Origin of the sequence: Cobetia sp. LC6 (assembly GCF_030264805.1) — a bacterium.
Classification (GTDB): domain Bacteria; phylum Pseudomonadota; class Gammaproteobacteria; order Pseudomonadales; family Halomonadaceae; genus Cobetia.
This window is the reverse complement of record NZ_JASSPL010000004.1, coordinates 115,343-230,685: the sequence shown is the minus strand read 5'-3', so window position 1 is coordinate 230,685 and position 115,343 is coordinate 115,343. Positions and strand designations below refer to the sequence as shown.

Genomic DNA, 115,343 nt, shown 5'->3' with positions numbered 1-115,343 from the left:
GCAGCGGGCGCGTTGCCCAGGCGGACCTCAAGGGTGGTACCTTGTCGATCTCCAATATCGGTGCATTGGGCGGCACCTATGCCGCGCCGATCATCAACCAGCCGGAGGTCGCCATCGTCGCGCTGGGTCGCACTCAGCGTCTGCCGCGCTTCGATGGCGAGGGCAATGTCTGTGCGCGTGAAATCATGACCATCACCTGGGCGGGAGATCATCGCATCATCGATGGCGGAACCATCGCGCGCTTCAGCAATCTGTGGAAACACTATCTGGAGCACCCTGACGAAATGCTGCTGTCGCTGTCATGAGGCGGCGGCCAGAGAGCTTATTGCATGAGTGATGCGCGCGCCCACGAGCGCCTGCAACAGTTCTATATCCCGGAAGAGCAGTCGATCTATCTGCTCTCGCATCATGATGCCAAGAAGCTCAAGGATTGGGTGGCGCTGTGCATCTCCCAGCTCCAGGGGCTTGGCTACCGGGATATCCATCTGGTCGGCAAGGGTGCCTACGGGTTCGTGTTCGCGGGCTGGCGCCTGGGCGAAGACCGGCGCACGCGTGAAGAGCACGTCTTCAAGTTCACGCGGGTGACTCTGCCCCAGGCACTGCAGGACCGTCTGGAGGAAGAGGCCTACATGCTCGACCAGGTCGCCCATCCGCTGATTCCGCGTCTGATCAGCTATCAGCGGGTACGGCGGCAGTCGATTCTGGTCATGCAGCGTGCACCGGGCATCAATCTCGAGGAATATTCGCTGCGTCATGGGCGCATGTCGCCGCGTCTGGTGGTCAAGATCGCCAGTCAGCTGGCCGATATTCTCAAGTCGTTGCGCGGATCAACGACGGGAGCGAATACACCACCTATCGTGCATGGCGACATCAAACCGTCGAATCTGGTCTTCGATGTCGAGCGGGAGCAGGTGGCATTGATCGACTGGGGCAGTTCGGTGTTCGCTCAGCTCGATGAGCATCAGCAGTTCATTACCACCAACGTGATGCAGCTGATGTCGGATAACCTGCAACAGACCAATGCGCGTCTGGGCGATGTCTATTTCATCGGTGAGGAGCAGCTCAATGGTGCGCTGTCCTCGCCGCGCTTCGATGAGCAGGGTGTGGCCGCCACTCTTTACGCCTTGGCTTCTGGGCAATCGTGTCGCTTCGGCGTGCGCGCCATCCCGGCGGTGTCGCTGGGGTTGCCGCGGGAATTCGCGCGTCTGCTTGACGGCATGCTGGCGGATGACCCGCAGCTGCGTATGCAGGCCGGCGACTACTTCCTGCGCGAGATGGGCAGGATCGCACGGCTGGTGATGCCGGAATTGCCTCTCGAGCCGCCACAGTCTCTGCTGCCGGTCTGGGTGAGGCCGGCAACGCGAGAGATCGACACGGTTGTCTATACCTCGCGCAAATCCTTCCTGCGTGAGGCCTTCGAGACTGACGAGTCCGGTGAACATGCTGGCAATGCGCTGGACGCCGTCAATGATGTCCAGCTGGATCGTTACTACAAGAACTTCATGCAAGGCATGGGCGGCACCGAAAAAGCCTTCCTGGCCGCTGTCAGTCGTCTGGGCAAATACCCGATCGTCGGCGGTCTGGCGATTCGCTGGGAGCCACAAGGCATCTTCGTGGATACCGCGCTGCACCTGCATGACCCTGCCTTGAAGGCCGCCTTTGTCGTCGCGATCAACAACATGGTCGCTCTGGCGCGTGCCATCTATCGCCGGGGCGTGTTCAAGGCGTGTCTGTTCAATGCCCGCGATACCCTGCATCTGGAGCGGGAAGACCCGGAGGCCGCCTTCGTCTTCGCGCCGACGGCAGACGGGGAGGCCAGACCTCGCTTGAGCTATGAGGTCAGCGCGGTGCCGGAGCTTGAGGATGACTCGCGTGTGCACTCCTACTTCGAGGACGGACCGGACCCTGAGGAACTGCTGGTGCTGCCCGAGGAGATATTGAAGGCATTGGAGTCACTCAATGCCATCCATCACACCGGCATGCTGATCTTCGAAGCCCTGCCACACCACCTCAAGATTCACAGTTATTACCGACTGCTGGATCCCTCGCGCGAGCAGGAATTCGCGCGTTTGCTGGCGGAGATTCTCGATGCGGTGCCGCTGATCTCCGGGTTGGGAATTTCCGGCTTCATGAAGATGCCTTACAAGAACACCAAGCATTTCGATCATATCGAGGCACAACCCGAACGCTTCTATCCAAGGGACCCGCGGGATCCGCGCGCGACGTGAAAAGGAGTTTGCCTTGGATGGCAGTCGCATGGTGATGCCGATTTATATGACCGTGATTATCGTGATTCGTGTTAGTGTCACATCATGTGATCATTGCTGATCTTGCTGAACTCAATAATCAGATCGATTAAAATCGATAACCTACAGGGAACGTACTCATGTCTCGACCTCTCGCCCGGAAATTGCGTCAAGCCTCAGGTAGTCTGGCTATTCTGGCGCTGCTGGCAGGATGTAGCGCGCATACGACGATCAGCAGCCCGTCAGAGACGGCGCGAATCAACTTGAAAGATGTCTCCAGAGATCAGTCTACCGTTCAAGAAACGCTACCCACTACCAGCTTCGGAAATTACGAGTTTGAAGTAGTGGATGACAACAAGATGCCCATGTATGGCATTCTGCCGCTGAAGTTCAATGGCGGTTATCTGGCGCTAGATATCCTGTTCTTTGCCCCCGCCGCATTCTTCAATCTGCGTGAAGTCCACCCTTACTATGAAATCGACCATGACGAGGGAGTCGTGCGTTATCGTGATGAGAAGGGCGGAGAATGGACGACCTATACACCCACCGTGGAAGAAGCTGAGCGTGCACGCAAATACTTTGCCGCGCATCGTGATGATGTAATCTCACAGTCCAGCGCACAGCAGTAAGCGTGATGCCCTAAGTCAGTAAAGTCGTCTGACTCATGACCTTGATACGACAGCGCCGCACCAGAGGCTTTCTGGTGCGGCGCTGTCGCATGTGACAAAAGGTTGATGCGGCAAGCGAGCAGACTCTCGCTGAAGGGTCAGTCCTTCATCTGGCGCGGGCGCGTCATGGCCTGCGGGGACAGCAGTGCCTCCAGGCGTGCTTCATCCAGCAGGCCTTCCTCACGTACCAGTTCCAGCACGCTGCGCCCGCTGGCCAGGGCTTCCTTGGCGATGCGGGTGGCATTGTCGTAGCCGATATACGGGTTGAGCGCGGTGATCAGGCCGATGGAGTTGTTGACCAGCTCGGCGCAGCGATCACGATTGGCGGTGATGCCGATCACGCAGCGATTCCTGAGCATGGTCATGGCGCGGCTCAGCTGGCGGATGGAGTCGAGCAGCTTGTAGGCGATCAGGGGCTCCATCACGTTGAGCTGCAGCTGGCCGGCTTCCGCCGCCATGGTCAGCGCGGTGTCGTTGCCGATGACATCGAAGGCGACCTGATTGACGGCTTCCGGAATCACCGGGTTGACCTTGCCCGGCATGATCGAGCTGCCCGGTTGCTGAGGCGGCAGGTTGATCTCGTTGAAGCCGGTGCGCGGGCCTGAGGACAGCAGGCGCAGGTCGTTGCAGATCTTGGACAGCTTGACCGCCAGGCGCTTGAGCATGCCGTGGAAGAGCACGAAGGCACCCATGTCGCTGGTGGCCTCGACCAGGTCCGACGCCGGACGGAAGTCGATGCCGGAACGACGCGCCAGAGCCTCGATCGCCAGTGCGCTGTAGCGCGGGTCGGCATTGATGCCGGTACCGATCGCGGTCCCGCCCAGATTGACCTCCTTGAGCAACTCATTGAGGTTGGCGATGCGATCGACGTCTTCACGCAGGGTGTTGGCGAAGGCGCGGAATTCCTGGCCCAGCGTCATCGGCACCGCATCCTGCAGCTGGGTGCGACCCATCTTGACCACGTCATCGAATTCCAGCGCCTTGCTGGCGAAGGCATTGGCCAGTTCGCTCAGCGCGTCCACCAGTACCGAATGGCTGCGCAGCAGGCCGACACGGATGGCGGTCGGGTAGGCGTCGTTGGTGGATTGCGCCATGTTGACGTGATTGTTGGGGTGCAGCTGCTGGTAATCACCTTTCTCGTAGCCCAGGAATTCCAGGCCCAGATTGGCGATCACTTCGTTGGCATTCATGTTGGTCGAGGTGCCGGCGCCACCCTGGATCATGTCGACCACGAACTGATCATGGTGATCGCCATTCATCAGACGCGCACAGGCGTGCTGGATGGCATCGTGCTCGCGTGTCTCGAGATAGCCCAGCGCATGGTTGGCCTCGGCGGCGGCGGCCTTGACCAGCGCGAGCCCTTCGACGAGACGCGGGAAGTGCGACAGCGGCACCCCGGAGAGGTGGAAGTTGTTCAGCGCGCGCTGGGTCTGCACACCGTAGTAGGCATCAGCCGGCACCGGCTCGCGCCCGAGGAGATCCTTTTCAAGTCGGAAGCCGTTGGCCAGTGCCTCACGCTCGGCATGGCTCAAGTCGGCCGGTGTGGAAGCTGCCGGGGTGGCATTGGCGGCGATGGGGGTTTCCGAGAGATGGTTCACTTGGGCGGAACTCCTGGCTGAAGTACACTGTGGCGCTTGAATGGCGGCTAGGTGGACAAGGGTAACCAGCGCAGCCCCTCGGCGGCCAATGCCATTCAACGCTGCCGTATACGTCAAACGCATAAGACGAAGGTGGTGGTGCGCCGCGACGCACCATTCTCCATGACAAGACCCTGCATGACCGGCCAGGCAAGCCTCGCTTGGGCATGTTCGACATTTTTGGGAGTTCGGGTGAACCTGGAAACTAAGTGGTTGGAAGATTTCGTTGCGCTGTCCAATACCCGCAGCTTCTCCACCTCGGCTCGCCTGCGACACGTTACCCAGCCTGCGTTCAGCCGCCGCATCCGTGCGCTTGAACAGGCCGTGGGCACTACGCTGGTCGACCGCTCAACGACCCCGGTCAGTCTGACGCCGGAGGGCCAGTTGTTCCTGGTCACCGCGCGCAACCTGACAGAGCAGCTGTCAGAGTGTCTCGCCCACCTGCGCGGGCTGGGCATGGCCAACGAGACCCTGGATATCGCGGCCGCGCATTCGCTGGCGCTGGCCTTCTTCCCCAAGTGGATCTCGCGTCTCCAGCAGGGGCTGGGGGAGTTGCCGACACGCCTGTCCGCGATGAATGTCGGCGACGCCATTCACTCGCTGCGCGAAGGCAACTGCGACTTGATGCTCGCCTATTACGACCCTTACGCCAGCATGCAGCTGGACGCCGAGGCCTTCCCGTCCTTCTCGGTCGCCAAGGTCAATATGCTGCCGGTGTGCGTGCCACTGGAGAATGGCGAGCCCCGCTTCCCGCTGACCGGACAGAGCGAGACCAGCCAGGATGCGATTCCCTTGCTGTCCTATACCCAGGGGGCATTTCTGGGCCGCAGCGTGAAGATGCTTTTGAAGAATGATCCGCTGCGCCTGCGCCTGCGCACCGTCTATGAGATGGCGATGGCCGAGGGCCTCAAGGGCATGGCCTTGCAGGGCGTCGGCATGGCGTGGATTCCGGATTTCTGCATTCGCGATGAGCTGGAAAGCGGCAAGTTGGTGCGTGCGGGCAACGAGGCATGGGATATCCCGCTGGAGATTCGTCTCTATCGTTGCTCACTGGTCCACAAGCCCGGCATCGACAAGCTGTGGAAGCAGCTGATGAATCTGCCGCGAGATTTCCTCGAAGCCTGAGCCTTGCCGGTGTATTACCGGTGTAGAAGACCTGCGTGTCTCTTGATCGAAAACGGCAGCCCATTGGGCTGCCGTTTTCGTGTGTGGACCACATCCCAGCCGTCAGAAACCGGTCTGTCCGGCATGCAGACCGAGGAAATTCTGAATGATGAAGAAGTGGTCCTCGAAGAGGGTGTCGGGCTCCAGATCCGCCAGCGCGACCCAGCGTGCCTGCTCCTCGTTCTCGCCGCTGCTTCTGAGCTTGGGAAGCTGCTGCTCCGGTCGCAGGGCGAAGTAGAAGGCCTCTGCCAGGGTGCGTCCGCGCCAGCTGCGATGGGGCGCATCAAACAGACGCTGACCGCGCAGAGAGCCACGCAGGACTGGTTCCGGCACCTTGAGGCGCACACGCTCCCTGAGCTCACGCAGACAGGCATCCAGCAGGCGCTCCTGGGGTTGCACGAAGCCGCCAGGCAGGGCGTAAAGCCCCTTGCCGGGTGCCGCGCGACGTGTGGTGAGCAGCACATGACCCGACTGCACCACCACGGCGTTGACCGTGATGAACAGTGGCGGGTAGGGCGCATCGCTCCAGGCGGCGCGATATTGCTCCAGCAGGCGACGTTCCTCGACCAGCCCTTGCCACGCGGTCTCCTCCAGGAAGCCATGCAGATGCTGAGCCACCGGCGGTGGCAGCAGCTCCAGCCCCTCGTTGTCCAGCCAATCCTCCGCGCGGGCGCGCTCGGTGAAGATGACCTCACGAATACGGCTGGCCTCCATCCCCTCGCGCAGCGGCACCGCTACCGACTCCCACTGCGGGAAGAGGCTCAGGTAGTAGCTTGACTGGCTGTTGCTGTCACGACGATTGGCACCGATCAGCGCGATTCTCGGCATTCGATTGGCCTGCGGACGCGCGATATCGCGTACCTTGCGCTGCACATCACGTACCCAGACATCGTCGTTGTAGAGGGCATCCAACAACGGCACGATTTCCAGGCGCGCATTGTCGGCATCGTCAAAGCAGCTGCGGATCATGCGCGTACGTTCAGAGAAGGTGAACGGGTTGCGCAGTGAACGTGCCTGCCAGGCAGAACCGACCAGCACGATGACCTGCCGCGCGAGGCGCAGGGCTTCTTCCATCACGGCAACATGGCCATGGTGCATGGGCTGGAAGCGACCGATGAAGACCAGGCAGTCGTACTGGGTGTCGGCGATCGCGGGAGAATCCTGAGTGCGAAGCGTTGCAGCGGGCAACGTTGTCGTCGAAGGCATGATGAGCTCCGTGGCAGGCAGGATGGGGCGGCGTATGAGGCGCTTGCCCAGTGAGATTCCGCTAGCGTATCAGATTATGTGCATGCGCCGAACGGTTCGCCATTCACTCTCGTCTGGTAAAGGTTATTCAAAAATTTATCCCGTTATCTCGTTGAAAAAGTCTCCATGACTCAGCAACTTCTCGGTGTTCGGGGTGTGGGAAGGCAGTTGCGGTAAAAAGAGAGACGCCAAAGAGGAGAAGAGGGAAGGAAAGGAAAGGAAAGGAAAGGAAAGGAAAGGGGAACAAGCGCGAATGCACAAACCGAGCCAACGCCCGCCAGCGACATTGCTGGCGGGCGTTGGCTCGATTTGTTGGCAAGCCCGATGGCAGACCCAGGCGAGCCTGCCGGGCGCCGGATCAGGACGCCTTGGCGGTCAGCACGTCGGTGATCCACTCGACTACCTTGTCGCCCTGGGCATTGACGCAGACGTCGACCAGCGGCGTCTGGGACCACTGGTTGCCGAGGAATTCGCGACCCTCAGGGGCGAACAGTGTCTGACCTTCGGCCAGGCCTTCGACTTCGACATTCAGGTGGCCGCGCTCGGTAGTGAACAGCTCCGGCTTCATCAGCCAGGCGAGGGCGCAGCTGTCGTGCGGGCAGCAACCATCGATGCCACGCGCTTCCTGATAGAAGGCCTTGTAGAACTGATAGCTGCCGGACAGCACTTCGCCGAGTGCGCCTTGCGCCACGCGGATGCGCTCGACATGGGCCGGAGACAGCACGCAGCGGTGCGTCGCATCGAGACCGACCATGGTCAGCGGCCAGCCGGCGGTCAGCACCTTGGCGGCGGCATGCGGGTCATTGAAGATATTGGCTTCGGCGACCGGTGAGACGTTGCCGCCTTCACGGATGGAGCCGCCCATGATGACGACCTGCTTGACCTTGCTGATGAGGCTCGGGTCCAGCTGCAGTGCGGTGGCCAGATTACCCAGCGGGCCGACGGCGACGAGGGTGATCTCGCCCGGACGCGCATTGACCTGCTCGACGATGAACTGCGGTGCGCTGATGGACAGCGCCTTGCCCTTGGGCTCCGGGATCTCCATGTTGCCCAGGCCATTGGCGCCGTGGATGTGCGCCGGCGCCGGGAACTTGTCCTTGACCAGCGGCTGGGCAGCGCCCTGGGCGACCGGAATCTCCTGGCCCGCCAGTTCGCCCAGCAGCAGGGCGTTGGAGGTGGCCGTCTCGATGGTAACGTTGCCGAAGGTGGTGGTCATGCCGAGGAATTCGATGTCCGGATGCGCCAGACAGATGGCAATCGCCTGGGCATCATCCACGCCCGGATCGGTATCAAAGATAATCGGTGTTTTCATGCTGACCTCGTGAAAGAAGTGACCTGAAATAGAGGGCGTTACGCCAACAGGGCGCCCATGAGGTGACATGGGCACGGCACGGGCCACGTGGTAGTGCCCCGTGCAGGTAGTTCAGTCGTTCAGAGACTTGTTGCTCGAAGACTCAGTTGCTCAGGACGTCGAGTGTCGGCCATTCGGCCAGGGCAGCGGCGACATCACTGGCCAGCGGAATGCTCGGCGCTGCGCCTTCGCGGCTCACGCACAAGGCAGAGGCGGTGCTGGCACGACGCAGGCTTTCTTCGATGCTCTGGCCTTCGATCTGGCTTGCCAGGTAATAGCCGATGAAGGTGTCGCCTGCCGCGGTGGTGTCCACGGCATTGACGCGGTGCGCCGGCAGCTGGATGCGCTGTTCCCCCAACTGGTAGCAGACGCCTTCACTGCCCAGAGTCATGACCACTTCGGTATCAGGCAGACGAGTGTGCAGCGCGGCGAGCAGGGTGGCGACAGGCGCGCTCTCTTCCAGCTCGACCAGCTGTGCCGCTTCGCCACGATTGAGGAACAGCACCTGGCAGTGTTCCAGCGGCAGGCGCAGGACATCAGCCCCCATCGGGGCCGGATTGAAGGCGATCTTCATGTCCTTGGCATGTGCAAGCTCAATGACCTTGCCCAGTGCGTTGCACTCATTCTGCAGCAGGAGCCAATCTCCCTGTGTCACGCCGGAGAACAGCGTCGCGAGATGCTCATCGGTGAAACCGTGATTGGCACCCGGATGCAGAATGATGCTGTTCTCGGCGTGGTCGTCCACCTGGATGATGGCGTGGCCACTGGCGCTGGCGCTCAGCTCGACCTGCGAGGTGATGACACCGGCGCTTTCCAGCGGCTCAAGTGCCCAGCGATCACTGTTGCCAAGGCGGCCCCAGTGCGTGACGTCGCCTCCGGCGCGCGCAAGCGCGAGCGACTGGTTGGCACCCTTGCCACCCAGTACCTGACGGTAGGAGAGACTCGCCAGGGTTTCACCCGGTCGTACCAGGTGAGGTACCCGATAGACGTGATCGATATTGATAGAACCGTAGTTGTAAAGCATGCAGCCTCCTTGGGGGCGAGCATCCTAGCAAAGCCTTGGCCGCCTGTCCCCAGTCGTATCACCAAGGTCTGACCTTTAGGTCATGTTTAAGCGTTGAAGCTATTAGCCTCTTGGAACGCAAGAGAAAGTGCATACTTCCTGTCATCTCGCTGGATTCAGGATAGTCGCCCATGTCGGAGTCGAAGCAACCCGCCGTCACGATCAAGAAGTGGGTCTGGCGAGCACTCTTCACCAGTACCATGATTCCGTTGCTGTTGGTCGAGACCGCCCTGGTGGCGGTGTATTTCGTGTCCAATGACGAGATTCGTGATGCCAACCTCAATTACCTGCAATCCCAGTCGAGCAGTGAGCTCAATCTGGCGATGCTACGGGAGGCCAAGTCACTCAGCCAGCAACTGGAACATGTCCAGAACCTGTCACGCGGGCTCGGTGCCCAGGCAGGCGAACTGGCCATGGGCGACGCCAGCACTGGGGTGGCGGCTCGCGAGATTGCCCGTCACACAAGCTTGCCAAGCGGTGTCTGGGCCAGTCAGCAGACGGCGGACAATCAGGGCAGCGGCTTCTATCCCGCCTTGCCAGGCCTCGAGCAGGACATTCCCCTGGCACTGCGCATGACAGCGGTCGACCCGATCATGCGCAGTGTCGTATCTTCGCACTCGGCCGTGGTGCAGTCCTTCGTCACGATGGCCGACTGCTATGTCCGCCTTTTCCCCTATGTCGATCTGGCCTCGCTGGTGCCAGCCGACCACGATTGTCGGGATTTCTCCTTCTTCTATCTGGCCGCGCCAGAGGCAAATCCCACGCGAAACACCATCTGGACCGATATCTACGAAGATCCAGCCGGCAATGGCTGGATGGCGTCGGCCGTCAGTCCCTTCTATTCCGAGCAGGGCGAATTTCTCGGCGTCGCCGGCGTCGACATGACCCTGGACGTGATCGTCAATCAGGTGCTGGCGATGGAGCTGCCCTGGCAGGGCTTCGCGATGCTGTTCGATGCCGAGGGACGCTCACTCGCCGTCCCGCGGGCCGGTGAGCAGTTGTTGTCGCTGCTGCCGCTGGAAATTCCCGATGCCAATGACCTCCAGGAAGAGGATGTCATTCGGCCCGCTCAGCTGGAGCTGAAAGGTCATGATGTCTTCAAGAGACTCGCGCCCCGTATTCTGGAGCAGCGGCGTGGCCTGGAGAGCGTCAACGTGGCGGGCGCGCCCTACAAGGTGGCGTGGGAGCGCTTGCCGGGCAATGGCTGGATCATGTTGAGCATGGTCGAGGAGAGTGCCGTCTTCTTTCGTACCGCCGAGATCGGGCGCAACTTCCAGCTGGTCGGCATGGCGCTGGTCGGTGGCCTGATCCTGTTCTATTTCACCTTCTTCATTCTCATGAGCTGGCGCACGCACCACATCAGCCGTCGCCTTTCGGTGCCGCTGGCCGAGCTGCGTGAACGACTGCATCGCATCGGCATGGGTGCGGAGGTCGAATCCGCGGGCGGCAGTGGCATCGTCGAGCTGGATGACGCCAACGCCACCGCCGAAGAGATGTATCAGCGGCTGCGCCAGACGCAGAAGGAATTGCAGTCCAGCGAACGTCGCTTGCTGGATTCCCTCGAAGCCAGTGGCGATAGCCTGTGGGAAATGGACATTCCTGAGCGCATCGTTCATATCCACCCCAATCTCTGGAAGATGCTCGGCGCTTCGGGCCACGAACCATTGGCGATGCGTGAAATGGACTTCGATCGCTTGATCCACCCGGATGATCTCGAGCAGGTACATGTGCTCAGGCATCAGGTCATCAATACTTACGGCGAAAGCTATGAGTGCCAATATCGCATGCGTGCGCCGCAGGAAGAGGACCTTCAGCAGATCGAGGCGATGGGAGTGAACGAAGCTGGTATGGACGCCGAAACAGGCAATGCCGGCGACAAGCCCCTGCAACAGCGGAGCCTGGCCGCTGACGATGGTGGTGTACGGGAGGGAGGCGCGCAAGAGGGTGACGAGAGAGAGAGGGGCGAGAGAGGGGAGAGAGAAAGCGGCGACAGGGCGAGCGGTACCCAGTGGGTATTGTTGAGCTCACGTGGCCGTGTGGTGTCGTGGGATGCTGAAGGCAACGCCCTCAAGGCGGCGGGCATGCATATCCGCATCCGCTGATACTGGTCATTGACGAAAAAGCCCTCGACTCGGCGCATATGCCGGTTCGGGGGCTTTTTCGTAACGTGCCGATCACACCTGCCACTCGGCGTCGATGCCTGGCGCAGCGAGGCTGTGGCCGTGTCAGGCGTGTTCGCTCAGGAATGTCTCGATATTGGCCAGACTGAGATCGAGCATGTTCTGGCGCGCCTCCTGGCTGATCCAGGCATTGTGCGGCGTGACGATCAGATTCAAGGGAGCATTCGCCGAATGGTGCTGGCTTTCCAGGGCCGAGAGTAGCGAATGGCCTTCACGCGGCGGCTCCTCCGGCAGACTATCCACCGCCAGGCCGCCGAGTTGTCCGGTGGCCAGTGCCTCCAGCGCTGCGTCCTCGTCGATGATACCCCCGCGGGCGCAATTTACCAGTAGTGCACCGGGCTTCATGGCGGCGAGCGCCTGCTCATCGATCAGATGCTGCGTCTCTGGGGTCAGCGGGCAGTGCAGGCTGATGGCGTCAGCCTGGGGCAGCAGGCTTTCCAGCGCGGGGCGCTCGGCAGAGGGGGCGGTGCCTGGTCGGGCGGCAAAGGTCACGCGCATGCCGAATGCCTCGGCCAGCCTGCCCACCGCGGTGCCAAGCTCCCCCTTGCCGATGATGACCAGGTGCTTGCCGGACAGCTGCACCACGGGGCGGCCCATCAGACAGAAGGTCGGACTGCGTTGCCACTCGCCCGCGGCGATGTCGATCTGGTATTCCGGCAGGCGGCCTGCCAGTGCCAGCAGCAGCATCCAGGTGTGCTGCGCCACCGAATGAGTGCCGTAGGCATTGACGTTCATGACCCGAATGCCGCGTGCTTCGGCGCCCGCCATGTCGATATTGTTGGTGCCGGTCGCCATCACCGCGATCAGCTTGAGGGACGGCAGCTCATCCATGTGGTGCGCCTCGATGCGTACCTTGTTGACCAGCACGATGGAGGCGCCTCTGAGTCGTGGCACCACTTCCTCTGGCGCGGTGGCGTCATGACAGACCAATCCTTCCAGACGGGCCTCGAGGCGCGAGAAGTCCAGCCCGTCACCGACGGAGCCGGCATCGAGCATGACGGCCTGCGGGGCGCCAGTGGACGAGGCGGGCTCGCAGTGAGAGGAAGCGGGCGTGGAAGAATGCGAGGGAGACTGCGCAGTACGATCGTGATCGGACATAGGTGCCTCATGATGGCGTAGGAAGATAGATAGGAAGTCAGAAAGGCTGGCCTGCAAGGTCGAGTACCTGGTGTCTGGGCCGGTTTGTGCTTGGGTGTTGCCCCGCACGGGGCCGAGCACGCTATAATGTGCCCCTTTCGCTTTGACTTGAAAGCCGCTCAACTGGCCTTATTGTAGGCGTCTCTTGCTGGTGCTTGCGAAAGCTCTCATGTTGGGGCCGCAGGTGCGCTGAACGCAAGACGCGCCGCAAGGCATAACATTGTCATGGTTCACGGTGCTCAGACAGCCCCGTGACCAGTTTCGTCAGGAAAGAAAACCATGCCGATCTATGAATACCACTGCAAGGCCTGTGGCCATCGGATGGACAAGTTGCAGAAGATCAGCGCTGCGCCGCTGACGGAGTGCCCGGAATGCAAGACGGACCAGCTCGAGAAGCTGGTCTCCGCCGCCGGGTTCCGTCTGGCAGGCAGTGGCTGGTACGAGACGGATTTCAAGTCCGGCAGCAAGAAGAATCTGGCCGGTGGTAGCGACAGCACCGCCTGATATAGCTGGGATAGTGCGTCAGGCATCAGCGTGATGAGGGTCAGGGGCGCCCGGCGGGTACCCTTGACCCTCATCGCCAACGGCAGGCCCTCTGAGACAGATGCGCATCAGCGCGTCGATCATGAATTTGAGCAACAAGGAATCAACATGCGCAGCCACTATTGCGGCAAACTGAACGAGACCCTGATCGATCAGGATGTCACTCTGTGCGGGTGGGTGCACCGCCGTCGCGACCACGGTGGCGTCATCTTCCTCGACATGCGCGACCGTGATGGCATCGCCCAGATCGTCGTCGATCCGGACACTGTCGATGCCTTCGCCACTGCCGACAAGGCGCGCAGCGAGTTCGTGCTGCGTATCAAGGGCCGTATCCGTCTGCGCCCGGAAGGCACCCAGAACCCGAACATGCCGACAGGCATGATCGAAGTGCTGGCCAAGGACGTCGAAGTGCTCAACACTGCACAGACGCCGCCGTTCCAGCTCGACGACCACAACAAGGTCGGTGAGGAAGTTCGCCTCAAGTATCGTTATGTCGACCTGCGTCGTCCCGACATGATCGAGAAGCTGCGTCTGCGCTCGCGCATCACTCACAGCGTGCGCGCCCAGCTTGAAGCCCTGGGCTTCCTCGACATCGAAACCCCGATCCTGACACGTGCCACGCCGGAAGGCGCACGTGATTATCTGGTGCCGAGCCGCACCTACGCCGGCAGCTTCTTCGCACTGCCGCAGTCTCCGCAGCTGTTCAAGCAGCTGCTGATGGTCGCCGGTGTCGATCGTTACTACCAGATCGCCAAATGCTTCCGTGATGAAGACCTGCGCGCTGACCGTCAGCCGGAGTTCACCCAGATCGACCTCGAAGCCAGCTTCGTCGACGAGCAGGACATCATGGGCATGACCGAGACCATGATCCGTGGTCTCTACAAGGAAGTGCTCGATGTCGAGCTGGGCGACTTCCCGACCATGCCGTATTCCGAGGCCATCAGCCGCTTCGGTTCCGACAAGCCGGACCTGCGCATTCCGCTGGAACTGGTCGATGTCGATGACCTGATGAGCGGCGTGGACTTCAAGGTCTTCTCCGGCCCGGCCAAGGACGACAAGGGCCGCGTCGCCGCGCTGCGTGTGCCGGGCGGTGCCAGCCTGTCACGCAAGGAAATCGACGCTTACACCAAGTTCGTCGGCATCTACGGTGCCAAGGGCCTGGCGTGGATCAAGGTCAACGAACGTGCCAAGGGCATCGAGGGTCTGCAGTCGCCGATCGTCAAGTTCATGGAAGACGTCGTGGATGAAGTGCTGGACCGCTGTGGCGCCGTCGATGGCGACATCGTGTTCTTCGGTGCTGACAAGGCCAGCATCGTGGCCGAGGCCATCGGTGCGCTGCGCGTCAAGCTGGGTGAAGACCTCAACCTCTACACCCGCGAGTGGGCACCGCTGTGGGTCGTCGACTTCCCGATGTTCGAAGCCGATGCCAACGGCCGCCTGAGCGCGCTGCACCACCCGTTCACCGCGCCGTCCTGCACGCCGGAAGAGCTCAAGGCCAACCCGGAAGCGGCACTGTCTCGCGCCTACGACATGGTCATCAACGGCACCGAGCTGGGTGGCGGCTCCATCCGTATCCACGATCAGGCCATGCAGCGTACTGTGTTCGAAGTGCTGGGCATCGGTGAAGAAGAAGCGGAAGAGAAGTTCGGCTTCCTGCTCGACGCCCTGAAGTTCGGCGCGCCGCCCCATGGTGGTCTGGCCTTCGGTCTCGACCGTCTGGTGATGCTGATGACCGGTGCCAAGACCATTCGTGAAGTGATTGCCTTCCCGAAAACCCAGAGCGCCGGCTGCATGATGACCGACGCCCCGGGCGTGGTCAGCGGTGAGCAGCTAAAGGAGCTGAACATCCGTCTGCGTCAGAAGGTCAAGCTCGAAGACGAAAGCGGCCAGGCCTGATTCAGCGGCGCATGACCGAGAGAGTGACTGGTGGGGCCGTCTGGACTGATTCGATCAGGCCCGGGCGGTCCCGCGGTGGCAGGTTTGCCCCTGTGGCCTGATAGACTAGGGGGCGAGCAAGCCCGACAAGGCGGTGCGAGACTGTTTGCTGGCGTTCACGTCAGGCAATGACAGTGTCGCACCGCCTTTTTTGTGGCATGGTGGCTGGTTATATACACAGTAAGAGCGATGGCGTGATGACGACAGCGAAGACGCAAGGTGTGAGAGACGAGGCAGCGGCATGATCATTCTTGGCATCGACCCGGGCTCACGTCTGACCGGGTATGGAGTATTGGATGTCTCTGCGGCTCAGCCTCGCTATGTGGACAGTGGCTGCATCCGCATGTCACAGGTCAGCCTGGATCAGCGCCTGGCGCAGATCTATGCCGGTATCAGCGAGGTGATCGCCCTGCATCGCCCCGCGGAATTCGCCATCGAGCAGGTCTTCATGTCCAAGAACGCCGATTCGGCGCTCAAGTTGGGACAGGCGCGCGGAGCTGCCATCGTGTGTGCAGCCAACCACGGCTTGCCGGTATTCGAGTACGGGCCGCGGCAGATCAAGCAGGCCGTGACCGGTACCGGTGCCGCGGAGAAGTCTCAGGTGCAGCATATGGTCACGCATACGCTCAAGCTTTCCGCCACGCCACAGGCCGATGCCGCCGATGCGCTGGCCATCGCCTTGACGCATTGTTTCGCGCGTCGACGACTGACGCCCGGCAATGACCAGCTGGAAGCCTTGGGGCTGGGGAATACCAGTCGACGCAAGGGAACCCGCGTGCGACGTAGCAGCAGCTGGCGAGACTTCGAGCCTGACGCCTGACATGCCGCTGAGCGACAAATGCGGTATTGTGCTCAATTAATAGCGATTTTTCAGTCACTTGTAGAGCGTCTGCCGAGCCTGGCAGCAGCCGATTGCGTGATGCGCCAAGCCGCGCGGCATCAGGCTTCGGGTCCTCACCCAAGGTATGACTGTCAGAAAGATGCGACAAATTCGTCGTGACACTGGGACATGCCGCCTGCGCTTCATCTTTGGTAGGCTTGCCCGCATTGTAACAATCCGTGCAGAGAATCGGGCCTGTCAGCAGCAGGATCCTGACGAACACGTTCTCTGCCGAGCAAGGACAGCCGCAACATGATTGGACGCCTGACCGGGACATTGCTGGAAAAACAACCGCCGCAGCTGGTGCTTGACGTACAGGGTGTCGGTTATGAACTGGAAGCTTCGATGAACACCCTGTTGGGCTTGCCGGCCGTGGGCGAACATTGCCAGCTTTACACCCACCTGGTGGTGCGCGAAGACGCGCAGTTGCTGTATGGCTTCGGCAAGGAGCCCGAGCGTCGTCTGTTCCGTGAATTGATCAAGATCTCTGGTGTCGGCCCACGACTGGCGCTGGCGATTCTGTCGGGAATGGAGCAGTCCGATTTCATCCGCTGTGTTCATGACGAAGATAGCCGAGCGCTGACACGCCTGCCGGGCGTCGGCAAGAAGACGGCGGATCGCTTGATCATCGAGATGCGCGATCGCCTCAAGCATTGGACGCTGCCGGCGGATGATGGTCTGGATGAAATGGCGCGTGCCTCCCAGCCACAACCGCCGGTCACGCATCCTCTGGCGGACGCCGAAGCCGCGCTGGTATCACTGGGCTACAAGCCTGTCGAGGCGGCCAAGATGCTCTCCGGACTCGAGACCGGCGCCTCTACGGAAGCGCTCATCAAGGCGGCGTTGGCGCGCAAGATGGCCAGCTGAGCCCCTGCCAGAGCAGCAAACATGCGCCCTATAGTTTCCGTGAAGGAAATGGCGCATCGTGATTGGATTTATTGACTAGGGGTTGGCAGGTTACTGGGGTAGAAAGTGCGCGCTTGAACGCAGATGCGCTAGATCGTTGCATAGCCTTGGCAAACCTTGTCACCTGCCACTGACGCACGTTTATGGCCATGACCCGCGTCATGTGCGTGACCTGCGTCATCAGGAGTTGAGCAAGCATCATGATGGAGTCGGACCGACTGATCTCCGCGGCGACGCATGATCCGGAAGAGCGGATCGATCGCGCCAACCGGCCGCGCACGCTGAGTGACTACATCGGACAGCCCATCGTCCGCGAGCAGATGGAAATCTTCATCAGTGCCGCGCGAGGGCGAGGCGATAGTCTGGATCACACTCTGGTCTTCGGCCCGCCCGGCCTCGGCAAGACGACACTGGCACATATCATCGCCAGCGAGATGAGTGTCGATATCAAGTCGACCTCGGGGCCGGTGCTGGAGCGGGCAGGGGACCTGGCAGCGATGCTGACCAACCTGCAGGAAGGCGATGTCCTGTTCATCGACGAGATTCACCGCCTGTCACCGGCCGTCGAGGAAGTGCTCTACCCGGCGATGGAAGATTACCAGCTCGATATCATGATCGGTGAAGGCCCTGCAGCCCGCTCGATCAAGCTTGAGCTGCCACGGTTCACCCTGGTGGGCGCGACGACGCGGGCGGGGCTGCTGACGGCGCCGCTGCGCGATCGCTTCGGTATCGTCCAGCGCCTCGAGTTCTACGATATCGAGTCACTCACCGACATCGTGGCCCGCAGCGCCAGGCTTTCCGGCATGGAAGTCGAGATGGACGGGGCGCTGGAGATTGCACGACGTTCCCGCGGCACGCCGCGTATCGCCAATCGCCTGCTGCGCCGGGTGCGTGACTTCGCCGAAGTGCGCTCGGATGGTCGCTTGACGCTGGAAGTGGCTGACAAGGCGCTCAACATGCTCAATGTCGATAGCCACGGTCTGGATCACATGGACCGTCGACTGCTGTTGGCGATGATCGAGAAGTTCGATGGCGGGCCGGTCGGAGTCGACTCACTGGCGGCGGCCATCGGGGAAGAGCGCGATACCATCGAGGATGTTCTGGAGCCCTACCTGATTCAGCAGGGCTTCATGATGCGCACGGCGCGTGGGCGTCTGGTCACACGCTCGGCCTATCTGCACTTCGGGATTACCCCACGTGAAGAACAGGCGCGCCTGGGACAGGAAGGAAATGACGCGTCATGACATCTGAAGACGCAGGAAATACGTTGAAGGGTGAAGCTGCATGTTTTCACCACACTGTGCGTGTCTACATCGAGGATACTGATGCCGGCGGCATCGTCTACTACGTGAATTATCTGCGCTTCATGGAGCGCGCGCGCAGTGAATGGTTGCGAGCGAAGGGCTTCACGCAGCAAGCCTTGCTTGAAAAGGGCATTCAGTTGGTAGTACACAGTGTAACAAATCGTTATCTTCGTCCTGCGCATCTGGATGACCTGCTGACCGTGACGGCAACGGCAGGCGCCTTGCGCGGTGCACGCCTGACGTTCACCCAGAAGGCACTGCGCGGTGAGCAGATATTGAGCGAAGCGGAAGTCGTGATCGCTTGCGTCGATGCCACGACCTTGCGCCCCAGACGCTGGCCCGGGGAATTGCTTGCGGCTCTTGAGGTCTGAGACCACAAGGCGCGATGAGGCCGCTGCCAGCCGGGTGCCGAGATACCAGGCTGATGAACAGATTATTTATCGTGTCACTGAATGACGGTGGCACAGACTGAACCAAGTAAAGAGGGATTTCCGTGGAAGATTCGATGTCGATCATTTCGCTGTTCGTGAACGCCAGTCTGGTCGTTCAGGCAGTCATGTTGCTGTTGCTGGCAGCTTCCATTGCATCCTGGGTGGTGATCTTTCAGCGCGGGATGGCATTGTCCCGTGCCAAGCAGGCTTACGCGGCTTTTGAAAAGCGCTTCTGGTCCGGGGTCGACCTCAATCACCTCTATCGCGAGTTGCCTGCGGATGAAGAGTCCACCCCGGGTGCCTCCGGCGTCTTCCGTGCCGGCTTCCGCGAGTACAGCCGACTCAAGCCCAAGTCCAGCAATGCCGATGCGGTGATGGATGGCGTGCAACGCAGCATGCGCGTCACGCTGTCACGTGAGGAAGAGCGCTTGAATATTCACCTGCCGTTTCTGGCCACGGTCAGCTCCGTCAGCCCCTATGTCGGCCTGTTCGGCACCGTGTGGGGCATCATGGGCTCCTTCCAGGCGCTGGGTACGGCTCAGCAGGCGACCCTGACCACCGTCGCCCCCTGGATTGCCGAAGCACTGGTCGCGACTGCCATGGGCCTGTTCGCGGCCATCCCGGCCGTCATCTTCTACAACCGTCTGGCCAGCCGTGCTGATCAGTTATTGGGTCGCTATGAAGACTTCGCCGAAGAACTTCACTCCATTCTGCATCGTAATCTGCACGGTCGTGGCAGCAACGACGCTTGAAGGGGAGCGAGTCAATGAAAGGACCGTATAGCAGAGGCCACAAGCGCAAGCTGTCCTCCGAGATCAATGTGGTGCCCTTCATCGACGTCATGTTGGTGTTGCTGGTCATCTTCATGATCACCGCGCCGATGATGACGCAGGGGGTTCAGGTCGAATTGCCCAAGGTCACCTCCAAGCCGATCGACAACCCCGATGATGTGACACCATTGATCGTCTCGCTGGACGACAGCGGCAATTACTACATCGACCTGGGGTCGGATGAAGACAAGCGCACGCCGGTGGCGCTGAACGAACTGGGCAGCAAGGTCGCGTCCATCGTGGCCGAGAAGCCCAAGACGCCCGTGCTGGTCAAGGGCGCCAGGACAGCGCCCTACGGCGATGTCATGGGGCTGATGAGCACGCTGCAGGGCGCCGGTGTCCCCAATGTCGGGCTGATTTCAGAACCACCGACCGAGGGCTGATGGATGAGTCAGCCAGAGATAGAACAGCGGGTCGGGTTGGGATTGCCTGTGGTGCTGGCCGTTGGCCTGCACCTGGGCATCCTGATTCTGACTCTGGTGAGCTGGCCGGAATCCGAACCGGAGAAGACCAACACCACCATCGTCAACGCGACACTGGTCAGTACCGAGACCACGACCAATCAGGCCCAGCAGGCGAAGTCCAGCAAGGCGCGTGATGCTGCCGAAGAGTCCGATCAGCGCCAGAGCGCCAAGGAAGAGGCGGCCAGAGAGGCAGAGCTTGCAGCGGAGCAGCAACGCAGTGCCGCCGAGGAAAAGGCGGCTGCCCAGAAGGCGCAACAGCAAAAGGCGGCTGAACAGGCCAAGGCAGCAAAGCAGTTGAAGGCTGAGCAGGCGGCGGCCGCCAAGGCCAAGGCAGAAGCGACCAGACGTGCAGAGGAAGCCAAGGCGATTGCCCTCGATCGCAAGAAAGCCGAAGCGGAAAAGCAGGCCAAGGCCGAGGCCTTGAAGAAGGCGGAAGCCGAGAAGGCTGCCAAGGCCAAGGCGGAAGCCGAAAAGGCCGCCAAGGAAAAAGCCGCAGAAGAAGCGCGCAAGAAAGCCGAAGCGGAGAAGGCCGCCAAGGCCAAGGCAGACGCTGAAGCCAAGAAGGCGGAAGCTGAAAAGGCCGCCAAGGCCAAGGAAGCAGCGGAAAAGGCCGAGAAGGAAAAGGCAGCCAAGGCAGCAGCGGACAAGGCCGCCAGGGAGAAAGCAGCCAAGGCCAAGGCGGCGGAAGAAGCGCGCAAGAAGGCGGCCGCTGAGGCCGAACGCCAGAAGGCACTTGCCGAGAAAGCGGCGCAGGCCTCTGCCGGCTCGCTGGATAGCCTGATAGACAGTGAAAGTGACGCCATCAGTGGTGCCAAACAGGCCGCTCAGGCAGCCAATGGCTTCGAGAACCTGCTCAAGAAGTATGTCGGACAGAATTGGAATCGGCCCTCGGGCTCCGTTCCCGGTATGACGGTTACGCTGAGAGTGTCATTGTTGCCGACAGGCGAATTGGTATCGGCTGCGGTCAGCAAGAGCAGTGGTAACGCCGCCTTCGATCGCTCCGCAGTTCAGGCGATCCAGAAAGCAGCGCCGTTTACCGAGATGCAGGACCTGCCGGCTGGTGCCAAGAGCCAGTTCCGAAACTTCAACCTGTACTTCAATCCAGAGGACCTGGGCCGATGAGACGATTGACCGCATGGATGATGGCAGCCGCCTTGCTGGCAGTGACCAGCCTGGCAAGAGCTGACCTGACCATCGAGATCACCAAGGGCAATGACAGCGCCACACCTATCGCTGTCGTGCCGTTCGAGAATCTGACCGGGGGAAGTCTGCCGCAGGACCTCGCACGCATCATCTCCGATGACCTGGCGCGCAGTGGCCAGTTCGACCCGATCAAGCGCGACAATCTGATCGCATTGCCTGGCACGACGCAGGACGTCTTCGTCAATGACTGGAAGCGCCTGGGGGCCAGTTACCTCGTAGTGGGGCAGGTAAAGACGGCCAGCAATGGCGGTTATAGCATCCAGTATGAGCTGATGGACGTGCTGGGCAACAAGCGCATGCTTGGCGAAGTCATCACCGGAAGCAATGGTGAGCTGCGCGCGCGTGGCCATTATATGAGCGATGAAATATTTGAGGAAATTACTGGAATTCGCGGTGCTTTCTCGACAAAAATCGCATACATTACCGCCAAAGGTGTTGGCGACAATATTCGCTTTGCCCTGTACGTGGCGGACTCAGATGGCCACAATAGTCAGGAGGTTCTGGCGTCCGATGAACCGATCATGTCACCGGCATGGTCGCCGGATGGCAAGAAGCTGGCCTATGTCAGTTTTGAAGCCGAACGTCCCGCTATCTATGTGCAGGAATTGGGTAGTGGTCGTCGTGCAAAACTGACAGGTTTCCGAGGCATCAATGGTGCCCCAGCCTGGTCGCCGGATGGTCGTAAACTGGCAATGGCATTGTCAAAGGACGGACAGCCGGAAATCTATGTGATGGATATTGCCAGTCGACAGTTTCAGCGTCTGACCAACAATCCTGCGATCGATACCGAGCCGGATTGGTTGCCGGATGGCAGCGGTATGGTGTTCACCTCTGATCGTGCAGGCTCCCCTCAGATCTATCGTCTTGATCTGTCCGGCGGCACGGAACGTGTGACATATACCGGCAATTACAACTCCCGCGGGCGCATCTCACCCGATGGCGAGAACCTGTTCATGATCAACCGCGCAGGCAACGGTTATCAGGTTGCCAAGCAAGATCTGAAGAGCGGTCGGGTTACCTCCCTGACCGATACTCAGTGGGATGAATCACCAAGTGTTGCGCCGAATGGCACTATGGTGATATATGCCACTCAGCAAGGAACCCGCGGGGTCCTGGGCCAGGTGTCGGCAGACGGAAGGGCACAATTCTCCCTGCCGTCAGCACAAGGCGACGTGCGTGAACCTGCGTGGTCGCCGTTCCTGAACTAAACCACTAGAATGCAACTGAGTCACCAAGAAAGGCTTGGCATTCGTACCCATTAGAGCAAGGAGTTTCACAATGCAGTTCACCCCGTATGCAAAAGGTCTGTTGGTTGCCCTGTCCCTGAGCGTCATGGCAGGTTGTTCCAGCAGCGGCGGCGCTCAGGACGGCGACATGGATTCAGCCAACAGCGGTGCGAACACTGCCGGCATGAACACTGGTGCCAACAGCAACGCCAGCCAGATGAGCAACGCCACCATGCCTGACGTGCGTACCATCTACTTCGCCTTCAACAAGGACACCATCCGTCCTGAGTTCGAAAGCGTCCTTATGGGTCACGCTCAGTACCTGAAAGCCAACACCAGCGCCAATGTCGTTCTGGAAGGCCACGCTGATGAGCGCGGTACTCGTGAATACAACCTGGGTCTGGGCGAGCGTCGTGCCAAGTCTGTCGCACGCTTCCTGACTGTCCAGGGCGTGTCTCCGTCACAGATCGAGATCGTCTCCTACGGTGAAGAGCGTCCGGCAGTCCAGGGCCACGGCGAGTCTTCCTACGCCAAGAACCGTCGTGTGGTCTTCGACTACTAAGCACGGTTCACCTCCGCTCCTCCCCAAGTAGGCGCGGAGACGATAGAAACTCGTGTTGAGCTGGCCCGGGCTAGAGGCATGTCCTTGAACCCCGGGCTTGCTTGCGCGATACCATGATGATTCGGCGGAGCCGACAGCATGAAACACAGCCTGAAAGGGTTGTTCGGTGCGGGAGCCTTGTTGCTCCCGTTGTCCGTTTTGGCCGCACCGACGGTCGAGGACCTCACTGGGCAATCAAACTCGCTCTATCAGCAGGCCAATACTCGTTTGAGTGGCGGCGGCACCCTGACCCTTCTCAACCAACTCGACGAACAGGCACAGGAAATTGCCCGGCTTCGCGGCCGGATCGATGAGCTGGAATATCAGTTCAAGCGCCTGACCGAGATGTCGCAGCAACGCTACCTGGATCTGGAACAGCGGGTTTCTGGCGGCGCTTCCGCCGGGGAGAACGGTCAGGTTGTCGATTCACAGGCAGCAACGGCAGTCACTGGCGGCGCAAGTGCCGGCGGTGCAGCCAGCACCAATGGCGCCAGCAATGCCGACAGCGGTGCAGCGGCCCAGAAGGATTACGAGAATGCCTTCGCCAAGGTTCAGTCTCGCGACTTCGATGGTGCCATTGTCGCCTTTGAAGCCTTCGTGGTGGACCACGGGGATTCCAATCTCGCAGCCAATGCCCATTACTGGCTGGGCGAGCTGTATTCGGCCAAGAATCAGCTGGATGCTTCCGCCCAGGCCTTCGAGACCGTGATCAGCGAATTCTCGCAATCCAGCAAGGTGCCGGATGCGATGTACAAGCTGGGGCTGGTCAAGGCGCGTCAAGGCAAGGCGCAGGAAAGTCGCTCCTTGCTCCAGAAGCTGGTCCAGCAGTATCCGGACAGCAAGGCTGGCACCATGGCCAAGGACTTCCTGTCCTCCGGCACCTGAGTGCCCGTGGCCATTGGCCACCTGTATTCCCCAAAGCCCGCGCTTGGTATTCTACCAGGTGCGGGCTTTGCGTTATGTGGCGCTCGGCAGATCATGCCATCGGCAGGCGACCCGAGCGCGACCCATGTGGCCAAGCAAGTATTGCCGGTGAAGAGGTAGTGACTCTTATCGGCCGTTGACGACAGATCTCAGACAGGGATATCACCATGGCAGAGTGCAAGATCGACTATCAGGCCCCGGACGACATGCTGAAAGGGCGAATCATTCTGGTGACCGGGGCGGGGTCCGGCATTGGGCGTGAAGCGGCAGTCGAATATGCGCGACATGGGGCGACGGTGATATTGCTGGGCAGAACCATTGCCAAGCTGGAAGAAGTCTATGACGAGATCGAGGCCTTGGGAGCACCACAGCCGGCCATCTATCCGCTCAACTTTGAAGGGGCTTCGCTCAAGGATTATCAGCAGATGGCTGATACCCTGCACAGCGAGTTCGGTCGTCTGGATGGTCTGCTGCACAACGCCAGCCTGCTGGGCAAGATCACTCCGTTCGAGCAGTATGATCCGGCGCTGTGGGAGCAGGTCATGCAGGTCAATATCAATGGGCCCATCTGGATGGTCCAGGCGTTGCTGCCATTGCTCAAGGCCTCGAAGGATGCCTCCGTCGTGCTGACAAGCTCCAGTGTCGGGCGCAAGGGGCGTGCCTTCTGGGGCGCCTACAGTGTCTCCAAGTTCGCCACGGAAGGCTTCTCACAGATGCTGGCTCAGGAACTGGAGAATACCAGTCAGGTGCGGGTCAATACGCTCAATCCCGGTGGCACGCGGACTCCGATGCGCAAGTCGGCGTTTCCGGCCGAAGATCCCGATACCCTGCGCACGCCCGCCGACATCATGCCGACCTATCTGTGGTTGATGGGGCCGGACAGTCGTGGTCGTACCGGCGAGATGTTCGACGCCCAACCGCCTAAAACCTGAGCCCCGCTCGATTATCAACGCCTCATCGGGTGAAGAGTGACGCCGCCAGGCGTGTCATTCGACGTACCCTACAACAAGAACGCCGACGGCATTGGCCGTCGGCGTTCTTGTGTCTGGCTGCTTGTGTCTATCTCTGGGCCATCCTCTTGCAAGAAATGGGCCGTGCGAGCTGTATCCGTGTCGCTCGGTCAGCGCAGACCTGCTGCCCGAAGCGCGGCATTGATGACTTCTTCCGAGGTGTCAAACCACACATCGGCAGGCCAGGCGTCCACATCGTCACCCTCACGGACATACCCGTAGCGCACCGCGACCGCCAGCATGCCCGCCGCGCGAGCCGCCTGCATGTCACGGTCATGATCCCCCAGGTACCAGCATTCGCAAGCATCGACGCCGAGGCAGCGCGCCGCCTCCCACAGAGGCTCTGGATGCGGCTTCTTGACCGGCAGGTCATCGGCACACAGCAGGCAGCCGGGCGCAAGCTCGAGCGCGGCGATCAGCGGCTCGGCGAACTGACGGGGCTTGTTGGTCACGATGCCCCACGGCAGGCCTGCGCGCTGACAGATCTCGATCAGGGCGTCATAGCCCGGGAACAGCACACTGTGCGCCGCGACATCGCGAGCATAGAACTCCAGCAGGCGAGTGCGCTCGCTGGCATGCTCGGGGTGATCGAGCTCATGGCCCAGGGCCAAGGTCACCAGAGCGCTGCCACCATGCGAGACTTCGGCGCGAATCACATCATAGTCCAGCGCCGGCAGGGTGTGATGCTGACGCAGCTCATTGGTGGCGCGCGCCAGGTCTGGCGCGGTGTCCACCAGGGTGCCATCGAGATCGAAGATCAAGGCGGCGGGGCGAGGAAGCGCGGCCGGCAGGCTCACGCAAGCTCTCCCTCGGTCGGACGACGCGTGTGCATCAGGTAGTTGACGGAGAGGTCGGAGGAATTCAGACGATATTTGCGCGTCAGCGGGTTGTAGGTCATGCCGGTGGAGCCTTCCATCTTGAGGCCCGCATCACGTGTCCAGCGACCCAGCTCGGCCGGACGGATGAACTTGCGATACTCGTGAGTGCCACGTGGCAGCATCTGCAGCACATATTCCGCGCCGAGGATCGCGAAGGCATACGCCTTGGGATTGCGGTTGATAGTCGAGAAGAACACCATGCCGCCGGGCTTGACCAACCGTGCGCAGGCCGCGATCACCGAGGATGGGTCCGGCACGTGCTCGAGCATTTCCAGACAGGTGACGACGTCGAACTGGCCGGTCATCTCTTCTGCAGCGGCTTCGGCGGTGGTCTGGCGATAGTCCACCTCAACACCGGACTCCAGCTGGTGCAGGCGGGCAACGGAAAGTGGCGCCTCACCCATGTCGATACCCGTCACCTGGGCACCACGATGTGCCATGGCTTCGGAGAGAATGCCGCCGCCGCAGCCGACGTCGATCACGCGCTTGCCTGCCAGGCCAGCGTGGGTGTCGATATAGTCGACCCGCAACGGATTGATGTCATGCAGCGGCTTGAATTCACTGTCACGGTCCCACCAGCGACTGGCCAATGCCGAGAACTTGGCGATCTCGCTGGCATCGACATTGCCCAGATGGTCCTGGGGCTGGGCATCTTGCTGGGTGTCGTTATCGCTCATCTTTGCATCCTTACCGTTACGGAAGTGCTGTTCGGGAGGTGGCAGGCCTGTACAGGCACCTTACCCTCGGGCACGATTCCACCATTCTAATCCGACTGCCGTCGCGGGTCAGCGTCCAGCGCAAAAAACTCATCATGACGGGCACTTGCGTTACGATGGGGCAGGACGTCGCGCCACGCGCGATGGCCAGTCGTCATTATTGTCATGTAGCAACGGGGAGTGGTCATGAGCCTGGTTCCGATTCGCTGGGTAAGCCAGCAAGAGTGTGCGTCGCGGGAAGAAGACACGGCAGTAGCCCAGCCCGATGCCCGCGCTGGCGTCACTCATGATGTCACTTCTGATGCCACTCAGCCGGCGGCGAAGCTTGCGCTGCTCGACCAGCGCCTGCTGCCGGGTGAAACTCGCGAGGTGCTGCTTGAGGATGCACGCGGGGTCGCGACTGCCATTACCGACATGGTGGTTCGCGGTGCACCGGCCATCGGGATCGCCGCCGCCTATGGCGTGGCGCTGGAGGCTTTCGTCATCAACCGCGAGGGCGGCGACTGGCAGTCACGCCTGGCCAGCGCCTGTGATGTGCTGGCTGCCTCGCGTCCGACAGCAGTCAACCTGTTCTGGGCGCTGGATCGCATGCGCAAGGTGATTGCCGCACACGCCACCCAGTCGCAGGCCCCGTATGAGGCGTTGCTGAAGGAGGCCGTGCGCATTCATGAGCAGGATCTGGACGACAATCTGCGCATGGCCGAGTTTGGTGCCCAGGTGATTGCGGCCTCCCTTGCACAAGGCGAGACGCGGTGTGAGGTCATGACCCACTGCAATACCGGCGCGCTGGCCACCGGTGGCCACGGCACGGCGTTGGGCGTGATCCGTACCGCCTACGCCCAGGGCATTCTCGGCCGTGTGCATGTCAACGAGACGCGCCCCTGGTGGCAAGGCTCTCGCCTGACGGCGTGGGAGCTGGTGCAGGAGCAGATCCCCGCGCGGCTGGCCGTGGAAGGCGCAGCCTCGTTGATCATGCAGCAGGGGGCGCGGACGCCGGAAGGGGTGCGCTGGTTGATCGTCGGCGCGGACCGCATTGCCGCCAACGGCGACACGGCCAACAAGATCGGCACCTTCTCGTTGGCCGTTCAGGCGCGCGCCCACGGCATCAAGGTCATGGTCGTAGCCCCGCTGGCCACGTTCGATGGCACCCTGGTCAGTGGCGCGGACATCCCCATCGAAACGCGTGACGCCTCCGAACTGCGTGAGGCGGGTGGTCGCCAGATCGCGCCGCAGGACATCGATGTCTTCAACCCGGTCTTTGATGTCACACCGCATGAGTATATTGATGCCATCGTCACGGAACATGGCGTGGTAGAGTCGCCCGATAGTGACAGTGTTGGTGCGCTGCTCGGCCGCGCCATGCGCCGTTGATGGCGATTCAGCAAGCGGTAGCGCTTGGCAAGCCTCGGATAGTGCAGGAATTTCGCACTCCTTGATCAAACTGGCATAATCCCTGCCTATGATGAAGGATGGTCGTTGATTGGCTTCGACGGCAGTAACCCGGTGGAGGCCCTTCGACGGACTTCACCACGACATAGACACAAGGAAGACGCTACATGATACGCAAGGCTGTTCTGCCTGTTGCCGGTCTCGGCACACGTTGCCTCCCGGCCTCCAAGGCCATCCCCAAGGAAATGATCACCATCGTCGACAAGCCGGTGATCCAATATGTGGTGGAAGAAGCGGTCGCAGCCGGTATCAAGGAAATCGTGCTGGTTACCCATTCCAGCAAGAATGCCATCGAGAACCACTTCGACAAGCACTTCGAGCTGGAAACCACCCTGGAAGCCAAGGGCAAGCTCGAGCTGCTCGAACAGCTGCGTAACATCATCCCGGATGACGTCAAGATCATCAGCGTGCGCCAGCCGGAGCCGCTGGGTCTGGGTCACGCCGTGTTGTGCGCCAAGCCGATCGTCGGTGATGAGCCGTTCATCGTCATGCTGCCGGATGTGCTGGTTGATGGCGAAGGGCTCGAGAAGAATGACCTGGCGCGCATGATGGAGGCCTATGAAGCCACCAACGCCGCCCAGATCATGGTCGAGAATGTTCCGCAGGACATGGCCTACAAGTACGGTATCGTCGCGCTCGACGGTGACACGCCGGAAGCCGGCAAGTCCGCCCTGATCAACGGCATGGTCGAAAAACCGGCCCCGGGCACCGAGCCGTCGACCCTGGCGGTCATCGGCCGTTATCTGCTGCCGGGCCGTATCTTCGAGCTTCTGGAGAACACTCCGCCGGGCGCTGGTGGTGAGATCCAGCTGACCGATGCCATCGACACCCTGCGTGACGACAAGGCCGTCGCGGCCTACCGCATGGCCGGTGATACCTACGATTGCGGCCACCAGCTGGGCTATCTTGAAGCGACTCTTTCCTTCGCCAAGCGTCACCCGACCTTCGGTGAAGGCTTCCGCGAGCTGCTGACTCGCTACCAGGAGAAATAAGCCATGCAGGTGCTGGTGCACGGAAGCGAACTGGCGGCGGCAACGGCCAGCGCCGCTCTGGCGAGCGTGGGTCACCGTGTCTGGTGGTGGCCGCATGAGGATATGGACTGGGCTGCCCTGGAACACGTCGACTGGTTGAACAGTGAGCCAGGCCTGCGCGAACGTCTTGATCGCCATCGGGAGCGCGGCGATCTCACCCTCATCGACGGCCTCGAGTCACTGCGGCGCATCGATATCCACTGGATTGCCGTCTCGCCGGACCAGCGGGAAAGCGCGCTGAGCCGTGTCGAGCAGCTGGTGGCGACCCTGGATGAGCCGCTGGTGCTGATCAACAACTCGACCTTCCCGGTGGGCACGACCGAGCGTTTCGAGGCGTTGCTGCCGCGTGACGACCAGTACGCCGTCGCCTTGCCGGACATGCTGGAAGAGGGCCGTTCATTGGCCACCTTCGAGCGTCCGGCCCGCTGGTTGCTGGGCAGCGAAGCGGAACCTGCCACCCTGCGGGTGCAGGAGTTGCTGCGTGCCTTCAACCGACGCGAAGATGTCTTCCAGATCATGCCACGCCGCGCCGCCGAACTGACCAAGCTGGCCATCAACGGCATGCTCGCGACGCGTATCAGCTACATGAACGAAGTGGCGGGTCTCTCCGATTCCCTCGGCGTTGATGTGGAATATGTGCGTCAGGGCATGGGCGCCGACCCGCGTATCGGCTTCGGCTACCTCTATCCGGGCTGTGGATTCGGTGGCCCGAACTTCTCGCGTGACCTGATGCGTCTGGCCGATGTCCAGCACCAGACAGGGCGTGAATCAATGCTGCTCGAGCATGTGCTCGACATCAACGAGGCCAAGAAGGAGACGCTGTTCCGCAAGCTGTGGCAGCACTTCGATGGTGAATTGCGCGGCCGCACCGTGGCGATCTGGGGCGCGGCCTTCAAGCCGGGTACCGCACGTATCGACCATGCGCCGGTCTTGACCTTGCTGGAAGCGCTGTGGGCCCAGGGCGTGCGCGTTCGCGTACATGATCCCGCGGCCTTGTCAGCGCTGGGTGAGGCCTGTGGCGCGCATCCGTTGCTGGAGCTGGTCGATGGCAACATGTATGACGCCCTGGAGGGGGCTGATGCCTTGATGCTGGTCACCGAGTGGAAGTGTTACTGGAACCCGGACTGGCAGCGCCTGAAGCGTGAGCTGGGTGCGGGCCTGGTGCTCGATGGCCGAAACATCTTCGACCCGCGTTACGTGGCAAGCCAGGGGTTGGTCTATCGCGGCATCGGCCGCCGCGCCAGTCCCTGACAGGCCTCTCCAAGGGTCAGGCTGACGCGTTATGAAGCTGATGGTCTCTCGGACTGATGCTCTCACAGGCTGACTCTATCGTGCTCGACACGCAAAAGCCCTCATCCGGGACCGGATGAGGGCTTTTTGTCGTGGGCATCAGGCTTTCTATCTTGAGGCCTAGGCTGTTCATGCAGACCGCCAGGCTGACTTCAGGCCCAGGGCTCGAGCACGAATTTGCCCACGTGGCCCTTGCTGAGAAACTGCTGTTGCGCACTGACGATCTCGGTCAACGGGAAGCTGGCCGCGATCAGCGGGCGAATCTCGCCTTGCTCTACATAGCGAATCAGATTGGGGAAGGTGGCTTCACACCAGGCAGTGGTGCCTAGCAGTCGCAGATTCTTTAAGTACAGGTCGCGCAGGTCCAGCGTCACCATCGGGCCGGCGATGGCGCCGGTGGTCACCAGGCGGCCTCCACGCGCGAGCAGCTTCATCATGATCGGGAAGTTGTCGCCAGCGACATTGTCGACCACCAGGTCGACGCTTTCGTGGCCCAGCAGTTCGAGCAGGTCGGCCTTGCGATCCAGAAGTCTGTCGGCGCCTAGTTCGGCAAGGGCCTCATGCTTGGCGGCGCCCGCTACGGCATATACCGTTGCGCCGCGGCGCTTGGCCAGCTGCAACGCGGCGGAACCGACTCCGCCCGAGGCGCCCAGAATCAGCACACGCTCGCCCGCCTTGAGCTCTGCCTGTTCGAGCATGTTTTCCGCCGTGCCATAGGCGCAGGGTAGGGAGCCAAGTTCGACATCACTCCAGTCACAGTCCACCGCGAACACTTCACTGGCGCGCACGCTGACGAATTGCGCGAAGGCGCCGTCGAAGTCCGAGCCCATCCATTCATTTTCCAGTGAGTCCCAGCCCTCGCTGCGCATGCAGGAGCGTACCAACACGCGCTTGCCCAGCAGGCTGGCATCCGCATTCGGGCCCAATGCCACCACCTCGCCACAGCAATCCGTGCCCTGTATCAGGGGGAAGGGCGTCTCTCCTTTCCAGCCACCTTCCGGCGGCGCCGGCTTGTCAGTCGTCGCCTCTGCATCCGCGTTGTCATGCACGCTGCTGGCCTGTTGGGTCGCGGTGGTGATCGAGGAGGAATACCAGCCCAGACGCGTATTGATCTCGGTGTTGTTCATGCCAGCCGCCAGCACCTTGATCAGCACCTCGCCTTCACCGGGCGTCGGCACCGGGCGCTGCTGAGTCTCGAGGCATTCATAACCCCCATGGCCGGTGGTCACGATCGCCAGCATGGAGTCGGGCAGTGAGGAGGTCGAGGTATCAGTGGGCATCGGTATTCCCTTTTTTCAAAGTATGTATTTCGTGCAGCCAAAGAAGGCATTTCAAGCAGTGTGTGCCAACAATGTCGTCGAGTCTCTTGTCGTTGAGTCCCTGTGAACGATCACGGTCACGCAATGAGGTAGAGCATACGTTCTACTTCTGCATCATTAGATAGGGGTAACGCCGTGGTTTGCAAGTTGACAGACGAGATTCTTCTTCTGGTGGCGTATCCCTTAGCGTAGCCAAGCCTTGCGTGTAGCAGGATCGCGGCGGGGTGACGTTGTCTTGAACGAAAAAACCCCGCCAGGTGGCGGGGTTTTCAGAGCAGGGCGCCCAAGCGTCATATCAGGGTGACGTCGGATGCCCTGGCTCAGCTGGAGTCTCGAGCGGTAAACGACTCGGCCTCCTGAAGCTAGCCAGGCTCGGTATAGCCAACCCAATCTAGCCAACTCAATCTGGAAAAGCTCAGGCTGCGAAGTTCTGTGCAGCGAAATCCCAGTTGATGATGTTCCAGATGCTTTCCAGGTACTTCGGACGCGCATTGCGGTAGTCGACGTAGTAGGCGTGCTCCCAGACGTCGACGGTCAGCAGCGGAGTCTGACCAGACTTGGCGATCGGGGTGTCAGCGTCGTCAGTGTTGACGATTTCCAGCTCGCCCTGGGCGTTCTTGACCAGCCAGGTCCAACCGGAACCGAAGTTGCCAGCGGCGGAAGTGTTGAAGGCTTCCTTGAAGTCAGCAACGGAGCCCCACTTGGCCACGATGGCGTCTGCCAGCGGGCCGGACGGCTCGCCACCACCATTCGGGGACAGGCAGTGCCAGTAGAAGGTGTGGTTCCATACCTGAGCTGCCTGGTTGAACAGACCACCCTGGGCGCTCTGGATGATCTCTTCGAGAGATTTTTCTGCGTCAGCAGTGCCTTCGACCATGCTGTTCAGCTTGGTGACGTAGGCTTGGTGATGCTTGCCGTAATGGTACTCGAGGGTCTCGGCAGAGATGGTCGGCTCGAGTGCGTTCTTTTCGTACGGCAGTGCTGGAAGTTCAAATGCCATGGGGATCAGCTCCTTTTCCTCACCAATTGGGTCGTACTCTGCCTTCGTGGGGCTTGGGGCTGAGTATTTCAATGCCTGACCTGCCATCGCGTGATGGAGTAGGGCCAGACAAGCACAGTCTCAAGCTCCGCGACCAGCATCACTCCCGGCCCTGAAACTGGCCGCCCGCTCAGGCAGCGGGCAAGGGCGAAAGTGCATGACTCGCCGTGCATCCTTCATGCCGTGGCTACGCGCATGAAATGTGCAATCAGCGTGAAAAACCTTGTGAATCCAGATAGCTACGAAGACAGAGGCTGCGCGTATCGCAGTGTCTGGCACTATAGCACCCAGACACCGACAGGCCAACGCCGGTGGGCATTGGCCGCGGTATCCTCTCAAGCGTCTTGCAAGGCTCGTGTTCATTGCCAGGCTCTTGTCCCATTCCTGCCACTCTGCCCTCGATGGCGGGCCGTGGCGGGAACCTGATGAGATGACCGAGGTCAGCTGTTAGACTCGATTTCCTGTACATGAACCGTGACTTATCTTTTGCAGAACCTGCATGACTGTATCTTTATACAGCAAGGCGAAAAAGCGCACTTCCCCTCGCCTTGAACCTGGTGCGATGGGGGCAGCGAGCTCATGTCATGCCCTGAAGATGCTGCGCTGAACCTTTCGCTGCTGATCGTTTGCCGGACCTGGAGCCAGAATGCGGCCGCACAACGCTGAACCGTCTCTCAATGACTCACCGGACGATGCGCTGGTCGCGCGTCCCGACGATGCGCTTGGCATGCATCACACCCGCCCCCCCGCGCCCAAGCGCTGGCCGACGTGGCTTTGCCTCCTCGCCCTGGGGGGCGTGGTGGGCTGGCAACAGTGGCAGCTGCATGACCTGCAGACCCTCGGGGGCGATCAACGCGATCAGCTCGGCGCCCGTGTCAGTCAGCTCGAACGTTCCATGGCCCAGCTTGAGCAGCAAGGTGATGAACGCCTGAGCGAATTGCGTGATGCATTGGGTGAGCAACTCGGCGCCCTGGACAGCCAGTTGAAAGACACTGTCCTGCCGGCGCTGACCACCCTGGAGGAGGACAAGGCGTCCCTGTCCAGTGAGGCCGTCGCGCGCCTCGAGACGCTGGAAGACAAGGTGGCAAAGGACGCGGATGGCGCTCAAGAACGTCTGACCGCCATGGACGAGGCACTTGATCGCCTGAAGGGTCGCGTCACGACGCTTGCCCAGACAGCTGACAACCACGCGACCCTGGTCACGGCACTGCAAGGCTCGATGGCGGCACTGGAATCTCTCAGTCGTGATGGCCGCGCAGCGCTGGGCGCGCGCCTGGACGCCCAATCGGCCACGCTTGAGCACCTCGAGCCGCTGGTGGACAAGACCTCCAGCACCCTGGACACGCTGGCTTCCCGCGTCGAGACATTGCAGAGCGATATTGAGAGCGATGTTGAGAACGATATTGAAAGGGTTAGCGCCGAGCAGTTGGCCTCGCTCGAGACTCGCCTGACAGCACTCAAGACGGACCTGGCCACGCAACAGACTCAGACGCACGCCCTGCAGCAATCTCAGCAGCAACTGAGCGAGACGTTGAAAGCACTGCCGGAGCCAGCGGCCGCCGCTGATGGCGATGAACTGGCCAGCAAGCTCAAGGGCCGTTTCGCACCGATTGACGAGCTGGCAGCGCTTGAGAGCGCGCAACGCTCACTGGCCTCCCAACTGGGTGAGCTGCGTCGTCAGCAGACAGCGCTCAGTGCCGGTCTGGAAGCCAGCTCACAGGGGGCGTCAGAGGACACGCGAGAGCAGTTGCGCTCGCTGGATGCCAGCCGCCGTCAGCTGAGTGGCCGTGTCGCGTCGCTGCTGGGTCAGGTGTCTGAACTGGAACAGCGCGTCAGTCGACTGGAACGCCGCTGAGCCGGCGTAGCAGAGACATGGGTGGCGTTACCTGAGTATCCGCGACACAAGACCCGACGATATGGCGTGGCCCGCCATCCAGGTAGGCCATGTGACACGCCCCGTGATGACCGAGCGCCGCACGACATGATGAATGGGAACGATGGACAGTGCTTTCCACCAGCACTCAACAAAGGACAAATCATGAGTGGCGACAACAATGATCCTGCTCGTATGAACTGGCCACGCAGGTTGCCGCGAGAGTACCTGACACCGCTGATCGTGTGCGGTGGCCTGTGCTTTGCTCCCCAGGCACTGGCGATCGATGCCTCGGTCAAGGGGATCAAGGGGGCGGCAGCCACCAATGTGGTCAACTTCCTGACCGGACTGACGCTGGAAGACGATGCACCGGCCGAGCGCTATGAGGATGAAATCATCCGGCGTACCCAGGAGGCCCTGCAGGCGTTCGGCTATTACGATGCCCAGGTCACGCTCAGCTATCCCGAGAAGGGCCTGTTGGGCGGCGATGATGTGGTCGTGACGGTGGATGCCGGTGAGCCGGTCACCATCGAGACACTGGAGCTGAGACTCGAAGGCGACGCCGCGCGTGACAAGGTCATGAAGCAGGCGCTTGCCGAGGCCAATCTCGAAGAGGGAGATGTCCTGCGTCACTCGCGCTACGACAGCCTCAAGTCGACTCTGACGTCGCTCAGCCTCGAACGCGGCTATTTCGACACCTCCTTCTCCCAGCAACGCATCGAGATACGCCCCTGGTTGCACTCTGCACGCATCTATCTGGTCATGCAGAGCGGTCAGCGCTACCGCTTCGGCGATATCACCTACCGCAACAGTCAGATAGAGCTGGATCGCGTCAAGGCCATGCAGCCGTTCGAGACGGGTGATTATTACGAAGCCGGCAAGTTGACCCAGTTCAACCAGCGGCTGAGTGAGGCTGGCTGGTTCCGCTCGGCCGCGATCAAGCCGCAGCTGAGTTCCGATGCCAACCTGGCGACCACCAGCCCCGACAGCGAGATCGAGACGGGCGAAGGCCATACCTCCTATGCCGAGGCCAAGGGCTATGAGGGCTCCTGGCTTGCCGATGTCCAGGGAGTTAATACAGGGGGAGCTGACGCCAGCTCGGACTTGACGGCCTCGTCCGCAAAGGCCGCAGGCAAGTCGTCTGCCGGGCAGGCGTCTTCGGTGGCGGACTCTCAAGTAACGGGCACTCAGCTAGCAGATGACGCCACACCGATGTTGACTGCCGATGCCCTGGAGGCTGCGGTCAAGACGGCCAACGGCCCCGTCATTCCGGTGGACATCAGCCTGATTCCCGCCGATCGCCACAAGTTCGAGACCGGTATCGGCTACGCGACGGATGTCGGGCCACGCCTGCAGTTCAGCTGGGAGATGCCGTGGGTCAATCGCTATGGCCATAGCCTGACCAACAGCCTGTTCCTGTCCTCGCCGGAACAGACCTTCGAGGGCGAATACCGCATGCCGCTCGAAGACCCGCTCAAGGATAGCTATGTCCTCGAGTACGGGATGTCGAACACCGATGATGAAGATACCGAGAGTCTCGAGACCACCGCGCGCTTCACCCGCGAGTGGAAGTTCGACAATGGCTGGACCCAGCGCGTGTTCTTCGGTTCCACCTATGAGGACTACACCCAGGCGGACGAATCCGGGGCCGTGCTGCTGCTGTATCCCGGCGTGAGCTGGAACCGCACCCGCACCCGTCCCAAGACCTTCCCGATGTGGGGCGACCGCCAACAGCTGACCTTTGAGTACGGCGATCAGATGTGGGGCTCGGACGTGACCTTCCTGCGCTCCCAGTTCAACACCAACTGGATACGCTCCATCGGCGACAACCATCGTTTCGTGGCGCGCATGGGCGTCGGGCACGTCGATACCGATAACTTTGATGACATGCCACCTTCGATGCGCTTCTTCACCGGGGGTGACAACAGTGTGCGTGGCTATTCCTACGAGACACTCGCGCCGGAAGATGATGACGGCGATCTGGAAGGCGGTAGCTCATTGCTCACCAGCAGCCTGGAATACGATTACCGCCTGACCGGCGACTGGTGGGGCGCGACCTTCTACGACGCCGGTAACGCCTTCAATGGCTGGGACGCACTCGAGCTCAAGACGGCGGCCGGCATGGGGATTCGCTGGATCTCGCCGGTGGGGCCGATTCGTCTCGATATCGCCCATCCCTTCGATGACGATGACAACGATTACCGTATTCACTTCTCGATCGGGCCGGAATTCTGAGCGGCTCGCGTCTCTTGAGCGAGTGTCGTGCGGATCAAGCGCCAGCAAAGGACCATCAGCTGAGCGGGTGAGCTGATAAAAAAGATATGGAGATGTTGGAATTGTCTAATCCCTATGTACGTCGGGGCGGCCTGGTCATCCGGTTGCTGATATGGCTGCTCGTGTTCCTGATCGGGCTGACGATGCTGCTGGTCGGGGGCGTGCTGTCTCCGTGGGGCACCGGGCTGGTGCTCGATCAGGCGCGCTCACGTGGCTTCATCGATTACTCCCAGGCCTCCGGCTCACCGCTGGAAGCGCTGTCACTCAAGGACGTCTCGCTGGACCTGCCGGGGCTGACCGTCAATGCCGACTCTCTGTCGTTGGCCTGGGGCGAGGACTGCCTGCTCAAGGGCAAGCTGTGTCTCGAGTCGCTGGAGTCCAGTGGTCTCGCGATCACCCTGAGCGATAATGGAGCCAGCACTGAACCGGAAGCGGAGAGCGGTGAGAGTCTCAACGTGCCCATCGTGGTGCCGATTCCCATCGAGGTGCACAAGGTCGCCATTGATGACTTCGCCCTGGCGCTGGCGGATGGCAGTCGCGTCACCTTCGATCATTTCCATACCTCGGCCACGCTGTCAGTGAGTACGCTGACGCTGGGCGAGACACGCCTGATCACCAGTCGTTTCATTCCGGCCGATGCCGCCGCGGCTCAAACGGCGTCAGATTCCGTCAGTCTCGAGGGTATGAGCATTACGCCTGAGGCTCAGCAAGCGGCGAGTGCAGTGATCAACGCTCAGGACGTGACGTCTCAAGCCGAGAGCGCCGCCAAGGCCATCACGGATGAGGCTGCAGAAGTGTCTGGCAAGACTGCAGCTGAAACCACGGATCAGACAACACAGGCCGGGCGCATCGCCTTGCCGGAAGTCTATATTCCGCTGACCATCGAGGTTCCCGATCTTGCCATTGAAGACTTTGCGCTCGAGGGGCCAAGCCCGTATGAGGTCAGCCGCCTGGCGCTGGCGCTCAAGGCGGAAGGGCATGACATCACGCTCTCACGTCTCGAGGTCGACTCGCGTGATGTGAATGCCGATCTCGTTGCGCAAGTCACCTTGAAGGACGAGTATCCCCTGAGCGCCACGCTCAATGCCGAGACCCTGATCGACCCCGTGCGTAATGAAAAGCTGCGCCTGTCTCTGGAAGGCTCGCTGGCGGATCTTGAGGCTTCCCTCAAGGCCGACGGTCCGCTGGCCGCTGAGCTTGTGGCCAGCGCGGATGTACTGGACAGTGATCTGCCCTTCGAGGCACGCTTGAGCTCCGAGCGGATCACCTGGCCCTTTGCTGCTGTCTCTGATGACACCTCCGCGGATGCGCAGAAAGGCGCTCAGACAGCGACGCAAGCCAACGCTGGAAAGAACAAGACTGCCTCCGCTGGCGCTGCCTCCTTCACGCCTGACTATAGCGTCGAGAATCTGGCGCTGGTCGCCAAGGGCTCATTGTCGGGGTATACGACCACACTAGACGCCATTATCGAGGGGCGTGACATTCCGCGGGCCACCTTGTCATTGGCTGGCGACGGCGATCTCGAGCATTACCGCTGGCAGCCGCTCAAGATCGCGCTCAAGCGTGGCACCGCGACCACCCGTGGCGAGATTCATTGGCAGGAAGGGATCGAGGTCGCCGCCGAGCTGGCTCTCGACAAGCTGCATCCCGAAGACTTGCTGCCAGCCCCGACCGGGGGCGGACAGAAAGCCGTGCGTGGTGAGCTTAGCGGCAATCTCGTGGCCAGCTTCAATCAGCCTCAGCAAGGCCCGTGGGCCATCGATGTCAGCAAGCTGGATATCCATGGCACCTTGCTCGAGCGTCCGCTCACGCTGACCGGCAAGCTTGCAGGCAATGCCGACATGCAGTGGAACGTCGACGCGCTTGAGCTGCGCCAGGGGCAGAACCGGCTGAGCGCCAATGGCAAGATTGCCAAGACCATCACCCTGGCGGCCAACATCGATTTCCCGGCGCTCTCGACCCTGATGCCGGATATCGCGGGCGAGCTCAAGGGCAAGATCGATGCCTCGGGCACTCTCGAGAAGCCTCAGCTGGCCAGCAACTTCACCGCACGACGCCTGCAGATCGGGGAGAACCGTATCTCCGACATGGCGCTGTCGGCCGAGGTCGATGCTCGCAAGCGAGGAATCGATGACCCGGCACTGGATATCGCCCTGAATGCCGATGATGTCAGAGCTGGCGGACAGCAGATCGCGACCGTCGCGCTGACGCTGGGAGGCTTCCTGAGCGATCACACCCTGCAGTTCGATACCGAGATGGCCGGTGAGATGCCGCTTTCTCGTCTGGGGCTGACCCTCAAGGGTGGGCTCGACAAGGCGCGTGAGCATTACCGCGGTGGGCTGTCTCCGCTGACGGCGAATACCGATTTCGGGGACTTCAACTTCGACACGCCGGCGAGCTTCGATGCCAATCTCGCCAAGGGCAGCGTGCTGGTGCAGCCGTTCTGCCTGAGTCGTGAACAGGGCGGCCAGATCTGTGTCGCCGAGCCATTGAGCGCGGGCAATGACGGTCAGGCCGTGGTGACTCTCGAGGGGATTCCCCTGGACATGGCCCAGAGCGCCACGCCGGAGAGCTGGTCCATCGGCGGTGCCACGGGCGGCAAGATCACGGCAAGCTGGAAGCAGGGTGGCCAACGCTGGAATGCTGATGCCGAGCTGGCGGGCAAATTGACGCTGGCCGGCGAAGACGCCGACGGCAATGCCTGGTCATTGCCCGAGACCACCCTGCAACTGGCGCTTGAGGCCACGCCCGACAAGGCCGATCTCGATACCCAGATTCGCCTCGACAGCGCCGGCGGCATCGGTCTCACCGTGTCGGTCCTCGACCCGGCAGGCGCAGGTCAGCTGGATGGCTCGTTGGCCATCCGCGACATCGACCTCTCGCCTTATCGTCCGCTGGTGGCAGGCATGACTCAGCTGGAAGGCAAGCTGGCGGGTGACGTCGAGGTCGGCGGCAACCTGAACCTGCCGTCGTTGACCGGGCCAATTGCGCTTACCGGCGTCAAGGTGCAGGGCGACGGGCTGCCGGTGTCGCTGTCGGATGCCCAGTTCACCGTCGACTTCGATGGCAACAGTGCCGATATCGATGGCTATCTGGTGGGCAATAATGCGCGCTGGGGCATCGATGGCGAGGCGGCGTGGCCGACGCTTGAGGACTGGACGGCGTCATTGAACCTTGACGGCGCGAAGAATCCGCTCGAACTGCATATCGCCGGAATCGGGCGTATGCGCGTCGCGCCGGACCTTGCGATCAATGCCAGCCCCACGCTGCTCAAGCTGCGGGGTGACGTCAATGTGCCGTGGACACGCATCGAAGTGGACCAGGTGCCGCCATCTGCCGTGTCACCTTCCAGTGACACCATCATCATCGAGCGTTCCAGTGATCAGGACACCTCCAACCCAGCCGAACTGGCCGATGGCAGCGATACCGCCAAGGCGCTCAATGAGGCCGGCATGGCGCTGGACGTGCGCATCGGCATCCATATTGGGCCGGATGCGCGTCTGGAGGCGATGGGGCTCAAGACCAAGCTCAGAGGTGATCTTGATGTGCGCCAGTCCAAGGGTGGCGTGCAGGTCTTCGGTGAGGTCAATCTGGTCGACGGAACCTACAAGAGCTTCGGGCAGGACCTGCAAATCAGCAAGGGACAGGTCTTGCTGGCCGGGCCGCCCTCGAGCCCGCGTCTGAATATCGAGGCGATCCGTGATCCTGACAACACGGAGGACGACGTGACCGCAGGGGTGCGTGTGACCGGGCTTGCCTCGTCGCCCAGCGTCGAGATCTTCTCGGACCCGTCGATGGATGAATCCTCGGCACTGAGTTATCTGCTGCGCGGTGAAGGTCTGGACAGCGACACCAGCAGTGATAGTGCGGTCACGTCCGCCTTGATCGGCATGTCACTGGCGCAAAGCGGCCAGGTGGTCGGGCAGATCGGAGAAACCTTCGGCGTGCGTGATCTGAGTCTGGACAGCTCCGGCAGCGGGGATGACAGCCAGGTGGTGGTCAGCGGCTATATCGCTCCGGACCTGAAGCTCAGTTACGGCGTCGGGCTGTTCTCGCCGATCGCGGAGCTGACACTGCGCTACAAGCTGTTCCGCAATCTGTATGCCGAAGCGGTGTCCGGCACGGCGCAGGCCGTGGATCTGCTCTATAGCTTCTCGCTGGGTCGCAGCGAGCTGGCGCCCAGAGTCGGCAAGGACAGATGACACATCAGGCCAATTGATTGCCGCAGATTCAGCCCCCATCGACAGGTTCGGTGGGGGCTGTCTCGTTATGGTGAGGGCGGAGAACTTGTTGCAGAAGGTGCTCGAGAGATCGTGACCGGCAGTGCCCGACGCTGACGGTCACGCAGTACAGCAACGCTTGATCTTCTTGCCGCTGCCACAGGGACACAGGCTGTTGCGCCCTGGCGTCAGTGTCTGCCACTCGGCATCACCGTCGACATAACGCCAGTGATGGCCATCGTGATGAAAGCGGCTAAGTTCCTGCAATTGTTGAAACTTTCCCTGCTCGAAGAAGGTGGCATGAAAGCGTACCATGCCGGTATCGGCGTCTTGTCCGCTGTCCAGAATCTCCAATGCCAGCCACTGCGGGCCAGCACCTTCGAGATCGGCGCGTGCCGGGCAATGGGCCGGGTCCCAGCTGTCGATCAGGAAATCGCTGAGCGACAGGCAGAAGGCACTGTAGCGGGCACGCATCAATTGCTCGGGGCGTTCGGCGAGGGTGATGTCAGCATGAATCGGCTGACAGCAATCGACGTAGCGTCGCGCCTCAGTACTATTGGGCTGGCAGGGGCAGATCTTGGGGGGCAGAGATGACATCATTGAACCTATACACGATTGCACGACGCGACACAGGAGAGAGTCCGCCATGTGGATAACGGAAGATAAGCAGACCATTCCTTCAGCGCAGGACAGCTTGCCAGGGCGCAGTGAAGCGGTACGCATCAGCGGCGTTCATCACGTCAATGGCCGCTCGATTGTACCGCCCTTCGACAGTGAGTGTGAGGAGATCGTGCTGGGACTGGGCTGCTTCTGGGGAGCCGAGCGCCTCTTCTGGCAGCTGCCGGGCGTCAAGGTGACGGCGGTCGGTTATGCCGGTGGCCATACACCGAATCCAACCTATGAAGAGACCTGCACCGGCAAGACAGGCCACACCGAGGTCGTGCGTGTGATCTTTGATCCGACGGTGATCGGGCTGCCGGAGATCCTGCGGGCCAGCTTCGAGGCCCATGATCCGACACAGGGCATGCGTCAGGGCAATGACATCGGCAATCAGTACCGCAGCGCGATCTATTACACCCGCGAAGACCAGCGCGCCATCGTCGAGAAGAGCATGGCCGACTACCAGCAGGCGTTGGATCAGTCCGGTCTCGGCCGCATCACCACAGAGGTCGCACCGTTGCGCGAGTTCTACTACGCCGAGGAATATCACCAGCAGTATCTGGCCAAGAATCCGGGCGGCTACTGCGGCCTGAAAGGCACGGGAATCAGCTGTCCCATCGGCTGACAGGCAGGGCATGCTGTCATGAGACTGTTGGTGACAGATTGCCGCTGAGAGACACGAAAGCCTCATGGTCGCCATGAGGCTTTTTTCTGTCTGGAGCAGCTTTCGGTCAGAAACGGTTTTTGTCAGGAAATGCTGTCGGTCATGAGCAGCGAGGCACAGTGTCAGCGGTAACGCTGTCGGTCCTGCTCGGCTTCCGCAAAGCGATCGATCCACTGCACCAGGGCGCCATCGCCGGTGACATTGCACGCCGTACCGAAGCTGTCCTGCGCCAGATACAGCGCCATCATCAAGCCGACGGCGGCGGCGTCGAAGCCCAGCAGGCTCTGCAATACGCCCACCGAGGTCATCGCGGCCCCACCGGGCGAGCCGGGCGCGGCAATGATGGTCACCCCCAGTGCGGCGATGAAAGGCAGCAGGGTGGTGAGCTCGGGCGTTGCCAGGGAGGGAGTGACCAGCATCACGCCAATGGCGCATACGGTCAGCGTGATGGCACTGCCGCACATGTGGATGGTGGCCAGCAACGGCACCGCAAAGCTCGCCACGGAAGGGGAGATGTGATTGAGGTGCATCTGGCGCACGGTAACCGGAATCGTGGCCGCGGAAGACATGGTACCGGCGGCGGTGAAGTAGGCGGGCAGCATGTGGGCCAGCGCCTTCATGGGCGAGCGACCGGTGCTGGTGCCACTAGTGACGTAGAGCAAGCTCAGCCACAGCCAATGCAAGGTCAGCGCCAGCAGCAGGATCATGCCGAAGCTCTTGAGGGTATTGGCGACCGTGCCCGCGATCGTCATTTCGCAGAACAGGCCGGCGATATAGAACGGCAGGGCAGGAATCAACGCCTTGGCGATGAAGCGCTCGACGATGTCACGTCCACCGTCGGCCAGCTGACGCATGCCGTCATGCTCGGTGGCGGAAATGCCGATACCGAACAGGAAGGCCGTCACCAGCGCGGTGCTGATATCGGTCAGTGGTGGAATATCCAGCGTGAAGTAGGGGCTCAAGTGCTTGACGGCATGACTGACCGGCAGCTGGTCCTGTTGCACGATATGCGGCACGACCTCCAGCCCGACGATACCTGCCAACAGCCCTGCCAGCGTCGTCGAGGCATAGGACAACACGATGGTCATGGTCAGCAGACGGCCCGAGGAGCGCTCGAGGCGTGCGATCCCGCTCATGATGAAGAACAGGATGATCAGCGGAATGGCATATTCCAGCAATTCACCAAACAGCACCTTGAAGGTCAGCAAGGCGCGAACCAGGGATTCGGGAGCCCATTGTCCCAGCAGTATGCCAGCCACGATGCCGAGCACCAGGCGAAAAATCAGGTTCATTATCAGGCCAGTAGAGTCTTGAACATAGGATGGGCGCGCAGTCTACCATTCTCACTGAATCGTGACAGTGATCCGTGTCACCCTTCACACCATACATTATGTATACCGTTATCATTTTCAATACTCTAAATTAATTCATCCCAACAACGCATACGGTGGTAACCAGGGCTCAGACTCAGGACTTCCCACCGGATTTGAGGGTGGGAAGGCGAGCAAGGGTGGAAGAAGCCAAAAGAGGCAAGAAATGTCCCAAGGACAAGACAACCAGGGAGGGGAATGCGTATTGGTGCCTGAGTAGCGGTCAACCCCACCAGTTCAATGCAGATAGCTCAGTACAGATAGCTCAGTACAGATAGCTCAGTGCGCTTCGCTCTGCACCTCGGCCTGTGCTTGCGGCTTGGGTAGCCCGCTCCAGGCCTCCAGCTGCTGACTGACACGGCGAGCAAGCCAGGAGCTCAGTCGACCACGACGCCACTCGACAAAGCCCACATGCCCACCGCGCTCACTGAGCTCGATGCGCACGGCCTCGGAGGGTTGGTGGAAGCGTGCGAACAGATCGCGTGGCATGAAGGGGTCATCCAGCGATTGCAGTATCAGCGTCGGCAGTTCTATCTCGCTCAGCAGACGGCCCGCCGAGGAGCGCGTGTAGTAATCACTCGCCGAGGTGAAGCCATGCAGAGGGGCGGTGACTTCGTTGTCATAGGCCCAGAAACTGTTGAGCTGGGTCAGCTGATGCGCTCCGATCGAGATGGGTAGCGGGCCATTGGCAAGCTTCGCTGCCACCTTGGCCTTCAAACCCTTGAGCAGATGGCGCTGGTAAAGGCGCGAGAAGCCCTGATTGAGCACATCCGCGCTGGCCGCCAGGTCCAGTGGGGCGCTGATGGCGATCGCGCCAGCCAGGTCCAGACCATCACCGCCTTGCTCAGCCACCAGCTTGAGCAGCATGTTGGCGCCCAGCGATACGCCACAGGCGACCTTGATGGCGTGCGGATAGCGTCGCCCGAGCTCGCCGAGCACCCAATAGGCGTCAGCGGTATCCCCGCTGTGATAGGCGCGCGGCAGGCGGTTGGGGGATTGCCCACAGCCACGGAAATGCATCATCACCGGTCGCCAGCCCATTCGAGCGGCTGCATTGAGCAGCTCACGGGCGTAGGGCGAGCTCAAGTCACCCTCAAGGCCATGAAACAGCACGAACAGGGGCGCATCGTCACTCAGGGCCGTCGTACGCTCACGCTTTTCATGACCGTCACTGATGACCCAGGCGAGCTCGACGAAGTCACCATCGGGAAGATTGAGAATCTCGGTGCGACGACTCAGGGGCGCGCGGGGCAGAAGGCGGGGCAACAAGGTCTGGACATGGCGATTGCGCAGGCCAAGGGCAGGGCGAAACTCTGACGTGAAGATGGAGTGCGGCATGTGAGGTAGCTCCAGTGGCAGGCCAGGGCGATGACGTTGGTGATCGGATGATGGGCATGCCCTTGATGGCGATGGCCTGCAGCAAGATCTGACAGGAATTTCTACACGGGTGTCGTTGGCATCATTTCACTTGGCGACGCCAATCGCTAGTCGCAGTGCAGCATACGCATCGACGCCAAGGGCGCTAACTCGCCCTGGCGCTCGAATACGCTGCACCGGGATACGCGACAAAAAAGCCGCCATCGGCACAGGGCCTATGGCGGCGTGAGGCAGACGCGTGACCACAAGTCACAGCGAGGGGGCCGACGGCGTCGTGACAGGCCTGATTACAGACCTGTCGCCGGGCTGCGTGTCAGATTGAGGGCACCGTCTGCGGTGATGACCAGATTGTCCTCGATACGCACACCACCATGCGGTGCCAAAGCCTCGACCAGCTTCCAGTCGATATGCTCACCGCGTGCATCGTGGCGCAGCGGCTCCAGCAACATGGGGATGATGTAGCAACCCGGTTCAATGGTGATGGCCATGCCGGCCTCCAGCACACGCGTCAGGCGCAGCATCGGGTGACCTTGCGGGGGATGACGGATGTCGCCGGTGGTGTGATCAGGAATGCGACCTGCCACATCATGGACCTGCAGCCCCAGGAGGTGCCCGAGACCATGCGGACAGAAGGCTGCCGTGATCCCTTGTGCAACCTGATCTTCGGCGGGCAGGGACACCACGCCCAGCTCCCGCAGCAGCTCACCCAGCTCGCGATGCATCTCGAGGTGCAGATCGACGTAGTCCACACCGGGTGCGAGCCTTGCGATCAGACGCTTCTGCAGCGCCTCCACACCCTCGATCAGGGCGCGATAGAGCGGCAAGGCATCGTCGCCCGCCCAGCTGCGCGTGATGTCAGAGGCATAGCCGTGCACGCTGGCGCCGGCATCCACCAGCAGGCTGTGACGGGCGGCGGGAGCCTGCAAACCATAATGCTGGTAATGCAGAACCGCGGCATGCGCATTGAGACCCACGATATTGCCGTAGGGCACATCCGATTCCCGTTGGCGAGACGCGCCAAGATAGGCCAACTGGATATCGAGCTCCGCACCGCCTTCCATGAAGGTACGTCGGGCAGCCAGATGGCCACGCGCGGCGCGCAGGCTGGCTTCTTTAAGACAGGCGATCTCGAATTCGCTCTTGCAGACGCGCCCCTCGTCGAGCTGGCGCACCAGGCCGACCGGGTTGGGCAGTGCCTCAAGTTCGCTGACCACCAGCGGGTTAAGCTCGGCGATCTCGCCCAGCAGCGCCACGCGGCCCTCGGGACGCTGTGGCAGTGTCGGCTTGCGCAGATGGACGATCTCGAACTGCTCGGCCCAGGGCGCAGTGTCTGACGTCGGCAGGCTGGGTGACAGATGCCAGAAGTCATCGGGGGCATAGAGGTAAAGCGTCGGACGCTCGCCCGGACGAATCACCAGCCAGCTATCGCTGAGACCCGCCATCGGCACCCAATGCAGAAAATGAGCATGTGACTTGAAGCTGGCATCCTGATCATCGGCGAAATGCCGCTTCGGCTTGCCACTGTGCAGCACGATGGCGTCCAGATCGTGCTGCTGCATGGCGACTTCGTAGCCTGTTTGCAGCGCCGCCAGATGGGCGCGGTGTGCCGCGGCGTGGGTGATGGTCGGGTCGTTGAGCTGGCTGTCGGACATCATGTTTCCTTGCAAACGGTCGTCACGCCTGACATGGAGAAGTGAGCGTCAATGGCGTGGTGTGGTGGAGAATGAGGGGATGAAGGAGAGAGAAGAGTGCCGCTGAGCCGTCGCCGTCGACCCTCCTGCCCGGATGACTCACGAGAAATGGGCTTCCAGCTGGTGCCAGAGTTCACTGACACTGTCGTGGCGCGGCACGCGCGGGCGATACAGGCGGATATGCAGGCCAAGATCCCAGCGCGGGTCACCGGCACGCACCAGCTTGCCGCTGGCGATTTCCTCTGCGGCCAGCCGCTGCGGCAACCACCCGATGCCATAGCCCTGCAACACCAACGCCTTGATGTTGGCCGCCTGGATATTCTCGTTCATGGTGACCAGATGTGCCTGAATCGGGACCTGAGCGAGATGCGCCATCAGCGAGGTGGCGACGACGGCACGCGGGTGCGGGCTGATGAACGGCAGCGGATTGCGCCGCGTGCCCGGCAACTGATGACGCGGATTGCCATCCGCGCCGGGCGCGCACAGCGGGATGAAGGTTTCCTCGCCGACCACCAGGTATTGGTAACTGTCCAGCTCAAAACCCAGGTCTACCCGAGCCTGGGGCCAATAGCACAGCGCCAGGTCACATTCGCCGCGATCCAGCCCGTGGAAATAGTCGGCCGCCAGCCAGCCGGTGGCACGCAGATAGGGCAGCACCTGTTCACGCAGCTGAAGCTGATCGAGCCAATCAGGCAGGAAGTGTGACACCAGAGACTGCGGCGCCCCCAGCGATATCTTGCTGGCTTGCTGCTGGGCCATGTCCTGCAGGCGTTCGCGTGTGATGCGAACGCGCTCGGTGATCTGCTCGCATAGCTGGAGAAATTCGTCTCCGGCGGGAGTGAGCGACAGCGGCAGGGTCTGACGATTGATCAAGGTGGTGCCCATCTCCTCTTCCAGCAACTTGATGCGGCGGGAAAAGGTGGGCTGAGAGACATTCTGTGCATCGGCTGCCCGCGAGAAATGTCGGGTCTGAGCCAGAACGATGAAATCTTCGAGCCAGCGAATTTCCATGTAATCGGAGTGCCTCGTCGGCCTGGGAACAGGCCATGTCAGGAGGTCGGGTGCACATCTCTTCGGATGTGTCACACCAGAGTATCTTGGGGATGCGTCATCGGGGCCCGGTGCCACGCTGAATCTTCTTCTATCATCGTGGGCAATGGCGCCAATTGACCTGTTGGTCAGTAGCGGATGTGCGAAATCTTGCCCACACAAAACGCGAGATGCAATCGTCAATGAGGGCAAGACGCAAGGTTGCCGATGACAATGGCAACCTTGCGCGGTCTTTCCTTGCTTGGGGCCGGAAACGCAATGATCGATGGCGCCCATCACATCGCCGTCATCACTTTCGTCACTGCCATCACATCAATCGATGCGGCCTTCTTCCACGGCGTGGCAGGCGACCTGACCAGTGTCCGTGGCGATCAGACGCGGAATCTCGGTGCGGCAGCGCTGATTGGCATGCGGACAACGGCCATGGAAGACGCAGCCCGAAGGCAGATTGACCGGCGTCGGCACCTCACCCTCGAGGCGAATGTGATTGGGCTTGTCATCGTGTAGCCGCGGAATCGCCGACATCAATGCCTGGGTGTAGGGGTGACGCGGTCGGGCGAACAGTGAACGGGTGTCCGCCAGCTCGCACAGCGTGCCCAGATACATCACCGCGACGCGGGTGCCGAAGTGCTCGACCACGGCCAGGTCGTGGGTGATGAACAGATACGTCAGGTTGCGTTGCTCCTGCGCCTCCATCATCAGGTTGAGCACCTGGGCCTGGATCGACACGTCCAGCGCCGAGATCGGCTCATCGGCGACGATGAATTCCGGGTCCACCGCCAGCGCGCGGGCAATGGAGATACGTTGACGCTGGCCACCGGAGAATTCGTGGGCGAAGCGCTTGCCCCAGTCCGGGTCGATGCCCACCGAGCGCATCACCTCCTCGATCTTGTCGCGCACCTCGCCATCCTTGAGCGTCGGCTGATGGAAGCGCAGCGGCTCCTCCAGGGTCTGCTGAATGGTCATACGCGGATTCAGCGACGCATAGGGATTCTGGAAGATCATCTGCATACGACGACGGTAGGGCAGCAGGTCCCGCGGGGCCATGTCATCGATGCGGGTACCGTCAAAACGTATCTCTCCACCGCTGGGCTTGAGAAGCCCCATCACGGTACGTGCGACCGTCGACTTGCCACAGCCGGATTCCCCGACCACGCACAGTGCCTCACCACGCTTGACATCCAGCGTGACGCCATTGATGGCGTGCACATATTCCTGCTTGCGACGCAGGCGTCCCTTCTCGAAGGTCAGCTGCTCGAGAAAGTCACCGGACAACGAGAAGCGCTTCTCGAGATCACGGATTTCCACCAGGGTTTCGCCAAGCTCGGCGCTATCCACACGGGTGGTGGAAGCCTGGGAGGAGGACTGAGCGTCCTTCAGAATTGCCGCGCTCATGCGTTCACCTCCGTGCGGTGGCTGTCAGTGGGTGTGGTGCCATTGCCGTTGGCATCTGAGATTATCGGGGTCCAGCGCTCGCCGGCCACCATGGCATCGACCATATGGCAGGCCACCTTGCAGTTGCCGGAGTTGGCAAAGGCCGGCACCTTCTCGAGGCAGATATTCGCCGCAAAGTCACAGCGCGGATTGAAGGCGCAGCCGGCCGGAATCTTGGTCAGGGTCGGCATCGAGCCACGAATCTGGTTCAGACGGCTGCCCGGAGTGGCCATCTGGGGCAGGGCGTTGATCAGCCCCTGGGTGTAGGGATGCTGAGCATCATTGATGATCTCGCGGGTCGGCCCCTGTTCGATGACGCGCCCGGCATACATCACCAGGGTGCGCTGGGTGACCTGGCTGACCACGCCCAGATCGTGGGTGATCAGGATCAGCCCGACGTTGTGCTTCTCGCACAGCAGCAGCAACAGCTCCATGATCTCGGCCTGGATGGTCACATCCAGTGCGGTGGTCGGTTCATCGGCGACGATGATGTCCGGGTCCAGCAGCAGCGCGATGGCGATTATGATGCGCTGTCGCATGCCGCCGGACAGCTCATGGGGATACTGATCCAGGCGCTTCTCCGGTGAGGGAATGAAGACCTGATTGAGCTTGTGCAGGGCGATGGCGCGCGCATCCTTGCGGGAGATGCGACGGTGCGCCTTCAGACACTCGATCATCTGCTCGCCGATGGTCAACACCGGGTTGAGCGTCATCATCGGGTCCTGGAAGATCATCGAGATGCGGTTGCCGCGAATCGACTGCATCGCCTTGGGCTTGAGGGTGTTGAGCACTTCACCATCGAACTTGATTTCGCCGCCGGCGATGTAGCCGGGCTTGGCGATCAGATTCAGGATGGTGAAGGCCGCGACCGACTTGCCGGCCCCCGACTCACCGACGATCCCCAGCCGCTCACCGCGTTCCAGGGTGAAACTGACGTCGCGCAGGGCGCGCACCTCACCGCCTCGCATGGCGAAGCGGACGTCGAGGTTGTTGACTTCAAGTAGTGCCATTGTCTTGACTCCTCTCGGCTTCAGCCCTTGTAGAGACGCGGGTTCATGACATCACGCAGCCAGTCGCCCAGCAGGTTGATGACCAGGACCAGCACGATCAGCACGCCACCGGGGATCAGCGTGATCCACCAGCTGCCTGACTGCAGGTAGTCGAAGCCGGATTTGATCAGTGACCCCAGCGACGGCTGGGTCTCCGGCATGCCGAGACCGAGGAAGGACAGCGCCGCCTCCGAGATGATCGCGTTGGCGATCTGCACGGTGGAGATGACGAAGATGGGCGACAGGGTGTTGGGCAGGATGTGACGGAACATGATGCGACGAGAGCGGAAACCCATCACCCGCGCGGCATCGACGTATTCCTTGTTTTTCTCCGCCAGCACCGAGGCACGGACGGTACGCGCATACTGCGGCCATTCCGCCAGCCCGATGATCAGGATCAACAGGATCAGCGCGTAGTTCGAGAAGGCAGCGCCACCGAAGGTCGCCTTGATGATGGCGCCCACCACGATGGCCACCATCAGGGTCGAGAACGATAGCTGGATATCGGCCATGCGCATCAGGAAGGCATCGATACGCCCGCCCAGATAGCCCGCCAGCAGCCCGAAGGTCACGCCGAGCAGCGCCTGCAGGATGACCGCGCCGAAGCCGATCAACAGCGACACGCGCGTGCCGTAGAGAATGGTGGAGAGCAGATCTCGTCCCTGGGCATCGGTACCCAGCAGGAAGGCCGGATCACCGCCCGCCATCCACGCCGGCGGCAGCTCCGAGTTCATGATGTCGATACTGGCCAGGTCATAGGGATCAGCCGGAGCGATCCACGGCGCGAGGAAGGCCCCGATCACCATGGCGATGAACACCAGCAGACAGGCCTGGGCCATCCAGTCACGCTTGAAGCTGTATACCAGATAGGACTCGCGGAAACGCTGCCAACGGCCGGGGACCACGATGGAACTGGTCTTCGGGGTGACGGGCGCGTTGCTCGATTGGGTATTGAATTGGCTCATGCCGGTTTCCCCGCAAGCTTGACGGTGGGGTTGACCAGTCCGTAGATCAGATCGACGAGGGTGTTGGTGATAACGAAGATCACGCCGACCATCATCAGATAGGCCACGATCAGCGGGATGTCGGAGCGGGTGATGGCCTCGAGGAACATCAGGCCCATCCCCGGCCACTGGAAGACGGTCTCGGTCAGGATGGTGTAGGCCACCATGGTGCCGATCTGCACGCCGCCGACGGTGATCACCGGCAACATGGTGTTCTTCAGTGCGTGCAAGAAGTAGATACGCTTGAGACCGATGCCCTTGGCGCGCGCGAACTTGATGTAGTCCGACTGCAGCACTTCCATCATCTCGGCACGAATCAGGCGGATGAACAGCGGCAGCATGATCGAGGCCAGCGAGATGGCCGGCAGCACCAGGTGCCAGAGGCCATCGGCGGTGAAGAAGCCGCTCGACCAGGTGCCCGCGACGTGTACCAGCTCACCACGTCCGTAGGAGGGCATGCCGCCATCGGTGGACAGCATGCCGTTCAGGACACTGCCCCAGGTGGTGTCGCTGGGGAACCAGTCCACCGTCACGCCGATCGCGAACAGCTGGATCAACACGATGGCGGTCAGGAAGACCGGCACCGAGATACCGATGATCGAGGTGCCCATGAACAGGCGGGACAGCCAGTTTCGTGGACGGATCGCTGCGAACACCCCGATGGGGGCAGACAGCAGGATGATGATCAGGCTCGAGGCCATCACCAGTTCCAGCGTGGCGGGCAGGTGCTTGAGAATCACCTCGGTCGCCGGCTGCTTGTAGAAATACGAGGTGCCGAGGTCCCCTTGCAGGGCATTGCCGGCAAAACGCAGATATTGGGTGATGAAGGGGTCGTTGAGGCCCATTTCATCGCGCATGACTTCACGCTGGGCTTCCGACACGGCCTGGCCGGTCATCTCGCGCAGCGGATCACCCAGGTTGTCCTGGATGGCGAAGCTGATGATGCTGATCACGAACATGACCAGTACGGCGTGCATCAGGCGTTTGATCAGAAAGGCAATCATGGATCGCCACCTTCCTCGTGAACATCACGGTCTCGCGCGTGTCGGCCCTGGCCATGCTGACCGATCACGCTGGGTGTCAGGTATCCCGCCCGTCGCTGGCCTGTCATCGGGCACAGGCTCCCCAACCCATCACCGATAGGCGATAGTGAGGAAAACAACAGGCGGGGGGAAGTCGTCGCGTTCAGGCCTGAAGGGCAACCAGAGAACTCGATACCAGTGTTTCACTGGTTGACTGTCTCTGGCTGCCTGCCTTGCCTGACGCGAGGGGTGAGTGAGGAATCGATGGGGAGTGGATGAGCTGAGAGCACGGAATCAGTCCTTCATAGCCGCCTTCCACATCCCATCCATCTTGCCTGTCCCTCACTCACGCGGCGGGATCACTCCTGGTCGATGACCAGATCCCCCAGATACGGGAAGTTCATCACGTTGAGGACCGGCTCGATGTTGACGCCATCACGCGCGCCCCAGGCCAGGTTCTGCCAGTGCAGCGGCACGAAACCAGCATCGTCGTAGACGGCTTTCTCGGCGGCCTGCAGCATCTTGGCGCGCTTCTCGGTGTCGGTCTCCAGGTTGGCCTCGGTGACCATCTTGTCGACGTCCGGGTTGCAGTAGTTGCCGGAGTTGTACTGACCGACACCGCTGTCGGCATCCGGGCAGAAGGTCAGGAATTCGAAGAAGTTGGCACTGTCTTCGGTGTCCGAGTGCCAACCGATCATCATCATGTCGGCGGCACGCGCATCATATTCCGGCCAATACTGGGCCTTGGGCAGGGTCTTCAGGTCCACCGTGATGTTGATCTTGGCCAGCATCGAGGCGACGGCCTGGGCGATCTTGGCATCGTTCACATAGCGGTTGTTGGGCGCCATCATGCTGATCTCGAAGCCATCCTCGTAGCCGGCTTCCTTCATCAACTCCTTGGCCTTGGCCACGTCATAGCGCGGCGTCAGCTCGGGGTTGTGGCCCTGATAGCCATCCGGTGACATCTGGGCGGCGGGGGTCGCGAAGCCTTTCATCAGCTTCTGGGCGATGCCTTCCTGATTGATGGCGTAGTTGACGGCCTGACGGACGCGCTTGTCCTTGAAGGCTTCGACACGATCCTGGTTCATCTGGAAGGTGATGATGCGGGTGCCGCCCATCTCGACCAGGTGCACGCCGTCCTGCTTGCGAATGCGTTCCAGGTCGGTCGGCGGTACCGGCGCGATGAAGTCCATGTCGCCGGAGAGCAGCGCCGCGACACGCGTGGCGTTTTCCTTGATCGGCGTCAGCACGATGTCATCGACATTACCCGGGGATTCGGTATCCCAGTAATCCTCGAAGCGCTCGAAACTGATCTTCACGCCCTGCTGACGGTCCGCGACCTTGTAGGGGCCAGTGCCGGACTCGTTGCGTGAGGCGAAAGTGTTGGCCGCCTTGGCGATCTCATCCTTGGCCTTGCCGTCTTCGGTCTCACCGGAATAGAACTCACTGTCCATCGGGAAGATGTAGGTGGCGGCATTCAGCACCAGCGGGAACGGCTTGTCGGTCACCAGATCCACGGTGTAGTCATCAACTGCCTTGACGTCGGTGAACGGCGCGAAGATGGCCTTGAAGTCGGCACTCTTCTTGAGGCGCTCGATGGTCCAGACCACATCCTTGGCGGAGAAGTCATTGCCGGAGTGGAACTTGACGCCTTCGCGCAGGTGGAAGCGCATGGTGTTGTCATCGACACGCTCCCAGCTCTTGGCCAGGCGGCCATCGAAGCCGAGATCCTTGTTCCAGCGAATCAGCGGGTCGTAGACCATGTGCGACAGCTGCAGGGTGCCGCCGGAGAGCTGTTCGTGGATATCGAGGGTCACGGGGTCAGCGTCGTAGGCCATGCGCAGGGTGACGTCTTCGGCCATTGCCGGAGCCGCCATGGCCAATGTCGCGCTGCCGATCAGCGCACACAGGGTCTTCTTGGGCAAGAAAGACTGGAGGGCATTCTGACGGGTCATGAGCATCCCTTTGCTTGTGTAGTTTGTTTGTTGTTGTGGCGATCCTGCGCGGCTGTTGAAGCAGACACGAAGGATGCGTTCTAACAGTAGGGAGTCATTTGGTCGCGGGACAATCGAAATGTTGAGTAGCCGGATGCAGGTGGTGAATAGCCTTTTCCTGACCACGCAACGTCATCCAGGCTGGTGCAGGGTGCGCGATTGACGAAGCGACACCCCGGATGTCACACGGCGTTGCCATTTTTCACCTCGATAACGCCGTGAGCTGCGCGCGCTGTCTGCTAGGGCTATACGGAGCGATGCAGTACTGCCACGTGCAAGGAAAGCCACCGTGACACTGGCCTGCCTCGTTCATTCTGCAAGACCTCAAGACAATTAAATCACAATAGAATCAGTCACTTGATCCGGGTGCGATAACCAAGGGCTGAAAAGTCTTTCGAAGATGGTGTGGCCGTGATGTGTGTCAGTTCCGTCAGCCTACAGCGCCTGGTTGAGAGACATTGCGTACGCTGAATACCGCCAACCAGGCTTCACGCCACCTGGCGATACACAACCACCATCAACGGCAGAAAAGCCGCCAGGGTACGCAGTGATTTCTCAATGAGTGCAGCTTCTGCACTTGATTGGTGCGCATGTCGTTCTGCGACCAAAGTTGCGCCTCTGAGGCCCTCCACGAAGGCCTGCGAGGTCGATACTGCGCTGTAAAATTCACAAACGGTGCGCTGAAAGTACGTGAAAGACTTCCCAGCGCAGATGATCGCGAGCCCTGACCCCAATCAATAGACGCCAAGTCATAGGGTGATCAGAACATTGCAAGTCAGCACATTGGAGGTCAGGTGGATAGGCGCCAGGGCAGTCGCTGCTGACGAGCACTCGCGACCAAGCACTGGCAAGGGGAGGAGCATTTGAGGTAAGGCGGCTGAGGGCCCCTCCTGACAAGAGGGAGGCCTGAAACGCGACGCGCCTCCCGGATGGGAGGCGCGTTGGAGGCACTGATGACGATGCTACCGGCACCTTGCGGCATCGGCAGCTGGATCAGGTCAGGTTGGCCTGCTCAGTCCTGCTGGGGCAAAGGTTCGATGCGGTCCACGCGATACAGCTGCGGCACCTGTGACAGATTGCTGATGGTGCAATCGAGGTTGTTCACTCGACCATCGGAAAGGCCGTAGACCCAGCCGTGCACTTCCAGCTTCTGACCGCGCTCCCAGGCACGCTGCAGGATCTTGGTTCTGGCCAGGTTCTGCACCTGAGAACGGACATTGAGTTCGCACATGCGGTCGACCTGCTCATCCAGCGGCAAGTCCTTGAGCTCGTCATAGTGCAGGTTGTAGAGCTCACGCAGGGTGTGAAGCCAGTAGTCGACCATGCCATTGTCACCGCCGGTGATCGAGGCACGCACGCCACCACAACCGTAATGGCCGACGATCATGATGTGCTCGACCTTCAGGACATCGACGGCGTACTGGATCACCGACAACGCGTTCATGTCGTTGTAGTGGATCAGGTTGGCGACATTGCGATGAACGAAGACTTCGCCGGGCGGCAGGTCGATGATCTGGTTGGCCGGTACGCGGGAATCCGAGCAGCCGATCCACAGAAAGTCAGGATTCTGCTGGTCCGAGAGGCGCTTGAAGAACTCAGGGTCGCGCTCGGTCATGGATTCAGCCCAGACCTTGTTTTGCTCAAGCAGCTTTTCGATATTGCTCATGGCAGGGAGACCACTTTTTCAAATGACGGGGGCAGGGGATAGTTCTCACACAGAGGCGTTGGTCGTGATGCCTCTCGGGCACAGACATTCTGGGCTCAGGCCCTCGAGACAGCTAGTCGCGGCAGCGTCAGGCCAGGCGTCAGAGCGCTGATGTCACGAGCGACAATGTTACGCGCCCGCGAAGCGCTTCGCCAATGACGGTGCTAGCCCCTGTGCCAGCACGTTGTAACTTTTGTCTAACATGCTTGTGGGACATATTTACCGTGTCAGAGGCCACAGGGTCAACCTGAAGACCGATACGCAGGTAACCGCGCCCAGCGACTCGGGACTCCCGAGGCCGCGCGAGTCCTGATACCATGTGGCCAATTCATCAAGGAGATTCCCGTGACCGATCAGACCCATCAGCCTGCGACAGGCCAGTTTGACTTCGACCTGTTCGTCATTGGTGCCGGCTCCGGCGGCGTTCGCGCTGCCCGGACCGCCGCCGCGACCGGCGCCCGCGTTGCCGTGGCAGAAGACCGCTACCTCGGCGGTACCTGTGTCAATGTCGGTTGCGTGCCCAAGAAGCTCTACTCCTACGCTGCCCACTACCATGATTCCTTCAAGGACAGCGCCGGCTTCGGTTGGGATCTGGGCGACGCCCCGCGCTTTGACTGGGCGACCCTGCGCGATCGCAAGACCGCCGAGATCTCTCGTCTGAACGGCATCTATCGCAATCTGCTCAACAATTCCGGCGCCACGCTGATCGAAGGCCGTGCCACCATCGCCGATGCCAACACCGTCGTCGTCAATGGCGAGCGCCACACCGCGGCCAAGATTCTGGTCGCCACCGGTGGCTGGCCGTTCCTGCCGGACTTCCCGGGTCGTGAACATGCGCTGGATTCCAACCGCATCTTCGATCTGGAAAGCTTCCCCAAGCGCTTCTTCGTCATCGGTGGTGGCTATATCGCCGTCGAGTTCGCCAGCATCTTCAATGGCCTGGGTGCCGAGACGCACCTGAGCTATCGCGGCGACCTGTTCCTGCGCGGCTTTGACAACGAAGTACGCGAGTTCACGCGTGACGAGATGGCCAAGAAGGGCGTCAATCTGCACTTCAACACCACGGTCGAGTCCATCGACAAGCAGGGCGACGTCTACAGCGTGCGTCTCAGCGATGGCCAGGTGCTGGAAGTGGATTGCATCCTCGCCGCCACCGGGCGCAAGCCGAACATCGAAGGCCTGGGGCTCGAGAATGTCGATGTGGCGCTGAATGTCGATGGCACCGTGCGCGTCAACGAACGCTTCGAGACCACCACCCCGTCCATCCTCGCGCTGGGTGACATCATCGGTGGCCCGGAACTGACGCCGGTGGCGCTTGAGGAAGCCATGCACCTGGTGCGTGCGCACTTCGGCGACGGCGTCGTGGGTGGCCTGGACTATGACAGCATCGCGACAGCGGTATTCTGTCATCCGAACATCGGTACCGTCGGCCTCAGCGAGGAAGCCGCGCGTGAGAAGTTCGACAGCATTCGCGTCTACACCGCCGATTTCCGTCCGCTCAAGCACACTCTGTCCGGCAGCGATGAGCGCAGCCTGATGAAGCTGATCGTCGATGATGCCAGCGACAAGGTCGTCGGCGTACACATGGTCGGTGATGAAGCCGGTGAGATCATGCAGGGCATCGGCATCGCCGTGCGTGCCGGCCTGACCAAGGCCGACTTCGACCTGACCGTGGGCATTCACCCGACGGCAGCGGAAGAGTTCGTCACCATGCGCAGTGTCACGCGCACCTGACAAGCCAGTCGCCAAGACAGCTCGTCGAAAAGACTGAGCCTTGAAAAGACTGAACGTCGTAAAAACAGAACGCCTCACGGCCTTGCCGTGGGGCGTTCTTGTATGCGTCTTCTGCCTGATCTCTGACGCAAATTCACGGCGAGAGGGGAGACATGGTTACTGAGTAACGGTGCAGGTTACACAGTCGGCAACAGCCACCACCTGAAGTCGCGCGGAAAGTTGCACGCAATGAAGAAGCGGCAACCCTCGTGTGGCGAGAGACAAGTCGATGCCTGCGCAGTTCACTGCAAACACCTACATCTTTCGTAGCATAAAGCATGACAAGCTGGTACTCGCGCACTTCAGCTATGCTAGTCTCAGTGCAGCGTTATGCACCTCAAATTACTGAAATATCAGCCATGTGGCAGTGGATAAGCCTGAAAATCGGCTTGTTTCACTCGCGATAAAAGCAAGGGGCTGGCCGGGATCGAGGTGCACGACGGCAAGACCAATAACAAGCCAGCAAAGGGAGTTTCAACATGACCATGATCAAGAAGTCGCTGACAGCGGCGGTCGCGACCGCAGGTCTTGGCCTGATGGGGATCTCCGGAGGCGCCAGCGCCGCCGAGCAGACCTTCGTAACCATCGGCACCGGCGGTGTAACAGGCGTTTACTATCCGGCTGGTGGTGCAATCTGCCGCTTGGTCAACCGTGGCAAGGCCGAACACGGCATTCGTTGCAGCGTCGAGTCCACGGGCGGTTCCGGCTACAACCTGAACAGCATCCGTACCGGCGAGTTGGACATGGGCGTTGCCCAGTCTGACGCGCATTACAATGCCTATGAAGGCAAGGGCGACTTCGAAGACTTCGGCCCTAACAAGGACCTGCGTTCATTGTTCTCCCTGCACCCGGAACCGTTCACTGTCGTTGCTCGCAAGGACAGCGGCGTGACCGAGTTCGACCAGCTGGAAGGCAAGCGCATGAACATCGGCAACCCGGGTTCCGGTCAGCGCTCGACCATCGACACTCTGCTGTCCTCGCAGGGCAAGGACACCAGCGTGTATTCCGTGGCCTCCGAGCTCAAGGCCTCCGAGATGTCTTCCGCACTGTGTGACAACAAGATCGACGGTTACGTCTACGTCGTGGGTCACCCGTCCGGTTCCATCAAGGAAGCGACCACTACCTGTGATGCGAACATCGTCAATGTCACCGGCGACGCCGTCACCAAGCTGGTCGAAGAGAAGCCTTACTTCTCCGTCGCGACCATCCCGGGTGGCATGTACCGCGGCAACGATGACGACGTGACCACCTTCGGTGTCCGCGCCACCATCGTCTCCAGTACCGAAGTCGAAGACCGCGTCGCCTACGAAGTGGTCAAGGCCGTGTTCGACAACTTCGATCAGTTCCAGCGCCTGCACCCGGCGTTCCAGGTCCTGAAGAAGGAAGAGATGGTCAATGCTTCCCTGACGGCGCCGCTGCATGATGGCGCCAAGCAGTACTACAAGGAAGCTGGCCTGCTGAGCGAGTGATATGCCCTGCGCGCCTCGCCTGCGAGGCGCCGTGCATCAACGCTCACCCTGCGCTCAAGGACCCGAGCACAGGGAATTCCCGGAGACCGCACTCGTTGCGGTCTCCGCGCTTGTGGAAAGTCTGCATTCCCGGCCGGCCACTTAGGCCGAGCAGGAAAGGGCCAAGCAGGAAAAGGCTGGGCAGGGATAGCGCAGCAGAGACACCCGCCGTCAGCGCGCCGCCAGGACTTGCCTGCGAGTGGCAAGTGGCGTGACGGCAGCCGCAGCATGGACAAGCGTGACCAGGCAAGGTCTCACGCTCGTCACGAGCCTAGCTCGCTGCCCGTTCAGGAAATCGTTCAGATAATTTGCGCCCTGATCGGGTGAATCAATGGAAACATCTGTCAGGCCGGACATACTGAAGACGTAACCAGCTTGATAAGCATGTGGTTGAGCAGGGCCTTCTGGTCGAGAAGGAAGGTGACCTGTCAGCCATCGCCTGACTCGCGTACCGGATCACAAAAATGACCAAAACCCAAACTGCAGCAACGTCTCAGGCGCCAGACGCCGAGACGCATCATGATGCTGAAGTCCTCGAGATGCTGGAGTCGGAAACCGGCGGCCGTCATCCCGTAGGCTTCGTGGGCCGCCACTTCATGTGGCTGATTCCACTGGCATGGTCGTTGTTTCAGCTTTACCACGCCTCGCCGCTGTCACTGCTCAATTCCGACACCGCGCGCGCCGTGCATCTCTGCTTTGCCATCTCGCTGGCCTTCGTGGCGTATCCGGCCTACAAGGGTGCACCGGCCAATCGTATTCCTCTCTATGACTGGGCCCTGGCGATCTTCGCCGTGGCGGGTGTCGCCTATGTGCTGATCTTCAGTGATGAACTGGCACGTCGCGCTGGCGCCTATACCACCGTGGACCTGGTGTTCTCGGGGATCGGCCTGGTCCTGCTGTTGGAAGCCACGCGGCGCGCACTCGGGCCGCCACTGGCGGTCGTCGCCAGCGTCTTTCTGCTCTACAGCCTGTTCGGCGCCTACATGCCCGACGTCATCGCGCATGCCGGGGCCAGCCTCAACAAGCTGCTCGGCCACCAGTGGCTGACCACGGAAGGGGTATTCGGGGTCGCGCTCGGCGTTTCCACCGACTTCGTATTCCTGTTCGTGCTGTTCGGTGCCTTGCTTGAGCGCGCAGGCGCCGGCAACTATTTCATCCGCATGGCCTTCTCCATGCTCGGCCACATGCGTGGCGGGCCGGCCAAGGCCGCCGTCGTCGCCTCTGGCTTGTCCGGCATCATCTCCGGCTCCTCCATCGCCAACGTCGTCACCACCGGCACCTTCACCATCCCGCTGATGAAGAAGGTCGGCTTCCCGGCCACCAAGGCGGGCGCCGTGGAAGTGGCCGCGTCCACCAATGGCCAGCTGACGCCGCCGATCATGGGCGCCGCGGCCTTCCTGATGGTCGAATACGTCGGCATTCCTTACCTTGACGTCATCAAGCATGCCTTGCTGCCGGCATTGATCTCCTACATCGCCCTGATCTACATCGTGCACCTGGAAGCGTGCAAGGCCGGCATGGAAGGCCTCAAGCGCACCCAGAAGACCAGCATGATCGCGACCTTGCTGACCTTCCTGACCGTTTTCATCGGCATGGGGATACTCACGCTGGTCGTCTACTACGGCATCGGCTGGATCAAGACCCTGGCGGGTGATGGCGCGGTCTGGATCGTGCTGCCGCTGCTGCTGGCCTCCTATGTGGCACTGATCGCCTATTCGGCACGCTTCCCGGAACTTGGGGAAGGCGATATCGATGTACTGCCGCCGGTCGGCCCGACCGTCAAGGTCGGTCTCTACTTCCTGCTGCCGGTCGTGGTACTGGTGTGGTGCCTGACCGTTGAACGCATGTCACCGGGGCTGTCGGCCTTCTGGGCCGTGTTGTTCATGATCTTCATCACCGTGACCCAGCGTCCGCTGGTGGCCATCTTCCGCAAGGAAGGCAATGTCGGTGGCGCCGCGCAACGCGGTGGCGAAGACCTCTTCCATGGCCTGGTGATCGGCGCCAAGAACATGATCGGTATCGGCGTGGCCACCGCGGCGGCAGGTATCGTCGTGGGCACCGTGACCCTGACCGGTCTGGGCCTCAAGATGACCGCCTTCGTCGAGTTCATCTCGGCCGGCAATCTGATGCTGATCCTGCTCTTCACCGCCGTGATCAGCCTGATCCTGGGCATGGGCCTGCCGACGACAGCCAACTACATCGTCGTCTCGACGCTGATGGCGCCGGTCATCGTCAATCTGGGCGCCGAAAACGGCCTGATCGTGCCACTGATCGCCGTGCACCTGTTCGTGTTCTACTTCGGGATATTGGCCGATGACACGCCACCGGTGGGGCTAGCCGCCTTCGCGGCGGCCGCGATCGCCAAGGCAGACCCGATCAAGACCGGTATCCAGGGTTTCACCTACGATATCCGCACCGCGATCCTGCCGTTCATGTTCATCTTCAATACCAACCTGTTGCTGATGAACATCGACAGCTACTGGCACCTGGCGATCACGGTGGCCTCGGCCGTCGCGGCGATGCTGGTCTTCGCGGCGGCGACGCAAGGCTACTGGCTGACGCGTACGCGCTGGTACGAGACCATCGGTCTGCTGCTGATCACCTTCACGCTGTTCCGTCCGGGTTACTGGTGGGACATGATCTATCCGCCGACCACCATGGCCGCGCCCCAGCAGATCGAGACGCTGATCGCCGAAGCGCCGGTGGACAGCAAGCTGCCGATTCACGTCTCGGGCATCAACCTGGATGGCGACGAGGTCTCCAAGACCGTGTTGCTGCCGGTTTCTGACGCCGAGAGTGGCGAAGCCCGCCTGACCGATGTCGGCCTGACGCTGGATATCAGCGACGAGCAGGTGCTGGTCAGCATGATCGAGTACGGCAGCGTGGCACAGCAGGCCGGCATCGATTTCGACTTCACCATCGATGGCATCCAGCAGAAAGCTGAGCGTCCGCCGAAGGAAATCGCCATGCTGCCGGCACTGGCATTGCTGTGGCTTATCGGCTTCCTGCAGGTACGTCGACGTCGCCAGCAACCCGCCGCTGCCTGACGACGAAGGGCTATCCGAGCGACAAGATAGCGCTTGAGAGAATCACCCCTCACGACGGATGCCGTGAGGGGATAAACAAAAGCCGCCCCCGAGATTCTCGGTGGGCGGCTTTTTCATGCCTGCGGCGCGGCTGGCTCTCTCTGCTACAGGTTGGCGCTGCTCAGCATGCTGCTGTCAGGCACCAGGCAAGAGGGCATTTCATGAGGGAGCCACAGTATGCGCCTGCCTTGCGTGACCTGTCTGCAAGGCTAGCGTGAAATCTGAACGCGTTTTTGCAACACGATCGACATATTCATCATGCTAGCTTCAAGGGGCACACTCCAACGGAAGGCATGTCGCCAATGGTAAGAGTCGAGAAGCAGTCCCGTCGTCTGTACGTCCTCGATACCAACGTGCTGATCCACGACCCCTCAGCCCTGTTCCAGTTTGACGAGCATGATGTCGTCATTCCGATGACAGTGCTGGAGGAGCTGGACAAGCACAAGAATGGCAACAAGGAGATTGCCCATACCGCCCGCCAGATCAGCCGTACGCTGTCCGATCTCACCGCGGATGTCACACCTCAGGAAATCCTGCGTGGAATTCCGCTCCCGCCTTCCATGAATGGCGCGGGCAACCTTCACTTCCTCTCCGGCCATGTCGATCAGAGCGACGCCTGTGCCGACAATCGCATACTCGCCGAGACTCGCAGCCTGTCCGCACGCTGTCAGGACGCCTCGGTCATCCTGGTGACCAAGGACATCAACCTGCGCATCAAGGCCGCCGCCCTGGGCATGGCGGTGGAAGACTATCTGACGGATCGCGCCTTCACCGACAGCGACGCCATGATCGAGGGCGTCAAGCTCTTCCATGAGGCCGGCCACGACGGCCAGGGCGTCTGGGATGACATGCAGGTCGATGTCACCGTCACGCGCGAGCATCATCGCACCTTCTATGAGCTGTCAGGTCAGATGCCCAAGGACTGGTACCCGGGCATGCTGATCGCGGATTGCGATGGGGATGATGGCGCCAGCTTCGAGGCCATCGTGCGCGAGCTGGAGCACGACTATGCACGCCTGGAAGTACTGCAGAACTATCGCAACGAGCGCAGCGCCTGGGGGGTGAATGCCCATGACAGTCGCCAGAACTTCGCCCTCAATCTGCTGATGGACGACAGCGTCGACATGGTGTCGATCGCGGGCAGTGCAGGCACCGGCAAGACCTACATGACGCTGGCTGCCGCATTCGAGCAGACGCTGGAGAAGAAGCGTTTCGAGCGCATCATCTTCACCCGCGCACCGATCGCGATGGGCGAAGAGATCGGCTTTCTGCCTGGTACCGAAGAAGAGAAGATGTCACCGTGGATGGGGGCCTTCCACGACAATATGGACAACCTGCTGCGCAAGGAGGGTGAAGGCACCAGCGCCTGGAACGAGGAGGCCACGCGCGCCTGGATCGGCAATCGTGTCCAGATTCGCTCACCGTCCTTCATGCGTGGCCGCACGCTTAGCGACACCTTCCTGATCATCGATGAAGCCCAGAACCTGACACCCAAGCAGCTCAAGGGCCTGCTGACACGGGCGGGCGCCAACACCAAGGTGGTACTGTTGGGCAACGTGGGCCAGATAGACACACCTTATCTGACCGCCAACACCTGTGGCCTTGCGGTGGCAGTGCAGCGCTTCAGCTCATGGCCGCATGCCAGTCACGTGACACTCAAGTGCGTCGAGCGCTCACGTCTGGCGCTGGTCGCGGAAGAGCTGTTGTGAGTGGTTCGTCACACTTTCGACAACCTGTTAGCCACACGATGGTGTCGTCATCACGACACTGACGACTCTGACATTACAGGCTCGGCATCAAGAAGTGTTATCACGAGAATGAGACCACGACAGCACTGACAGAAAACGCCGCCCATCTGGGCGGCGTTTTCGTGTGCATTGCGTCAAGTCAGCCACGGTAATCACGCCACAAGTGCGTGGCAATCACTCGACAAGGCTTTCAGCATACGAAGGGCGGCAAGGGCGCAAAGGCCAGGCGTTCCTTGAGCAGCTTGTTCTCATGTGTCAGCTGCCCGAGCTGGGCCTCCAGGCGTGAGTATTCAGCAGAGGAGTGCTCCAGCTGCGCACGCATGTCCTTGAGCTCCGTCTCGCGCTGCTGGCGAGCCGATGTCTCTTCAAAGCGGCGACGCTCTTCTTCCTGCAGCTGCTTGCGTTGCTCGGCCGCCTGGGCATCGAGACGCTCGACGCGCTTCTCGAGCTGCTCCTGGCGGCGTCGATGCTGCTTGTCGAGCTCGCTCTTCTCAAGGCGCGCATCATCCAGCATCTTCATCAGGCGCGTTTCACTGGCCTCATGACGCGCCTCTTCCTGCGCAAGGCGTTCCTTCCACTCGCTTTCCTGCGCCTGAATCGCCTGTTGATGGCGCCCATGGTCCACTTCGCGCGTGCGTTCCATGGCCGCGATGTCTTCCTGGGCCAGGGCCAGACGCTTTTCGAGCTTGTCCTGCAGCTGCTGCCAATGTTCCTGCTCATTGGTCAATGTCGCCAGGGCCTGCACGCGCTCTTCAAGTCGCGCCTGCACCTGGGCCAATTGCTCGGACAGGGCGCTGAGTCGCTGTTCGGCATCTTCCGCGCGGCGCTGTGCCTGCGCTTCGGCTTCACGCGCCTCGACGGTCTGCTTGTCCGCTTCCTGGCGATAGTGCACCAGACTTTCATTGGCCAGTGACTGCGCCTCCTTCCAGACCGTGGCCAGAGTCTCGGTGAGACTGTCGGGCATCGCCTGGCTCAGCGGCTCATCACGCTTCTCGGCGCGCCGCTGTCGCCAGTCACGCAGATGATCGCTGATGGTGGTGAAGCTGCCGGTCCCCAGCACTTCACGAATCTTCTGCACGCTCGGGGCTTCGCCCCGCGCCATCAGTGACTCGATGGCTCGTTGTACATCCTCGTACTGGACGCCAGTGCGCGCCATGGGAATCTCCGTCCGTAGTCTGTCATTGATACGTCGTCAGTCGTTGCTGCTTGACCGCCATTACGCCACGAAGCGCGGCCAACTACCACTCTCCAGCAAGCACTCTCATAACGTAAAGGCAGCGGATGAGCCGCGTAATCTGAAAGAGCGTCACCATAGATGACGCTCGCCTTCTTCTGTCGTCAGCCTGGCGCCCATCTTAACGATATTTTCTGACAAGATAAAGATAATTACATATTGCGTAATACGTAATTTACGATACGAGCAGATTTATAAATTCATGATTACGCGCCTTATCTTGAATTATGATGACCATAACGTCACAATCAGCCCCGAGGACAGGGCAAGCTTGGTCAGAACAGGGAAGTACAGAGCAGGAAGGGGCAGACAAGAGAAGGGCAGGGGCGCCACAGGGGCGCCACAGGAGCGGCGCACGCCTGACATGACGCGCCAGACGGGCAATATACAGCCAAGATGCTGCAAGGGGAGTTGATCGGTGGAAAAAAGCATGCATGACGGCATCACGGCGCTGGTCGGGCATCTCGAGGGCGAGCTATCCAGAGTGCAGCGGCATGCCCAGCTGACGACCACTGATGATCGCTCACTGATTCGCGCCCGCACCGATGTCGAGGCTGTGGCCGCTTGGCTCAACGAGTATCGTCACAGCGCTCAGACGCTGCGTGCCTATCGCAAGGAGGCGGAGCGCCTGCTGCTATGGCTCAAGGCTGAGGGAGAGCAGGGCAGAGAAGCCACCCTGGCCAGTCTGGATCGCGAACGACTCGAGCACTTCGAGGCGTTTCTGGCTGATCCTCAACCAGCAGAGGTCTGGATCGGCAGCGTACGTGCCCGCAGGCACCCGCAGTGGCGTCCCTTTCGTGGCCCGCTGGCCCCCGCCAGCCGCCGTCAGAGCTTGGTGATCCTGCAGGGCATGTATGCCTGGCTGATCGAGGCCGGCTACCTGTCACGCAATCCCTTTCGTCTGATGCGCGACAAGCGTCGCATGGACAACCGCACGCTGCGCATCGAACGCTATCTCGAGCGCCCGCTATGGGACTGGTTGTGGGGGCGTATCGAAGCGCATTGCGATGAGCTCACACCGACCGGCGCTTCACCTGAGGACGAGGTGTCCCGCGAGCGCTTCATGGCCGAGCGCCAGCGCTTTCTGTTCGCATTCGCGTATTTAATGGCGCCACGCATCGCGGAAATGGCCGCCGCAAGGATGGGCGATATCGTCAAGCGAGAAGGCCAGTGGTGGTGGCGGGTGATCGGCAAGGGCGCCAAGCTGGCCGAGATCCCGCTGCCGCCGCCGATGCTCGAAGCGCTGGTTCGCTGGCGACGCCTGCGCGGGCTCAGTGATCTGCCGCAGGCACTGCCCGCCGATGAGTTGCTGCCGCTGCTGGTACGCCTGGATGGCACGACGCCGCTCGGCGACAATCAGCTCTACCGCTTGATCAAGCAGACTTTTACCCAGGCTGCGCATGACATGCGCCAGCGAATCCAGAGCCCCGGCGATGCCAGTGAGCTGATGGCGCGCACCCTCGACCAGGCAAGCCCTCACTGGCTACGCCACACCGCGATCACCCATCAGGCCCAGGCCGGGGTGGAACTGCGCTTTCTGTCGCGCTCCGCCAGACACTCGCGACTGGATACGACATCACGCTATCTGCACGCCGAGGACAGCGAGTGGCAGCAACAGATGGCCAGACATTCGCTGGCGAGGCCAGGCCATCCGCCTGAGGCACCAGAATACGACCCATGAGCGCTGTCACACACGCTCAGGCCCGAGGCGTCGTGCGTCCGGCGAGGTCAGGCGTTATCATGGCGACAGCGTATCTTCAGACACTTTGCAGTGACATCATCGGGAGTCAGCATGAGCGACGCGCAACAAGCGCAGGCGGAACTGGTCGAGGAATTCAGCTTCTTCGACAACTGGATGGACCGCTATCAGTACATCATCGACATGGGCAAGGCGCTGCCGGAGTATCCGGAGGCATTGAAAGGCCCTGAGACCAAGATCGACGGCTGCCAGTCCAACGTCTGGATTCACCCCGAAGTGCGTGGCGAAGGCAGCGAGCAGCGCCTGCATTTCCAGGCGACTTCGGACGCCGCCATCGTGGCAGGCCTGATCGCCGTGGTGTTGCGCATCTACAACGACCGGACTCCGCAGGAAATCGTCGCCACCCAGCCGACCTTCCTCAATGAGCTCGGCCTCGACAAGCACCTGTCGCCGACGCGCTCCAACGGCCTGCATGCGATGCTCAAGCGCATCTACGGTGTGGCCGAGCTTCACGCCAACGCCTGAGGCCTGAGGCCTGATGCCCAGGCCCGATACTTCAGGACCAGGCCGACACGAGTAACGCAAGACGCCCGCCATTCCAGCCTCGAGATTTCGAGCGGAATGGCGGGCGTCTTTTTTGGGTTCTTTCTCAAGAACTTCTCAGGGTATTGTCAGGCGGTTCAGCAGGGCGTCTTCGTGCTCTCAGCGATGCTCGCGCACCTCCAGTACATGCGTCATGGCCTGATGCTGACCATCCCAGACGTAGCGCAGGTGCGGCCCCTGAATGGGGATGCTGACCGCCGGCGGGCGCAGGATGGCAGCGCACTCGGCACTTGCATCCACCTGAGCGTGGCGCACGCTGGGGTAGAGCAGACCAAAGCTGCCAGCTTCTCTCAACCTGGCGGCAAAGGCCTGGCCAGCGGGGTAGCTGGCCATATCTGGCTGACAGAGAGCGTCATGGCCCTCGCGAATGTCATGCAGTGGCTGTGTCACGCGATTGACGTAACTGCGCATGGTCATTTCCTGACTGGGCTGCGCGGTATCTGCCAGAAAGCGCGCCATGTGGAAGCGGGTCTCACTGATCGCGGTATCCAGCGTACTGGCGCAATAATAGACCCCGAAACTGCCATCAGTGAAGCGCGAGGCACGCCCGATGTGCGTGAAGGCCGCCATCACCGGCGTGGAACCCGGCCCGCTGATGCGGTCTTGCGGCGCGACGCGACTCAGCTCGCCGGCTTCTTCGCGCAGACGATCATTGGTCAGCGCCTCGATGGCAAACGCCATCTCCAGCTCATCAGGCTCGAGAATGTCCTCGAATACCGAAATGGGCGGGAAGGCGCTGGAGATCACGCGCCAGGCGTTCTGCCAGTCCGGCAGCGTCAAGGCGGGCAGAGCAGAGTCATCGGCATGCTTGCCTTCGATCGTCCATTCGCTCATCCACGCACTCCGTCGAGATAACGACGAGTGTCGGCCAGCGAGACCACTTGCCCGGCCAGCATGTAGTCCAGCGCACTCTGGCCATTGAAGGGCGCCGCACGATTGGGGCGCCGCACCCATTCATGGGCCATCTCGGGCGTATTGCTGAACAGGATGCGCAGAGCCTTGTGGATCCCCATCACGTAGGAGATACGCTCCAAGGTGTCGTTGGGCAGGCGCACTTCCGGCAGCTTGCGGTACTTGTGGTAGGTGGTGGTGCCGATGCCCCCCAGCAGCACGCGCTGATCCGCCGCGCTGCACTGCCACTTCTCCATGATGTTGAAGAAGGACTTGAGGGCAACGCGGCCCGCACCGGGGCTGGTAGGAGACACACGATCGAGGGCGGCTGCGGTGGACATGACATTCTCCTGCTGACTGACGATGACGTCACAGCTGACGCCATACATATGTGAATAATAACATAAAAACACTTCACATGCGCACAGGTATCCGCAAGTCTCACCCGCCCGCAGAATACGCGGCCCAGTCACTCACCCCGGTCACTCACAAGGTATACACCCTCAGGGCCTGGGCGCGTCGTCCTGATCATGCTTGTCACAGCAGCTGGCAGATGACGGGCGATCCTTGCGCGGTGGTACGGGGTCCACGCCACCCGGCCCGCCCAGTGGGTGGCAGCGTGACAGACGCCTGGCCGTGAGCCAGCACCCCTTGAGGGGGCCGTGCACCTTGATGGCCTCCAGCCCATAACTGGAGCAGGAGGGATAGAAGCGACAGCGCGGCCCCAGCAGTGGGCTGAGCACCAGCTGATAGCCGCGCAGCAAGCCGGTCAGCAGGCGCGTCATGACCGACGTCATGCCGCGCCTGAGGAAATGGCGACGTTCAGGCGTTGCCATACAGGGTGTTCGGATCAATGATCGGTGCATCGGTAATCTCGGCACCTTCCGCATCCAGGCGCCAGTAGAAACAGCTCTTGCGACCGGTATGGCAGGCAGGGCCTGTCTGATCGACCTTGACCAGCAGGGTGTCGCCATCACAGTCCAGATGTGTACTGACAAGCTTCTGCTGTTGGCCCGAGCTCTCGCCCTTGCGCCACAGCTTGCTGCGCGAGCGAGAGAAGTAGCACACGCGACCGGTGGAGAGCGTTTCGCGCAGGGCTTCGGCGTTCATCCACGCCATCATCAGTATCTCGCCGCTGTCGTGCTGTTGCGCGATGGCGGGAATCAGACCGTCGCCATTCCAGGGCAATGCGGCGATCAGCATCTCCAGCGCGACCTTCTCGCCGACGTCGGCATTCTCCAGCGACTTGAGCAGTCCATCCTGAGCCATTGAGGGTGTTTCCTTGCAGAGTCCATATCGAAGCCCCGGCAGTGTCATGTCACGCTGGCCGGGACTCACGCAGTATCAGTGTCACAAGCCGCGAATCAGCGACGAAGCCCGCCACGGGCGCTACGCCAGATGAGCGACAGCAGGTAGGCGACACCGGCCACCAGCACGATGGTCGCGCCGGCGGGCAGGTCGAACTGCCAGGAGAGCGCCAGCCCGCCGGTGGTGAAGGCCATGGCCGCCAGGCTCGCGATCACGATCATCATGCCCAGTGAGCGCGCATGATGGCCGGCAAGCGCGGCAGGCAAGGACAGCAAGGCCAGCACCATGATCAACCCTACCGCCTGCAGCAGCAGCACGACGGTGATCGCCACCATTACCAGCAGCAACAGGTAGAGCGTCTTGACCGGGACGCCCCGCAGACGCGCGAACTCTTCATCGAAGATCACCGCTGTCAGCGGGCGATGCACCAGCAACAGCACCAGCGCTAGACCTCCCACCATCCAGGCGAGGGTGCCGATGGCATCCGCGGGCACCAGCAGCAGATTGCCGAACAGGTAGCTCATCAGGTCGACCTTGTATCCCGGAGTCTGGCTGATGAACAGGATACCGGTGGCCATGCCGATGGCCCACAGCGCGCCGATGACGGTGTCTTCCTGGTCAAAGCCCTTGAGGCTGATGTAACCGATCAGCAAGGCGGCGAGAATGGCGCTGATGAAGGCGCCGACCAGCGGGCTTGCGCCAATGAAGTAAGCGATCCCCATGCCGGCAAGCACGGTATGGGCGATACCCCCGGCCAGATAGCCGATGCGGCGCACCACGACATAGGGGCCGACCAGACCGGCCGCAAGACTGGCCAGCAGGCCGGCGAAGAGGGCGTTCTGGAGAAAATCCTGGCTGCCCAGGGCGGTGATGAAATTCATGTAATGTAAGCCTAGAGCGCAGAGCGGGCGACGTGAAGGAAGTGAAACAGGCCAGACGGACAGTCACCGGCCGCGACATCAGTGATGGTGATGGATCATCTGGACGTTTTCACCATAGAGCCGCTCGATCGATTCAGCGGTGAGCGTCTCGGTGTCATGGACGATCATCTTGCGGTTGAGGCAAGCCACTCGATCGACGTAGTCGCTGATGAAGCCGAGATCGTGACTGATCACCACCACGCTCATGCGGTTGGCCAGGCGATTGAACAGCTCGAACAGAGAGCGCTCGCCGTCGCTGTCGACACTCGCGGTGGGCTCATCAAGCAGCAGCAACTGAGGCTCGGCCGCCAGGGCGCGGGCGATCAGTACACGCTGCAGCTGGCCGCCGGAGAGGGCATCGATATGCCGACGGCGCAGATGACTGATTCCGACTTCTTCAAGCACTGCACCGATCGCCTCACGGTCCGCTCGTGGCCAGGGGCCCCACTGACGACGACGCCCCTGACGCCCCATCAGCACGACATCCTCTACACGGATGGGAAAGCGCTTCACGAAGTTGGCAAACTGCGGCACATAGCCGATATGGCGCGCGGCGGCATGGGGCGTGCGCCCCAGCACGCGGACGCAGCCAGCCGCCGGTTTGTGAAGACCGAGTATCAGCTTGAGCAGCGTACTCTTGCCACCACCGTTGGGCCCGATCAGTCCCACTATCTCGCGTGCGCCGACCTGAAAGTCGACATCGTCGAGAATAAGCTGCTCGCCATACCGGAAGGTCACGCCGCGAATATCAATGGCATCCGGTGCATCTGCCGGCACCGGGCGAAAGACCGGTCCGACACTGCGCCCGGTGGCTGACGCCTCCGGATGGCTGTCCGTGCGCGGGGGCGCGACGGAGATGGGGCTGACCATGACGTAAGGTACCTCGTTGCAACGCAGACGGGCGCATGAGCGCCCGTCTGACTTTTCGATGGGGCAGGGCATTGTGCAAGATCAGACGCCATGCGCAATACCCGATCGGCAATTACTGGCTGTCAGTCAACTCGAACCCCGCCTTCAAGGCTTCGGTGGCGTGCTTCAAGTTGTCGAGATAGTCCTCTGCCAGCGGGTCCAGCACGGCCACTTCGGCCTCCAGGGAGCTGGCGATCCGCTTGGCCGCCGTCTGGGAGAACTGCCCCGAGACGAAGATGGTGCCAATGTTCTCATCCTTGGCACGCGTGATCAGCGTGGCCATCTCGCGCGGCGTGGGCTCACGGCCACTGACCTCAATGGCATGCTGCTCGAGCGAGTAGCGGTCCGCGAAGTAGCCAAAGCTGGGATGGAAGATCAGGAAGTTGCGGCCCTTGTAGGGCGCCAGCGTCTGAGCGATCTGCGCATCCAGCTCGCTCAGGGTCTTGAGCAGACGCTGCTCATTGGCATCGATCTCGCTGGCATGCTGTGGCAGGCGTGCCTCGAGCACCTCGGCGGCACGCTCGACCACGGTCTGCATGCGCTGCGGGTCCAGCCAGAGGTGGGGGTCGGCTTCGCCGAGGTCCTCATCCTCGTCATGCTGGGCACCATGCTCCTGGTAATCAGCGTGCTCATCGTGGTGCTCGTCATGATGTTCTTCGTGACCTTCGTGCTCGCCGTGGGCCTCATGATCCGCATGCTCGTCGTGATGCTCATCGTGCCCATCATGGTCGGCATGGTCGTCGGTGTGATCATCATCGTGATGCGCGTCGTGATGCTCATCATGCTCTTGCTCATGAGCTTCATCATGACCGTGGTCATGCGCCTCACCACTGCCGAAGTGGCGTGTATTGAGACCCTCTTCCAGGTGCACGACCTGCATCTCGGCGTTGTTCTTCACCAGGCGCGGCAACCACACCTGCTCGAAGGGCACACCGATGGCGAGATAGAGCGGAACCGTCGACAGCTCGGCCACCTGGCGCGGGGTCGGGTCGTAGGCGTGCGGGCTGTCGCCCGGCTTGACCAGCGTGATGACCTCGACATGCTCACCGGCCAGCTGATCGACCATCCACGCGATGGGCGGCACGCTGACGGCCACATGCAGAGAGGCGCTGTCCTGGGCGTGGGCGGCAGGCGTCGCGAAGGCGGCAAGCGCGCCCAGCACACTCAGCGGCAGGGCACGCGCAGCCCGCGGACCCAGCGTGCGCTGGACCCGGGACAGCAGCTTTTCACACAACACTTGGCGAGACGCCAGGGGAGAGCCCGCATGCATACTCATGACACCACTTCCTTTGCTAGTGATCACGGCATGATGCGGGCAGGGCGTGCCGAGAACCGGCACGCCAGGACCGCCATCAGCCGCGGTTGAACGAGAGTCGCTGGCCGTTGGCCACCGGATTGACGGTCTTGCCGTCATAGGCTTTCACGCCGTTGACGAAGGTCGCATCGATACGCGCCTTGAAGGTCACGCCATCGAAGGGGCTCCAGCCACACTTGTAGAGCACGTTGTCACGCGTGACGCTGGTCTCGCCATTGAGGTCGACCAGCACGAGGTCAGCGAAGGCCCCTTCACGGATATAGCCGCGATCGACGATGGAGAAGCGATCCGCCACGTTGTGGCTGGTCTTCTGCACCAGGGTCGCCAGGTCATAGATGCCGTCCTGTACCTGATCGAGCAGTGACAGCAGGGCATGCTGCACCAGCGGCAGGCCGGAAGGCGCCTTGAAGTACGGGTTCTGCTTCTCTTCCCAGGTATGCGGTGCGTGATCGGTGGCGATGATATCGATACGGCCATCCATCACGGCAGCGCGCAGGGCGGCGCGGTCTTCAGCGGTCTTCACTGCCGGATTGCACTTGATCAGGCTGCCACGGGTGTCGTAATCGGCGTCGCTGAACCACAGGTGGTGCGCGCAGACTTCGGCGGTGATCTGCTTGCCCTTCATCGGGCCGGCCTTGAACAGCGCCATTTCCTCGGCGGTGGTCAGGTGCAGGACATGCAGCTGGGTACCGTTGCGGGTCGCCAGGTCGATCGCCAGACGCGAGCTCTTGATACAGGCTTCGCGCGAGCGGATCAGGCCGTGTTCGGAGAAGGGCACGTCTTCCCCGAAACGCTCACGCCAGCGCGCCTCGTTCTCGAGAATCATCGGCGTGTCTTCGCAATGCGTGACGATGGGCGTCGGGGCATGCTTGAAGATGCCTTCGAGAATCTCCGGATCATCGACCAGCATGTTGCCGGTAGAGGCGCCCATGAAGATCTTGATGCCGCAGGTCTGGTTCGGATCCAGCGTCTTGATCGCTTCCAGGTTGTCGTTGCTGGCACCCAGATAGAAGGCGTGGTTGGCATGGGCACGACCGGCCGCCACGGCAAACTTGGCTTCCAGTGCATCGCTGTCCAGGGTCGCCGGCTTGACGTTGGGCATGTCGAAGAAGGTGGTGATCCCTCCGGCCACGGCAGCAGCAGACTCGGTGGCGATGTTGCCCTTGGCGGTCAGGCCCGGCTCACGGAAGTGCACTTGATCATCGATCATGCCCGGCAGCAGATGGCGGCCGGCGGCATCAATCACTTCACGTGCATCGAGGTGAGACAGGTCGCTGCCGATGGCGTGTATACGCCCGTCCTTGATGCCCACATCCTGAGTGGAAATGGTGCCTTCATTGACGACTTGCGCCTGTGAGATGCGGATGTCCAGCATGTGACGTCCTCCGTGGGAAGCAAATGTTATATCGTATCAAAAGCGCTCGCAAGCGCCGTTCACTGAGCGTTTTCTGCCATGGCAGCTGCTTGAGAGGTGCAATCCTGGCAACGCCCCTCGAGTTCGATGGTCTGGCGTTCGATCGAGAAACCATGGCGATCGGCGCTGGCGACAAGCCGGGTGCCGAGATCGTCATCATGCATTTCCTCGACACGACCGCAGCCGCGGCAGATCAACAGCTGAAAGCCGTGCTGATGTTCCGGGCAGTGGCAGGCAAGGTAGGCATTGAGTGATTCGATGCGATGGACGAGGCCCTGTTCGAGCAGGAAGTCCAGTGCACGATAGATCGTGGGAGGGCGGGCAGCGCCATGTTCCTTGGCGAGCTGATCCAGCAGGTCATACGCCTTGAGTGCGCCATGACTGGTCGCGATCATTTCCAGTACACGTCGCCGAATCGGCGTAAATCGCACACCGCGCGCCAGACATTGACGTTCGGCCTGGTCGATCAGCGAAAGTGGCTCTGGCATGAAGAATCCTGAGTGTCGTGAATCCCGGATGTCAAAAGGCGTCAAGCGCGATGAGGGCAAGTGCGTCAGCGCGCAGCCTGAATGACCAGATGCTTATTCTAGGGCAAATGGGCCATGACGGGCCACCGGCAAAGGCTTCGGGGCTGCTTGAGTCACACAAAGGCAACGCACGGCGCGGAGCCGACATGAAAGCGTGGACAAGCGATCATTATGATATAACATAACAATTATCGCTTTCTGGTCGCGGTGATAGACCCACGACCATCCCTGACAGGAGGAATTCATGGCCCAGTTCGAGGCGCTGCACCCACCCCTTCACACACGGCCCGAGCCACGCCTGACAGCCAGTTCGTCACCTTCGACCCTCGCGTCGGCGCCAAGGCCTGTGGCTCATTGGCATATCGGGCACGAGGCACGTGACCTGGGGGCGATCTTCGAACCCCATATCAGTCTGGCCGTGATGCAGCGCCGCATCGATGCGGCATTGAAAATGGCGGTGAAGGCCCAGTCCTCGGGTGCCTACCCGCTGCGCATGCGCTGGCGCGGCCCTATCAGTGACCTGCGTGAGGCGCTGGAGCGCTACCTTCCCGCACCGGATGCCGGGGCTACACTGATAGAGGATATCCGTGTGCTGGGTGAGGCCATGGGCGAGCTCTTCCAGGTCAAGGATATCGGCATGCGACTGGAGATGACCCAGAGCGCCATGTGCCCGCGCTTTCATGTCGACCGCATCCCCGTTAGATTGGTGACTACCTACGATGGCCCGGGCACCCAGTGGCTGCCGGAACATGCCGCCGACAGAATGGCACTGGGCCATGGCCAACCAGGACATCAGGACATCTGCCTGGCCCCCGGCGAGATACATGAGCTGCGCCCGGGCAGCCTGGCGTTGCTCAAGGGAGAGTGCTGGCCGGGCAACGAAGGGCGAGGGCTGATCCATCGCTCGCCTGTGGTGCCCAATGGTAGCCGCCTGATGTTAAGCATGGACCCCGGCTAAGCTGAGGCTCGGTGAGACAGCAAACAGAAACACCCCGCCTTGGCGGGGTGTTTCTGTCTTTCCAGACGCTGGAACGCTCGATCAATCAAACCATCGGCCAGCAGGCGAGTCGATCGGCAACCTGGTGGAACCGGGATCAATCGGCGATGGGCGCCATGCCGACATTGGCGACGTCTTCCTTGCTTCGCGAGAAATGCTTGCGCGCAAAGGCGACACGCTCGGCGACCGGCACACCGTCGGGCTGACGCTCGATCAGCTCGAGCCGCTTGCGCAGGCCCTCGCCATTGGCCATCTGGATGGCCAGCCCCGGACGGGCGTTGAGCTCCAGAAGCATCGGGCCATGGCGACGATCCAGCACCATGTCGGTGCCCAGATACCCAAGCCCCGTCATCTCGTAACAGCCGGCAGCCAGCTCGAGCAGGGTGTCCCACTGCGGTACCTTAAGCGAGAAGATATCGTGCCCGGTATCGGGGTGCGCGAACTGCGGGCGATCGTACTGCACACCGCGTACCGCCCAGCCACTGCCGATATCCAGCCCGACACCGACCGCGCCTTGGTGAAGATTGGCCTTGCCATCCGAGGCCGCCGTCGACAGGCGCATCATCGCCATCACAGGATAGCCCTTGAAGACGATGACACGAATGTCCGGCACACCCTCATAGGTGAACTCGGCGAAGGCCTGATCAAAGGAAATCAAGCCTTCGACCAGTGCCACATCCGGTGAGCCACCCAGCGAATAGAGCCCTGACAGGATATTGGAGACGTGGCGCTCCATGTCGGCACGCGTGATGCGCGCGCCGCTGGGCTTCACATACTCTTCGCCATCATGGTGCTCGATGACGAGGATCCCCTTGCCGCCTGAGCCCTTGGCCGGCTTGATCACGAAACCTGCGTGATCGCGCACCATGTCGACGACGCGCTCGACCTCGAACTGGCTGGCGACCTTGCCGATCATCTCCGGCGAGGCCAGGCCATACTTCTGACACAGCAACTTGGTCTGCAGCTTGTCATCGACCAGCGGATAGAGGCGGCGGTCGTTGTATTTCGAGATATACCCGATGTTGCGGCGATTCATGCCGACAACCCCCCGGGCGCGCAAGGCGCCCGGCGTGGTCCAGTTGCGCGACCAGCGATTCAGCCATGACGAGAGCATCTCAATCCTCCGTCAGCGGCTTGAAACGGCGCAATTCCAGCAGGCGATAGCCGGTGTAGTTGCCGAGCAGCAGGATGAAGGCCATCAGCACCAGTTGCAGACCGAGGAAGTTGAAGGTCAGGTGACGCACCCACGGATTGTTCATCGCCAGATAGGCCAGTACGGCGGTCAGAAGGCTGCCACCACCTTGCTTGAGCACTTCCTTGGGGCCTTCCTCTTCCCACAGGATCGACATGCGCTCGACGGTCCACGACAGGATGATCATCGGGAAGAAGGTGATGGTCAGGCCGGCGTTCAGGCCGAAGCGATAGGCGAGCACCGAGAAGATGGAGATGATCGCGATTACCGTGATGATCACCACCGAGACCCTCGCCACCAGCAGCAGATTGAGCCGCGACAGGTAGCTGCGGATCACCAGGCCCGTCGCGACGATCAGCAGGAAACCGATCAAGCCGGTCACCAGGCTTGTCTGGATGAAGGCGAGGGCGATCAATACCGGCATGAAGGTACCGGAGGTCTTGAGGCCGACCAGCACACGCAGCAGCACCACGACCAGCGCGCCGATCGGGATCAGCAGGATGGTCTTGAACAGCGCCTGTTCTTCCAGTGGCAAGGAGTGGATCGAGAAGTTGAGCAGCTCGTCATTGGCCAGCTTATTGCGCACCGCGACGGCCGCCGGCTCGTTGTGACGGATCATCGAGAAGCTGACACGGGAATTCACGCCACCTTCGACTTCCAGCATCGGCGCGCCACGACCTTCCCACAGCAGCAGATTGTCCGGCTCACCTTGCTTTCCGGTTTCCGGGTTGATCAGCACCCAGTCGGTGTTGATGTCTTCAGCAGCGGCGGCATCGACCTCCATCGCCTCGTTGCCTTGCGGCGTTTCGGCGAAGACCTGCAGCCAGGACGAGACCGTCTGGCGACGACGACCGTCTTCCAGGCTCAGGCCGCTGACCAGACGCGCACTGACACCGGCCTCATTGAGCAGGCGCAGCATGAGCTCGGGACGCTCGAACTGGGTCAGCAGCAGGCGCGCATTCTCGCCCTGACGCTGATTGTCGAACTGCTTGATCAACTCGCGGGCGAAGGTGAAGGAATCGGCACTGCGCTCACGGGCCTGATCGATGACCTGGGCTGCGGCGGTATCATAGGGACGCTCCCAGGAGACTTCCTGAGGGGCCGGCAGACGCTTGATGGCCGCAGGCGTCGCATTGTCGGACTCCAGCATGGTCACGGTGTAATACAGCAGCTGCGAGCCTGCCGCTTCACGGATCGACCATTCGGCACGACGGCCCGGCAGGTCATCCAGATAGGATAGCCCGAAGCCCGAGGACGCCGTGTTCTCGGTCAGAACGCTGTAGCCTTTCTGGTTTTCCGGCAGCGCCAGCGACGCCTTGACCGGGCCGCCAGTGGCCGTGAAGGCCACCTGGGCTTCGATATCCCACACTTTCTGCTGTGCACCGGGCACCCAGGGCACATCGAACGAAATATGGCGATAGGCGGTCAGGCCTACACCGATCAGCATCAACAGGCCGACCAGAAGATAGAAAGCAAAACGCGACATGGGAGTCCTTGAAATGTCTTGAGCAGTCATGATGGCTCGGTGGCGCACCGAGCCATGTCAGGCAGCGAAGCCGGGCAGAGGAGACAGGAGGGCGCTTGCCACTCAGTCGCGATTGCCTTCGTTCGGGTCCTCGTCCTTGGCCGCTTCGTTACTGGGTGCACTGCCCGGGTATTCCGGGCGTGCATTGATGAAGGTACGGCTGACGTCCACCGCAGCGATGTCCATCATGAAGCGACGGCCCAGCAATACCGGATAGGTGAGATCACGACGATCATTGAGGGTGAACTCGACCTTCTGCTTGATGTCACCCAGTGTCATCAGCAGGCTGACGACAGGACGCTCTTCGCGACCGGAGGCCTGGATGATGGTCACCGTGCGGCTGACCTGGGCCTCGACCCACTTGTCCCGATCACCTGACACGAAATACTTGCCGTCATCCCGCAGTGCGAGCTTGAACTTGACCCATTTGGCGCCGTCGCGCTCGAATTCGGTGATATCACGTGCCGACAGCGACGAGGTGTTGGCCCCGGTGTCGATACGTGCCTTGAAATAGCTATTGATGGTGGGGAAGCCGACCCACTCGACACGCCCAAGCAAGGTCTTGTCGAGGATGGGGTTGTCGGTCACGGCCTTGCAGGCTTCCACGGCCTGCGGCTGTGGGGGCTGTTCCATCTCGGCATGGATCTGACGCAGCTGACTGCCGACCTCTCGCACGTCACGACGCAGAGAGCGGCTCAGTGCCTGCTGGTCGGCAAGTTGCTGCTGTTGGACATTGCATTGTCCTGCCAGCTGTTCCTGCAGGGCATCGATGCGCTGTGAAAAGGCATCTGGCGTCAATACCGGTTTCTGCGGTTGCGGTTGTGCCGGGACGCAGCCGGCCATGACGACGACACTGGTCAAGGTAACAGGCAATAGCAGCTTGCGGATCAGCATAGGGGAGAAGGTTCCTGTTCAGCCTTGCTGCCGCTCTACAACCTGTGTGAACGGCAGACATAATTCTTGTCCATCGTCAGTCAGTTAGCACACTGACTCGACGATGCCTGGGTATTCCCTTGTATAGCTTGGGCGTTCTAGCACCGAAGCGTTACTGGGGGCGATCATACGTAGCCCGAATGGTGACTGTCCATGTTTCAGCACCTGACGCCGAGCCATTTCCTGCGATTCACCAACGTAGCGATCACTTTCTGTCGCCAGTCGAGGACAGACCACACAAGGTCCCACCAGTCGTGGGTCAGAGCCGCTGTCAGCCGGCAGGAGATATAACGCCAGCTTGGCTTGCGTCGCCTTCAGGTGACGAAAACCTTGATGGAATCCACCCTCCAGACAGGAGCAGCCTTCGCGGCAAGTTGCACAGCCAGACCTCACTGTTTGCGCATTGTTCAGGGTGTCACCGTAGCGTCAGCACGGAATCACCGCATTGCAACGACACGCTCTGGGATGAGAACACGCCGACATAGCGAGCCAGACTGTCGCCAAACTGATCTAATGGAAGCCACTCAGCAAAAGATAGGCGAAAAGATAGGCGGGAACGTCGACTGACTCCATCGACTGACTTTAATCGCAAGCAGAACCTGAGATTCACAAGCAGCTATGCAGAAACTGTCATGCACGCGGAAGAGGTCAGGTGCCTGAAGATCGACGCTCAAGCATTGACTTACACAGCCCGGATGAACAAGGCACCGACGTACACAGCTTGAGCACGCTCACGAAACATCGCATTTAACATAATATATATTATACGAACTACAAGATGTGCGGATTCATGAGTAATCCTGGGCGCCCGTATGGTCAGTTGCTTTGGTCCATCAGGTCAGGTCTATCAGGTCGAGTCGTCGGGCCAAGTCCAGCGAGTTGAACCTATCGCTTGCATCAGCGACGGCAAGGATCACGATCCACTTGAGCTCGCACCAGGCACTCCGAGCCATTTTGACAGAGTCCGTGTGTAAACAGCCCGATAGCCCAAGAGCGCGAAAAAACTTATCCTTGATAGAATTAACGCACAAGTGTTGTAGAATAATCCGGGTCACATGTGACCCACACCGCTCATCTAGTCACTCAACCTTGCCGCGCGCCGTGATGACTCACGCGTCGGCGCGAATCGGAGTCAGCGATGCCCTCCTTCCCGTCCTGTCTGTCAGCTAGCGCTGGATTCATGCACAACGGCATTCGACACCTTCGGCGCATCAGCGGCCGCGCAGCAGTGTTGATCATGGCAGCGGGATTGTCAGCCTGTAGCGGGCCTCAGATAGAGGATTACGCGGGCAGCAGCCCTGAACTTCGCATCGATGACTACTTCCTAGGCCACACGCGTGGCTGGGGCATGGTACAGGATTACCGTGGTGAGGTAACGCGGCGGTTCGTGGTCGATGTCATCGGCAGCATGCAAGGCAACCAGCTGATTCTTGAGGAAGACTTCGTCTATGCCGATGGCGAGTCACAACACCGCCGCTGGACCTTTACCCCTGCGGGTGATCGCCAATGGATCGGTCGAGCGGCGGATGTTACGGGCGAAGCGACAGCGACGACCCGCGGTAATGCCTTGCGCATGAACTACGTGCTTCAAGTACCGATCGACGACAGTACTTGGGAGTTCAGCATGGATGACTGGATGTATCTGCAACCGGACGGCCGCATCCTGAACCGGACTTCGATGCGCAAACTGGGTCTCGAAGCCGCTAATATCACCCTGGCATTTCAGCGTTGTCCCTGTGACTCACCAGCATCTGAGCCGAAATGACAGCTCTTGCGCGGCAATAACTGGAGCCCTTAATGGCTCCAGTCCTTGATAAGCGCCAGCATCTGAAAGCCTAGCCATCATGTGTCGGAGGATTTGTCAGCTTGCGGCTCAAGAGAGCTTTCCACCCTAGCCTTCCATTTACCGTAATCTTCATCTGGCGCCATCGGCTCTCCGAAAGCGTATCCCTGCAATTGATCAAAGCCCAGATCAACCATTGCCTGGCGCTGGCGTGAGTGTTCGATGCCAACTGCGATCGCGGATATATCCAGGGCATGCAATGCCGCCGTCCAGGCTTTCAATAGACGCCCCTGACGCGTATCGGTCTGCAACAGACTGATCCAGCGAGGATGCAGTTTCACGCTAGCAATGGGCAGCATGCTTAACAGACGCAGGCTGTCATGCTCAGGGCCGAAACGATCGACACAGAAGCTGATGCCGTCATTGGCCAGGGATTTCATCGCCGAGACCAAAGGCTCAGGCGTCGCGACAAAACTCTCGACACCGCTGATATCAAGGCGAAGGCAATCTCCCTTGAGTCTGTAGAGGCGAAGAACGCGCCGCAGAACATCCATATACTCGGCTTCAACGAGACGCGACGCCGTTACGTTCAACGACAGCGGCAACACGGTAGCACCCTCCTCCCTAGTCGAAACCCAATGGCTCAGCAAAGCGCAACTTCTGCGCAAGACCCAGATATCAAGCTCCTCATCTAGCCCCGCGTGTTTGGCGATGCGCAGCATCTGATGGGGTGTGATCCAGCGATCCTTGTCCTGCCAGCGCAGTAGCACTTCCTGACCACTGAGGCTTTGACGGCCAGCAGTAACGATGGGCTGCAGGTGGATGCAAAGCTCATTGTCGCGCAGCGCCTGGGCAAAGCGGTTGTTCATCTCCAAGCGCAGATTGAGATTGTCAGTAAGATCTGCGAACTGAACGCTCTTATCTTTCGGCGCCCACTCACTAGCACAATCAAGCTCCTCTTCCACCACGTCGACCAGTTCCGCCCCTGACATATCATCGCTGATGAAGGTGCCTGCTCCGATCAGTAAATCAGGTCGGGTGTTGGCGGAGAGATGCAATAGCCAAGGTTGTTCCACGAAACGATGCCAGCGCATGCCATGTAAGGCCTGGTCACGAGGTAACAAAATCATCAGGGTATCTTCGCTGATGCGCCCCTTGAGTAGGCTCTCATCATCGAAGTTTTCATTGAGCTGGTGGGGCAATGATTGCAATACGCCTTCGTAAAAATCGACACCCTGCTGCCTGCGCAGTCTTTCAGCATTTTGCAACTTAATCAGAATGACTTGTATCGGCCCTTGGCTTGCATATTCTTCTAGCCAAGCAGCCATTTTGTGAAGAAAGCGCCTACGCAGGCTGTAGCCGGTAATGGGATCGATATTGGCTTGCAGGGTGGCGCGTGCGCGTTCTGCCAGCAGCGCATCACGCTGGATTAGCTCATTCTCGACCAACAGTGCACAACGCTCCAGCCGCTTCAGCTGGGCCGTATCCAGTTCACGGGGCTCATGATCGATCAGACACAGTGTCCCCAGCGGCAGGCCGCTGCTATCACGCAGCACGGCACCCGCATAGAAGCAGACATGCGGTGGCCCTGTCACCAGGGCGTTATCAAAGAAGCGCTCATCCTGACGCGCATCATTGACGATCAGAAAGTGCTCTTCATGCAGCGCGTGGGCACAGAAAGCGAGATCCCTGTCCGTCTGCCGTGCATCCAGCCCACAATGGGCCTTGAACCACTGGCGGTCTTCGTCCACCAATGACACAAGGCAGATGGGCACATCAAAGATATCGGCGACCAGTCGCGTCAGATCGTCATAGCGTTTTTCATGGTCACTATCCAATACATGCAGCGAATGCAGGCTATTGAGGCGCTCTTCTTCACGCGGATGAGGTGCCGCCGGCCTGAAGCCGGGCCGGCCACCCGGCGCGAGGGTCGTCTTTGCAGCGGAATCTGCCATGGCATACTGCCTCGTTGGTGCTTCTATGAGATATAACCGCATGTTCGTACTTGAGCATACCCGCCTCCACTGTTGACTGGCAGAATCGGCAACTGGCGACTCACAAACGATAATTGAGCGTGTAAATCACTGAATGCATTGCTGTGTGGCAATATCGCAGCGATTTCTCGCCATCACGACACAGAAAGCCCCGTAGCAAGGCTACGGGGCTTTCTGGATGACGCTTGTCCTTTTGAGCTCAGACACTTCGCGCCTCACTCACGACGAGACAGGGTCTCAGGCTTCGGCAGGTGCATAGGAGCCATCTTCACGATGGACTTCCTTGCCGGTCAGGCCCGGGGTGAACACACAGGCCAGGTGCATGGTCTTGGTGGCACGCAGCAGGTGATCGTCATGCTCGTTGAGGATATAGATGTCGCCCGGCTTGATCGGCCAGATCTTGCCATCGGCCAGGGTTTCGACCTCACCCTCACCTTCCATGCAATACACCACTTCATAGTGATGCTTGTAATGGATGTGGGTCTCGGTGCCTTCAAAGATGCGAGTGATGTGGAACGAACACTTGCCACCATCTTCATCGAGCAGCAGGCGCGTGCTATCCCAGTTACCATTCTCGGCCTTGACCAGACGATCGGTGCCACGGGCTTCTTCAAGATTACGAACGATCATGTGTTTTCCTCACTAGGCTGCCTGATATCGACAGCTGACAGATGGCGATTACCGTAACGAAGGGGTGACCTGAATGGGCAATCGGTGGGGATGGCAAGCCGAGGCTCGCCAACGACCCGCGGGCCGCCGATGACCGGGCGTCCGCGGGGAAGACAGTGTTACTTGGTCAGCACTGCGGCAGCGCTTTCCTCGATGATATCGAGGGCTTCCAGCAGGTCTTCGTCACGGATGGTGAGCGGGCACAGGCACTTGACGACCTGACCGGAGTGACCACTGGTCTCGATGATCAAGCCCTGCTCGAAGCAGCGTGAGGTGATGGCATCGGCCAGTTCACCGTCACGGACATCGATACCACGCATCAGGCCACGGCCCTTCTCGTGGGCTTCAAAGCCGTTCTCGCGGGCCTTGGCGGCAATCTTCTGGAAGCGGTCTTCGACGATACGGCCCTTGCGCTGGATATCGCGCTCGAACTTGTCATCACTCCAGAAGTGACGCAGCGCGGCGGCGCCGGTCACGAAGGCCAGTGCGTGGCCACGGAAGGTGCCGTTGTACTGGCTCGGCTTCCACTGGTCCAACTCGGGACGCATCATCACCATCGCGAACGGCACACCTGAGGCAGACAGCGATTTCGAGTTGCAGACGATGTCCGGCACGATGTTGGCGTGCTCGAAGCTGAAGAACTTGCCGGTACGACCACAACCCGCCTGGATATCATCGACGATCAGCAGGATCTTGTGCTCCTTGCACAATGCATCCAGACGCTGGAGCCATTCGATGGAAGCCGGGTTGATACCCCCCTCACCCTGCACGGTCTCGACCAGTACTGCTGCCGGGCGATCCAGGCCGCTGGAGGAATCCTTGAGCAGCTTGTCGAGATAGGCAACGGTATCGATGCCCTCACCCATGTAGCCATCGTAGGGCACGAATTGCGCACCCTGTGCCGGCAGACCGGCCGCATCACGGAACTTGGCGTTACCGGTGGTAGCCAGCGCCCCCATGGTCACACCATGGAAGCCGTTGGTGAACGACACGATGTTGTGGCGGCCGGAGACCTTGCGTGCCAGACGAATGGCAGCTTCGACCGCGTTGGTGCCGGTCGGCCCCGGGAAGTGGACCTTGTAGTCCAGGCCACGCGGCTTGAGGATCACTTCCTCCAGCGCTTCGAGGAAATCGCGCTTGGCGGAAGTCCACATGTCCAGGCCATGGATGATGCCATCATTGCTGATGTGATCGACCAGCGCCTTCTTGAGTACCGGATGGTTATGCCCGTAGTTGAGCACACCGGCACCGGCGAGGAAATCGATGTAGCGCTTGCCGTCCTCGGTGAACAGGTGGGCATTCTGCGCCTTGGTGAAAACGGTCGGGAAAGAACGCGAATAAGTGCGTACCTCGGATTCCATCTGTTCGAGAATCTGCGTATTCATGCTGTCACCTCCCTGGTGATGGATGGCCGCGTACTGAAATGGCCATACCAGAATGTAAAGACGATCCAACGAATGACACTGACCCCGACTCACTCACACATGGGGTCAGCAGGAGATGCCACAACCTTCCTGTCGTGAACATCTGCCGGACGGGACGTGATTCTTCTCAACGACCGACACAAGAATCATGACGGCATCCCGTCCGGAACTTCTGGCGACTTGCTATTCGCCCGTGCTGCACATGGGCTCTGGCTGCACAAAACCCTTGAGCGCGTCGAGCACTCAGATGTCGCTCGGCAGGAACGGGCCGATGCGCACCAGGTTTTCGGCAAGGTGCTCGCCACCCAGCTGGTCTGAAGAGAAGTATTCACGCGAGTGCAGCGGCACCTGCCAGCGTTCGGCAAGGCGAGTGAACAGTGCCCAGGACGCCTCGTTGTCCGGCGTGATGGTGGTCTCGAGATGACGCACGTGCGCCATTTCGGGACGCTTCATCACGGCTTCGATCAAGCGACGTGCCAGGCCAGTCCCTCGCGCCTTCTCTCCGACGGCGATCTGCCACAGAAAGAAGGTCTGCGGGGCGTCGTTGCGGGTGTAACCGGAAACGAAGCCGACGACCTCACCTTCCTCATCTGTCGCGATGGCGCAGCTGTCACGGAACTGAGTGGCCAGCAAGACGTACGAATACCCTGAATTGAGATCCAGAGGCGGGCAGGCCTTGACCAGCTCGTAGATGCCCCAACCGTCATCGGTAGTCGGCTGACGAATGAACAACGGCGCGCTGGCACGGTTGATCACGGCATCGTGGGTGTGGTGGGCCAAGCCCTGAATCGTGGAATTCATTGTCATGGTTTTCATAAAATATTTCGCAGTTGGCGAATTCGCTATAAACCATAACAAACCGTTATGGGTTGCGCAAACCATAAATTATTCTCGCGAAGCGTATGGATAACGCATGGTTATTCCACCCCTCATGTCGATGAACCTGCATATCGGGGCCAGTACCGGGCCTTGCTCCCGCTGAAGGTTTGTCCCCTCATGACGCAAGATGGCGCCCCGAGGGGCGCCATCTTGTTGACTGGGATGTAGCATCCGGCCGTGATGTTGTGTGGCAGAAGCTTTTCTCTCAATGCCTAGGTCATCGCTGCTTCTGCCCCTCCCGCTTCTTGCTTGCGATGGCGACAATCTGGCCAAGTTCATCATGTCGGCTGAACTGCACCGCGCAATTGCGCCCCTCGTTCTTGGCGGCATACAGTGCCATGTCTGCATTGTGCGATAGCTGCTCACGATCACTACCATGCTGTGGGGCGATGGCAATCCCGATGCTGCAGCCCACTTCCAGCTTGTGCTCTTCATACAGGAAGGGCTTGCCCAGACTGTCGATGATGCGCTGGGCCAGCTGGGCCAGCTCCCCATGGCGTCCCAGATTCGCCTGTATGTCGGCGTTATGGACCAGCACCACGAACTCATCGCCTCCCAGACGCGCGACGAAATCGCCCTTGCGCACCACCTGATTGAGCCGCTCAGCGATCACCTTGAGGGCCACGTCCCCGGCGGCGTGTCCATGGGTGTCGTTGATGGGCTTGAACTTGTCGATATCCAGCATCAGACAAGCCAGCTGCCCGCCTTCCTCATTGACGCTTTCCAGCCAATGCTCGATCCGCTCATAGAAATGCTGTCGGTTGGGCAGCCCCGTCAAAGAATCATGCAGCGCCAGCTGCGTAATGCGCTTCTTGTAGTTGTTGCTCTCGATGATGTTGTACTTGAACTTCTGCAGCGCCCGCGCCATCTGACCCACTTCATTGGTGTGCTGGGTACTGTCGATCACCACGCTGACATCGTCATTGGCCAAGGTATTCATGGTCTGGGTCAGTCGACGTATCGGCACCAGCACGTAACGCCCGAACAGCCACATCGAGATACCGATCAGCACCACGATCATCGCCAACGCCAGGCCATTGACCACCGGGGCTACCGTGGCCAGCAGCTTGAGCGTCTTGCCGACCGCAGAAGAGGTGGCCGCGATCCGCATGCGGCTTTCGTGATCCAGCACCGCCAGTGCATCAAGCGCTGGTGCATCATTGACCTTGACCTGTTGATCGATCTCACGCGGTGAAAGGCCTGCCTGCTCGTCATGTAGCTGGTTGACCTTGTTCAAGCGGTCACTGTAGGACTGGATGACATCGGCAATATTGCGGATGGCACGTTGCTCGGCGGTATTCATGCCCAGCGCACGATACGCCGCCAGGGTCGCGCGCAGCGATTCGATATCCTGCGCCGCCTGCTGACCATAGATGGCGTCACTGCGCAGCACATAATTCTTGAAGTGATGGATCATCTCGCCATAGCCGAGGTCACGGCGCAGATTGGCCACCAGGCGAGCCTTGCCCTTGCCGTTCTCGAGCGGATTGTCGTTATTACGCAGCTCCGCGATGGAGATACGACGCAGGGTATCCAGCCCCGAGACGGCCTGGAAATCGTCGATCTGTACCACCTTGTCGATATCGGCACTTGAACGCCCCTGCTCGATCATCACGCGTATCCTGGGAACCATCATCTCATAGCGACTGATGGTGGCGCGCAGGCCTGCCACCGCCTGTTCTTCCTGCTGGGACAACCCGAGATTCTGATAACGGTTCAAGGCACTGCGAGCGGCACCGATCTCGTTCTGCACCTCGCCGATCAAATCAAGATCCTGACGCAGCACGAGATTCTTGAAATCATGCACCATGCCGCCATAACCCAGAGCCTTGGTCAGCTGGCCCTCCAGGCGCGACTTGTCAGAACGCGCCTGCTGATATTCCTGCCAGTCACGCTGCAGGTCGGACACATTACGGGTAATGAATGCCAACACGATCAGCAACACCAGACCCGCCAAGGCAGAAAGCACACAGATGATGATGTTGATGGTGCGAAAACGCAGGTTGGCCAGACTCATGAAGGCTATCTCTTGACGATGGAAGGAAAGGTTGGACGAACACACGTCACGCCGGACGGCCGTGGGCTGATGCCAGCATGAAAAAGATACTGCCACGATACCAGATAACTCTAATACTTCACTCAGCAACTTCACTGAGCCTCCCTTCATACGCCGCGCGCCCTGGCCTAGATGTCCCAGGCTCGCACCAGATCACCTCAGACCCTGAGAGGCGATGTCGCACGCATAAAAAAATCTCCCACCGAAATTCGATGGGAGATTGCGTTTCTGGCCTGTGCCTGGATCGACCCTGGCATTGGCCTGGTCACATGCCTGAAGCCAGATCCGGCCTCAGCTGTAGTAGGCGTTGGTCGTGTCGGTATGATCGGTGACGTCACGGACACCGGTCAATTCCGGGATACGCTCCATCAGCGTCTTCTCGACACCATCCTTCAGGGTCAGATCGACGGCGGAGCAGCCTTGGCAACCGCCGCCGAACTGCAGTACGGCGACCTGCTCTTCGGTCAGCTGCACCAGCTTGATCTCGCCACCATGAGCCGCAAGCCCCGGATTGATCTCGCTGTAGAGGATATAGTTGATGCGATCTTCCAGCGGGCTATCCGCGTTGACCTTGGGCATCTTGGCGTTCGGTGCCTTGATGGTCAGCTGGCCGCCCATGCGATCGGCATTGAAGTCGACGGTCGCTTCTTCCAGGAAAGGCACGCTGTGCGTGTCGAGATAGACCTTCAGCTTCGGCAGATCCAGGATCTCATCCGTCGGCTCTTCCTCGCCCGGACGGCAATAGGCGAGACAGGTCTCGGCGTATGGAGTGCCCGGCTGGGTGATGAAGATGCGCACGCCGATACCTTCGACGTTCTGCTTCTCGAGCAGCTCGGCAAGATACTCCTGGGCGCTATCGGTAATCTGGATGCTCTCACTCATGGCGCAGAGACTCTCTTGATGTCAGGTGACTAATGGCTCCATGTTAAGGAAAACCTGCTGCACTCGCAATCCTGAGCAAATCACTCGGGTTTGGTGCCCTGCGCGCGACCACTCCCTTTTGGGCTCTCCTGACTGACTCATGTTGCGCATGAATCATGCTCATCGTGACGCTTCTGTAGTCTGATACGATAGCTCCAACTGGCCAAGACGGGGGGTTCTGAGCGAATCCCTCGCCGGCGCCTCTCAATAGCAATGAGTTCGCGCCTGTGGCGCGTGACTTTCTCGGCAAGATGCTGGCTTGGCAAAGCACTGGCTTGGCAAGTTACTGGCCTGGTAGAGAAAGTTGCCCGCCCGGGAAACAACGCGACAGGTCACGTACGCTGGAGTCCGTCATGGCGCAAGCCCAATCCCCTGTTCCTTATTCTCTGTCCTTGCCCGACGCGCTGAGCCAGGCGCTGCAGGAACGCATCCTGATCCTCGATGGCGGCATGGGCACCATGTTGCAGAGCTACGGGCTGGAGGAGGAAGACTTCCGAGGTGAGCGCTTCGCAGACTGGCCCAGCGACATCAAGGGCAACAACGACCTGCTGGCGCTGACCCGACCGGACATCGTCGAGGCGATCCACCGCGCCTACTTCGAGGCCGGCGCCGATATCGTCGAGACCAACACCTTTAATGCCACTCAGCTGTCGCAGTCCGATTACGGCATGCAGGCGCTGGTTCACGAGATCAATCTTGAATCGGCACGCCTGGCGCGCAAGACGGCGGACGCCGTGGCCGCCGAGACCGGGATCCCGCGTTTCGTCGCCGGGGTGCTCGGCCCGACCAGCCGCACCTGCTCCATTTCGCCGGACGTGAATGACCCCGCCAAGCGCAACGTCACCTTCGATATCCTGCGTGACAACTACCGCGAAGCCGCATTGGCGCTCTTCGAGGGCGGCGCGGACCTGATCCTGATCGAGACCATCTTCGACACCTTGAATGCCAAGGCGGCGATCTACGCCCTCGAGGAGCTGTTCGACGAAGGTCATCCGCGCCTGCCGGTGATGATCTCCGGCACCATCACCGATGCCTCGGGGCGTACGCTGTCCGGCCAGACCACCGAAGCCTTCTGGAACTCTGTGCGTCACGCGCGCCCGCTGAGTATCGGCCTCAACTGCGCGTTGGGCGCCGAGGAGCTACGCCCCTATCTGCGTGAGCTGTCCGAGAAGGCCGATACGTTCGTCTCCGCGCACCCCAACGCCGGCCTGCCCAACGAATTCGGTGAGTATGATCAGACACCGGACGAAATGGCCGAGATCATCGGCACCTTCGCCGCTGATGGTCTGCTCAACATCATCGGTGGTTGCTGTGGCTCCACCCCGCAGCACATCCAGGCGGTCAAGCGCGTGGTGGACCAGCACCCGCCGCGCAAGGTGCCGGTCATCGCGCCGGCTTGCCGCCTGTCGGGACTTGAGCCCTTCAACATCCATCCGGACTCGCTGTTCGTCAATGTCGGTGAGCGCACCAATGTCACCGGCTCCGCGCGCTTTCGTCGCCTGATAAAGGAAGAGGATTACAATGCCGCGCTGGAAGTCGCCCTCGAGCAGGTCGAGAACGGCGCCCAGGTCATCGACGTCAACATGGATGAGGGCATGCTGGCGTCACAGGAGGCCATGGTGCGCTTCCTGAACCTGATTGCCTCGGAGCCGGACATCTCGCGCGTACCGATCATGGTCGACTCCTCGAAGTGGGACATCATCGAGGCGGGGCTCAAGTGCATCCAGGGCAAGGCGGTGGTCAATTCCATCTCGCTCAAGGAAGGCGAGGAAAGCTTCCGACAGCAGGCGCAGATCTGTCGCCGTCATGGCGCCGCCGTGGTAGTCATGGCCTTCGATGATGTCGGCCAGGCCGATACCTATCAGCGCAAGATCGAGATCTGCGAGCGCGCCTATCGGATGCTGGTCGATGAAATCGGCTTCCCGGCCGAGGACATCATCTTCGACCCCAATATCTTCGCCATCGCCACCGGCATCGAGGAGCACGACAACTACGGTGTCGATTTCATCGAGGCCACGCGCTGGATTCATGCCAACCTGCCCCACGCGATGATTTCGGGCGGCGTCTCCAACGTGTCCTTCTCGTTCCGTGGCAACAACCCGGTTCGCGAAGCGATTCACTCGGTGTTCCTCTATCACGCCATCCAGGCGGGCCTGAGCATGGGCATCGTCAACGCCGGCCAGCTGGCGCTCTATGACGACCTGCCCCGGGAGCTACGTGACGCCGTCGAGGATGTGGTGCTCAACCGCCGCGAAGACAGCACCGAGCGCCTGCTCGACATCGCCGACAAGTACAAGGGCGATGGCAGCAGCGGCGAGAAGAAGGAAGACCTCGAATGGCGCAGCTGGTCGGTCAACCAGCGCATCGAGCACGCGCTGGTCAAGGGCATCACCGTGTATATCGAGGAGGATACCGAAGAGGCGCGCCTGCAGGCTGCCCGTCCCATCGAGGTCATCGAAGGGCCGTTGATGGACGGCATGAATGTGGTCGGTGACCTGTTCGGCGCCGGCAAGATGTTCCTGCCCCAGGTGGTGAAGTCGGCGCGTGTCATGAAGCAGGCGGTCGCCCACCTGATCCCCTTCATCGAGGCCGAGAAGAGCGGTGAGACCCAGGCCAAGGGCAAGATCGTCATGGCGACGGTCAAGGGCGATGTACACGACATCGGCAAGAACATCGTCGGTGTGGTGCTTCAGTGCAACAACTATGAGGTGATCGACCTGGGCGTGATGGTGCCGGCGGAGAAGATCCTGCAGACCGCCATCGACGAGAAGGCCGACATCATCGGGCTCTCGGGGCTGATTACGCCGTCGCTGGACGAGATGGTCAGTGTCGCGAGGGAGATGCAGCGCCGTGGCTTCGAGTTGCCGCTGCTGATCGGTGGCGCCACCACGTCCAAGGCCCACACCGCAGTCAAGATCGAACCGCAGTACGATCAGCCGGTCATCTATGTCACCGATGCCTCACGCGCGGTGGGCGTGGCCTCGCGCCTGCTGTCGCCGGAACTCAAGGCAGCCTATGTCGATCAGATTCGCACCGAGTACGCCGTGGTGCGCGAGCGCAATGCCAAGCGCCGCCCCAAGGCCGCGGATCTCGACTACCGCGAGGCGCGCAAGCGTCGCTTCCAGACGGATTGGGAGCATTACACCCCGCCGGCCCCGAGCTTTACCGGCCTCAAGGTCTTCGATGACTACGATTTGAATGAACTGGTCGAGCGCATCGACTGGACGCCCTTCTTCATGAGCTGGCAGCTGGCGGGCAAGTACCCGAAGATCCTGCAAGATGAAACGGTCGGGGAAGCGGCGCGTTCGTTGTTTGCCGATGCCAGGGTGATGCTGCGCAAGCTGATCGATGACAAGGTGCTGTTGGCGCGTGGTGTGATCGGCTTCTGGCCGGCCAACTGTGTCGACGACGACACCCTGGAAGTCTACGCCGATGAATCACGCACCCAGGTGGTCGAGCGCCTGCATCATATCCGTCAACAGATGACCAAGAATCGTGATGGCGTCTGTCACAGTCTTGCCGATTTCATCGCCCCGCGTGATAGCGGCAAGCCAGACTGGATCGGTGGCTTCGCCGTGACCACCGGGCATGGCGCGGATGAACTGGCCAGGGAGTACGAGGCGGCTGGCGATGATTACAACGCCATCATGGTCAAGGCGCTGGCGGACCGTCTCGCCGAAGCCTTTGCCGAGCGCCTGCACGAACGCGTACGCAAGGAGTTCTGGGGCTACGACAGCGAAGAAGTACTCGACAACGAGGCGTTGATCGCCGAGAAGTATCGCGGCATTCGTCCGGCCCCCGGCTATCCGGCCTGTCCGGATCACACCGAGAAGGCCACGCTGTTCCGCATGCTCGAACCGGAGACGCATGCCGGCATGGTGTTGACCGAGAGCTTTGCCATGTGGCCGGCGGCCGCCGTCTCTGGCTGGTACTTCGCGCACCCGGAGTCGAAATACTTCTCCACCGGCAAGATTACCCGCGATCAGGTGCAGTCCCTGGCGAGCCGCAAGGCAATGGAGCTTTCCGAAATGGAACGCTGGCTGTCGCCGGTGCTGAGCTACGATCCCGACGCCGATTGATCCCCTCCATCACCCGCCCCGCCGGTTGATGCAGCCAATGTCAGCTTTACGCGCCTCACCTCTCAGGAGATGGGGCGCGCTGTCGTCTGAGGGGCGATGTCTTCAGTTTGCCGAGCGCGCTATCATGGCGCTCTTCCTTGTCTGCTGTCGTGAGTCGCCCGTGCTGCCGTTGTCACTGCTTTGTTTATCACTGCTCTGTTTGTCGCTGTTCTGTTCATCGCAGCCCAGTTCCCGGGTTTCCCGCTTGTCAGCCGCCTACGAGGCTCTTGACTCTTCCGGCTCTTCTCACCTTTCCGACTCCCCACGTGGGAGCGTCTGATGCTGGGGGATCTTGCGCGCAACACACGAATTCTGAAGCTGGCGCTGCCGATCATCGGGGCGATGCTGTCGCAGAGTCTGCTCAACCTGATCGACGCGGCACTGGTCGGTAGTCTGGGCGAGACGGCGCTGGCGGGTGTGGGGATCGGTGGCTATGCCATGTTCATGGTCACGGCGCTGATCTTCGGGCTGTCCTCCGCCGTCCAGGCCCAGACCTCGCGACGCTTGGGCGAGGAAGCGCCTGAGCGTTGTGGCGAAGGCCTGAATGCCGGTCTGGTGCTGGCATTGTCGATCGGCATCCCCGTCACCCTCGCCTGCCATCACTGGGCTGAGCCGCTGCTGTCGCTGATCAATGACCAGCCCGGCGTGCATGAAACCGCCGCCTCGTATTTCCAATGGCGCGTGCTGGGGCTGATACCGGTCGCCATGGCGTTCTGCTTCCGAGGCTTCTGGAATGGTCTGCAGCGCACCGGCATCTATCTGCGCATCATGTTAATCACCCAGACGGTCAATGTCGTGCTCAGCATCATCCTGATCCACGGTCTGTTCGGCGCCCCGCAGATGGGCGCGGATGGCGCCGGGGCCGGAACGACGCTGTCCCTGCTGGTCGCATTGGCACTGTGGATCAAAGCGACGCTGAGCGAGCGCAGTCTGCACGGTGTCCTGCATGCCTGGCCGCCGATGACGCATTACCTGACGCTGCTCAAGCTGGCGGTGCCCCACTCCTTTCAGCAGCTATGGTTCGCGGCGGGCTACGCGATGCTGTTCTGGATACTCGGTCAGATCGATGCGGCAAGTGTCGCGGTCGGCCATGTGCTGGTGAATCTCTCCCTGCTGCTGATTTTGCCCGGGGTCGGGCTTGGACTGGCCGCCATGAGTCTGGTGGGCCAGGCACTGGGCAGCGGCGAGCATGAAGAGGCCCATCGCTGGGGGTGGGACACCGTGCGCGTGGCACTGCCGTGTCTGCTGTTGCTGGGTTTGCCGCTGTGGGTCGCGCCGGAAAGCGTGCTCGGGCTGTTCCTGCATCGCCCGCAATTGATCGAGCTGGGCCTGCTGCCGCTGCAGATGACGGCCGCCATGATCGTGCTCGACTGCACCGCCATCGTGCTGGCCCAGGCACTGCTGGGCGCCGGCGCCCATCGCACAGTGATGCTTGCCACCTTGAGCCTGCAGTGGCTGATCTTTCTGCCCACGGCCTGGTGGTGGGGCGTCCATCAGGAAGGTGGCCTCGTCGCCATCTGGGCGATACAGCTCGCCTATCGCCTGCTCAACTCGCTCGTCTTCGGGCTTATCTGGCAGCGTAGGTCGTGGCAGACACTGCGCATTTGAGGTCTTACAAGAGCCACTTCAGATCTTGACTAACGCTTCAACCGTCTATGTGTCTCCACAATGTCCGTGATTAACTCTCTTTTTTTGCATCATAACGGAAATTTCTAATACAGTGATATTCGTTTCTTAATCGTTGAAGACTGGTAGATGACAGGCTTCAATATGGGCAGAAATTAGTATCAGGTTATCGTATCATGACTGAAATGTAAGGAAGTGTAACAAAAAGAGAGGGGGGGGGGGATATGACCACTTTAACCAACAGCACCAGATGGCTGCAGCAAGGTTCGCGACGACTTTTAACCCTATTTTGCTGCTTGGCCATAAGCGGAATGGTCAATGCCTATCCTATAAACAACCCGCTTGCTCTCAAAGACAACACACTTAACCTAGTTGGCAAGGCTACGAAGCCTCAAGACTCACTTGCAGTCACCTTCGTCAATCCCGGACTTCAGGGAGAACGTTTCTGGGATATGGTGACCGACACCATGCAGGCAGCTGCCAACGATCTAAATATCACCCTGGAAGTCGTCTATGCACAGCGCAACCCATTTCTTCTCAAGAAGCTTGCTCTTGAAGCTTTAGAGGGCCCAAATCCCCCTGATTATCTGATACTGGTCAATGAAGAGCAGGCTGCGACTGAGCTGTTGACGACAGCGGATAGCAATCACACGCATGTTATAATGCTGTTGAATGGCCTAACACGTGAGCAGGAACTGGTACATGGAACGCCTGGAACTATCCATCCTGCGTGGATCGGCAGTGTCATCCCTGATAACTATACTGCTGGCAAGCGCATGGCTACCCAGCTGATCAAAGAAGCTCGAAAGATAGACCCCACGAGGCCGCTGCGTGGACTCGCCCTGATCGGCGATACACTGACCCCGGCCTCGATCGCACGAAACAACGGTATGGTGGCCGGATTTGCACAAGACGAGACCGTTCAGATAGACCGCATCCTCGAAGCGCGCTGGAATGCTCAGGATGCTCAACACCTTACTGGGGAATATCTCGAGTGGATCAACGGCTCTAGCGGTCATAATGATCTGATATGGGCAGCGAACGATGCCATGGCCCAGGGGGCAATCCTTGCGATCGAAGCTGCTGGGCTAACGCCGGGTGAGGACGTATTTGTGGCTGGACTCAACTGGTCGCCGGAGGGCATCAGCATGGTGTCAGACCGACGCATGCTGTTAACGGACGGTGGGCATTTTATGGCTGGTGCATGGGCAATGGTGTTGGTGAGGGATCATGCCGATATCGAGGGATGGGCTCCCAGGAATGTCAACTTCCCGATGAGCGCCATCACCCATGACAATGTAGAGCTTTACGGCCCTCTTCTGGAAGTCCCCGACTGGAGAACTGCAAATTTCAAAGCCTTTGGATTACAAGAGTCTCGGGGCATCTATGACTTCGATCCGATGGCGGTACTGATACAGATGGCTGGACAGCAGGAAGAAGCCTCCAAATTGAATCTACGTGCCCCTTCCACCCAGAAGAAGGTTTCACGTTCCAGTGAATCAATGGGCGCCTCTCAGTGAGGATAATCACTGAGAGGTCACATGGCAATTTTATTGCTATTGGTCTTCGCTACGATGACGAAATCATGGGGCCATAATGAGACTAACGCACCTACTCTACCCGCAACGCTTCCTCAAAATGGCTAGGGTAGGCATCGTAACCACATTGATATGTCCCACTTTGCTAGCTCATCAGGCAGAGGCGGAGAGCACCATTCCTTTCAAGCCCATCAAACATGTGGTGTTCCTGAACCCAGGTCATGCTACAGAAACTTTTTGGGCACAGATGATCAAGGCGGCTTCTACCACAGCTTCCTCGTTGGGAATTACATTGGAAATTGTCAATGCCAAGCGCAATACCGACGAATTTATTCGTTTGGGCAAACAGGTAATGATGCGCCAGGATCCCCCTGACCTGCTGATCATCACCAATAATCACGGCCTTGCCATTCCAATACTGGCCACCAGTGACGCCACTGGAGTACCGGTCATGATTGTGCTTAATAGCCTGTCACCTGAGCAACACAAGATCGAGGGCAAACCCCTTGGCCGCCATACCTATTGGTTGGGAAGTGTCTCGCCTGATCATCAGCAAGGTGGCCATGACACCATGCAGGCACTTATAGAACGACACCACAAAGTGTATGGCAAATCTGAAGGCGCTGTTATTGCCCTTGTGGGCGGGCTACACGACGAAGCATCTCGCCTGAGACTACGCGGGGTGCAGGATGCTCTGCGTAAAGCCCCCTATCTATCCGTAGATAGAACATTTCAAGCCAATTGGAATTATGAGGATGCATTCAAGGCAGTGGACCGCTATGTAAAGCGTCAGGACAGTAGCCTGCCACTGCGGAGTATCTGGGCTGCCAGTGACCTGATGGCGATTGCAGCGATAGACGCACTGAAGCTCAATGGCTTGCGCCCTGGTGAGGATGTAATAGTCGCTGGCATGGGCTGGACTCGCGAAGGGACTGATCATCTACGAACCGGTGAAATGGAGGCCAGTGCGGGAGGTGATGCCTTGGCGACTGCCTGGGCACTGGTGTTGCTGGCAGCTGTCCAGCAAGAGGTGATCACGCCAGAAGCGCTTGGCACTCGCTACTACAGCATGGGCCTCGCCACGAGTGCAGCCCCAGATTCTTATCTCGACGAGATCCCGATGGAAGTACTGTCTCTCAAGCCGATGGGGCGGTTGGTAGAGATAGTGGCGACCTTGCCCAACAATGCCGCGCCGTTCCTGCCGCCACCGCCACGCCAAGCCTCCCCTGCCGGTACGCTGGAACATGAGTCTCTGGCCTCTGCCACCGAGGAAGAATAACGCGATGAATGATGCCCCGAAGCTCGCAAAGACTCCCTGTGCGGCGTCCGATAATGATATCGAGTATTCGCCACCACTCATGTGGCGAATACTACGGATACTTGCCCCGCTGGTGTTCGCCATCTGTGCCATCAGTGGAATCGTGAGCTACCATCTGTATGCCAGTACAGCCGTCGAGCACATGCACGATGATCATCGTGAGATGATGAACATTGTGGCTCTGTCGATGCCCGACGCCATTTGGAACTTTGACGATGAGAGAGTCCATGCTTACCTCGAGACTCTCAGCCATCATGATAGCGTCCATGCCGTGCGCTACTTTAATCATGAAGGCAAACTTGTCGAAGAGATTACTAAAAGGGGAACGGCTTTCGAACCCCTCACTCATTCGCAGAATCTTGTCTATCAGAACTCGCTGGTCAAGCAAAGCGTTGGCAGGCTCGAGTTGGAAAGCACCAATGCCCCCATACTTACTGCACGCTATCAAGGCGGAGCAGTTCTGTTCGTGATTGCCCTTACCATTATTCTGTTGATTCTGCTGCTGCTGTCTTGGCAACTCAAGCGTTATGTGGCGACCCCTTTAAGCACGGCGATAGATCACATGCGCCAGCTGGAGGACCAGCATGCCATATTCCATCGAGTTCCCTTCGCCCAATCACGCGAGATTAATAAGGTGATCGTGCAGCTGAACAAGCTTGGGGAGCGTCTTTTCAACATGATGGAAGCTCTACGTCAAAATGAAGAGCGCTATCAGCACTTCTATCGTGACACTCCGGCATTACTGCTAGTGATTGATAATAAGGGCAATGTTCAAGATGCTAGTCAGCTAATGCTGGAGACGATTGGCAGCTCACGTGAGCAACTTATTGGCGTGCCCTTCCATTCAATCATCAATAGTCAGAATGGTAATCAGATCCATCGCCTTAGCACAGCCCTGCAGTTGGGCAGTGCCTGCGATGATCAAGTGATGACTTTGAGATGTCAGCATCAAGACGACCGTCAGGTTCAAGTGGTCATACCAGCAGCCAAAGGTACACAAACCCGAGGTACGATGATGCTTTTGACGGACATCACCGAACTGACACGGACCCAACAACGACTGATGGAACATGAGCTGATTGATCCCTTGACGCAGTTACCCAACCGGCTGTCGCTCAATCACCACTTGAAGCAGTTAATCGCAAGCGACGATGTTTTCGGCCTCTTGCTGGTCAATATCGATCGATTCCATAGCATCAATCATCACCTGGGACCGATGGACGGTGACCTGCTGTTGAAAGAGACTGGTGAAAGACTAAAAGAATGTAACCCTGCCTGGATCGGACGAACAGGCGGTGATGAATTTGTCATGACCTGTGATGTCAAGGACTTACGCCCACTGGTACGCCGGATTCAAACCGCCTTCTCTCATCCGCTACTCAAGTCTGGCGAATCCATCAATCTCAGTCTGAGCATGGCGGGCCTGGAGGCCCAAGCAAATGATGAGAGCCCCAGCCGTTTGATGCGCCTGCTGGAACTTACCGTGGTCGATATCAAACATGAAGGGGGCAATCAATACCGCACCTGCGTCCGTGATAGCGTGCTGGAAGACGGTGAACCGTTGTTCTTGAAGGAGCGCATGATTCGCGAAGCCTTGGCCATGGGATGGTTCCGTCTTTATCTACAACCCATTTTCCGGGCAGCCAGCCCGGACCTCGAAGCTCCTGAGCTGCTAGGCGCGGAAGCATTGATCCGCCTTGAGCACCCAGAACTCGGCCTAGTGCCACCCAATGAGTTCATCCCGGCGGCAGAAAAGACCGGCCAAATCATCGATATCGGTAACTGGGTATTAGAGGAAGCGGCCGTCATTTTAAGTGAATGGCGCAGGATCGGGATCGAGGAGCGCTACCTGTCTGTCAATGCTTCCGTCATGCAGTTCAGGGATCAATGCATGCTGCACCAGCTCGAATCACTCCTCGAACGCTATCCGATTCGCCCCTCGCAGCTGGTGATCGAAGTCACCGAGAACCTGATGCTCGACAGTAAAGACAGCCTACTCTGTCAATTGCATGCCATACGCAAATTGGGTGTCAACCTCTCGCTGGATGATTTCGGGACAGGATTCTCATGCCTCTCCTATCTGCATGATCTTCCTTTTGGCATTTTGAAGGTCGATCGTTCCTTCGTCATGAATGTCGAGACCAGTCATCGGGACAGGGAGCTGGCACAGATCATCGTCGCAATGGCACGATCATTCGGCATGCAAGTCGTCGTCGAAGGGGTCGAGAAGCGGGGGCAAGCCGAAATCTTCAGGGATATGGGCGTCCACGCCTTCCAGGGCTACCTCTTCGGTCGCCCGATGCCGCAGCAGGCCTTCGAGACGCGCTTTCATGCCAATGCGGATGCACGCGTCAGCCTGCTGAAACCTGTCAGAAGCGCACCAGGTACAGGCAATGACCTGGGCTGATGTCAACTATTCTGCGCAAGCTTGGTCTGCGGCAGGCCCGTACCTGTCGTGAGACCCCGGGCAACATGGCCAGACGCCTTACCCTCCTGCGGCTGGTATTTTCTTTTTCGCTGCTGGTAGGCAAACTCAACGCGCCCTTCTTAATAACGTCATCATCGAAAACTATGAGGATTTATTCTTTTAAAGAATAAAGAATAGAGGGTATGGTGGCTTCAGCATCAACAAGATTCGCATCAGTGGACGATCACCTGATGCCCGACCGCAGGACACCCCTGACATGTATCGCTATGACACCTACGACCAGACACTGGTCGACGAGCGGGTAGCTCAGTTCAAGGACCAGATGGATCGCTATCTGGCGGGCCGTCTGGGAGATGAAGAATTCCGCCCTCTGCGCCTGCAGAACGGCCTCTACATCCAGCGTCATGCCCCGATGCTGCGTATCGCCATTCCCTACGGCATGTTGAGCGCTGTCCAGCTGCGCACCATGGCGGCCATCAGCCGTCGTTATGACCGTTCCTATGGACACTTCACCACCCGCCAGAATCTGCAGCTGAACTGGCCGAAGCTGGAAGATGTCCCGGCGATTCTCGCCGAACTGGCTCAGGTCGAAATGCATGCGATCCAGACCAGCGGCAACTGCATCCGCAATACCACGACTGACCAGTTCGCCGGTATCGCGGAAGACGAGACAGTCGATCCGCGTCCCTGGTGTGAGCTGATCCGTCAGTGGTCCACGCTTCACCCGGAATTCGCCTATCTGCCGCGCAAGTTCAAGATTGCCGTCACTGGTGCCAGCGCCGACCGTGCTGCCATCCAGGTCCACGATATCGGCATTCGTCTCAACCGCGCCGACGATGGCAGCGTCAAGGCCACCATCCTGGCGGGTGGCGGTCTCGGCCGTACGCCGATGGTCGGCGACATCGTGCGCGAAGACCTCGACTGGCAGCACCTGCTTACCTATCTGGACGCCATCGTGCGTGTCTACAACCAGTGGGGCCGTCGCGACAACAAGTACAAGGCGCGCATCAAGATCCTGGTCAAGGCACTGGGAATCGAGGAATTCCGTCGTCGCGTCGAGGAAGAATGGGCCCACCTCAAGGATGGCCCGGAAACCCTCACCGACTCCGCCGTCACCAAGGCGACCAGCTACTTCCCCGAGCCTGAGCGTCGTGAAGTCAGCGCCGAGGCCATCGAGGCCTATGAAACCCTGCGCCGCGAGAACCGCGCCTTCGCGCGTTTCGTGACCAACAACGTCGTCGGCCACAAGGTGCCGGGCTACAAGGCCGTCACCCTGTCGCTCAAGCGCCGTGAACTGGCCCCGGGTGACGTCACTGCTGACCAGATGGACGCTGTGGCTGACCTCGCGGAGCAATATGGCTTCGGTGAACTGCGTGTGACACACGAGCAGAACCTGGTGCTGTCAGACGTGCCTGTCGATGAGCTCGAGACACTCTGGAAGGCGCTGGAAGAACTCGGCATGGCCAACCCGACCGTCGGCACGCTGGCGGACATGATCTGCTGCCCGGGTGGCGATTTCTGCTCGCTGGCCAATGCCAAGTCGATTCCCATCGCTCAGGCACTGCAGGACCGCTTCGAAGACCTCGACTTCCTGTACGACCTCGGCCCGCTGGACCTGAACATCTCGGGCTGCATGAACGCCTGTGGTCATCACCACGTCGGCAACATCGGCATCCTAGGTGTCGACAAGAAAGGCCAGGAGTTCTACCAGGTCTCGCTGGGCGGACGCAGCGATGACAACGCCACGCTCGGCAAGATTCTCGGCCCCTCCTTCAATGCCGAAGACATGCCGAACGTCATCGACAAGGTGCTGCAGGTCTACGTCGAGCAGCGTCTGGAAGATGAAGTCTTCGTCGATACCTACCACCGCATCGGCATGAAGCCGTTCAAGGAGCGGGTCTATGCCTGAGGTGACTGCACAAATGACATCAGCACGTGAATTGACCGATCAGCGCCAGGGTGGCGTCATCCGTCAGAATCAGCTGGTGAGCGAAGATGCCTGGCAGGTCGTGCGTCTGGATGAAGACGGCAATCTACCGAGCTATCAGCAACCTGCCCTGCTACCGCTGGCAGAATGGCAGGCGCTGGTCGCCGCCGGTGAAGGTTCTGATCATCTGGCGCCCTGGCTTGCCAGTGACACCGAGCTCACGCCCGAGCTGGGCAAGGCACTGGCGGACGCACCACTGCTGGGGGTCGACTTCCCGAACTTCAATGATGGCCGCGGTTACACCATTGCCCGCCTGATGCGTGAGCGCTTCGGCTACCAAGGTGAGATTCGCGCCATCGGTGACGTGCTGGTGGATCAACTCCACTACATGAGCCGTTGTGGCATCAGTGCTTTCGCCCTGCGTGACGATCAGTACGTGGAAGATGCCTTGCATGCGCTGAGCTCGTTCAGCGTCAGCTACCAGAGCGGTGTCGACCAGAAGACGCCGCTGTTCGCGCGTCGTTGATCGCCCGCTCTTGATCACTCACTGCTTCTGCCTTCGGATAGACACGGGATAGAAGGCAATCGCAGCTAAGTGAACCAAGCAAAAGCCCCGTCCAGGATGGTCTCCCGGGCGGGTTTTTTTTCGTGCCGGATGGTTAGTCTCTGCAGTGTCTTGCCTGACGTTTCGTCTCAGTCGCCTGAGCGGCTCTTCAGCCGGCGACGACCGTGGAAAGCAGTGCCATCCCTCCCACCAGCAGTGCGGCCATCACCAATCCCACCACCAGAAAGTCCAGCGCATGGCCGTGCTCGAAATCACGCTTGCGATTGGCCTCCTTCTGGACACCAAAGAATGCTGCCAGTACGGATTTGACTTCATTGATCATGATCGCCTCCTGGTCGGTGACCTCACGCAATTCATCATCAGGGCACAGGGTTGTCTGAAGACAGGGGGGGGGCCGGGGTAGAGTTGACTGGAGACAGCACAGGATGCTCGCGCGCATTCCAGCAGAGGGAGCTATGCTCAACTCAACTCAGGTTGCGAAGCCTGTGCCACTAGACACCAGTCACTATCACTATTGGTCACAATAACGCCAAACACCAGCCGCCCCGCCGGTATTTTCCCCAAGGTCTGCACTCATCAGCTATCAGATACCATGAGACAGGAGTCCGGAATGCCAATCGCCAATCAACCGATGCAGCCTTTCGCTGCCATGTTCAGCACCCCACTGCCCTGGATGAATCGACCCGATGACCTCGTGCATCCCCTTGCCCCCTTGATGCGTTGTCAGCAGGTATGGTGGAGCCTGAGCCTCAAGGCATATGAGCAGGAGATCGAGTTTATTCGCATGTGGCAGACCAAGAGCATGGAAATTGGCCAGTGCCTGCTATCCACCGGGTTCGTTGACCCTCACGAGTCGAAGGAGTGCCTGACGGAGATCGTCAGTGATGTACAGGAACATACCGTCAAGCGCCTGCAACGCCTGCAAGGCCTGACAGACGAATTGAAGGAAGCCATCTGGGAAGAGATCTAGGGCGCAGCTCTGGGCCTGGGGCCGGTGGGAGCGTTGCCCAAAGGCCCTTGTCGACAACAGGCTAGCGGTGTCGTCGCCAGGTCAGCAAGCCACCAAGCCAATAAGAAGACGTCAGAAGATCTATCGGGGTAGATAATCCATCGGTTCCAGGTGAGCCAAGCGAGAAACGCACAACGCCCAGCACTTCTTGAAGGCTGGGCGTTGTGCGTTTCTCGCTTGCAGGCCTGATAAAGCCATTGCGAGGCGCGAGCCACTGCATGACTCAGGTGATAGCTCTTGGCTTGCTCAGAGCGTAGCGCAGGACAAGTCAGGCAAGACGAGGGCTTACTCTGAATCCGCTTTCCCATTGAATGCCTCAAGCTCTCGCAGCCATGTCTGGGCGGCCTCGCGATCGAGATCGAATTCCGCGATCAGGCTTTCGAGTCGCGCCACGAACTCCTCATCACGCTTCTGGGCGCGCGCCTCGTCAGCGTCGTGGTTCGACTCGGCGGCGGGGGCAGGCTGAGAAGAGCGATCCAACGCATTCAGCTCTTCTGCCAACGCCTTTTCGAGCTCATCAAAGAGAGCACGCTGCTTGCGAGCACTGGCAATGATCTTTTCATCATGTCGGTTCATGCACGATTTTCCACTTTTGATCTTGTCGACAACAAGAAGACAACGCTATGAGTTCACTGCAAGACGATGAGCGACAATTTGACTTGCAGCTTATGCACGACACCTTCAACACTCGACCGGCGCGCCTCAAATCAAGATGTTAGCGAGCCTCTTCTGGACAGCCATCGATAAATGACAGATATCTTCTTGAAAGCCATACAGAAAACTAGCTTTATCATGCCCCTTTCAACGTCTGCTCGCAAGACATCGCGCGACAGGAAAAACGTGCAAGTGCCCTGAACTGGGGCTTCGCGGAGTGTTGAGTGCCCTCACTTGGCATTGGGGCGGTAACATCGTAGCGTTGGCTGGATGACATAGAGGTCTGAAACGATATCTTCTGGGACTTGCGCTAGCCGCTATGCTCGAAACAGTGACATCATCACCCTCCCCGGCGCCACCGCATCACTCATGGATGACGTGACTCGATGATCAAGGATAGTGATCTCTCTCGACATGGGCCAGATACCGGCCCGCCCGATCTTCGCTCCCTAGACAAACAGCGTCCGTTCGGCAAGCCCTTGCGCCTATGGCTGGGGTTGACCGCACTCTCCTGTCTCTCACTTGGCGCCCTGCTGGTATTTCAAGAATCGCAGAGTCGCGAGCAGGACATTCTGCAGGCCCAGGCGACACAGATGCTGGTCGCCAAGGAGCGGCGTCAACAGGCCAGGTTAATGGTGGAGCAGACGCTCGGCATGATCGCCTCGCGACATCGCGATTACGAGCATCGTCTGCAACGTCTTCTCATCACCACCATGCGCTCCCCATCACTGGGCATCAGCCATCTGAGTGGACGCGATCGCTCCTTCGTCAGCACCGAACTGTTGCGCCAGTTCCCGGACCTGCGCATCAACCCCGACTGGATCGACATCGTGCAGCTCCCCACCACGCTCCACCCTGACTGGTGGAACCAGGAGCTGAATCAGCGCCTCAATGCGGGCATGCGCAAGCCACAATTCCTGCGCGGCACGGATGCCGGGCTGGTGTTTGCCGTGCCTCTGGGTCAGGAGGAAGGCAGCCCCGGCGCCGTGCGCCTTGATCGTCGACAGCAGCCTGCCCCCTGGGCGCTGGTGCATATCGACCCGAAGATGGTGGCCTTTCTGGTCGCCAATGAGCTGAGACAGTCTCTGCACGCCAGTATCGAGCGCGAGGAAAGCCGCTATGTCTGGATCAACGAGATCCTGGACCCGACCGGCGGTGAGGACTATGCACGCCGCTTGATCCATCCTCTGCTTCCAGCCACCGAAGGCAAGTTGCTGTCGACCGAGTACCAGGACAGCAGTGGCCGCTTCCCGTATCGCACCGAGCTCGAGGGTGTCTTGAACGGCAGTGGCATCTACTTCGATTACCGCTTCCCCAAGCGCCCGGGTGCCGAGCAGGTCGACAAGATCGCCTACGCCGCCCTGTATCCTCCCTTCCAGTGGATCATCGCCAGTGGAGTCTATCTCGATGACATCAGTGAAGCCGCCTTCCAGGCGCACGAAGACTTGATGAACAAGAAGCACGCGCTGGAGCGTTGGCACTTTCTGATCACCCTGCTGGTGACCTTGATGCTCTGCCTGGCCTTTGGCTACGCCTTCCTGCGCCAGTATCGCGAGCGACAGCTGCAGATGCGCCAGCGCATGAATCAGCTGGAGCATGAGCTTGAGCAGCGCGGCGAAGACAGGCTCGGGTCGGTGATGCGCATGATCCGCGAGGAACGCTGTCCCGAGCGCTCGGGAGAAGACTTTCTGGCCGCCAATCTTGTCGGCGCCATCGCGACACGACTCGGGATGGACCGCCAGGAAATCGCCACGTTGGAGCGCGTTGCCATGCTGCATGATATCGGCAAGCTGGCGCTGCCCGACTCCCTGCTGCGGCCGCGCGATGAACTCCATTTCGATCAATATCACTTGCTGCGTCGCCATGTCGAGGTCGGGGCACGCATGATGGAAGATGCCCTGATGGCACCCGCGGAAGCGGACCTGTTGCGTGCCAGTCAGCAGTTCATGCTGGGGGCCTGCAGCAGGTTGACACCGTATGCAAACGGCAACGCTGCCGCGATCTCGCAACCCTCTGAAACACCTCCTGCCATGTCTCCGTCTGCGCCTCCTCGTGCAGATATCCCACAGGCAGAGCAGACCTCGGCCGATATAGCAGCGACGTCGCTCGCTGCCAGCACTCTGGCACTGGTCGTGCAGGTCATCGAACTGGTGCGACACACCGGTGTCAGTGAGGCCCAGGCACTGAGCGAGATCGAACACCGTCTAGGCCTTATGCCACCAGAGTTGCTGCAGGCGGCGCGTGAAGTGCTGACGGAGCAACCGATAGCGCCGGCGCCCACCCTGCATCGACTCTGCCCGCAGCAGGTAGAGCGTGACCCGAACCGGTGGCGCGACAGCCACAGTGGCTGCTTCACCCGCGCACTGCTGGATACCGCTCTCGAAGCGCTGGCCCGGGAGTGTCAGGACGCCATGGGGCAGCACATCACGCTGTGCCATCTTCATCTGGGCAGCCTGAAAGGATCACGCCGCGGCGCTGCCGACAGACACCTTGCGCCACTCGATGCCCAGCTTGGCCCGCACCTGAATGCCTGCTTCTATCCGTTGCGTGTCTTCCGCGTCAGTGAGGGCAACTTCATCGTGATAGGGCACCAATGTCGGGATAACTCGCCTGCGCGGAAAGTGACTCGCCGCCCTGAAGGCAATGAGCCACTGTTCGAGGCACCAGCCAATGGCACTGCCTCGCCGCCCACCCTCGATTCCCTGACATCGCTGCTGTCATCGCTGGAAGACACCGCGACGCTCGAGATCACGCTGCTCGATCTCTCATGTGCCCAGACACTCAAGGAATGGCAATTGACCCTCAATGGCCACCTGGCTCGCTACTCGCCATCGGCGTGATCTGATCATGGCGTCAGGCTTTCCTGGCGACCCGCTTCCCGATGACCCGCTTTGCATGTGAGCCGTCTTCCCAACCGTGACAGGGGCCAGACATCGTGTCTGGCCCCTGTCGTTGAGGACGCACCCTTTTTACTCCCCCCTTGTTACCCGCCTCGTTGTTGGCTGCGCCCTTGTTAGCTGTGTCGGGCGAATTTTTCGCGCGACCAAAGTTGAAGAGCTTGCGGCTTGTTGAAATGTCCGACATTTATTAATGTGTGTTCAGACATTTATCCTGATGCTCGGAACCTCATGCGTCAGCGCCACGCTCCAAGGCGGTGCGATGCAGTGACTCACCTGACCATCCCCTCACGACAGGCATCTCAATGACCGACTCTCTGGCGGCAGCCTCACTCGCCACTGACAGCGCCTCGGCGGACGACGCGAGCCCGCGCAGCATGGAGGCCATCGCCACCTGCATGGCGCGGGAAATCCTCGCGGGCAGCTTCGGCCCCGGTGACAGCTTTCCGCGTGAACTGGACCTCTGCCAGCGCTTCGACGCCAGCCGCAACCGTGTTCGCAACGCCCTGGCTCAGCTGGTGAGCGCCGGGCTGCTGGAACGCACCGCCGGGCGTGGCACCATCGTGCGCGAGATGAGCGAATGGCAGCTGCTGGATCCGCTGATGAGCCATTGGGTCAGCGGTCTCGACGGTATCAACCCGGACCTGATGCGCGAGATCTACGCCTTCCGCCTGTCCGTCGAGCCCTATGTCAGTGCGCTGGCCGCAATGAAGGCCAACGCCCAGGACCTCGCGCGCCTGGAACGCGCCTTCGAAGGCATGGTCAATACCGCCAATGACAGCTCGCGCGAGGCGCATGCCGAGCACGATGTCGCCTTCCACGAAGCCATCTACCACGCCACGCACAATCTGGTGTGGACACAGCTTGGCAGTTTGCTGCGCCCTTCCATCAGCCAACTGATTCACAGTACCCAGCAGTCCGCGCAGCAGCATGATCACAGTCATCATCGCGCCAGCCTCGATCGTCACCGCGCGGTGATGGAGGCCATTCGCCTGCGTCAGCCCGAGATGGCACGCACCTGTGCCGAGCGCGTACTGGAGACCGCAGCGCGCGATCTTGGCTTCTCACCGGACCACCCACAGCTGGGGCACCGCCGCTTCTGATGCTGATCAGGCGTCAGCTGATGACGGCTTGTCCCACGACCCGTTTCACTTGGCGCTGACCCTCGTTCAAATGCCCATTCTCATAAGGATGCATCCGTGAAAATCACCCGACTCAAGACTTGGCAAGTTCCGCCGCGCTGGCTGTTCCTCAAGATCGAGACCGATGAAGGCTGCTATGGCTGGGGCGAGCCGGTCATCGAGGGCCGCGCCGCGACCGTCGAGGCCGCCGTGCACGAACTGTCCGATTACCTGGTCGGTCAGGACCCGCGCAATATCGAGCACCTGTGGAACGTGATGTACCGCGCGGGCTTCTACCGTGGTGGCCCGATCCTGATGTCTGCCATCGCTGGCATCGATCAGGCGCTGTGGGACCTGAAGGGCCGTGATCTGGGAGTGCCCGTGCACCAGCTGCTCGGCGGCCCGGTGCGCGACAAGATGCGCATGTATGCCTGGACCGGCGGCGATCGCCCGTCAGATGTCGGCGCAGGCGCCAAGGCGCTGGTCGATCAGGGTTTCACCGCCTTCAAGATGAACGGCACGCCAGAGATGCAGATCGTCGATTCGCACAAGAAGATCGATGATGCGGTGGCACGTGTCGCCGAGGCTCGTGACGCGGTCGGACCAGATGTCGGCATCGGCATCGACTTCCATGGTCGCGTGCATCGCCCAATGGCCAAGGCGTTGCTGCGTGAGCTGGAGCAGTTCCATCCGATGTTCATCGAGGAGCCGGTCGCGCCTGAGCACCTGCCGTCGCTCAAGCACATCGCCGAAGGCATCGCGACGCCCATCGCCACCGGCGAGCGCCTGCACACCCGCTTCCAGTTCCGCGATCTGCTGGCGGACGGCATGGTCGATATCATCCAGCCGGACCTTTCCCACTGTGGCGGTATCAGCGAAGGCCTGAAGATCGCCACCCTGGCCTCGGCCTACGATGTGGCGCTGGCGCCGCACTGCCCGCTCGGCCCGCTGACGCTGGCGGCCTCGCTGCAACTGGACGCGGTGTGTCACAACGCCTTCATCCAGGAACAGAGCATGGGAATCCACTACAACAAGGACAACGACGTACTGGATTACCTGGTCGACAAGGATGCGCTGGCGATCAAGGACGGCTTCTGCACCATTCCGCAAGGCCCGGGGCTGGGGGTCGAGATCGACGAAGCCTTCGTCGAGGAGCGTGCCAAGGTCGGCCATCGCTGGCGCAATCCGGTGTGGGCCCACGAAGACGGCTCCGTCGCCGAGTGGTAATGCCGAGCAAGCCGCAACGCACCCGCTGACAACCTAGACGCCATGCCAGGACAGGCCTTCCGCCGAAGGCCTGTCACGCTCAAGGAAGGATTCGACATGACTCGTACCGCATCATCCACGTCTGAAAGCCCCGCCTTCGCCGACTTTCGCTACCCGGACCTCGAAGGCGCCAGCGTCTTCATCACCGGCGGTGGCTCCGGCATCGGCGCCGCGCTGACCGAAGGCTTCCTCGCCCAAGGTGCCAAGGTCGCCTTCGTCGGCCTGTCCGATGCCAACGAATTCTGTGACGCCATGGAAGCTCGCTACGCCAATCGTCCGCTGTTCATCCCCTGCAACATCCAGGACATCGAGGCACTGCAGGCTGCCGTCGCCCAGGCGCGTGAGGCCCACGGCCTGATCAACGTGCTGGTCAACAACGCCGCGCGTGACACCCGTCATACGCTGGATGAGTGGACGGTGGAACAGTGGGATGAATCCATCGCGACCAACCTGCGCCCGCAATTCTTCACTGCCCAGGCCGTCGCCCCCGACATGCGCGCGCTGGGTGGCGGCGCCATCATCAACCTGTCCTCCAACAGCTACATGCTGGGACTGGGCGGCTACCCGACCTACGTGACCGCCAAGGCCGGCATCATGGGCATGACCAAGGCGCTGGCGCGCGAGCTGGGGCCGGACGCCATTCGCGTCAACTGCCTGATTCCGGGCTGGGTGATGACGGAGCGTCAGCGCGAGCTGTGGGTCAACGACAAGGACTTGAAAGAGTGCATTGATCAGCAGTGTCTGAAAGAGGCCATTCCGGTCGAGTACATGATCAATCCGTGCCTGTTCCTGGCCTCCAGCGCCTCGCGCATGATGACCGGCCAGCCGATGGTGGTAGACGGAGGCCGAGTGTGAGCGCCCTCAGCGTCACGCCGGCCTGGATCGCCGTCGATTGGGGCTCCAGCAATCTGCGCGCCTGGGCCGTCACTGACGAAGATGAGGTCATCGCTCAGGCCAGCAGTGCCCGTGGCATGCTGGGACTGGCGGCGGATGAGTTCGAGGATGTACTGCGCGTGCTGATCAATGATTGGCTGCCCGACGATGAGACCTCTCCCATGCCGGTGCTGATCTGTGGCATGGCCGGCGCGCGTCAGGGCTGGCAGGAGGCGGCTTACCTGCCGCTGCCCGCAAAGAAGACGCCTTCCCGTGATGTGCTTGCTGCGCTCAGTGAGCGGCTGACCCATGTCACGACGCGCGACAGCCGCCTTGCCGTCGCCATCGTGCCGGGCCTCTGTCAGCAGCAGCCGACCTACGATGTCATGCGTGGCGAGGAGACCCAGCTGGCGGGCCTTGTCGCCGACCAGCCCGACTACAGCGGAGCTGTGTGCCTGCCCGGCACCCACGCCAAGTGGGCGCATCTCGCCAATGGCGCCATTACCGGCTTCAGCACCTTCATGAGCGGCGAACTCTACAAGCTGCTCAGTCAGGATTCGGTGCTCAAGCACTCCGTCGCTGCTGGAGATCTCACCGACGTCACCCAGCGCGATGCCTATCTGGAGGGCATCGATACAGCGCTTGCTGCCCCGGAGCGCACCACTGCGCAACTGTTCGGCATTCGTGCCCGCGATCTGCTCGATACATCTCTGCCTCAGAGTGACGCTCGCAAGGCGGTGCTCGGTGCACGCCTGTCAGGCCTGGTGCTGGGGCTTGAGCTGGCGGGCGCCACTGCGGAGCTTTCAGATCACACCACCATCACCCTGATCGGCGACGTCGTGCTGTGCCAGCGCTATCAGTTCGCGCTGGAGCATCTGGGCTATCAGGTCACCACCGCGGCCAACGCCGACATGATTCTGGCAGGGCTCGGACGCATCCGGCGTGGGCGATCATCCGCACAGGCATCGTCGTCGGGCGGTGGCTTGTCATCAAAACATGCCTCTGTGAACCATTGATTGAGCATTTCTGGCATTGCCAGCCAGCATTTCTCTCTTCACACAGCCCTTGTTCACACAGCCCTTGTTCACACAGCTCCTCTTCAAATAGACCCATTTCTGGAGATTGCCATGAGCCTGCCTCTGGTCGCCATACTGCGCGGTGTGACACCGCAAGACGTCATCGCCATCGCCGACGAGATCATCGCCGCCGGCATCACCCGCATCGAAGTCCCGCTCAACTCCCCACAACCGCTGGAGAGCATCGCCGCGCTGGTCGAGCACTGCGAGCGCGCGCATGACGGCAAGATCCTGATCGGTGCCGGCACCGTGCTGACCCCACAGCAGGTACGCGATGTGCACTCCGCCGGCGGCCGTCTGATCGTCTCTCCCAATGCCGATGTCGACGTCATCCGCGAAAGCCGCCGCCTGGAGATGGTCTCGCTGCCCGGCATCGTCACGCCGACGGAAGCCTTCGCGGCTCTCGCTGCCGGCGCCTCGGGCCTCAAGCTGTTCCCGGCGACTCAGGTCGGCATCGTCAACATGAAGGCCATGCTGGCCGTGTTGCCCAAGGACATCGAGCTTTATGCCGTCGGCGGCATCGGCAGTGACAACTTCGCCGAATGGCGTGCGGCGGGTGTCCACGGCGCCGGCCTCGGCACGGCCATCTACACGCCCGGTCTGAGCGCGGCCGAAGTGGGTGAACGTGCCCGCACGCTGGTCGCGGCATGGCTGGCGGCAGACTGATAACGACAAGTCACGCCGCCGCAAGAGTGACGAGACAACGAACAGAGCACGCATATCGCAAAGGAGCAGCAGATGATGTCATCCCCATGCCTTGGCACTGCCAGGCGCGTCGTCGCCAGTGGCTGCGAGCTGGGCGAAGGGCCGGGCTGGACGCCCACGACAAGCACCCTACCTGCGCGGGTGCGCTGGCTGAACATCCTCGCCGGTGAGCTGCATCACGCGGCCGCGGACGGCAGTGATCACGTCATCACTCAGCTGGCGCGCCGCACCTCCTACGCAGCCGTTACCCAAGACGGCGATTACCTGCTGGTCGGCCAGGGAATGCTCTCGCACTTCAATCCCGAGACCGGCGCCGTGGAGGATTTCATGCCCTTCGAGGCGGACGCGGCGCCGGCCACGCGCAGCAATGATGCGCGGGTCGATCGCCACGGCAGTCTGTGGCTGTCGAGCATGGGCTGCAACGCCGAGTCCGGCGCTGGCAGCCTCTATCGACTGCATCGCGGAGAGCTGACACGCGTACTCGAGGGGCTGACCATTCCCAATGCGCTGTGCTTCTCGCCGGATGGCCGCTTCGCCTATTTCACCGACACCGTCACCGGTCAGGTGATGCGCTGGCAGCTGGACGCCGATGGCTGGCCACTCAAGTCAGCAGGTGAATACAACGCCCCCGAAGTCTGGGCCGATCTGCGGGATGCCGGCGGTGGCCCGGATGGCGCCGTGATCGATGCCGAAGGCCATATGTGGATCGCGCTCTGGGGGGCCGGCCGCGTGGCAAGGCTGGACCACGACGGCAAGGAAATCGCTCATGTGGCGCTGCCGGTCAGTCAGCCTTCGTGCCCGCTGTTCGGTGGCGAAGGGCTGAGCACGCTGTATGTCACCACGGCGCATGAAGGCATGGCCGCGCCGGATCATGCGGCAGGTGATGGTGACCTCTTCGCGCTGGATCTGTCAGCACACGGCTTCAAGGGACTGGCAGAGCCACCGCTGGTGCTGGGCTGACACCGCCATTCCCTCTCTGATCTTTCTTTATTTCTGGACCTCTCATGATGACTGCAGACGCCCCATCCTCCCGACCTCCGGCTGCGCCTGACGCTACCTGGTCAAGCGATCAGCAGTGGTTGAGCCTGAGTGCCGATGGCATCCAGCTGCAGCTGGATCTCGCCGATGGCCTGCTCAAGCTGGCCCATTTCGGGCGCATCGCGCCCATCAATCCGGAGCAGCACCGCCTGATGAGCGCTGCTGCCACGCCCCAGGCCAGCCTGGATCAGCTGCCGCCCAATACCCTGTTCAATGATGCCGGGCTCGGCTTTGCCGGCTATCCCGCGCTGATCGGTGATCGCGAAGGCCGCGACTGGCTGACGGCGATGCGCCTGAGCGATGTGGCCTGCTCGACGGATGCCTCCGGCGCTCACGCCCGCCTTACGCTTCGCGACAGCCTGAGTGAGCTGGAAGTATTGCTGGCGCTGACCGTCACCCGCGAGGGCGTATTGCGTCAGCAGACGACCCTGACCAATCAGTCATCCGCGCCCTATCGGCTCGAATGGCTGGCGGCCGCCTGCCTGCCGCTGCCGGTCCGCTTCGAGGAGTGCCTGAGCTTCGGCGGCCGCTGGGTGCAGGAATTCACCGAGACGCGTCATCGTCTCAGCGAAGGCACCTTCACGCTCGAGAACCGTCGCGGCCGCGGCTCGCATCAACGCGTGCCGACGCTGATCACCGGCACGCCAGGTTTCAGCGAGCAGCGTGGCGAAGTCATCACCGCGCATCTGGCGTGGAGCGGCAACCATCGCGCCCTGATCGAGCGTCAATTCGATGGCAGCACCCAATTGCAGATGGGCGCCCTGCTGCTGCCTGGCGAGCAGATGCTGGCCGCCGGCGACAGCGTGACCACCCCGGAAGTGGTGATGGCCTGGTCGGATACGGGCATCAATGGCGCCAGCCAGCGCATGCATCGCACCCTGCGCGCGCGCCTTGACTGGCCGGTGGCCGACAAGCCGCGTCCGGTTCACGTCAACACCTGGGAAGCACTCTACTTCGATCACGACGCGGCACGTCTCGAGGAGTTGGTTGTTGCTGCCGGTGAGGTGGGTGCCGAGCGTTTCGTGCTCGATGATGGCTGGTTCGTCGGCCGGAATGGCGAGCGCGCCGCCCTTGGCGACTGGTATCTGGATACCGGCAAGTACCCGCAGGGGCTGGGGCCGCTGATCGAGTCCGTGCATGCGCACGGTATGGAATTCGGCCTGTGGGTCGAGCCCGAGATGGTCAACCCGGATAGTGAACTCTTCCGCACCCACCCGGACTGGATTCTCGGGCTGGAGGGGCGCGAGCAGCCGCTGGGACGTTATCAATGCGTGCTGGATCTGACTCGCCGCGAGGTCTGTGACTACCTGTTTGCGCGCCTCGATGCGCTGCTCAGCGACTACCCGATCAAGTATCTGAAATGGGACATGAATCGCGACCTGACCCACGCAGGCGGCCAGTCGGAGAAAGGACGCGGAAAGCCTGCCGCCCATGCCCAGGTCAGCGCGCTCTACTCGCTGCTGGCCCGCCTGCGAAAGGCGCATCCCGGCGTCGAGATCGAGAGCTGCGCCTCGGGTGGCGCGCGCACCGATCACGGCATTCTGCGACACACCCATCGCGTCTGGACGTCTGACTGCAACGACCCCCACGAGCGCACACATATCCAGCGCGGGGCCAGTCGCGTGCTGCCGCCGGAGCTTCTGGGCGCGCATATCGGGCCGCAACATGCCCATACCACCTCGCGGCGCACGTCGCTCGCCTTCCGTGCCTCCACGGCGCTGTTCGGTCATCTGGGGCTGGAGCTGGATGTCAGCCAGCTCGATCAGGCAGAGCGCCGTGAGCTGGGCGGCTGGATAGCGCGCTACAAGGCGCTGCGTGG

At 60.7% G+C, this 115,343-nt stretch carries 90 protein-coding genes (2 of these 90 running past the window's edge); 49 read left to right on the top strand and 41 right to left on the bottom strand.

What is annotated here, in order from left to right; translation table 11 throughout:
- The 3 genes from QQF40_RS07410 to QQF40_RS07400 all read left to right on the top strand — a co-directional run.
- A protein-coding gene (locus QQF40_RS07410; RefSeq protein WP_502871424.1) for a 2-oxo acid dehydrogenase subunit E2 crosses the window boundary here: on the top strand, window positions 1-305 show its final stretch. It extends 1,036 nt beyond the left edge of the window; the window shows 305 of its 1,341 coding nt (coding positions 1,037-1,341); its start codon lies off the left edge, out of view; it ends in the stop codon at window positions 303-305.
- Window positions 306-329: 24 nt separating this feature from the next.
- The gene (locus QQF40_RS07405) at window positions 330-2,228 is read left to right on the top strand and encodes a protein kinase domain-containing protein (protein WP_285460870.1); all 1,899 of its coding nucleotides are present in this window, start codon (window positions 330-332) and stop codon (window positions 2,226-2,228) included.
- A gap of 158 nt (window positions 2,229-2,386) precedes the next feature.
- Window positions 2,387-2,875 carry a hypothetical protein gene (locus QQF40_RS07400; protein ID WP_216060607.1) on the top strand — a complete coding sequence of 163 codons (489 nt, stop codon included), beginning with the start codon at window positions 2,387-2,389 and terminating at the stop codon, window positions 2,873-2,875.
- 137 nt (window positions 2,876-3,012) lie between these two features.
- On the opposite strand, the gene QQF40_RS07395 is transcribed toward QQF40_RS07400, so the two are convergent.
- Window positions 3,013-4,422, bottom strand: a complete 1,410-nt coding sequence (locus tag QQF40_RS07395) for an aspartate ammonia-lyase (protein ID WP_285460912.1) — start codon at window positions 4,420-4,422, stop codon at window positions 3,013-3,015.
- 321 nt (window positions 4,423-4,743) lie between these two features.
- On the opposite strand from QQF40_RS07395, the gene QQF40_RS07390 reads away from it, so the two are divergent.
- A complete protein-coding gene (locus tag QQF40_RS07390) occupies window positions 4,744-5,676 on the top strand; it encodes a LysR substrate-binding domain-containing protein (protein WP_054556694.1) in 933 nt (310 codons plus the stop codon).
- Between the two features lie 102 nt (window positions 5,677-5,778).
- Here QQF40_RS07390 and QQF40_RS07385 read toward each other — a convergent pair whose 3' ends face one another.
- The 3 genes from QQF40_RS07385 to QQF40_RS07375 all read right to left on the bottom strand — a co-directional run bounded on the left by QQF40_RS07385 (window position 5,779) and on the right by QQF40_RS07375 (window position 9,335).
- On the bottom strand, window positions 5,779-6,921 hold the full coding sequence (locus QQF40_RS07385) for a bifunctional nicotinamide-nucleotide adenylyltransferase/Nudix hydroxylase (protein WP_285460869.1): 1,143 nt from the start codon (window positions 6,919-6,921) through the stop codon (window positions 5,779-5,781).
- 397 nt (window positions 6,922-7,318) lie between these two features.
- A complete protein-coding gene (locus QQF40_RS07380) occupies window positions 7,319-8,272 on the bottom strand; it encodes a nucleoside hydrolase (RefSeq protein ID WP_285460868.1) in 954 nt (317 codons plus the stop codon).
- Between the two features lie 142 nt (window positions 8,273-8,414).
- Window positions 8,415-9,335 carry a ribokinase gene (locus tag QQF40_RS07375; RefSeq protein WP_285460867.1) on the bottom strand — a complete coding sequence of 307 codons (921 nt, stop codon included), beginning with the start codon at window positions 9,333-9,335 and terminating at the stop codon, window positions 8,415-8,417.
- A 170-nt stretch (window positions 9,336-9,505) separates the two neighbouring features.
- On the opposite strand from QQF40_RS07375, the gene QQF40_RS07370 reads away from it, so the two are divergent.
- Entirely contained in the window at window positions 9,506-11,476 is a 1,971-nt protein-coding gene (locus QQF40_RS07370) for a PAS domain-containing protein (RefSeq protein ID WP_285460866.1), read from the top strand.
- A gap of 123 nt (window positions 11,477-11,599) precedes the next feature.
- Here the strand turns inward: QQF40_RS07370 and QQF40_RS07365 are convergent, their stop codons facing one another.
- The gene (locus tag QQF40_RS07365; protein ID WP_352230721.1) at window positions 11,600-12,652 is read right to left on the bottom strand and encodes a D-2-hydroxyacid dehydrogenase; all 1,053 of its coding nucleotides are present in this window, start codon (window positions 12,650-12,652) and stop codon (window positions 11,600-11,602) included.
- 318 nt (window positions 12,653-12,970) lie between these two features.
- On the opposite strand from QQF40_RS07365, the gene QQF40_RS07360 reads away from it, so the two are divergent.
- From QQF40_RS07360 to QQF40_RS07300, 13 genes are all read left to right on the top strand, one after another.
- Entirely contained in the window at window positions 12,971-13,195 is a 225-nt protein-coding gene (locus QQF40_RS07360; protein WP_043333602.1) for an FmdB family zinc ribbon protein, read from the top strand.
- Window positions 13,196-13,342: 147 nt separating this feature from the next.
- Complete coding sequence (gene aspS, locus QQF40_RS07355; protein WP_285460865.1) at window positions 13,343-15,130, top strand: aspartate--tRNA ligase; 1,788 nt, start codon at window positions 13,343-13,345, stop codon at window positions 15,128-15,130.
- Window positions 15,131-15,410: 280 nt separating this feature from the next.
- Window positions 15,411-15,989, top strand: coding sequence for a crossover junction endodeoxyribonuclease RuvC (gene ruvC / locus QQF40_RS07350; protein ID WP_043333606.1), 579 nt, complete (start codon window positions 15,411-15,413; stop codon window positions 15,987-15,989).
- A 312-nt stretch (window positions 15,990-16,301) separates the two neighbouring features.
- Complete coding sequence (gene ruvA, locus QQF40_RS07345) at window positions 16,302-16,916, top strand: Holliday junction branch migration protein RuvA (protein ID WP_043333607.1); 615 nt, start codon at window positions 16,302-16,304, stop codon at window positions 16,914-16,916.
- A gap of 239 nt (window positions 16,917-17,155) precedes the next feature.
- On the top strand, window positions 17,156-18,199 hold the full coding sequence (ruvB, locus tag QQF40_RS07340) for a Holliday junction branch migration DNA helicase RuvB (protein ID WP_175088749.1): 1,044 nt from the start codon (window positions 17,156-17,158) through the stop codon (window positions 18,197-18,199).
- On the top strand, window positions 18,196-18,630 hold the full coding sequence (gene ybgC, locus QQF40_RS07335) for a tol-pal system-associated acyl-CoA thioesterase (RefSeq protein WP_176677072.1): 435 nt from the start codon (window positions 18,196-18,198) through the stop codon (window positions 18,628-18,630). Before ruvB ends, ybgC begins: the two co-directional genes overlap by 4 nt.
- 134 nt (window positions 18,631-18,764) lie before the next feature.
- Entirely contained in the window at window positions 18,765-19,442 is a 678-nt protein-coding gene (gene tolQ / locus QQF40_RS07330) for a protein TolQ (RefSeq protein ID WP_175088751.1), read from the top strand.
- Window positions 19,443-19,456: 14 nt separating this feature from the next.
- Window positions 19,457-19,903 (top strand): protein TolR, encoded by a 447-nt coding sequence (gene tolR, locus QQF40_RS07325; protein ID WP_285460864.1) that lies wholly within the window; start codon window positions 19,457-19,459, stop codon window positions 19,901-19,903.
- Between the two features lie 3 nt (window positions 19,904-19,906).
- Window positions 19,907-21,106, top strand: coding sequence for a cell envelope integrity protein TolA (gene tolA, locus QQF40_RS07320; RefSeq protein WP_285460863.1), 1,200 nt, complete (start codon window positions 19,907-19,909; stop codon window positions 21,104-21,106).
- Window positions 21,103-22,395 (top strand): Tol-Pal system beta propeller repeat protein TolB, encoded by a 1,293-nt coding sequence (gene tolB, locus QQF40_RS07315; protein ID WP_175088754.1) that lies wholly within the window; start codon window positions 21,103-21,105, stop codon window positions 22,393-22,395. The genes tolA and tolB overlap by 4 nt, the downstream gene beginning before the upstream one ends.
- Window positions 22,396-22,465: 70 nt before the next feature.
- Window positions 22,466-22,975 carry a peptidoglycan-associated lipoprotein Pal gene (gene pal / locus QQF40_RS07310; RefSeq protein ID WP_285460862.1) on the top strand — a complete coding sequence of 170 codons (510 nt, stop codon included), beginning with the start codon at window positions 22,466-22,468 and terminating at the stop codon, window positions 22,973-22,975.
- A 138-nt stretch (window positions 22,976-23,113) separates the two neighbouring features.
- A complete protein-coding gene (gene ybgF, locus QQF40_RS07305) occupies window positions 23,114-23,899 on the top strand; it encodes a tol-pal system protein YbgF (protein WP_285460861.1) in 786 nt (261 codons plus the stop codon).
- A gap of 206 nt (window positions 23,900-24,105) precedes the next feature.
- Window positions 24,106-24,870, top strand: coding sequence for a YciK family oxidoreductase (locus QQF40_RS07300; protein ID WP_175088757.1), 765 nt, complete (start codon window positions 24,106-24,108; stop codon window positions 24,868-24,870).
- A 188-nt stretch (window positions 24,871-25,058) separates the two neighbouring features.
- Here QQF40_RS07300 and QQF40_RS07295 read toward each other — a convergent pair whose 3' ends face one another.
- Both QQF40_RS07295 and ubiG read right to left on the bottom strand, forming a co-directional pair.
- On the bottom strand, window positions 25,059-25,739 hold the full coding sequence (locus QQF40_RS07295) for an HAD-IA family hydrolase (RefSeq protein ID WP_285460910.1): 681 nt from the start codon (window positions 25,737-25,739) through the stop codon (window positions 25,059-25,061).
- 2 nt (window positions 25,740-25,741) lie between these two features.
- Window positions 25,742-26,503, bottom strand: coding sequence for a bifunctional 2-polyprenyl-6-hydroxyphenol methylase/3-demethylubiquinol 3-O-methyltransferase UbiG (gene ubiG / locus QQF40_RS07290; RefSeq protein ID WP_285460860.1), 762 nt, complete (start codon window positions 26,501-26,503; stop codon window positions 25,742-25,744).
- Between the two features lie 225 nt (window positions 26,504-26,728).
- On the opposite strand from ubiG, the gene mtnA reads away from it, so the two are divergent.
- The 3 genes from mtnA to QQF40_RS07275 all read left to right on the top strand — a co-directional run bounded on the left by mtnA (window position 26,729) and on the right by QQF40_RS07275 (window position 30,273).
- Window positions 26,729-27,913 carry an S-methyl-5-thioribose-1-phosphate isomerase gene (gene mtnA, locus QQF40_RS07285; protein ID WP_285460859.1) on the top strand — a complete coding sequence of 395 codons (1,185 nt, stop codon included), beginning with the start codon at window positions 26,729-26,731 and terminating at the stop codon, window positions 27,911-27,913.
- 185 nt (window positions 27,914-28,098) lie between these two features.
- Entirely contained in the window at window positions 28,099-28,983 is an 885-nt protein-coding gene (gene galU / locus QQF40_RS07280) for a UTP--glucose-1-phosphate uridylyltransferase GalU (RefSeq protein ID WP_285460858.1), read from the top strand.
- Window positions 28,984-28,986: 3 nt separating this feature from the next.
- Complete coding sequence (locus QQF40_RS07275; protein ID WP_285460857.1) at window positions 28,987-30,273, top strand: nucleotide sugar dehydrogenase; 1,287 nt, start codon at window positions 28,987-28,989, stop codon at window positions 30,271-30,273.
- A gap of 191 nt (window positions 30,274-30,464) precedes the next feature.
- Here QQF40_RS07275 and QQF40_RS07270 read toward each other — a convergent pair whose 3' ends face one another.
- Both QQF40_RS07270 and QQF40_RS07265 read right to left on the bottom strand, forming a co-directional pair.
- Window positions 30,465-31,592: an alcohol dehydrogenase family protein gene (locus tag QQF40_RS07270; RefSeq protein WP_285460856.1), complete on the bottom strand. Its 1,128-nt coding sequence runs from the start codon at window positions 31,590-31,592 to the stop codon at window positions 30,465-30,467.
- A gap of 454 nt (window positions 31,593-32,046) precedes the next feature.
- The gene (locus QQF40_RS07265; RefSeq protein ID WP_285460855.1) at window positions 32,047-32,631 is read right to left on the bottom strand and encodes a superoxide dismutase; all 585 of its coding nucleotides are present in this window, start codon (window positions 32,629-32,631) and stop codon (window positions 32,047-32,049) included.
- A 685-nt stretch (window positions 32,632-33,316) separates the two neighbouring features.
- Between QQF40_RS07265 and QQF40_RS07260 the strand changes: the two genes are divergently transcribed.
- The 3 genes from QQF40_RS07260 (at window position 33,317) to tamB (ending at window position 41,019) form a co-directional block, all read left to right on the top strand.
- Window positions 33,317-34,525 (top strand): coiled-coil domain-containing protein, encoded by a 1,209-nt coding sequence (locus QQF40_RS07260; protein WP_285460854.1) that lies wholly within the window; start codon window positions 33,317-33,319, stop codon window positions 34,523-34,525.
- Between the two features lie 183 nt (window positions 34,526-34,708).
- The gene (tamA, locus tag QQF40_RS07255; RefSeq protein WP_285460853.1) at window positions 34,709-36,778 is read left to right on the top strand and encodes an autotransporter assembly complex protein TamA; all 2,070 of its coding nucleotides are present in this window, start codon (window positions 34,709-34,711) and stop codon (window positions 36,776-36,778) included.
- Window positions 36,779-36,870: 92 nt separating this feature from the next.
- Window positions 36,871-41,019 (top strand): autotransporter assembly complex protein TamB, encoded by a 4,149-nt coding sequence (gene tamB / locus QQF40_RS07250; protein WP_285460852.1) that lies wholly within the window; start codon window positions 36,871-36,873, stop codon window positions 41,017-41,019.
- A gap of 138 nt (window positions 41,020-41,157) precedes the next feature.
- Here tamB and QQF40_RS07245 read toward each other — a convergent pair whose 3' ends face one another.
- Entirely contained in the window at window positions 41,158-41,634 is a 477-nt protein-coding gene (locus QQF40_RS07245) for a YchJ family protein (protein ID WP_285460851.1), read from the bottom strand.
- Window positions 41,635-41,683: 49 nt separating this feature from the next.
- On the opposite strand from QQF40_RS07245, the gene msrA reads away from it, so the two are divergent.
- A complete protein-coding gene (msrA, locus tag QQF40_RS07240) occupies window positions 41,684-42,322 on the top strand; it encodes a peptide-methionine (S)-S-oxide reductase MsrA (RefSeq protein WP_175088765.1) in 639 nt (212 codons plus the stop codon).
- A gap of 161 nt (window positions 42,323-42,483) precedes the next feature.
- On the opposite strand, the gene QQF40_RS07235 is transcribed toward msrA, so the two are convergent.
- The 10 genes from QQF40_RS07235 to can all read right to left on the bottom strand — a co-directional run bounded on the left by QQF40_RS07235 (window position 42,484) and on the right by can (window position 56,018).
- Entirely contained in the window at window positions 42,484-43,653 is a 1,170-nt protein-coding gene (locus QQF40_RS07235) for a dicarboxylate/amino acid:cation symporter (protein ID WP_285460850.1), read from the bottom strand.
- A gap of 357 nt (window positions 43,654-44,010) precedes the next feature.
- On the bottom strand, window positions 44,011-45,069 hold the full coding sequence (locus tag QQF40_RS07230; protein WP_285460849.1) for a hydrolase: 1,059 nt from the start codon (window positions 45,067-45,069) through the stop codon (window positions 44,011-44,013).
- A gap of 326 nt (window positions 45,070-45,395) precedes the next feature.
- Window positions 45,396-46,760: a Xaa-Pro dipeptidase gene (gene pepQ / locus QQF40_RS07225; RefSeq protein ID WP_285460848.1), complete on the bottom strand. Its 1,365-nt coding sequence runs from the start codon at window positions 46,758-46,760 to the stop codon at window positions 45,396-45,398.
- A gap of 138 nt (window positions 46,761-46,898) precedes the next feature.
- Window positions 46,899-47,810 carry a LysR family transcriptional regulator gene (locus QQF40_RS07220; protein ID WP_285460847.1) on the bottom strand — a complete coding sequence of 304 codons (912 nt, stop codon included), beginning with the start codon at window positions 47,808-47,810 and terminating at the stop codon, window positions 46,899-46,901.
- Between the two features lie 351 nt (window positions 47,811-48,161).
- Window positions 48,162-49,244: an ABC transporter ATP-binding protein gene (locus tag QQF40_RS07215; RefSeq protein WP_175088770.1), complete on the bottom strand. Its 1,083-nt coding sequence runs from the start codon at window positions 49,242-49,244 to the stop codon at window positions 48,162-48,164.
- Window positions 49,241-50,293: an ABC transporter ATP-binding protein gene (locus tag QQF40_RS07210; RefSeq protein ID WP_285460846.1), complete on the bottom strand. Its 1,053-nt coding sequence runs from the start codon at window positions 50,291-50,293 to the stop codon at window positions 49,241-49,243. Before QQF40_RS07210 ends, QQF40_RS07215 begins: the two co-directional genes overlap by 4 nt.
- Window positions 50,294-50,313: 20 nt before the next feature.
- Window positions 50,314-51,297 carry an ABC transporter permease gene (locus QQF40_RS07205; RefSeq protein WP_285460845.1) on the bottom strand — a complete coding sequence of 328 codons (984 nt, stop codon included), beginning with the start codon at window positions 51,295-51,297 and terminating at the stop codon, window positions 50,314-50,316.
- Complete coding sequence (locus QQF40_RS07200; RefSeq protein ID WP_175088773.1) at window positions 51,294-52,340, bottom strand: ABC transporter permease; 1,047 nt, start codon at window positions 52,338-52,340, stop codon at window positions 51,294-51,296. Before QQF40_RS07200 ends, QQF40_RS07205 begins: the two co-directional genes overlap by 4 nt.
- A gap of 377 nt (window positions 52,341-52,717) precedes the next feature.
- Window positions 52,718-54,313: an ABC transporter substrate-binding protein gene (locus QQF40_RS07195; protein ID WP_285460844.1), complete on the bottom strand. Its 1,596-nt coding sequence runs from the start codon at window positions 54,311-54,313 to the stop codon at window positions 52,718-52,720.
- Between the two features lie 1,051 nt (window positions 54,314-55,364).
- A complete protein-coding gene (gene can, locus QQF40_RS07190) occupies window positions 55,365-56,018 on the bottom strand; it encodes a carbonate dehydratase (RefSeq protein ID WP_043334249.1) in 654 nt (217 codons plus the stop codon).
- Between the two features lie 384 nt (window positions 56,019-56,402).
- On the opposite strand from can, the gene gorA reads away from it, so the two are divergent.
- From gorA to QQF40_RS07170, 4 genes are all read left to right on the top strand, one after another.
- The gene (gene gorA / locus QQF40_RS07185) at window positions 56,403-57,791 is read left to right on the top strand and encodes a glutathione-disulfide reductase (RefSeq protein ID WP_285460843.1); all 1,389 of its coding nucleotides are present in this window, start codon (window positions 56,403-56,405) and stop codon (window positions 57,789-57,791) included.
- 524 nt (window positions 57,792-58,315) lie between these two features.
- Complete coding sequence (locus QQF40_RS07180; protein ID WP_253064046.1) at window positions 58,316-59,299, top strand: TAXI family TRAP transporter solute-binding subunit; 984 nt, start codon at window positions 58,316-58,318, stop codon at window positions 59,297-59,299.
- Window positions 59,300-59,802: 503 nt separating this feature from the next.
- Window positions 59,803-62,385 carry a TRAP transporter permease gene (locus QQF40_RS07175; protein WP_285460842.1) on the top strand — a complete coding sequence of 861 codons (2,583 nt, stop codon included), beginning with the start codon at window positions 59,803-59,805 and terminating at the stop codon, window positions 62,383-62,385.
- Between the two features lie 341 nt (window positions 62,386-62,726).
- The gene (locus tag QQF40_RS07170) at window positions 62,727-64,133 is read left to right on the top strand and encodes a PhoH family protein (protein ID WP_043334244.1); all 1,407 of its coding nucleotides are present in this window, start codon (window positions 62,727-62,729) and stop codon (window positions 64,131-64,133) included.
- Between the two features lie 229 nt (window positions 64,134-64,362).
- Here QQF40_RS07170 and QQF40_RS07165 read toward each other — a convergent pair whose 3' ends face one another.
- A complete protein-coding gene (locus QQF40_RS07165) occupies window positions 64,363-65,328 on the bottom strand; it encodes a DNA-binding protein (RefSeq protein WP_285460841.1) in 966 nt (321 codons plus the stop codon).
- Window positions 65,329-65,836: 508 nt separating this feature from the next.
- On the opposite strand from QQF40_RS07165, the gene QQF40_RS07160 reads away from it, so the two are divergent.
- Together QQF40_RS07160 and QQF40_RS07155 are read left to right on the top strand one after the other, a co-directional pair.
- Window positions 65,837-67,087 carry a tyrosine-type recombinase/integrase gene (locus QQF40_RS07160; protein WP_285460840.1) on the top strand — a complete coding sequence of 417 codons (1,251 nt, stop codon included), beginning with the start codon at window positions 65,837-65,839 and terminating at the stop codon, window positions 67,085-67,087.
- Window positions 67,088-67,198: 111 nt separating this feature from the next.
- A complete protein-coding gene (locus QQF40_RS07155; RefSeq protein WP_054556665.1) occupies window positions 67,199-67,630 on the top strand; it encodes a SufE family protein in 432 nt (143 codons plus the stop codon).
- Between the two features lie 177 nt (window positions 67,631-67,807).
- Here the strand turns inward: QQF40_RS07155 and QQF40_RS07150 are convergent, their stop codons facing one another.
- The 9 genes from QQF40_RS07150 to QQF40_RS07110 all read right to left on the bottom strand — a co-directional run bounded on the left by QQF40_RS07150 (window position 67,808) and on the right by QQF40_RS07110 (window position 74,953).
- Complete coding sequence (locus QQF40_RS07150) at window positions 67,808-68,542, bottom strand: RES family NAD+ phosphorylase (RefSeq protein WP_285460839.1); 735 nt, start codon at window positions 68,540-68,542, stop codon at window positions 67,808-67,810.
- Window positions 68,539-68,940 (bottom strand): MbcA/ParS/Xre antitoxin family protein, encoded by a 402-nt coding sequence (locus QQF40_RS07145; RefSeq protein ID WP_176677103.1) that lies wholly within the window; start codon window positions 68,938-68,940, stop codon window positions 68,539-68,541. Before QQF40_RS07145 ends, QQF40_RS07150 begins: the two co-directional genes overlap by 4 nt.
- Before the next feature lie 162 nt (window positions 68,941-69,102).
- Window positions 69,103-69,384: a membrane protein insertion efficiency factor YidD gene (gene yidD / locus QQF40_RS07140; protein ID WP_285460838.1), complete on the bottom strand. Its 282-nt coding sequence runs from the start codon at window positions 69,382-69,384 to the stop codon at window positions 69,103-69,105.
- A 37-nt stretch (window positions 69,385-69,421) separates the two neighbouring features.
- Window positions 69,422-69,868: a phosphoribosyl-AMP cyclohydrolase gene (gene hisI, locus QQF40_RS07135; protein ID WP_285460837.1), complete on the bottom strand. Its 447-nt coding sequence runs from the start codon at window positions 69,866-69,868 to the stop codon at window positions 69,422-69,424.
- Between the two features lie 95 nt (window positions 69,869-69,963).
- Window positions 69,964-70,788 (bottom strand): metal ABC transporter permease, encoded by an 825-nt coding sequence (locus QQF40_RS07130; protein ID WP_285460836.1) that lies wholly within the window; start codon window positions 70,786-70,788, stop codon window positions 69,964-69,966.
- A 78-nt stretch (window positions 70,789-70,866) separates the two neighbouring features.
- Window positions 70,867-71,697, bottom strand: a complete 831-nt coding sequence (locus QQF40_RS07125; RefSeq protein ID WP_285460835.1) for a metal ABC transporter ATP-binding protein — start codon at window positions 71,695-71,697, stop codon at window positions 70,867-70,869.
- A gap of 112 nt (window positions 71,698-71,809) precedes the next feature.
- Window positions 71,810-73,012: a metal ABC transporter solute-binding protein, Zn/Mn family gene (locus tag QQF40_RS07120; RefSeq protein ID WP_285460834.1), complete on the bottom strand. Its 1,203-nt coding sequence runs from the start codon at window positions 73,010-73,012 to the stop codon at window positions 71,810-71,812.
- Between the two features lie 76 nt (window positions 73,013-73,088).
- Complete coding sequence (locus QQF40_RS07115; protein WP_107334788.1) at window positions 73,089-74,426, bottom strand: dihydroorotase; 1,338 nt, start codon at window positions 74,424-74,426, stop codon at window positions 73,089-73,091.
- A gap of 59 nt (window positions 74,427-74,485) precedes the next feature.
- Window positions 74,486-74,953: a Fur family transcriptional regulator gene (locus QQF40_RS07110; protein WP_043334236.1), complete on the bottom strand. Its 468-nt coding sequence runs from the start codon at window positions 74,951-74,953 to the stop codon at window positions 74,486-74,488.
- Window positions 74,954-75,236: 283 nt separating this feature from the next.
- On the opposite strand from QQF40_RS07110, the gene QQF40_RS07105 reads away from it, so the two are divergent.
- Window positions 75,237-75,950, top strand: a complete 714-nt coding sequence (locus QQF40_RS07105; protein WP_285460833.1) for a DUF1826 domain-containing protein — start codon at window positions 75,237-75,239, stop codon at window positions 75,948-75,950.
- 136 nt (window positions 75,951-76,086) lie between these two features.
- Here QQF40_RS07105 and QQF40_RS07100 read toward each other — a convergent pair whose 3' ends face one another.
- From QQF40_RS07100 to QQF40_RS07090, 3 genes are all read right to left on the bottom strand, one after another.
- Window positions 76,087-77,103 (bottom strand): alpha-L-glutamate ligase-like protein, encoded by a 1,017-nt coding sequence (locus QQF40_RS07100; RefSeq protein ID WP_043334235.1) that lies wholly within the window; start codon window positions 77,101-77,103, stop codon window positions 76,087-76,089.
- Between the two features lies 1 nt (window position 77,104).
- The gene (locus QQF40_RS07095) at window positions 77,105-78,667 is read right to left on the bottom strand and encodes an inactive transglutaminase family protein (protein WP_285460832.1); all 1,563 of its coding nucleotides are present in this window, start codon (window positions 78,665-78,667) and stop codon (window positions 77,105-77,107) included.
- Window positions 78,668-78,769: 102 nt separating this feature from the next.
- A complete protein-coding gene (locus QQF40_RS07090; RefSeq protein WP_285460831.1) occupies window positions 78,770-79,600 on the bottom strand; it encodes an ATP-dependent zinc protease family protein in 831 nt (276 codons plus the stop codon).
- A gap of 1,219 nt (window positions 79,601-80,819) precedes the next feature.
- On the opposite strand from QQF40_RS07090, the gene QQF40_RS07085 reads away from it, so the two are divergent.
- Window positions 80,820-81,404, top strand: coding sequence for a DUF3833 domain-containing protein (locus QQF40_RS07085; RefSeq protein ID WP_285460830.1), 585 nt, complete (start codon window positions 80,820-80,822; stop codon window positions 81,402-81,404).
- A gap of 77 nt (window positions 81,405-81,481) precedes the next feature.
- On the opposite strand, the gene QQF40_RS07080 is transcribed toward QQF40_RS07085, so the two are convergent.
- From QQF40_RS07080 to nfuA, 6 genes are all read right to left on the bottom strand, one after another.
- Complete coding sequence (locus tag QQF40_RS07080; RefSeq protein ID WP_285460829.1) at window positions 81,482-83,377, bottom strand: EAL domain-containing protein; 1,896 nt, start codon at window positions 83,375-83,377, stop codon at window positions 81,482-81,484.
- A 276-nt stretch (window positions 83,378-83,653) separates the two neighbouring features.
- Window positions 83,654-84,046, bottom strand: a complete 393-nt coding sequence (locus QQF40_RS07075; RefSeq protein ID WP_285460828.1) for an ectoine synthase — start codon at window positions 84,044-84,046, stop codon at window positions 83,654-83,656.
- Between the two features lie 158 nt (window positions 84,047-84,204).
- The gene (gene ectB / locus QQF40_RS07070; protein ID WP_285460827.1) at window positions 84,205-85,470 is read right to left on the bottom strand and encodes a diaminobutyrate--2-oxoglutarate transaminase; all 1,266 of its coding nucleotides are present in this window, start codon (window positions 85,468-85,470) and stop codon (window positions 84,205-84,207) included.
- Window positions 85,471-85,752: 282 nt separating this feature from the next.
- Window positions 85,753-86,310 carry a diaminobutyrate acetyltransferase gene (gene ectA / locus QQF40_RS07065; RefSeq protein ID WP_285460826.1) on the bottom strand — a complete coding sequence of 186 codons (558 nt, stop codon included), beginning with the start codon at window positions 86,308-86,310 and terminating at the stop codon, window positions 85,753-85,755.
- A 295-nt stretch (window positions 86,311-86,605) separates the two neighbouring features.
- Complete coding sequence (locus QQF40_RS07060) at window positions 86,606-88,405, bottom strand: sensor domain-containing diguanylate cyclase (protein WP_285460825.1); 1,800 nt, start codon at window positions 88,403-88,405, stop codon at window positions 86,606-86,608.
- A gap of 330 nt (window positions 88,406-88,735) precedes the next feature.
- Window positions 88,736-89,326, bottom strand: coding sequence for a Fe-S biogenesis protein NfuA (nfuA, locus tag QQF40_RS07055; RefSeq protein ID WP_175088784.1), 591 nt, complete (start codon window positions 89,324-89,326; stop codon window positions 88,736-88,738).
- Between the two features lie 392 nt (window positions 89,327-89,718).
- Between nfuA and metH the strand changes: the two genes are divergently transcribed.
- From metH to QQF40_RS07020, 7 genes are all read left to right on the top strand, one after another.
- Entirely contained in the window at window positions 89,719-93,444 is a 3,726-nt protein-coding gene (gene metH, locus QQF40_RS07050) for a methionine synthase (RefSeq protein WP_285460824.1), read from the top strand.
- Between the two features lie 318 nt (window positions 93,445-93,762).
- On the top strand, window positions 93,763-95,091 hold the full coding sequence (locus QQF40_RS07045) for an MATE family efflux transporter (protein ID WP_285460823.1): 1,329 nt from the start codon (window positions 93,763-93,765) through the stop codon (window positions 95,089-95,091).
- A gap of 242 nt (window positions 95,092-95,333) precedes the next feature.
- Window positions 95,334-96,629 carry an ABC transporter substrate-binding protein gene (locus tag QQF40_RS07040; RefSeq protein ID WP_285460822.1) on the top strand — a complete coding sequence of 432 codons (1,296 nt, stop codon included), beginning with the start codon at window positions 95,334-95,336 and terminating at the stop codon, window positions 96,627-96,629.
- Window positions 96,630-96,705: 76 nt separating this feature from the next.
- A complete protein-coding gene (locus QQF40_RS07035; protein WP_285460821.1) occupies window positions 96,706-97,926 on the top strand; it encodes an ABC transporter substrate-binding protein in 1,221 nt (406 codons plus the stop codon).
- 4 nt (window positions 97,927-97,930) lie between these two features.
- The gene (locus QQF40_RS07030) at window positions 97,931-100,372 is read left to right on the top strand and encodes a putative bifunctional diguanylate cyclase/phosphodiesterase (RefSeq protein WP_285460820.1); all 2,442 of its coding nucleotides are present in this window, start codon (window positions 97,931-97,933) and stop codon (window positions 100,370-100,372) included.
- 277 nt (window positions 100,373-100,649) lie between these two features.
- Window positions 100,650-102,302 (top strand): nitrite/sulfite reductase, encoded by a 1,653-nt coding sequence (locus tag QQF40_RS07025; RefSeq protein ID WP_285460819.1) that lies wholly within the window; start codon window positions 100,650-100,652, stop codon window positions 102,300-102,302.
- Between the two features lie 13 nt (window positions 102,303-102,315).
- The gene (locus tag QQF40_RS07020) at window positions 102,316-102,846 is read left to right on the top strand and encodes a DUF934 domain-containing protein (protein ID WP_285460818.1); all 531 of its coding nucleotides are present in this window, start codon (window positions 102,316-102,318) and stop codon (window positions 102,844-102,846) included.
- 187 nt (window positions 102,847-103,033) lie between these two features.
- Here QQF40_RS07020 and QQF40_RS07015 read toward each other — a convergent pair whose 3' ends face one another.
- Window positions 103,034-103,207, bottom strand: coding sequence for a DUF2970 domain-containing protein (locus QQF40_RS07015; RefSeq protein ID WP_082388754.1), 174 nt, complete (start codon window positions 103,205-103,207; stop codon window positions 103,034-103,036).
- A 288-nt stretch (window positions 103,208-103,495) separates the two neighbouring features.
- Here QQF40_RS07015 and QQF40_RS07010 point away from each other — a divergent pair, with 288 nt between their 5' ends.
- Complete coding sequence (locus QQF40_RS07010; RefSeq protein WP_285460817.1) at window positions 103,496-103,855, top strand: hypothetical protein; 360 nt, start codon at window positions 103,496-103,498, stop codon at window positions 103,853-103,855.
- 324 nt (window positions 103,856-104,179) lie between these two features.
- Here QQF40_RS07010 and QQF40_RS07005 read toward each other — a convergent pair whose 3' ends face one another.
- A complete protein-coding gene (locus QQF40_RS07005; RefSeq protein WP_285460816.1) occupies window positions 104,180-104,470 on the bottom strand; it encodes a hypothetical protein in 291 nt (96 codons plus the stop codon).
- A gap of 464 nt (window positions 104,471-104,934) precedes the next feature.
- Here QQF40_RS07005 and QQF40_RS07000 point away from each other — a divergent pair, with 464 nt between their 5' ends.
- The 8 genes from QQF40_RS07000 to QQF40_RS06965 form a co-directional block, all read left to right on the top strand.
- Window positions 104,935-107,388, top strand: coding sequence for a cache domain-containing protein (locus QQF40_RS07000; RefSeq protein ID WP_285460815.1), 2,454 nt, complete (start codon window positions 104,935-104,937; stop codon window positions 107,386-107,388).
- Window positions 107,389-107,750: 362 nt separating this feature from the next.
- Window positions 107,751-108,548, top strand: a complete 798-nt coding sequence (locus tag QQF40_RS06995) for a FadR/GntR family transcriptional regulator (protein WP_285460814.1) — start codon at window positions 107,751-107,753, stop codon at window positions 108,546-108,548.
- A 96-nt stretch (window positions 108,549-108,644) separates the two neighbouring features.
- Window positions 108,645-109,793, top strand: a complete 1,149-nt coding sequence (dgoD, locus tag QQF40_RS06990; protein WP_285460813.1) for a galactonate dehydratase — start codon at window positions 108,645-108,647, stop codon at window positions 109,791-109,793.
- A 96-nt stretch (window positions 109,794-109,889) separates the two neighbouring features.
- Window positions 109,890-110,687: an SDR family NAD(P)-dependent oxidoreductase gene (locus QQF40_RS06985; RefSeq protein WP_285460812.1), complete on the top strand. Its 798-nt coding sequence runs from the start codon at window positions 109,890-109,892 to the stop codon at window positions 110,685-110,687.
- Window positions 110,684-111,721 (top strand): 2-dehydro-3-deoxygalactonokinase, encoded by a 1,038-nt coding sequence (locus QQF40_RS06980; RefSeq protein WP_285460811.1) that lies wholly within the window; start codon window positions 110,684-110,686, stop codon window positions 111,719-111,721. Before QQF40_RS06985 ends, QQF40_RS06980 begins: the two co-directional genes overlap by 4 nt.
- Before the next feature lie 111 nt (window positions 111,722-111,832).
- Window positions 111,833-112,447 (top strand): 2-dehydro-3-deoxy-6-phosphogalactonate aldolase, encoded by a 615-nt coding sequence (locus QQF40_RS06975; RefSeq protein ID WP_153635796.1) that lies wholly within the window; start codon window positions 111,833-111,835, stop codon window positions 112,445-112,447.
- A gap of 72 nt (window positions 112,448-112,519) precedes the next feature.
- On the top strand, window positions 112,520-113,446 hold the full coding sequence (locus QQF40_RS06970) for an SMP-30/gluconolactonase/LRE family protein (RefSeq protein ID WP_285460810.1): 927 nt from the start codon (window positions 112,520-112,522) through the stop codon (window positions 113,444-113,446).
- Window positions 113,447-113,490: 44 nt separating this feature from the next.
- Window positions 113,491-115,343 carry the 5' portion of an alpha-galactosidase gene (locus QQF40_RS06965; protein WP_285460809.1) on the top strand. 370 nt of this gene lie beyond the right edge of the window, so the window shows 1,853 of its 2,223 coding nt (coding positions 1-1,853); the start codon lies at window positions 113,491-113,493; its stop codon lies off the right edge, out of view.

Coding starts and splice junctions, on each gene's coding strand:
- QQF40_RS07405 (WP_285460870.1), top strand. CDS start 330: ATGAGTGATGCGCGCGCCCACGAGCGCCTGCAACAGTTCTATATCCCG.
- QQF40_RS07400 (WP_216060607.1), top strand. CDS start 2,387: ATGTCTCGACCTCTCGCCCGGAAATTGCGTCAAGCCTCAGGTAGTCTG.
- QQF40_RS07385 (WP_285460869.1), bottom strand. CDS start 6,921: ATGCCTTCGACGACAACGTTGCCCGCTGCAACGCTTCGCACTCAGGAT.
- QQF40_RS07380 (WP_285460868.1), bottom strand. CDS start 8,272: ATGAAAACACCGATTATCTTTGATACCGATCCGGGCGTGGATGATGCC.
- QQF40_RS07375 (WP_285460867.1), bottom strand. CDS start 9,335: ATGCTTTACAACTACGGTTCTATCAATATCGATCACGTCTATCGGGTA.
- QQF40_RS07370 (WP_285460866.1), top strand. CDS start 9,506: ATGTCGGAGTCGAAGCAACCCGCCGTCACGATCAAGAAGTGGGTCTGG.
- QQF40_RS07365 (WP_352230721.1), bottom strand. CDS start 12,652: ATGTCCGATCACGATCGTACTGCGCAGTCTCCCTCGCATTCTTCCACG.
- QQF40_RS07360 (WP_043333602.1), top strand. CDS start 12,971: ATGCCGATCTATGAATACCACTGCAAGGCCTGTGGCCATCGGATGGAC.
- aspS (WP_285460865.1), top strand. CDS start 13,343: ATGCGCAGCCACTATTGCGGCAAACTGAACGAGACCCTGATCGATCAG.
- ruvC (WP_043333606.1), top strand. CDS start 15,411: ATGATCATTCTTGGCATCGACCCGGGCTCACGTCTGACCGGGTATGGA.
- ruvA (WP_043333607.1), top strand. CDS start 16,302: ATGATTGGACGCCTGACCGGGACATTGCTGGAAAAACAACCGCCGCAG.
- ruvB (WP_175088749.1), top strand. CDS start 17,156: ATGATGGAGTCGGACCGACTGATCTCCGCGGCGACGCATGATCCGGAA.
- ybgC (WP_176677072.1), top strand. CDS start 18,196: ATGACATCTGAAGACGCAGGAAATACGTTGAAGGGTGAAGCTGCATGT.
- tolQ (WP_175088751.1), top strand. CDS start 18,765: ATGTCGATCATTTCGCTGTTCGTGAACGCCAGTCTGGTCGTTCAGGCA.
- tolR (WP_285460864.1), top strand. CDS start 19,457: ATGAAAGGACCGTATAGCAGAGGCCACAAGCGCAAGCTGTCCTCCGAG.
- tolA (WP_285460863.1), top strand. CDS start 19,907: ATGAGTCAGCCAGAGATAGAACAGCGGGTCGGGTTGGGATTGCCTGTG.
- tolB (WP_175088754.1), top strand. CDS start 21,103: ATGAGACGATTGACCGCATGGATGATGGCAGCCGCCTTGCTGGCAGTG.
- pal (WP_285460862.1), top strand. CDS start 22,466: ATGCAGTTCACCCCGTATGCAAAAGGTCTGTTGGTTGCCCTGTCCCTG.
- ybgF (WP_285460861.1), top strand. CDS start 23,114: ATGAAACACAGCCTGAAAGGGTTGTTCGGTGCGGGAGCCTTGTTGCTC.
- QQF40_RS07300 (WP_175088757.1), top strand. CDS start 24,106: ATGGCAGAGTGCAAGATCGACTATCAGGCCCCGGACGACATGCTGAAA.
- ubiG (WP_285460860.1), bottom strand. CDS start 26,503: ATGAGCGATAACGACACCCAGCAAGATGCCCAGCCCCAGGACCATCTG.
- mtnA (WP_285460859.1), top strand. CDS start 26,729: ATGAGCCTGGTTCCGATTCGCTGGGTAAGCCAGCAAGAGTGTGCGTCG.
- galU (WP_285460858.1), top strand. CDS start 28,099: ATGATACGCAAGGCTGTTCTGCCTGTTGCCGGTCTCGGCACACGTTGC.
- QQF40_RS07275 (WP_285460857.1), top strand. CDS start 28,987: ATGCAGGTGCTGGTGCACGGAAGCGAACTGGCGGCGGCAACGGCCAGC.
- QQF40_RS07270 (WP_285460856.1), bottom strand. CDS start 31,592: ATGCCCACTGATACCTCGACCTCCTCACTGCCCGACTCCATGCTGGCG.
- QQF40_RS07265 (WP_285460855.1), bottom strand. CDS start 32,631: ATGGCATTTGAACTTCCAGCACTGCCGTACGAAAAGAACGCACTCGAG.
- QQF40_RS07260 (WP_285460854.1), top strand. CDS start 33,317: ATGCGGCCGCACAACGCTGAACCGTCTCTCAATGACTCACCGGACGAT.
- tamA (WP_285460853.1), top strand. CDS start 34,709: ATGAGTGGCGACAACAATGATCCTGCTCGTATGAACTGGCCACGCAGG.
- tamB (WP_285460852.1), top strand. CDS start 36,871: ATGTTGGAATTGTCTAATCCCTATGTACGTCGGGGCGGCCTGGTCATC.
- QQF40_RS07245 (WP_285460851.1), bottom strand. CDS start 41,634: ATGTCATCTCTGCCCCCCAAGATCTGCCCCTGCCAGCCCAATAGTACT.
- msrA (WP_175088765.1), top strand. CDS start 41,684: ATGTGGATAACGGAAGATAAGCAGACCATTCCTTCAGCGCAGGACAGC.
- QQF40_RS07235 (WP_285460850.1), bottom strand. CDS start 43,653: ATGAACCTGATTTTTCGCCTGGTGCTCGGCATCGTGGCTGGCATACTG.
- QQF40_RS07230 (WP_285460849.1), bottom strand. CDS start 45,069: ATGCCGCACTCCATCTTCACGTCAGAGTTTCGCCCTGCCCTTGGCCTG.
- pepQ (WP_285460848.1), bottom strand. CDS start 46,760: ATGTCCGACAGCCAGCTCAACGACCCGACCATCACCCACGCCGCGGCA.
- QQF40_RS07220 (WP_285460847.1), bottom strand. CDS start 47,810: ATGGAAATTCGCTGGCTCGAAGATTTCATCGTTCTGGCTCAGACCCGA.
- QQF40_RS07215 (WP_175088770.1), bottom strand. CDS start 49,244: ATGAGCGCGGCAATTCTGAAGGACGCTCAGTCCTCCTCCCAGGCTTCC.
- QQF40_RS07210 (WP_285460846.1), bottom strand. CDS start 50,293: ATGGCACTACTTGAAGTCAACAACCTCGACGTCCGCTTCGCCATGCGA.
- QQF40_RS07205 (WP_285460845.1), bottom strand. CDS start 51,297: ATGAGCCAATTCAATACCCAATCGAGCAACGCGCCCGTCACCCCGAAG.
- QQF40_RS07200 (WP_175088773.1), bottom strand. CDS start 52,340: ATGATTGCCTTTCTGATCAAACGCCTGATGCACGCCGTACTGGTCATG.
- QQF40_RS07195 (WP_285460844.1), bottom strand. CDS start 54,313: ATGACCCGTCAGAATGCCCTCCAGTCTTTCTTGCCCAAGAAGACCCTG.
- can (WP_043334249.1), bottom strand. CDS start 56,018: ATGAGCAATATCGAAAAGCTGCTTGAGCAAAACAAGGTCTGGGCTGAA.
- QQF40_RS07180 (WP_253064046.1), top strand. CDS start 58,316: ATGATCAAGAAGTCGCTGACAGCGGCGGTCGCGACCGCAGGTCTTGGC.
- QQF40_RS07175 (WP_285460842.1), top strand. CDS start 59,803: ATGACCAAAACCCAAACTGCAGCAACGTCTCAGGCGCCAGACGCCGAG.
- QQF40_RS07170 (WP_043334244.1), top strand. CDS start 62,727: ATGGTAAGAGTCGAGAAGCAGTCCCGTCGTCTGTACGTCCTCGATACC.
- QQF40_RS07165 (WP_285460841.1), bottom strand. CDS start 65,328: ATGGCGCGCACTGGCGTCCAGTACGAGGATGTACAACGAGCCATCGAG.
- QQF40_RS07160 (WP_285460840.1), top strand. CDS start 65,837: ATGCATGACGGCATCACGGCGCTGGTCGGGCATCTCGAGGGCGAGCTA.
- QQF40_RS07155 (WP_054556665.1), top strand. CDS start 67,199: ATGAGCGACGCGCAACAAGCGCAGGCGGAACTGGTCGAGGAATTCAGC.
- QQF40_RS07150 (WP_285460839.1), bottom strand. CDS start 68,542: ATGAGCGAATGGACGATCGAAGGCAAGCATGCCGATGACTCTGCTCTG.
- QQF40_RS07145 (WP_176677103.1), bottom strand. CDS start 68,940: ATGTCCACCGCAGCCGCCCTCGATCGTGTGTCTCCTACCAGCCCCGGT.
- yidD (WP_285460838.1), bottom strand. CDS start 69,384: ATGACGCGCCTGCTGACCGGCTTGCTGCGCGGCTATCAGCTGGTGCTC.
- hisI (WP_285460837.1), bottom strand. CDS start 69,868: ATGGCTCAGGATGGACTGCTCAAGTCGCTGGAGAATGCCGACGTCGGC.
- QQF40_RS07130 (WP_285460836.1), bottom strand. CDS start 70,788: ATGAATTTCATCACCGCCCTGGGCAGCCAGGATTTTCTCCAGAACGCC.
- QQF40_RS07125 (WP_285460835.1), bottom strand. CDS start 71,697: ATGGTCAGCCCCATCTCCGTCGCGCCCCCGCGCACGGACAGCCATCCG.
- QQF40_RS07120 (WP_285460834.1), bottom strand. CDS start 73,012: ATGAGTATGCATGCGGGCTCTCCCCTGGCGTCTCGCCAAGTGTTGTGT.
- QQF40_RS07115 (WP_107334788.1), bottom strand. CDS start 74,426: ATGCTGGACATCCGCATCTCACAGGCGCAAGTCGTCAATGAAGGCACC.
- QQF40_RS07110 (WP_043334236.1), bottom strand. CDS start 74,953: ATGCCAGAGCCACTTTCGCTGATCGACCAGGCCGAACGTCAATGTCTG.
- QQF40_RS07105 (WP_285460833.1), top strand. CDS start 75,237: ATGGCCCAGTTCGAGGCGCTGCACCCACCCCTTCACACACGGCCCGAG.
- QQF40_RS07100 (WP_043334235.1), bottom strand. CDS start 77,103: ATGCTCTCGTCATGGCTGAATCGCTGGTCGCGCAACTGGACCACGCCG.
- QQF40_RS07095 (WP_285460832.1), bottom strand. CDS start 78,667: ATGTCGCGTTTTGCTTTCTATCTTCTGGTCGGCCTGTTGATGCTGATC.
- QQF40_RS07090 (WP_285460831.1), bottom strand. CDS start 79,600: ATGCTGATCCGCAAGCTGCTATTGCCTGTTACCTTGACCAGTGTCGTC.
- QQF40_RS07085 (WP_285460830.1), top strand. CDS start 80,820: ATGCACAACGGCATTCGACACCTTCGGCGCATCAGCGGCCGCGCAGCA.
- QQF40_RS07080 (WP_285460829.1), bottom strand. CDS start 83,377: ATGGCAGATTCCGCTGCAAAGACGACCCTCGCGCCGGGTGGCCGGCCC.
- QQF40_RS07075 (WP_285460828.1), bottom strand. CDS start 84,046: ATGATCGTTCGTAATCTTGAAGAAGCCCGTGGCACCGATCGTCTGGTC.
- ectB (WP_285460827.1), bottom strand. CDS start 85,470: ATGAATACGCAGATTCTCGAACAGATGGAATCCGAGGTACGCACTTAT.
- ectA (WP_285460826.1), bottom strand. CDS start 86,310: ATGAATTCCACGATTCAGGGCTTGGCCCACCACACCCACGATGCCGTG.
- QQF40_RS07060 (WP_285460825.1), bottom strand. CDS start 88,405: ATGAGTCTGGCCAACCTGCGTTTTCGCACCATCAACATCATCATCTGT.
- nfuA (WP_175088784.1), bottom strand. CDS start 89,326: ATGAGTGAGAGCATCCAGATTACCGATAGCGCCCAGGAGTATCTTGCC.
- metH (WP_285460824.1), top strand. CDS start 89,719: ATGGCGCAAGCCCAATCCCCTGTTCCTTATTCTCTGTCCTTGCCCGAC.
- QQF40_RS07045 (WP_285460823.1), top strand. CDS start 93,763: ATGCTGGGGGATCTTGCGCGCAACACACGAATTCTGAAGCTGGCGCTG.
- QQF40_RS07040 (WP_285460822.1), top strand. CDS start 95,334: ATGACCACTTTAACCAACAGCACCAGATGGCTGCAGCAAGGTTCGCGA.
- QQF40_RS07035 (WP_285460821.1), top strand. CDS start 96,706: ATGAGACTAACGCACCTACTCTACCCGCAACGCTTCCTCAAAATGGCT.
- QQF40_RS07030 (WP_285460820.1), top strand. CDS start 97,931: ATGAATGATGCCCCGAAGCTCGCAAAGACTCCCTGTGCGGCGTCCGAT.
- QQF40_RS07025 (WP_285460819.1), top strand. CDS start 100,650: ATGTATCGCTATGACACCTACGACCAGACACTGGTCGACGAGCGGGTA.
- QQF40_RS07020 (WP_285460818.1), top strand. CDS start 102,316: ATGACATCAGCACGTGAATTGACCGATCAGCGCCAGGGTGGCGTCATC.
- QQF40_RS07015 (WP_082388754.1), bottom strand. CDS start 103,207: ATGATCAATGAAGTCAAATCCGTACTGGCAGCATTCTTTGGTGTCCAG.
- QQF40_RS07010 (WP_285460817.1), top strand. CDS start 103,496: ATGCCAATCGCCAATCAACCGATGCAGCCTTTCGCTGCCATGTTCAGC.
- QQF40_RS07005 (WP_285460816.1), bottom strand. CDS start 104,470: ATGAACCGACATGATGAAAAGATCATTGCCAGTGCTCGCAAGCAGCGT.
- QQF40_RS07000 (WP_285460815.1), top strand. CDS start 104,935: ATGATCAAGGATAGTGATCTCTCTCGACATGGGCCAGATACCGGCCCG.
- QQF40_RS06995 (WP_285460814.1), top strand. CDS start 107,751: ATGACCGACTCTCTGGCGGCAGCCTCACTCGCCACTGACAGCGCCTCG.
- QQF40_RS06985 (WP_285460812.1), top strand. CDS start 109,890: ATGACTCGTACCGCATCATCCACGTCTGAAAGCCCCGCCTTCGCCGAC.
- QQF40_RS06975 (WP_153635796.1), top strand. CDS start 111,833: ATGAGCCTGCCTCTGGTCGCCATACTGCGCGGTGTGACACCGCAAGAC.
- QQF40_RS06970 (WP_285460810.1), top strand. CDS start 112,520: ATGATGTCATCCCCATGCCTTGGCACTGCCAGGCGCGTCGTCGCCAGT.